The following is a 113,797-nucleotide window of genomic DNA, read 5'->3' as shown; positions in this document are numbered from 1 at the left end:
GTGCCCGAGGAGATCGTGAAGGCTGCGCCTGCCGGCGCGCGCGTCCTCGACACGGCGCCGATGCATCTCGACGAGATCGTCGCCGAAATGCTTGCCGCCCACGAGGCCGGCCTCGACGTCGCGCGCGTCCATTCCGGCGACCCGTCGATCTACGGCGCGACCGCCGAGCAGATGCGCCGCCTCGATGCGCTCGGCATCCCCTACGACGTGACGCCGGGCGTGCCGGCCTTTGCGGCGGCGGCGGCGGCGCTCCGGCAGGAGCTGACGATCCCGGAGGTCTGCCAGAGCGTCATCGTCACGCGGACGGCGATGAAATCGTCGGCCATGCCGGAGGGCGAAGACCTGGCGACGTTGGGGCAGAGCGGCGCGACGCTCGCGATCCACCTGTCGATCCGCAACCTCGCCCATATCGAGCGCGAGCTCTCGCCGCTGCCGGCCTACGGGCCGGACTGCCCGGTGGTGGTCGCCTATCGCGTCGGCTGGCCGGACGAGGCGTTCATTCACGCGACGCTCTCGACCGTCGCGCGCCGGGTGCGCGAGGCGAAGCTGACCCGCACCGCGCTGGTGCTCGTCGGGCGGGCGCTCGGCGCCGAGGGTTTCGTCGACTCCAAGCTCTACGACGCCTCCCACCCCCATATCCTCCGCCCCAGGGTGGCGAAGTCAGCCGGCTAGCCAGGCCAGCGCCGCCTCGGCGCTCCCGACCACCGGCGGCGGCGGCGGGGCGGGGCGGTCGATGAGGATGACGGGAAGACCCAACACGCGCGCTGCCTCGATCTTGGCGTAGGACGCCGCGCCGCCCGAGTTGCGGCAGACGAGATGGCTGACGCCGAGGCGCTCGAACAGCGCGATCTCGGATGCGCGGTCGCCGGGCTTGCCGAGGACGACGTCGGCCGCAAACGGCAGATCCTCCGGCGGGTCCACCATGCGAAGGGCGATACGGAGGTCCGCGCGATGGCGGAAGGGCGCGATGTGCTGGCGGCCGAGCGCCAGGAACGGCCGGGCGCCAGGGGGCAGCGCATCGCGCGCCGCCCGGAGGCAGTCGACGTGCTGCCAACGATCGCCGGCCGTCTCCTCCCAGCCGGGACGATGCAGCGTCAGCCGGGCAACACCGGCGGCCGCGGCCGCCTCGGCCGCATTGCGCGAGATGCCGGGCGCGAAAGGATGGGTCGCGTCGACGAGATGGGTGATGCGCTCGGTCGTGAGCCAGTCAGTAAGGCCCGTTGCGCCGCCGAAGCCGCCGATCCGTGTCTCGACCCCCTCAGGCCGGTCGGGCGCGAGCGTGCGCCCCGCGAGCGACAGGACGAGGCGCCCCGGCGCGATGGCCCGACGGGCCCGTTCCGCGAGGCCCATCGCCTCCGCCGTCCCGCCGAGAATGAGGACGCGCCGGTCAGCCGGCATGGGCGATCACCCGTCCGGCCCGATCCGTCACCAGCACCTCGACGGCGACGGGCGCGTCGCCGAGCGCTTGGCTTGCAACGGTACGCGCAAGATCGGCGACGGGCGCGGCGAGATCGATGCCGTGCGCGGCCGTAAGGTCCAGCACCTCCTTGGCCGTGTTGGCGCCGAGCACCGCGGCTTCCAGCGGCACGGCGTTGTCGCCCGCAAGCCCGAGCAGGAAGGCGAGGTCGACCTGGCTGCGGCCGGAATGAAGATCGAGCGACCCTTGCGCGAGCTTGGTGAACTTGGCGAAGCCGCCGGCCAGCGTCAGGCGTGGCACGGGATGGTGGCGAAGATACTTCAGGAGGCCGCCGGCAAAGTCGCCCATGTCGAGATAGGCGATCTCCGGCAGCTCGGGATGACGGCGGCGGACGGCGTCCTCGCTCGCCGACCCCGTGGCGGCGACGACATGGGCGAGGCCCGAGGCGCGCGCGACGTCGATCCCGCGATGGATCGAGTGGATCCAGGCAGCGCACGAGAAGGGGTGGACGATGCCGGTCGTGCCGAGGATCGACAGGCCGCCGACGATTCCGAGCCGCCCGTTCCACGTCTTCTCCGCCAGGCGCTCGCCGTCGCGCACCTCGATCGCGATCTCGACATCAGACGGCACGCCGTGTGCAGCGCAGAGCGCCTCGACTTCGGCGCGCATCATGGCGCGGGGCACCGGGTTGATCGCGGGCTCGCCCGGCGGAATCGGCAGGCCCGGCCGCGTCACCATGCCGACGCCGGGACCGGCACGAAAGACGATGCCGGACCCCGGCGGTCCCAGGCGCACCCGCGCGCCGATTTCGGCGAGATGCGTGACGTCCGGATCGTCGCCGGCATCCTTGACGATCGCGGCGAAGGCCGTGCTCTCCGAACGCTCGGTGCGGGCGAGCGGAAAGGCCGGGCGCTCGCCCTTCGGCAGCACGATCTCGACGGGATCGGGAAAGTCGCCGGCAAGAAGCGCCGTCAGGGCGGCCTTGGTGGCGGCCGTCGCGCAGGCGCCGGTGGTCCAGCCGCGCCGCAGCGGCGCGCCGTCGCGCATGTCGCTAGAGCGCGTGCGGCGCTGTCCGAGTTCGATGGCCATCGTCTAGAGCCGGCGTCGCGGCGTGCGCGGCTCGGCAGGACGGTTCAAAGGGGTCATGATGCGCGTGCCGCCGATCCCGATCCGGGAACTTTCCGATCGAGCCTCTTATAGGCGGCGCGCATCCGTGCGAAAAGCGCCGCCACCATGCACGCCGCCTCGCCCCGTTCCGGTCTCCTCGTCGCCGCGCCGCAATCGGGCAGCGGCAAGACGCTCGTCACGCTGGCGCTCCTGCGCTGGGCACGGCGGCGCGGCCTTCTCGTGGCGCCGGCCAAGGCCGGTCCGGACTACATCGACCCCGCGTTCCACGCCGCGGCCACCGGACGCCCGTCCGTCAATCTCGACCCCTATGCCATGCGCCCCGCGCTGATCCACGCGCTGGCCGAGGTGGACGGCCAGCCGCTCGTCGTCGAGGGCATGATGGGCCTCTTCGACGGCGTGGCCGACGGCACGGGCTCGGCGGCCGACCTCGCCGCCATGCTGGGGCTGCCCGTCCTTCTCGTCGTGGACTGCGCGAAGCAGTCGCACTCCGTCGCGGCGCTCGTGCGCGGCTTTCGCGACCATCGCCCGGGGCTCCGCTTCTGCGGGCTGGCGCTGAACCGCGTCGGCAGCGCGCGGCACGAAGCGCTCCTGCGAGCGGCGCTCCGGCCGCTCGATCTGCCGATCCTCGCCGTCTTGCCGCGCCGCGAGGCCTTGGTCCTGCCCGAGCGGCATCTCGGCCTCGTGCAGGCCGGCGAGACGGTAGGGCTCGAGACCTTCCTCGACCGCGCCGCCGACTGGTTCGGGGAGGGGGCGGACGTCGCCGCATTCGAGATGCTTCTCGCTGGGACGCCCACAGGTGGGAGCCCGGCCTCGGCACCGACCCGCCTTCCGCCCCTCGGCGCCCGGATCGCGGTCGCGCGGGACGAGGCCTTCGCCTTCGCCTATCCGCACCTTCTAGACGGCTGGCGCGCGGCGGGTGCTGACCTGTCGACCTTCTCGCCGCTCGCCGATGAGGCGCCCGATCCGTCGACCGATGCGGTGTTCCTGCCCGGCGGTTACCCCGAGCTTCATGCGGGCCGGATCGCGGTGGCCGAAGGGTTTCGCGCCGGCATGATCGCTGCGCGCGACCGGGGCGTCGCGATCTACGGCGAGTGCGGCGGCTACATGGTGCTCGGAGACCGGCTGGAAACGGCGGACGGGGCGAGCCACCCGATGCTCGGCTTCCTGCCCGTCGCGACCTCCTTCAAGTTGCGCCGGCTGCATCTCGGCTACCGCCGGTTGCGTCCGCGGCCGGGCGGGCCGTGGAGCGGATCGCTCGTCGGCCACGAGTTCCACTACTCGTCGATCATCGAGGAAGGCGCGGGCGAGCGCCTTTTCGATGCGGCGGATGCGCTAGGAGACGACCTCGGCGCCCTCGGCCTGCGGCGCGGCCGGGTGTCGGGCTCGTTCTCGCATGTGATCGACCTCGCATGAACCCGCACCTCGTCCATGGCGGCGCGCTTCAGGCGGCGCTCGATCAGTTCGGCGGGCGGCGCGAGGACTGGCTGGATCTCTCCACCGGCATCAACCCGCTGCCGGCCACCCTGCCGCCTTTGCCTTCCGAGCTCTTCACCCGCCTGCCGGAAGCCGATCTCGAGCGCGACGCCTGCGGAGCCGCGCGGCATCACTACGGCGCGACGGCGACCGCCGGTCTCGTCGCGGCGCCCGGCAGCCAGGCGCTGATCTCGCTTCTGCCGCATCTTCTTCCGGACGGCCCGGCGGCCATCCTGCGGCCCGCCTATGGCGAACATGCGCGCACCTTTGCGGCCGCCGGCCGCCGCATCCTCGCCGTCGCGAGCGTGGAAGAGGTGCCGGACGACGTGGTCGTGGCCATCTTCGTCAACCCGAACAATCCGGACGGTCGCCGCTTCGAACGCCGCACGCTTCTGGCGCTCGGCGACCGGCTGGCGGCGCGCGGCGGCTGGCTGGTGGTCGACGAGGCCTTCATGGACGCCGACCCGCGGGAGAGCGTGGCCGACGAAGCCGGCCGGCCGGGCCTCGTGGTGCTGCGGTCCTTCGGCAAGTTCTTCGGGCTCGCCGGACTGCGGCTCGGCTTCGCGCTGACGACGCCCGCGCTCGCTGCCAGCCTTGCCGCACGGCTCGGCCCCTGGGCGGTTTCCGGGCCGGCGCTCTTTGCCGGCGCGAAACTCATGGCGGACCGCGACGGGATCGACCGGCTGCGCTGCGAAATCGCGCGTCGAGCGACCGAGACGCGCCGTGCGATCGCTGACGCCGGCTTCACGCCGCAGGGCGACGCCGGCCTGTTCGCGCTGGTCGAGACGCCGCGCGCCGGTGCGGTGTTCGACGCTTTGGCGCGCCGCCGCATCCTCGTCCGCCCGTTCGCCGATCCTCCTGACTGGCTGCGCTTCGGCCTGACGCACCATGCGGACGAGGCCGCACGCCTAGCCCGTGCGCTCCGCGAGGCGAGGGCGGAGGCGGGACTGTGAGCGCCGCGCTCGCCGCGCTGGCGCTCGGCATCGACCGCGTCGTCGGCGACCCCGATCGGATCTGGCGCCGGGTGCCCCATCCCGTCGCCGGTTTCGGTGCGCTGATCGCGGCGGCCGACCGTGCATTCAACCGGCCGCACTGGCCGGACGGCGCGCGGCGCGCGGCGGGCCTCGCGTCGATCCTCGCGCTCCTCGGTCTCGCCATCCTTCTCGGCCTGGCGATCCATGGGGTGACCGCGCCGTTCGGGTGGGTCGGCTTCGTCATCGAGGCTGCGCTCGCCTCGATCCTCCTGGCGCAGAAGAGCCTCTCCGACCATGTCCTGCGCGTCGCGGAGGCGCTGGAGAGCGAGGGCCTGCCCGCTGGCCGGCGGGCGGTGTCGATGATCGTCGGCCGCGACCCGGAAGCCCTGGACGAGGCCGGCGTCGCCCGTGCGGCGATCGAGAGTCTGGCCGAGAACGCCTCCGACGGCGTCGTCGCGCCGCTCGTGTTTCTGGCCCTGTTCGGTCTGCCGGGCCTCATGGCCTACAAGATGCTGAACACCGCCGACTCGATGATCGGCCATCTGAACGATCGCTACCGCGCCTTCGGCTGGGCCGCCGCGCGGCTCGACGATCTCGCCAATCTCGCGCCTGCCCGCCTGACGGCCGGCCTCTTCGCCCTGTCGGCTTGGATGCTCCACGGGCGTTCGTCCGCGGCCTGCGCCTTTTGGGCGGCGCTCGCCGACGGCCCGCAGCATCGCTCGCCCAATGCCGGCTGGCCCGAAGCCGCGGTGGCGGGAGCGCTCGAGCTCGCGCTCGGCGGCCCGCGCCGCTACGGCGAACTCGTGGTGGACGCGCCGATGCTCCATGCCGCCGGCCGGCGCGGGGCGGGGGCGGCCGACATTCGCGCAGCGCTTCGCCTGTTCGCCAGGACCTGCGATCTCCTCCTCGTCGCGGTCGTCGGCCTCGCCCTTATCGGGTGACGAGCGCGAGGCCGAGGAGCCAGGCGATCTCCGTCAGTTGCTGGCAGGCGCCGAGCGCGTCGCCGGTCTGGCCGCCGAGCCGCCGGACGAGCACGCCGCGCAGCCAGAGGCCGACGAGCGCGGCAAGCGCGGGCGGCAGGATCAGGGCGCCCCATCCCGACACCGGCACCGTCAGGACCGAGGCGAGTGCGAGGCCGATCGCGGCAGCGATCCGCCCGCGCGCCGGGGACGGGCGGCCGACGCGGTCGGCGAGCCCACCGGGATCGGCGCTGGGAAGCGCGGACCATAGAAACGCCATCGCACCGCGACTGCCCGTTGCCGCCGCCGCGAGCGCCAGCGCGGCCGCGAGACCGGAGGCACTGCCGATCGCAGCGAGAAACGCGACGCGAAGGATCAGCGAGCCGATCAGCGCCAGCGCGCCATAGGTGCCGATCCGGCTGTCCTTCATGATCGCGAGTGCGCGCTCGCGGTCGGCATGACCGAAGAGCCCGTCCGCCGTGTCGCCGAGCCCGTCCTCGTGGAGCGCGCCGGTCAGCGCGACGAGGAGGAGGACGGCGCAGGCCGACGCGGCGAGCGGCGTCAGTCCGAGCGCGAGAAGGCCGGCAAGCACCAGCGCGGGCAGGGCGGCGGCGAGGGCGCCGACGACGGGAAACGCCGGGGCGTCCCGGCCGAGCGGCACCGCGGGCCCTGCAAACGCGGCGGGCATCGCCGGCAGGCGGGTGAGGAAGGCGCTGGCGCGCAGCACGCTGTGGACGAAGCGAATCATGACCCGCAGCCTACACGATGGCGCGTCACGCGCGGCCCGGCCGCGAGGGTCCGGCGGGTTTGCGAAGCTCCGGCTTTGCGCCTATCACCCGGCCAACCCATGCCCGACCCTTCCGGAGCCTCCCATGTCCGCCACCGGCCTTCCCTTCGACGACATCCGCGCCCTCCTTCGCCAGATGCCGCAGGCGGACGGCGCGGCGCGCCATGCGGCGCGGCACCGGCAGGAGGAACTGACGAAGCCCTCGGGCAGCCTCGGCCGGCTGGAGGAGATCGCGGAATGGCTGGCCGCCTGGCAGGGGCGCGCGCCGACGGTCGACCGGCCGGTGGTCGCGGTCTTCGCCGGCAACCACGGGATCGCGAAGAAGGGCGTGTCGGCCTTCCCGCCCTCCGTCACCCAGTCGATGGTGGAAAACTTCGCGGCGGGCGGTGCGGCGATCAACCAGATCTGCGCCACCTTCGACCTCGGCCTCAAGATCTTTGACCTCGCGCTGGACTACCCGACCGCCGACATCTCGGAAGAGGCGGCGCTCGGCGAGCGCGACTGCGCGGCCACCATGGCCTTCGGCATGGAATGCCTCGCCGGCGAGCCCGATCTCCTGATTCTCGGCGAGATGGGGATCGGCAACACGGCGGTGGCCGCGGCGATCTTCGCGGCGCTCTTCGGCGGCACGGCAGCCGATTGGGTCGGGCCGGGGACCGGGCACGACGCGGCTGGCATCGCGCGCAAGATCGCGGTGGTCGACGAGGCGCTCGATCTCCATCGCGCCCACTTCGCCGATCCGCTGGAGGTGCTGCGCCGGCTCGGCGGCCGTGAGATCGCGGCGATGACCGGCGCGATCCTCGCCGCCCGGATGCAGCGCGTGCCGGTGATCGTCGACGGGTTCGTGGCCACGGCCAGCGCCGCCGTTCTCCACGCGATGGACCCGCGGGCGCTCGACCACTGCCTGTTCGGCCACGTCTCGGCTGAGCCGGGACACCAGAAGGCGCTGCGCATCATGGACAAGGTGCCGCTCCTTGCACTCGGCATGCGGCTCGGGGAGGGCACGGGCGCGGCGGTGGCGGCCGCCGTGGTGAAGGCCGCGGTCGCCTGCCACAACGGCATGGCGACCTTTGCGCAGGCCGGGGTCGCCAACCGCGACTGAGATCAGGCTCCGGCCGGCGGTCCGGGTTCCCGGTCCGCCGCCGGCTCGTCGGCCGCGGGCTTGTAGGCGATCAGGAAGGTCCAGGCCGCATAGGCGCCGATCGCGCCCGTCATGATCGCCCAGGTCGGATCGCCGACGACGAGTTCGACCACCGTCCACGTGGCGCAGACGGCCACCAGCGCCACGCGGCGCCAGAGCGGGCGGAAGAAGGGATGGCTGGCATCCTTCAAGGGGCGGTCCTCCTGCCGGTCCATCCGGCCTCCGCCTTATAGCGGGGCGCCGTCCGCAAGGCACGGGGGCCTGCGCACGATGTCGCGATCCCGCTTCAAGCCCGCGCGCGCACGCCCGCTGCGGCGTCGCGCTCGCGTGGCGAGGCCATGTCCGCGACGGGCACGGGTGCATTCACGGCGCGCCACCAGTCGAGAAACAGCGCCAGCGCGAAATGAACGCCGAGCCCCAGCACGATCAGCGCCGTGTCGAAGGCGAGCGACGGCTCGCGGTTGAGCCGCAGGAGCTGGGCGAGAAGCGACAGCACCGTGCCCACCGCGAAGACGGGAAGCGAATGCCGCCCGAGAAGCGCGAAGGGGTTGTCGCGCCCGATCCGCTGCAGCGGCGAATGGGCCGGCGCGTGCGCGAAGACGTAGACCAGCGCCAGAAGGTGCAGGAGCCGTGGCAGCGAGACGTAGGTCTTGTCGAACTGGACCGCGAAGGCCGGCAGCGGCAGCGTCTGCTCCCAGCCCCAGAGCGAAGCCGACACGAACAGGAAGGAGACGCCGAGATAGGCGAGCGCCGCGATGTAGAGCGGCCGCGAATAGGCGACGAGCGCCTGTCCGCCCGCCTTGGCGAGGCCGACCGCCAGACCGATCGCAAAGAGGAACTGCCAGGCGAACGGATTGAACTGCCAGCCGCCGGGATTGGGATGGTTCGGCAGGTTCAGCCGCAGGAGGCCGCAGGCGAGCCACACGGCGCACGAGACGCCGAGGAGGCCCGGCAGGCCGAGGCGCCGCACGAGACCGAGCATGACCGGCAGCATCAGGAGCAGCACGGCATACATCGGCAGGATGTTGAGATAGGCGAACTGGTGACCGAGCGTCGCGATGCCGGCGAGCGTGTCGACCGAGCGCGACAGGAAATAGCCGAAGCCGAGCTGCATGAGATAGCGCCCGTCGCCGGTCGCGAGCGAGGCGAAGGCGTAGAGGCTGACCACGATCATCGTGAGCGCGATGTGGTTGAGGTAGAGGACGCCCGCCCGCCGGAGGGCGCGGATCGTGGCGATCAGGCCGGAGCGCTCGAAGAAGCTGCGGCCGTAGGCGAGCGCGCAGGACACGCCAGCCAGGAACACGAAGAGCTCCGCCGAGTCGGAGAAGCCGAAATTGCGCGAGGTGAAGTGCTCCCAGAGAACCCCGGGTACGTGGTTCACGAAGATCATCAGGAGCGCGATGCCGCGGTAGAAGTCGATGCGATGATCGCGCGGCGTGGGAGGGCGCCGGGATGAGATTGTCATGGATGCTGTGGTCGACTCGTTACGCATTCGCCCGCGCGGCCTTGTGCGGCCGTTCGAGCGTCATGTCCCTTCGTCCGATATCTCGCCCGGATGGGGCGCGGGCAAGGCGGGAGGGTTTGGCAAACCGTCGAGGCAGGACGGAATAGGCCTCGCGGCAGGGCGTCCGAACCTGTCGGATGCCTTATGATCTAGGTTGTTGCCGGTTGTCGGGTTCGAACAGGCGTCCTTCGAGAAAAGCGCTTAGCCGGGCAGGCGTCTAGCGCATTTCCTCGTCGGTGCGCGTCATGTGCTCGCGCAGGATCGGGCGCACCGGCATGGACAGCGGGGCGCGCGGCGGCGGCAGCAGCAGCTTGCGCAGGAAGGCAAGGGCCTTGCGCTTGCCGAGCCGCGCCGCCTCGATCACGACCTGCGGCTCCGGCCCGGTGCGCCCCTCGAAGACCAGCCGCTCGGCGATGGCGGTCAGGAGGTCCTCCTCGGTGAGATCCGGTCGATCGACCAGCATGCCGGCCGGGCGGGCATCGAAGAAGCGCTCCGGCGGCGTCGCCGTCTCGGCCTCGGTGCGGCCGGCGAAGAACGTCGTCGGCCCCCTCATGGACGGCCCGTCCACTGATAGAGCCAGGTCTCGGAGATGATGCGCTGGTTGAACGAGAGCTTGGCGCGCAGTTCGACCGGCGAGGCGTCGAGCTTTTCCAGTTCGATCGACAGGCGCCAGCCGCCGCCCGGCAGGCGGCTGACGCCGCTATGGACGAGGCGGGCCGTGTCCGGCACCTCGAGGATCGGCACCACGACCGCGTCGCCCGGCAGGTTCTGCGCCGTGCCGCCGACGAAGTTGATCTCGAAGCGGCGGAGATTGGTGGTCCCGGTATCGGCGGCGTTGCCCCCGAGCCCGGCATAGGTCGCGCCGACCACGGCCTGATGGGTCTCCATCTGGTCGGCATAGCCCCAGTGCATCCGGTAGCGGAACTCGAACTGCGAGCCGGCCGCCGGCTTCTCCTCCGGTACCCAGAAGACGACGATGTTGTCGTTGACCTCGGAATCGGTCGGGATCTCGACGAGCTGAACGATGCCGCGGCCCCAGTCGCCCATCGGCTCGATGATCAGCGAGGGGCGAAGCTCGTAATGCGCCTCGACGTCCTCGTAGTGCGAGAAGTCGCGGTCGCGCTGCAGCAGGCCGAACATGCGCGGCGAGGTTTCGCCGAAATAGGAAAGCGCGAGTTCTTCCGGGTTCTTCAGAGGGCGCCACAGGCGCTCGCCGGTCGGGCGCAGGATGAACAGGCCGTCGCTGTCGTGTACCTCCGGCCGGAAGTCCTCCCGCTCGTTGTGGTCGTTCTCGCCGAAATGGTACATCGAGGTGAGCGGAGCGACGCCGAGCCGCTCGACCTCGCCGCGGAAATAGAGGCGGGCCGTCACGTCGATCTGCGTCTCGACGCCCGGGCGGACGTTGAACGCGTAGGCGCCGGCAAGGCTCGGGCCCTCCAGCTCGGCGAAGATCTGGATCGTCTCCTGGCCCGGTTGCGGCTTCACGAGGTAGAACGCGGTGAAGCGCGGGAACTCCTCGGCCGCGGCCGTGGCCGTGTTGATGGCGAGGCCGCGCGCCGACAGGCCGTAGCGGTTGTTCATGCCGAGCGCACGGAAATAGCTGGCGCCCAGGAACGACACGAGTTCGTCGTAGAGATCGGGCCGGTCGAGCGGGTAGTTCAGCCGGAAGCCGGCGACGCCCGGCAGCTGCAGGTTCTGGAAGGCGGACGGGTCGAGCGGGGCCAGGAACTCGAAGTTCGCGCCCGAGAAGACCTGCGGCTGGAAATGCGTACCGTCCCCGATGAAGAGGCGCGTCGTGTCCTTGTAGAGGAAGCCGGGGAAATAGGCCTGCAGGTGGAAGTTCAGCGGCTCGTTGGCCCAGATCGTCTGATCGCGCCGATAGAGGATGCGTCGGTAGCTGTCGTAGTCGAGATCGGCGATCGGCTGTGGCAGGTCGCGCGGCGGCTCGCTCCAGGGCGCGGCGGCGCGCGCGCGCATGGCATTCGACAGGGCGTCGTAGGTGAAGGCGTTGAGGTCCACCACGGTGGGCGGCGGGGCTGCGGGCGCAGCCGGGGCGGGAGCGGGCGTGCCGGGGGCTGCAGGCTGCTGGGCCGCCGCGCGATGGGCCCAGAGCAGCGAAAGCGCTCCACCCAGACCGTATTTCAGTGCCGTGCGGCGGGAGGTGAAGGAGGAACTCGTCACGGAAATGGGGGGCTTCTTTCGGAACTGCAGCAAGGCCCTTAGCATATGCAAAAAGCCGACGCCTGCCTAGCGCACGCGTCCCGAGCGCCTTCCCCCCGCAGATCAGCGCAGTCGGCGAAGCTTCGCGGTCAGGAGCTCGTCGGCCTCGCGCAGCGCCGTCAGGAGATCGTCGCGACGCCCGGGCGCGACCGCCGAGGCAAGATCGCCCTCGAGCTTCTCCCACAGGGCATTGACCCGCCCGCGGACCGTCTCGCCCGCCGGGGTCAGCATGACCATGGTGCGGCGTGCGTCGTGGCTGTGGGCGGTCCGCTCGACGAGGTTCTTCTCCATCAGGCGGTCCAGCATCTTGGACACCGTCGAGGGGCGCACCGAAAGCTGGTCGGCCAGCGCCGAAACGCTGACGGGAACGCCCGGCTCGACCCGCGCGAGGAGCTGATCCTGCCCCGGGTGGAGGTCGATCTCCATGAGGAGCAGCGACAGGAAGGCCCTGGTCGACTTGGAGATCGACAGGAGGTGCTGCACCATGCTGCCGTCCTCGACCTGGGCGGCAGGCGAGGAAGCGGCGCTGGTCGAAGGTTGGGTCTGGCTCATGCAGCCGTTTTGCCCGACCCGTCGCCACCCAACATTAAACTACTTGTAAGTCTGACAAATAAACTCTGGCATGAACGAAATCGCGCGTTCAAAACCGGGGATCGTGCTCATGAAGCCGGGTGGGAGGATGCTTCGAGCGAGCGCCGTTGCCGGACGAAGGGCCGCGTCGTTGCCGACCGGGCGCGCCTTCAGACTTCGTCCTGCGACTGAAGCTCGGTAAGGCGAGCCTCCATGCGGCAATGGAGGCCCGCCGGTTCGTAGTGGATCGTCACCGATCCGCTCGCCGAGCCGGGCAGGCCCATCTCGATCAGCCGCGTGCCAAACCCTTTCTGGACCGGGGGTGCGACGGCGGGACCTCCGACTTCGCGCCAGTCGAGATGGAGGACGCTCGACCCATCGGACGATTCGCCGACGCTCCATCGCGCCTCGACGCTGCCCCCCGGCACCGACAGCGCGCCGTACTTCACGGCGTTGGTCGCCAGTTCGTGGCCGATGAGGGCGAGCGAGAGCGAGGCCTTCGGGCCGATCATCACGGCGGGACCGTTCAGCCGGATGCGCTCGTCGGGATCGTGCGGCGCGACCGCGGCGCGCAGGATCGCCTCGACCGAGCCCGCATCGCGCCGCCCGGCCAGCAGGATGTCGTGGGCCTGCGACAGGGTGCGGATGCGCTGGCCGAGGCTGGCGCGGGCGGTGGCCAGATCGGGCGCCCCGCGCAGGGTCTGCGTGGCGATCGACTGCACCACGGCAAGCGTGTTCTTCAGGCGATGCGCGAGCTCGTGGTTGAGAAGCGTGCGCTGCTCGTCGTCGCGCTTGCGCCCCTCGATGTCGCTGACGGCGACGACCGCGGCGACCGTGCGCCCGTGCCCGTCCTTGACCGCACTGCCCTGCACCTCGATCCAGCGGCCCCCGTCCTCGGGGCGACCGGTGCGCATTTCCAACGCGGCGCTGTCCGTCGCGCCGCTCGCGATGCGCGCGAGGGGATGGTCGTCGCGCGCCATCGGAGCGCCATCCTCGCGCAACCCGGCGAAGAGGGCGTCCGAGACGGCGGGAAGTGAATCGGGCTCGACGCCGAGCAGCCGCCCGAGGCGCCGGTTGGCGATCAGGATGCGCCCCGACGGCGCCTCGGCCAGCGCGACGCCGATCGGCATGCTTTCGACGAGCGTGCGCACGCGCGCCTCGTTGTGGAGCAGCGCCTCCTCCTTCGCCAGCCGGTCGCTGACGTCGAGGAAGATCACGGTGAAGCGATCCTCGCCCAGGGGCCGGACGATGCCCTCGTACCAGCGGCCGAGCGTGCCGACGCGGCGGGTGAAGCGCCGCGCCTCGCCGGTCTCGACGACCGCGGCGAACTCGTCGATCCATTCGTCTTCGATGCCCGGCAGGACGTCCCGCACGCTGCGGCCGACGGCCGAGCCCACGAGCACACCGGTCAGCGCGTACCAGGCGCGGTTGACCTCCTCGTACACCCAGTCGACCACGCGGCCCGTCTCGTCGCGCCGGAGGCGCCCGAGGATGAAGGCTTCCTCCAGCTGTTCGAAGATCATGCGCCAGCGCGCATCCGACAGCCGCTCGGCCATCGCCGACATCACGAGGTCGCCGGCCGAGGCGAGACGCTTCAAATCCCCGTCGGTCCAAGGACGCGGCTGGCCGTCGATCGCCGCCAATGCGCCCACCAGTTCGCCGCTGCCGAGCCGCAGGGGAACACCGAGATAGGCGACGACGCCGAGCGCCTCGACGGCGCCGTTGTGGCAGAAGTCCGGGTCGCCGTGGGCGTCCGGCACGATCACGGGCCGGCCGTCCTCGACCACGTGGCGGCAGAACGACATGTCGAGCGGCGTTCCGCCTTCGCTGGCCCAGGGCTCGGGCAGGCCGGGGCTCGCGGCGAAGAACTGCCGGTCGCTGCCGACCAGCGTGACCAGCGCGACCGGCACGTCGAGCATCACGCGCACATGCTCGGCGATCAGGCGGAACTGCGTCTCTCCCGCCCGCTCCAGAAGGCCGCTGCGCAACAGCGCCCGCGAGCGCGCGTTGTCCCGCCCCGCGAGAAGGCTCGCATCGGGCATCAGGTCGGATCGGATTTCGTTCATCGGCCGGTTCTGAAATTCCAAGGCATGGCATCTAGTCGGTCCGGCCGGCGCGAACAGGGGCAACCGGTGCGCCTGATGCCACTTGCGGTTGCCGCGTGGCATGTCAGCGACAGGCGGGCTGGCGGTCATTTCTCCTTGATCGCCTCCATCGCGACGTTGGTCGACGTGCTCGCGACGTAGGGCAGGTTGGAGATCACCTCGCCGAGCACCTGCCGATAGCGCCGGATGTCGCGCGTGCGCACCTTCAGGAGGTAGTCGAAGCGCCCGGCGATCAGGTGGCACTCCTCCACCTCGCGGATCTTCTTCACCGCCGCGTTGAAGGCGCTGAGCGCATCCTCGCCGGTCGAGGAGAGCTTCACCTCGGTGAAGGCGACATGGTCGAGACCGATGCGGGCCGGATTGATCACGGCCTTGAACCCGTCGATGAAGCCGCCCTCCACCAGCCGGCGGAAGCGGATCTGGCACGGTGTCTTCGACAGGCCGACGCGGCTCGCCAGCTCGGTCACGGAGATGCGGCCGTTTTCGGCGAGAATGTCGAGCATTCGCCGATCGAAGGCGTCCAGATCGCCCAAGTGGGGCTCATCCATGGTTCGTTCGTCCTGAAAACGGTGCCAAGATCGATCCATACGGACCAAACCGCGCCCAACACAAGTCGGATCGCTGGCAAGGGCTGGCGTATGATCCGCGCGTCCCATCCGCCGCGCCCGGAGTTCTTCGATGTCCGAGACCCTCGACCGTCCCACCACCTCCGGCTCCGACGCCCCGACGCCGTTCGCGCGCTTCAGCCCGCCGATCTCGGCGCCGACGCCGCTCCGCGCGGCGATCACGGCGGCCTATCGCCGGCCGGAAACGGAATGCCTGCCGCCGCTGGTCGAGGCGGCGCGCCTGCCGGCCGAGCTTCGCGAGCCGGTCGCACGCACCGCAAGGGGGCTGATCGAGGCGCTGCGCGCCAAGCACAAGGGCACCGGCGTCGAAGGGCTGGTGCGCGAATACTCGCTGTCGAGCCAGGAGGGCGTCGCCCTCATGTGCCTTGCCGAGGCGCTCCTGCGCATTCCCGACACCGCGACGCGCGACGCCCTCATCCGCGACAAGATCGCCGACGGGGACTGGAAGTCGCATGTCGGCTCCGGCCGCTCGCTCTTCGTCAATGCCGCGACCTGGGGCCTCGTCGTCACCGGCAAGCTGACGACGACGGTCAGCGACCGCACGCTGTCGGCCGCGCTGACACGCCTGATCGCGCGGGCCGGCGAGCCGGTGATCCGGCGCGGCGTCGACATGGCAATGCGCATGATGGGCGAGCAGTTCGTCACCGGCGAGACGATCGAGGAGGCGCTGAAGCGCTCGAAGCCGCTCGAGGCGCGGGGTTTCCGGTATTCCTACGACATGCTCGGCGAGGCGGCGACGACGGCCGCCGACGCCCAGCGCTACTATCGCGACTACGAGAACGCCATCCATGCGATCGGCAAGGCGTCGGCGGGGCGCGGCGTCGTCGAGGGGCCGGGCATCTCGATCAAGCTGTCGGCGCTGCACCCGCGCTATTCGCGCGCGCAGGCGACCCGCGTCATGACCGAGCTTCTGCCGCGCGTGAAGGCGCTGGCGCTGATCGCCAAGCGCTACGACATCGGCCTCAACATCGACGCCGAGGAGGCCGACCGGCTGGAACTCTCGCTCGACCTCCTCGAGGCGCTGGCGCTGGATCCGGCGCTCAAGGACTGGAACGGCCTCGGCTTCGTCGTCCAGGCCTACGGCAAGCGCTGCCCCTTCGTGATCGACTGGATCATCGACCTTGCGCGCCGCGCCGAGCGGCGGATCATGGTGCGCCTCGTCAAGGGCGCCTACTGGGACGCCGAGATCAAGCGCGCGCAGGTCGACGGGCTGACGGGCTTCCCCGTCTACACTCGCAAGGTGCACACCGACGTCGCCTATGTCGCATGCGCGCGGAAGCTCCTGGCGGCGCGCGACGTCGTGTTCCCGCAGTTCGCCACCCACAACGCGCAGACGCTGGCCGCGATCTACCACCTCGCCGGGCGGGACGCCGCGCCGGACGCCTACGAGTTCCAATGCCTCCACGGCATGGGCGAGCCGCTCTACGACGAGGTGGTGGGCCGCGAGAAGCTCGGCCGCCCGGCGCGCATCTACGCGCCCGTCGGCACGCACGAGACGCTGCTCGCCTATCTTGTGCGCCGGCTTCTCGAGAACGGAGCCAACTCCTCCTTCGTCAACCGCATCTCCGACCCCAAGGTCTCGGTGGATGCGCTGATCGCCGATCCGACCGAGCTCGTGGCGGCCGAGGCGACGGTCGGCGCCCCGCACGAGGCGATCGCGGCCCCCGCCGATCTCTTCGCGCCCGAGCGCATCAACTCGCGCGGCCTCGACCTGTCGGACGAGACGGTGCTGGCCCGGCTGTCGGCGGACCTCGCCGCGTCGGCGGCCGAGCCGGTGTCGGCGCATCCTCTTCTCGCCGAGGGCGCCGACGACGCCGGCGGTGCGCCGCGCACGGTGCGCAATCCGGCCGACCACCGCGATGCCGTCAGCACGGTCCGGGAGCTTTCGCCGGAGGCGGTCTCGGCGGTGCTGAAGGCGGCTGCCCGCGGACAACATTGGAGCGCGCTGCCGACCGCCTCCCGCGCGGCCTGCCTCGAGCGCGCCGCCGACCTGATGGAGGAGCGCATCGGCCCGCTGATGGGCACGATCATGCGCGAGGCGGGCAAGACGGCGGCGAACGCCGTCGGCGAGGTGCGCGAGGCCGTGGACTTCCTGCGCTACTACGCGGCCGAGGCGCGCTCGGGTCTCGGCCCCTCGCACGCGCCGCTCGGGCCGGTCGTCTGCATCAGCCCGTGGAACTTCCCGCTCGCGATCTTCACCGGCCAGGTCGCCGCCGCGCTCGTCGCGGGCAATCCGGTGATCGCCAAGCCCGCCGAGGAAACGCCGCTGATCGCCTACGAGGCGGTCCGCATCCTCCACGAGGCGGGCGTTCCACGGGAAGCGCTGCAGTTCGTGCCGGGCGACGGGCGCGTCGGCGCGGCGCTGGTGGCGGCGCCCGAGACGGCCGGGGTCATGTTCACCGGCTCCACCGAGGTCGCGCGCCTGATCGGGGCCGAACTCGCGACGCGGGTCTCGGCCGCCGGCAAGCCGATCCCGCTGATCGCGGAGACCGGCGGCCAGAACGCGATGATCGTCGATTCCTCGGCGCTCGCCGAGCAGGTCGTCGCCGACGTCATCGCCTCGGCCTACGATTCGGCCGGCCAGCGCTGCTCGGCGCTGCGCGTCCTCTGCCTGCAGGAGGATATCGCCGACCGCACGCTCGCCATGCTGAAGGGCGCGATGAACGAGCTCGCCCTCGGCCGCACCGATCGCCTCGCCGTCGACGTCGGCCCGGTGATCAGCGAGGAGGCGCGCGCCGGGATCGAGGCGCATGTCGAGCGCATGCGGGGCCTCGGCCTCACGGTCGAGCGGCTCCCGCTGCCGGCGGAGGCCACGCACGGCACCTTCGTCGCCCCGACGCTGATCGAGATCCGGGATCTCGCGCAGTTGCAGCGCGAGGTGTTCGGCCCGGTGCTACATGTCCTGCGCTATCGCCGCGACGACCTCGACGCGCTGGTCGATGCGATCAACGCCACCGGCTACGGCCTGACCTTCGGTCTCCACACCCGTCTCGACGAGACGGTGGCGCATGTGACCGCCCGCGTGAAGGCCGGCAACCTCTACGTCAACCGCAACGTCATCGGCGCAGTGGTCGGCGTCCAGCCGTTCGGCGGACGCGGCCTGTCGGGCACCGGCCCCAAGGCGGGCGGGCCGCTCTATCTCGGCCGCCTCGTCGCCCGCGCGCCGGTGCCGATGCGCGAGGGCATGCCGCACACCGACGAGGCGCTGATCGATTTCGCGCGCTGGCTCGAGGAGCGCGGCCATGCCGCCGACGGCGCGGCCGCGCGCGACATGGCGGAGCGGTCCGGCATCGGGCTCGTGCGCGAGCTCGCGGGGCCGGTCGGCGAGACCAACCTCTACGGGCTCCATCCGCGCGGCCGCGTGCTTCTCGTGCCGGAAACGGACGCGGGCCTGCGGCGGCTTCTGGCGGCGGCGCTCGCCACCGGCAACACGGCGGTGGTGGACGGGGGCGCGGGCCTCACGGCGCTCGCCGAGCTGCCGGCCAGCGTTGCCGCGCGCGTCTCCCATGCGTCCGACTGGGCGGTGGCAGGACCGTTTGCCGGGGCGCTCGTCGAAGGGGACGCGGCGCGCGTCCGGGGCGTCAACGCCCGCATCGCCGCGCTCGACGGCCCGCTCGTCCTTGTCCAGGCGGCGACCGGCGAGGCGCTGCGGGGCGATCCGGAGGCGATCTGCCTGAGTTGGCTGGTCGAGGAGGTGTCGACCTCGGTCAACACGGCGGCGGCCGGCGGCAATGCCAGCCTGATGACGATCGGCTGACGAAAAAGGGCCGGGGGCGACGCCCTCGGCCCGTCCTAACCGGCTTCGACGAAGGGATGGGCGTTCAGCCCATCTTCTCCGACGCGTAGCCGCCGGGCGAAGCCGGGAAGACCACGGTGCGGTCGCCGTTCGGGAAGACGCGGTGATGGATATGCGCGTGGATCGCGCGCGAGAGCACCTGCGCCTCGACGTCGCGCCCGATCGACACGTAGTCCGCCGCCGACTGGGCGTGCGTGACGCGCGCGACGTCCTGTTCGATAATCGGACCCTCGTCGAGGTCGGCGGTTACGTAGTGCGCCGTCGCCCCGATCAGCTTCACGCCGCGATCATAGGCCTGGCTGTAGGGCGCCGCGCCCTTGAAGCTCGGCAGGAACGAGTGGTGGATGTTGATGATCCGGCCCGACATGCGCTGGCACATCGCGTCCGAGAGCACCTGCATGTAGCGGGCGAGCACGATCAGTTCGGTGCCCGCGCTCTCCGCGATCTCGAGGATGCGCGCCTCGGCCTGCGGCTTGTTGGCCTTGGTCACCGGCACGTGGTGGAAGGGCAGGTCATGGTTGACCACGAGCTTCTGGTAATCGAGGTGGTTGGAGACGACGCCGACGATCTCGATCGGCAGCGCGCCGATGCGCCAGCGGTAGAGGATGTCGTTGAGGCAATGGCCGAAGCGCGACACCATGAGGAGGACCTTCATGGGCACGCGCGTGTCATAGATCTCGTAGGTCATCGAGAAGGGCGCGGCGACGGCCTCGAACCCCTCGCGCAGCGCTTCCAGCCCGACGCCCTCTTCGGAGCGGAAGCCGACGCGCATGAAGAAGCGGCCCGCCGCCATGTCGTCGAACTGGGCGCTGTCGATGATGTTGCAGCCCTGGCCCGCCAGATAGGTCGAGATCGCGGCGACGATGCCGCGTGCCGTCGGACACGTCACCGTCAGGACAAATGGCTGCATCGTCGGTCTCGTCAAAGCGGGTGAGGGGCCCGTCGCCGGCGAGGCGCGGGCGGAGGCAGGCAAGGCCCGCCGTCGGGAACCGGGCGTGCCGTCAGCTGTCCATCTTCAGGGCGGCGATGAAGGCTTCCTGCGGGATGTCGACCTTGCCGAACTGCCGCATGCGCTTCTTGCCCTCCTTCTGCTTGTCGAGGAGCTTGCGCTTGCGGCTTGCGTCGCCGCCGTAGCACTTGGCGGTCACGTCCTTGCGGAGCGCCGAGATCGTCTCGCGCGCCACCACCTTGCCGCCGATCGCCGCCTGGATCGGGATCTTGAAGAGATGGTTCGGGATCAGCTCCTTCAGCTTCTCGCACATGGCGCGGCCGCGCTTTTCGGCCTGCATCCGGTGCACCAGCATGGACAGCGCATCGACCGGCTCGGCATTGACGAGGATCGAGAGCTTCACGAGGTCGCCCTCGCGATAGTCCGCAAGCTGGTAGTCGAACGAGGCGTAGCCCTTCGAGATCGACTTCAGGCGGTCGTAGAAGTCGAAGACCACCTCGTTCAGCGGCAGCTCGTAGGTGACCATAGCGCGCTTGCCGACATAGGACAGGTCGACCTGGATGCCGCGGCGCTCCTGGCAGAGCGTCAGGATGTTGCCGAGATAGTCGTCCGGCGTCAGGATCGTCGCCTTGATCCATGGCTCGTAGATCGCCTCGATCTGCATCGTGTCCGGCATGTCGGCCGGGTTGTGCAGCATCACGGTCTCGCCATTGCGCATCTTGATCTCGTAGACCACCGACGGGGCGGTCGCGATGAGATCGAGGTCGAACTCGCGCGACAGGCGCTCCTGGATGATCTCCAGATGCAAGAGCCCGAGGAAGCCGCAGCGGAAGCCGAAGCCCAATGCTGCCGAGGACTCCATCTCGAACGAGAAGGACGCATCGTTGAGGCGCAGCTTGCCCATGGCTGCGCGCAGATCGTCGAATGCGGCGGCATCGGTCGGGAACAGGCCGCAGAAGACGACCGGCTGCGCCGGCTGGAAGCCCGGCAGCATCTCGGCGGTCTGGCGCTTGTCCTCGGTGATCGTGTCGCCGACACGCGTGTCGGCGACCTCCTTGATCGAAGCGGTGATGAAGCCGATCTCGCCGGGGCCGAGGGCCTCCATGTTGATCATCTTGGGCGTGAAGACGCCGACCCGGTCGACCGGGTACTTGGCGTCGGTGCCCATCATGCGGATGGTCTGGCCGCGCTTCAGCTCGCCGTCGATGACGCGCACGAGCACGACGACGCCGAGATAGGCGTCGTACCAACTGTCCACCAGCATCGCCTTCAGGGGCGCCGAGCGGTCGCCGGTCTTGGGGGCGGGCAGGCGCTTGACGATGGCTTCCAGCACGTCCTCGATGCCGATGCCGGATTTCGCCGAGATCATCACGGCCTCGGAGGCGTCGATGCCGATCACCTCCTCGATCTGCTCCTTCACCTTGTCGGGCTCGGCGGCGGGCAGGTCGATCTTGTTGAGGACGGGCACGATCTCGAGATCGTTGTCGAGCGCGAGATAGACGTTGGCGAGCGTCTGCGCCTCGACCCCTTGCGCGGCGTCGACGACGAGCAGCGCGCCCTCGCAGGCCGACAGCGAGCGCGACACCTCGTAGGCGAAGTCGACGTGCCCCGGCGTGTCGATGAGGTTGAGGACGTAGGTCTCGCCGTCCTTGGCCGGATAGGTCAGGCGCACGGTCTGCGCCTTGATCGTGATGCCGCGCTCCTTCTCGATATCCATGTTATCGAGAACCTGCTCCTTGCCCGCCATCTCGCGCGCGTCAAGGCCTCCCGTCAGCTGGATCAGCCGGTCGGCGAGCGTCGATTTGCCATGGTCGATATGGGCGACGATGGAGAAGTTGCGGATGCGGGAAAGAGGCGTCTGGCTCATGCCAAACGCCTATAAGGCTTTGCGGGCCGGACGGGAATGGGGTTTTACGCCGCCAGTCCCGCTCAAGGGCGCTTCAGGCGCCGTCGCCGCGGGCGACGCGCCCGCCGCGGCGCTCGCCGAAGAAGAACGGGCGCAGCCGCACGCCGACCGCGTTGCCCGCAAAGGCCGCGACCAGCCACAGCCAGCCGTGCAGGGAGCCGCTCGCGATGCCGGAGAAATAGGCCCCGATGTTGCAGCCGTAGGCGATGCGCGCGCCGTAGCCCAGAAGCAGCCCGCCGACGACGGCGGCCATCAGCGAGCGCAGCGGGATGCGAAGGCTCGGGGCGAAGCGACCCGCAAGGCTCGCCGCCAGCATGGCGCCCGCGATGATGCCGAAGTCCATCACCGAGGTGATGTCGGCAAAGACGCTCTGCGACAGGGCGCGGGCGTTGGCGGGCGTCTGCCAGTAGGCCCAGGTCGAGGGATCGAAGCCGAGGATTTCGGCGCCCTTGGCCCCCCAGAGCGCAAAGGCCGAGGTGATGCCCCAGGGGCGGCCGGCGAGCGCCAGCGTCACGAAGTTGAGGACCGCGAGCGCCAGCGCCCCGGCGACGAGCGGCCAGGGGCCGCGAGCGAACCGGGCAAAGCCACGGGTGGCCGGCGCAATTTCAGTCTCCAGCGCCCCGTGGCGGTGGCGTTCGGCCCAGACCGTGACGGCGGCGATCGCGGCGAACAGGGCGAGCGACACGGCGATGCCGGGCAGGGGGCCGAGCGTCTGGACCAGCGAGACCGGCTGGAAGGCCGGCAGCGACAGCCACCAGTCGAAGTGCACCGTGGCGAGCACCGAGCCAACGATGAAGAAGAGGAGCGTCACCAGCATGCGCGCGTTGCCGCCGCCGGCCGTGAACAGCGTGCCCGACGCGCAGCCGCCGCCCATCTGCATGCCGATGCCGAACAGGAACGCCCCGACCACGACGCCGGTCGACAGCGGCGAGACGAGGCCCGCGACCGGCTGGCCGAACAGCGTCCCGGCGCCGAGCGCGGGAAAGAACAGGACGACGGCGAGCGCCAGCATCGCCATCTGCGCGCGCAGGCCGCGCCCGCGCCGCTCGAGGATGAAGACGCGCCAGGCCGAGGTGAAGCCGAAGGCGGCGTGGTAGAGCGTCAGGCCGAGCGCCCCGCCGAGAAGCAGCAGCGCTCCCTGCTTCGCGCCATAAGCTGCGCCGAGCGCGAGGCTGCCGAGGAGAAGCGCGGCGAGGGCCGCGAGCCCCGGCCCGCCAGGCAGGGCCGCGGGCGCTGGACGAAAGGTGGTGTCGGTCATGCAGTCACTCCGGGCGCGACCGCGTCGGGCGCGCAGAATTCTCTTCGATCAAGGCGGAATGTAAGGCTCCTATATAGACGGGGCGAGCGAGAGTTGTGCGATCTGGGGCGCGAATGCGGAAGAGTTTTGCGCGCCCGTGCCACCGGTCCGCCGAAGTCTCATGCGGCCCTGTGGTCCGACGCGGTTCGAAGGTTTGCTTTCGCCTGATTTGACGCCTCGCGCAGGCCGAATACAAGTTCCGGTAGAAACGACGGCTTTCATTGCGATGGAAGCGCACAATCCGGCCTCCTGCGGTAGGCCCGCGTTAGTGGTTCTGCAGTAACATCGACATCCGGTGTCCCTCTTTCGGCGCGCAGATCTCGTGCAAAGCCGCCTCTTCAAATTTGCTAAGAACAACGCCGGGGCGGCGGCGGTGGAGTTCGCGCTTCTCGGATCGCTCTTCCTGACCCTGTTGTTCGGGCATGTCGAGGTCGGCTACCTCCTCTTCCTGCAGCATCGGCTGGACGACGCCACGGTTGCAGCGGCGCGGTCGATCATGCTGGGGGCATCGCAAAGAGCCTCGGACGACACGGTCGAGAAGTTCAAGACCAACCGCCTCTGTCCTCAGCTGGCGCCGTTCTTCGATTGCTCGCGCGTCATCGTGGAAGGCGGCATCCTGCCGGACTCCGCGACCGCCTTCGATGCGAGCACCTGGGATCGCACGCCCATCGGCTCCCAGACGGCCGCCAACTTCTGCCTCGGGGCGACGGGGCAGTACATGTTCCTGCGCGTGTCCTATCCAGAGCCGCCGGTCGTCGGCCAGATCCTGCCGGCCGGCATGTTCACGTCCTACGGGGGAGAGCGGGTCACCATGCTGGCCTCCTATGCCGCATGGCGCAACGAGCCGGTCGAAGCCAAGAAGACGGGGCCGTGCCAATGAGAGCCGGGCGCCTCCGCAAGCGGTTCGGTTGCTTCCTGCCGGCGGAGGGCGGGGCCGCCGCCATCGAGTTCGCGATCATTCTCCCGATCCTTCTCGTCATGCTGCTCGGCACGTTCGAGATCAGCCAATACGTCCACACCAACAACCAAGTGGTCCAGACCGTCAGCATGGTCGGCCAGATGGCGTCCCAGCTTCCGGCGACGGCGAAGCTTTCGGACGTCCAGCGCATCTGGAGCGCCGCGCCGCTGATCGCGCCGGAGTCCAAACGCGTCGCGCAGCGGCTCGGCCGATCGAGCTGGAGCGATGCCCTGACGGTGACGATCTCGAACATCACCTTTCAGAAGCGCGATGCCTCGTGCCAGTCCAACTGCCAGTATGACGCGAGTGTCGCATGGAGCGTCGGGCAGAGCCCTCTGGCCTGCGGCAAGGTCGCGCCGGGCCAGAAGCTCGCCCCGACCAACGCGACCGTTCCGAACGACTTCTTCGGCAGCGGCAGCGTTCTGCTGGTCCAGGCCTCGCTTCCCTACGTCCCGCAGCTCGACGGCACGGCGGGCTTCCTCGACGGCGTGGCGCGCGCCCTCACCACGACGCTCACCGAATCCAGCTGGTTCCTGCCGCGAAACGCCACACAGATCGCCATGCTGCCGACCGGCAGCGGCAGTCCCCGATCGACCATCTGCCCGGGTTGAGCCCATGACGAAGACGCGCCTCACCGCATTCGCCCGAGACGTCGGCGGCAACGTCGCGATGATGTTCGCGCTGTCGCTCGTTCCCCTCCTGGGGTTCACGGGCCTCGCCACGGATTATGCCAAGTCCGTCCTGGTGAAGCGGCGGCTGGAACTTGCCATCGACAGCGCCTCCCTGGCAGCGGTCCGCCGGACCGTGGAGGTCATCAACGAAGGCACACAGAGCCAGGCCCAGGCGATCGCAGCCGGGGAGCGGGAGGGGAGAACCTATCTCGCCGCCCAGGCCGGCCGGATCGTCGACGCGTCGCTGACGAACACGAACGTATCGGTCAAGATCGACGGCGAGGCCGTCGCCGCCGAGACGCGCTACGATGCCACGGTGCCGACCGTCTTCGCGCAGTTGTTCAAGGTGAACGAGTTCAAGGTCACCGGCGCATCCGGCGCGTCCGTGACGCTTCCCCCCTTCGTGGACGTCCATGTTCTCGTGGACATCTCGCAGTCCATGGGGATCGGAGCGACCGCCGCCGATCAGGAGATCATCCGCAACATGCAGGTCCGGCGGTTCGATAAGAAGGGCGGTTCAAAGGTCGAGGCGAACGGTTGCGCCTTCGGCTGTCACATCATCCAGTCGGAATTCAAGAGCAACAACCCGGACTACCCGACGAAATCGACCTACGAGATGGCGCACGAGAACGGCGCCCGCATGCGGATCGACGTCGTTCGGGATGCGGTCGGGAAGCTCTCCAACAGCCTTCTGCAGCGCGAGGACAAGCGATACCGGGTCGCACTGCACACGTTCCACACCTCCTTCGCCACCGTTCTCGGGCCGACCGACGCCCCGAGCCTCGCGGCCGCGGCGATCAGCAGTCTGGGAACGTCGACGCGCGAAGGCGGCACCAACGCGCATGTCGCCTTCAAGAAGCTCCAGACGATCATCGGAACGCCGGGCGACGGGCTGACCCAGGCGAAAGCCAAGGCCATCGTCGTCGTCATGACCGACGGCACGGAGGACACGCAGATGGAGTATCCGGATCGCGACGGCATCACCTGGGACCCGAACTTCGTCAACTTCGAGCCGTCGGCGGCGGACTGGGGCGGCCGGATCCAGTCCTTCGACCCGCAGATGTGCGGGACGCTCAAGAGCAAGGGCATCCGGGTCATCGCCCTCAACACCAAATATCTCATCCCCGCCGGCGAAACGAACCCGAAGTTCATGGCCATCAAGGATTGGCTCTACCGCTACATCGACAGCAACATGGCGGCCTGCGTCAGCGGGGCCGGCGACTACTACGATGCCTCCAGCCCGTCCGACATCGATCGGGCGATCGACCAGATCATCAGTTCGATCTCGAAGCCGCTGGCGCTGACGCACTGAGCCTCGGCCCGCCGGCCCGCTCCGCGACGCGGCCTCGGTTCTTCCACGCCCTGCGAAGCGATGGGTCGAACGGGGCTTCCATGAAGCCGGCAAGCCATGCCGGATGCCTTCCTTCCGACGATCGGCCAGGCGTCCGGCCTCCGGCCGTTCCGGCATAAACCGGCTGGCGACGGATCCCTAGCCGCCGCCGTGCCGAACCTCCGACAGCTTCAGCCATGTTGCCAGGAGCCGCAGTTCCGCCTCCAGCGCCTCGCGCGTGTCGGGCGGCGCGTCCGGTTCGAGATGGAGGGTGGGAACCAGAAGGCGGGATCGCGGGCGGTCGGCCTTGAGGTCGACGCGCGCGGCGAGGCGCCCGGCATGGAGGAAGGGCAGGACGTAATAGCCATGCTGGCGCTGCGCGGCCGGCACGTAGATTTCGATGCGGTAGCGGAAGCCAAAGAGGCGTTCGGCGCGTGCGCGCTCCCAGACCAGGGGGTCGAACGGCGCGAGGAGGGCGGAGGCGGCGATGCGGCGGGGGGCCCTTGCCTGTGCATGCAGGAAGGCCTTGGGCCAGCCCGGCACGGTCGCGGGGATCAGCGTGCCGTCCTCCACGAGATCGGCGACGGCAAGCTGCGTGTCCCGGCCGCCCAGGCGGAAGTAGTCGCCGAGTTCCCCGAGCGTCGCGATCCCCAGCGCGCGGGCCGAGCGCTCGACGAGGACACGGTGCGCTTCGCGCTCGTCGAGAGCGGGCAGGGCGAGGACGCTCGAGGGGATCACCCGCTCGGGCAGGTCGTAGACCCGCTCGAAGCCGCGCCGGCGCGTGCGGGTCGTCACGTGGCCGGCGTAGAAGAGCCATTCCAGCATGCGCTTCGGCTCGGACCATTCCCACCAGCCGGTCCGCCCCGTCTCGACGTCGGATGCGCCGAGCGGGCCCTCGTCGCGGATGCGGGCAAGGAGCGCCAACGCCTCCGCACGGCGCGGGCCCGCAAAGGCGCGCATGCCGGCATAGCCGGCCTCGCCCCGGTCGGCGCGCGCCATGCGCCAGCGCAGCGCCGGATGAAGGTCGAGCGGCACGAGCGAGGCCTCGTGCGCCCAGTATTCGAAGACGCGACGCCCGGACACGCGGCCCCAGGCGTCGCGGTCGAGAACCGCGGTGTCGTAGACGCCGAGACGCGAGAAGGCCGGCAGGTAGTGGGCGCGCGAGAGGACATTGACGCTGTCGATCTGGTGGAGCGCCAGCCGGTCGAGATTGCGGCGCACGTGAAGCGCGCCCGCCCGCTCCGGCCGGGGCCGGGCGAACCCTTGCGCGCCGAGCACGATCCGCCGGGCTTCCGCGGGCGAAAGGGACAGCGTCACGACGTGCGCTCCAGAAGCGCCCGCTCGTCCGGCGTCAGCGGGCGCACGGCGCCCTTCGGCAGGTCGCCGAGCGCGAGCGCGCCGATCGACACGCGCACGAGCCGCAGCGTGTCAGTGCCGAGCGCGGCGAGAAGCCGGCGGATGTGGCGGTTGCGCCCCTCGTCGAGCACGATCTCCAGCCACGCCGTGCGCTCCCCCTCGCGCAGCACCCGAACCGAGCGAACGGCAAGAGGCTCGCCCCGATCCTCGACGCCGGCGCGGATGCCCGCCAAGAGCGCCTCGTCCGCCGACCGGTCGATCTGCACATGATAGGTCTTGGGCACATGCGAAGCGGGATCGAGGAGGCGCTGGGCGAAGACCGTGTCGTTGGTGAGAAGCAGCAGCCCCTCGCTCGCCTTGTCGAGGCGGCCGACCGGCGAGACATGCGGCAGGCCGAGACCTTCGAGGCAGCGATAGATCGTGTCCCGGCCTTCGGGGTCGTCGCGCGTCGTCACCAGACCGCGCGGCTTGTTCAGCATCAGCGTGACGGGCGCCTCGGCGGCCACCGGCCGGCCGTCCACCTCGATGCGCGCGGCAGAGGCGAGGGTGCGATGCTCGGGGTCGTGGACGACGCGGCCGTCGACGCGCACCCGGCCCGCGCGCACCAGAGCCTCGCCTTGCGTGCGCGAACAGTAGCCGAGCTTCGAGAGGACGCGCGCGATGCCGTGGCCGCGCTCGACCGGCGCGGCCGAAGCCACGTCGGCGCGGCCGCGGGGTCGAGCGGGCGGGCGATCCCTGCGTTGCGTCATCGCGTGGGGCGCACTGATGGCATCATGCCTGCCGGATTGCGCCAGCCGGGGCCGGTTTGGCAAGCCCTCGCGAGGCGTCCCGAAGATCCGCCGGCAAGCGGCCGCACGGCGTTTCAGTCCGTCGGCGCCTCCGGCGGCGCGGCGGGATCGGGCGCCTCGGCCGCCAGCCTCCAGAGCCGCGAGATACGCGCGGCGAAGGCGTCCGGCCTCTCGGCCAGAAGGCGGCCGCAGATTTCGGCGGCTTCAGTGCGCAATTCGGCCTGATGGCGATCGAGCAACGCCAGCACGACGTCGAGATCGGCCCGCGCCCCGAACGAGCGCGGGTCCGCCAGCATTTCGGCATGAAGCACGGCGTAGTCGTGGTCGCGACCGAGCGCATCGGCGGCGCGATCCGCCTCTTCGCGCAGCGGCAACAGGGCGGAGGGCCACAGATCCTCCAGAAGCTTGAGGTGCATGCCGAGATACTTGATGCGCTTGCGCAGATCGTGGAAGTCTTCCGCATGGCCGCTGGCCAGTGCCGCTTTCAAATCGCGTCGCCCGCGCCGGTAGTTCGCCTCGATGCCGGCGACGATGCGCTCGCGATGACGCGCCGCCCGCCGGCCGAAAACGAGGGCGTCCAGTCGCAACCGGCCCTCCTTCAGACCCTTTAGCGCCTCGGCAGCGCCGTCGGCGGCGCTGCCCTCGGTCTCGATGGCGGCCTGTCGTTTCAACTCCAGTGCGGTGCGCACCACGTCGAACGAGGAGCTCGTGACTTCGCCCGAAAAACGCGCCTCCAGCCCGTCGAGCGCCTCGATCAGCGCCGTCCGGTCGCGCACCGCCGAGAGCGTCTGCCCGGCGTCGCGGTAGCGCGCGTTCTCGGCCCTCGCGAAATCGGGATCGGCCTCGCGCAGGAGGCGCACCAGCCCGCGCAGCTTCTTCAGTCGCTTGCGCGCCTCGTGCACGGCCTCGTGCCGCCCGTCCTCGCCCCCGGACAGGTCGCGGATCGCCTTGTCGATCTGTTCCTGGGCGGCGCGCCGGATCGCGGCGTCGACGGGAACTCGGGGGTCGATGCGGTAGGCCATGGTCTCCTCGGCGGCCGAAAGGGCCGGTCGATGATCTAGCGCATCGCGCGCGGAAGGGGACCCGGCGTCAGGTCCGGGGCGCGTCGGCCTCCGGCCGGCCGTTCAACGCCATGGCGGCGTTGGTGTAGCGGGGATCGTGCGTGACCTCCGGGCCGATCCACTCCGGCAGGTCCACGGCGTGTCCGACGGCCGGCAGCTCGATCTCGGCCATGACGAGGGGCGAGAGCGCCCCCTCGAACACGTCCACCTCGATCGTGAGGTCGCCGAGCGGCACGAGATGGCGGTGCTTTTCGACGACGAAGCCGACGCGGGCGGCTTCCAGTTCGCGCGCGTCGGCTTCGGGGATTTCGTACTCGTACTCGCCGCGGGCATCGCCCGCGCCGGTCTTGATGGTGATCATCGGCTTCCGCCCCTCGCGCAGCCGCACCCGGACCGTGAGCCCCTCGCGGATGGCGAGGTAGAACTGCCGGACCCGAGTGCCCGCGTCGGCGTGACGGCGCCACGCGTCGCCGGCCAGGAGGAACTTGCGCTCGATCTCGATACCCATGGCGTCAAGGGTCGGGCGCAAGTTCGATCCGTCAAGTCTCGGCTCAATCGTCCTCGACGAAGACTTCCTTGCGCTTGTTGCGGATGGAGGGGAGGAGGGCGAAGATCACGCAGGCGAGGCCCAGCGCCAGGAGCGAGGCCGAGATCGGCCGCTCCAGGAACACCATCGCGTTGCCGCGCGAGATGATCATGGCCCGGCGCAGGTGCTCTTCCAGAAGCGGCCCGAGCACGAAGCCGAGCAGCAGCGGCGCCGGCTCGCAGCCGAGGCGGATCAGGACGTAGCCGAGCACCCCGAACAGGCCGATCGCATAGACGTCGAACGGATTGTTGTTGATCGAGTAGCAGCCGATCGCGGCAAACAGCACGATCGCGGGGAAGAGGATGCGGTAGGGGATCGTCAGCATCTTCACCCAGATGCCGATGAGCGGCAGGTTGAGGATGACGAGGAGCACGTTGCCGATCCACATCGAGGCGATAATGCCCCAGAAGAGCGCCGGCTGCGTGTTGATGACGTTGGGGCCGGGCGTGATGCCCTGCAGGATGAAGGCGCCGACGATCAGCGCCATCACGGGATGGGCGGGGATGCCGAGCGTCAGGAGCGGGATGAATGACGTCTGCGCGGCGGCGTTGTTGGCGCTTTCCGGCCCGGCGACGCCCTGGATCGCGCCATGGCCGAACTCGGCCTTGTTGGACGCGAGGTTCTTCTCCATCGAATAGGAGGCGAAGGAGGAGAGGACGTGGCCGCCGCCCGGCAGGACGCCGAGGATCGAGCCGAGCGCCGTGCCGCGGATCACCGGGCCGATGATGCGCTTGAAGTCTTGCCTCGTGAGCCAGAGGCCCGCCACCTTCTTGACGCCGATCTCGCGCGTCGTCTCGTTCTCGAGATTGCGGAAGATTTCCGCGACGCCGAAGACGCCGACGGCGATCGAGACGAAGTTGATGCCCTGGTAGAGTTCGAGCTGGCCGAAGGTGAAGCGCGGCGTGCCGGTGTAGATGTCCTGGCCGACGGTGCCGAGCAAGAGGCCGAGGCAGATCATCGCCAGCGCCTTGATGATCGAGCCGTGGGCGAGCGAGATCGAGACGAGAAGGCCGAGCACGATCAGCGCGAAATATTCGGGCGCGCCGAACTGGAGGGCGACGCGCGCCAGCGGCGGGGCCGCGATGGCGAGCAGCAGCGTCGCGACCGAGCCGGCGAAGAAGGAGCCGAGCGCGGCCGTTGCGAGCGCCGTGCCGGCCCGGCCTTTTCGTGCCATCTGGTAGCCGTCGATGGCTGTCACCGCCGACGAGCTTTCGCCCGGCAGGTTGATGAGGATAGCGGTCGTCGAGCCGCCGTACTGGGCGCCGTAGTAGATGCCCGACAGCATGATGAGGGCGGTGACGGGCGAGAAGGAGAAGGTGATCGGCAGGAGCATCGCGATCGTCGCCGTCGGCCCGATGCCGGGCAGGACGCCGACCAGCGTGCCCAGCAGCACGCCGACGAAGCACCAGAAGATGTTGATCGGGGTGAGCGCCGTTTCGAAGCCGAGCGCGAGGTTGGCCAGAAGATCCATCGTGTCCGCGCCTCAGGAGAAGGTGAGAAGGGGGCCGAAGGTCGGCAGGGTGATGCCGAGGCCGACCTTGAAGACCAGCCAGCAGAGCGCCGACATGCAGGCCGCGATCGTCAGCGATGAGACGATCGAGTTCTTGGCCGAGGCGAGCGCCACGATCGCGGTGCCGATGAAGACGACCGGCACGAGGCCGAGAGCCGTGCCGAACTCGCCGAAGATCACGAGGGCGGCGAGGATCAGGACGATGCCCTTCCAGGGGATCGGCGTCTTCTCGATCCGCTCGTCCTTGCGCAGGCCGCCGAAGGCGATCATCGCGCCGAAGATCGCGAGCAGGATCGCGAGCGTCATCGGGATGAAACCGGGTCCCATGCGGATGGCCCGGCCCATGTCGTAGTTCGAGGCCTCGAGCGCGAAGCCCGCGGCGATGGCCATGAAGATCAGGCCCGCCAGAAGATCACGACGCGATTTCGCGCCTTCGGTTGCTTGCATGGAAAGGTTCCCCCGGACGGATGCGATCGGACGAGCCGGCCGGGGCGAACCCCGGCCGGGCGGCACTGTCTGCGAGCCTTGGAAAACCGGTCAGTCGGCGTAGGTGCCGGCGGCCTGGATGATCGGGCGCCAGAGCTCGATCTGCGAGGTCAGCTGCGCCTTCAGCGAGTCCGGGGTCGCCTCCGCGGCCGAGACCGGCGCGGTGCCGAGTTCGGCGAAGCGCGCCTTGACGGTGTCGTTGGCCAGCGCCTTCTGCAGGGCGCCCTCGAGCTTGGCGATGATGGCGGGGTCCGTGCCGGCCGGCGCGTAGAGCCCGTGCCAGACGCCGATCTGCATCTTGTCGAGACCGACTTCCTTGGTGGTCGGCAGGTCCGGCAGCGAGGCGACGCGCTCGGGCGTCGTAACGGCATAGGCCTTCACTTCGCCGGCCTTGATCTGGTTGGTCGTGTTGGTGGTCTGGTCGCACAGGACATCGACCTGACCGCCCACGATGTCGGTCATCGCCGGGGCGGCGCCCTGGTAGGGCACGGTGATCATCTGGACGCCGAGCGCTTCCTGCAGGAGCATGCCGCACAGGTGCGATGCCGAGCCGATGCCGGCATGCGCATAGGTCGTGTCCGCGCCGTTCGCCTTCAGGTAGGTGATGAGGCCGGCGGCGTCGGACGGCTCGAGGTCCTTGCGCGCGACGATGGTCATCGGCACCGAGGTCACCTGACCGATCGGCGCGAAGGCCTTCAGCGGATCGAAGGCGAGCTGGCGGTAGAGGGTGGGCGCCGTCGACATGCCGATATGGTGGAGGAGGAGCGTGTAGCCGTCGGGCTTGGCCTGGGCCACCTGGCCGGCGCCGAGCGTGCCGCCGGCGCCGCCGACGTTCTGCACCAGCACCTGCTGGCCGAGCTCGCTCGTCATGGTTTGGGCGATCAGGCGCGTCACGGTGTCGGTCGGGCCGCCGGCGGAGAACGGCACCACGATCGTGATCGGCTGCGTCGGGTAGTCCGCCTGCGCGGACGCGGCGGATGCGGCGGCCAGAACGGCGATCGAGGCGAGCAGCCCCTTCCAAATCGTCGACATGATTCCTCCCAGAGTGTCGGCGCGCCGAAGAGCTTGGCGCTGAGCCGGACAGCACAGGATTTGCGACGGTTTGTCCAGTCGTCCTTCCCCGCCAACCTGCGGAAAACCCACGATCTTCAGCGCTTTAAAGCGATATACTGGTATTGTATCGTTTGAAAGAAAGGCTTGCGTAGTTATTGTGCCTTGTATTGGCTCAATAGTCGGACGATTGCGCTTGCGTTCCTGTCGGGCGTGCACCCGGCGGGCGAACGACTTGTTGCCGCTGCCTGATCACGACTTCGGCATCGGGGCATTCGGCAGCCGGACAAGAAAAAACCCTGCAGCCGGATCGGCGCAGGGTTCGCTCATGTCGGTCGTCGCCCCGTTTCGCCAGTGCATCCGTGGTCGAAGCGGGAAGACGGAGGAAGGTCTGGCGTGTCGAGCTGGCTCGAGGCTTGCCTTTCGGAAGGAGGCCCGCCGACGGATCGGCGGGGAGATCGGGTGGGGCCGTCCCGGTTCGGGAAGGCCGGAGCCCGGATCGGCTCAGAGAGCCTTGAGGTTCTGCGCCGCGAGCTTGCCGGTCTTGCGGTCGGCCACGAGCTCGAAGCTGACCTTCTGGCCGTCGGTCAGGCCATCGAGGCCCGAGCGCTGCACCGCCGTGATGTGCACGAAGGCATCCTGACCTCCGTCGTCGGGGGCTATGAAGCCGAAGCCCTTGTCGGAGTTAAACCATTTCACGGTTCCCGTAGCCATGGGACACCTTTCTACGCAAGCGTTCGTCGGCGGCCTTCCGGCGCGCTCCAGTTTCGAGTATCGCGATGAAACGGGAGAACCGGCACTGCGCCAACGGCGCAAGGCCCAAGCGTCCGGCCATCTTTCGACCATTCCGATATGCCCTCGCCGGACCGAAAAGGCAAGTCGTCGTTACGTCCGGCCGCGCACTTCATTCGCAGGATGACGGTTCATGCGCGCGTGTGCCGCAGGATCTTATGTGGCCGCCGAAGCATTCCCGCCGCGATGACCCATTTGCTCCTGCCTCTCGCGCGCCCTCGTATCTCGTTCGATCGTCCGGAGGTTTCATGTTGAACCGGGTGAAGCCGGCCGAAGACCCCGGTGTCGTGCGGCCCGGGCGACCGGCCCCCCTGCCGCTCGAGGCCTACAGTGCCCTCGGCGATGGCCGCAGCGTCGCCCTCGTCGGCACCGACGGTTCGATCGACTGGTGGTGCGTGCCGAACATGAACTCGGCCCCGATGCTGGACCGCGTCCTCGACGAGGGAAGCGGCGGGTTCTTTTCGCTGACCCCGGTCGGCGACTACACGTCTCACCGCGCCTACCGGCCGGACTCCAACGTCCTCGAGACGGTCTTCGAGACGCCTCACGGGCGGGCACGCCTCGTGGAGGCGCTCAACAGCGGCTCGGGCGGGCGCCTGCCGTGGTGCGAACTGGCGCGCCGGATCGAGGGGCTCGAGGGCGAGGTCACCTTCGAGATGCGCCTCGTCTTCGGCACGCAGGCCGACACGATCTGCCCGTTCCTCTACACCAACGCCAATGCCACCACCTTCCATGCCGGGTCGGTGATCGGCCTCCTGCGCGTGAGCGACGGCGTGCGGATCGAGGAGGAGGGGGACACCGAGATCCGCGGCCATGTCCGCGTCGCGGCCGGGGCGCGCGAACTCGTGGCGATCGTGGCGGGCGAGGACGAGCCGCTGGTGCTCGAGGAGCCCGAGCGGATCAGCGCCCGCATCGACGTGACCGACGCGGAATGGCGGCAATGGTCCGAGGGCGTGCGCTACGAGGGATCGTATCGCGCCGAGGTGATGCGCAGCGCGCTGGCGCTGAAGCTGCTTCTCTACTCGCCGACCGGCGCGATCGCCGCGGCCGCCACGACGTCGCTGCCCGAGGGCATCGGCGGCGAGAAGAATTACGACTATCGCTACGCTTGGGTGCGCGACGCGTCCTACACGATCAAGGCCTTCCTGCGCATCGGCGCGACGGCGGAGGCCAAGGGGGCCTTCACCTGGCTGATCAAGCGTCTGGCCGAGCACGGCGCGCTCGTCTGCTACACGCTGGAAGGCGAGCGCCTGCCGGCCGAGGAGACCGTGATCGACCTGCCGGGCTATCGCGGCAGCCGTCCCGTGCGGCGCGGCAACCAGGCGGCGGGGCAGCACCAGCACGGAATCTTCGGCGACATCTTCGAGACCGCGGCGCGCTTCGTGGCGGGCGGGCATGTCCTCGACCCGCGCAGCGCCGCCGTCCTCGCGGGCGTCGCCGACCGGTGCGCCGAGACCTGGCGCCAGCCGGATTCCGGCATCTGGGAGCTGTCCGAGCGCCGGCACTACACGATGTCGAAGATCAGCGCGTGGCAGGCGCTCGCCCGCGCCGTGGAACTGGCCGACGGCGGCCACATCCCCTCGACCTGCCGCGAGCGATGGGCACGCTCGCGCGACCGGATCGCCGAGTGGGTGGATGCCAACTGCTGGTCGGAACGCGACCAGGCCTACGTCATGGTGCCCGGCGAGAGCGGCCTCGACGCCTCGCTGGCGCTGGCCGTGCGCTTCGGCTTCGACGGCCGCGAGCGGCTGGAAAAGACGCTGCGGGCGCTCGACCGGCGCCTGCGCAAGGGCCTCTTCCACTATCGCTACCACGGCGTCGAGGACCACGAGGGCTGCTTTCTCGCCTGCACCTTCTGGATCATCGAGGGTCTGGCGCTCCTCGGCCACCGCGACGAGGCGCGCCTGCGCTTCGACGAAGTTCTCACGGCGCTGGGCGACCGGGGGGCCGGCATTCTGGCGGAGATGGTCGATCCCGAGACGCTCGCCTATCTCGGCAACATGCCGCAGGGCCTCAGCCATCTCGCCTTGATCCAGACCGCCGCGACGCTCGACGGCTGCGCCCTCTGACGGCGCCGGTCGTCGAGCTTCCCTAGAGGCAACGAAAGATTAGCGCGCCGCCGCTAGGGTCCGGGACCGAATCACCGGACCACCATCCAGCCGCGCGAGCCATGACCCGCGCGGTTCAGGGCGCGTCATGACGGCACTCGACCTCGGAACCGTCCTGGTTCTGCACAAGACCTCGCTGCTGGCCGGAGCCGGCGGGCTCCTCCTGCCGTGGCTCGGCGGCGGACGCCCGCGCGGCGTCGGCGCCCTCGCGGTCGGCTACCTCCTTCTCGCGCTCGGCGCCTTTCTCGCCGGTCTCGGCGAGTTCGGGGCGATCAGCGCCGAGACGTGGCGCAGCAGCAGCCTCGCCCTCGGCGTCTTCGCCTACACGCTGATCTATTGCGGCATCCGCCGGCTCGACCGCCCCGCCGGGCGCGCGCTCTGGCTCCTGGCGGCGTCTCCCGTGGTCCTCGCCGTCGGCCTTCTCACCCCCGTCTTCGACGACAACACCCTGCGCGCCTCCGCCTTCCACGCGGTGGCGGCGCTCGCCGGACTGGCATCGGCCCTCTCGCTGATCCGGGCCGGGCGGCGCGAGCGGCTCGCCTCGCGCGCGCCGCTCGCCTTCGCGCTCGGGGCCTGCGGTCTGGTCTACGGCGTCCAGTTCCCGTTGATCGCGCTCGGCTTCAGTTCGCCCGGCTCGATCGCGATCGGGTTCGCCGTCACGATGATGCTGAACTTCTCGATCGCCGCGCTCGTCGTGTCCTTCGTGCGCGAGCGGGGCGAGGAGACGGAGCGCCGGCGTTCGGTGACGGACGCGCTCACCGGCGTCCTCAACCGCCACGGATTTCGCGACGCGGTGCCCGATTTCGTGCCCGAGGGGGCGGCGATGCTCCTTCTCGACCTCGACCATTTCAAGTCGATCAACGACCGTTTCGGCCATGCCGGCGGCGACGCGGTGCTGACGCGCCTGTCGCGCCTCGTGGAATCCTGCCTCGAGCCGGGCGAGATCCTGGCGCGGCTCGGCGGCGAGGAGTTCGTCGTGTTCCTGCCCCATGGCGGCGGCCGGGCGGCGGACCTCGCGGAGACGGCGCGCGTGCGGCTGGCCGAGGCCGTGATCGACTGGCGCGGCGATCGCATCGCGGTCAGCACCAGCGTCGGCGTGGCGCTCGCATCGCCCCGAAGGAGCGAAGGCCGCGAGGCGCTTCTCGCCCGTGCCGATGCCGCGCTCTACCGCGCCAAGCGGCTCGGGCGGAACCGGGTGGAGATCGACGGGGCCGCGCTATCGGACGGCGTGGACCGCCCGGCCGGCATCCGGCAGGGCGTCAGACCGCACTTCGCGCCGGGCTGAGGGACCGCGCGCTCGGTTTCGCGGGCCCGTCGTCGCGCCGCAGGGTCCCGTGCGGCAGGAAATGGATGTGCGGGCGGCCATGATGGGGCGAGGTCTCGACGCGCGCTTCGACCGCGAAGACGCCACGCAGGAGGCTTTCCGTCAGAACCTCGTCCGGCGCGCCAGCGGCCACGACGCGCCCGCGGTCGAGGATCAGCAGCCGGTCGCAGAACATCGCCGCATGGTTCAGGTCGTGCAGCGAGACGATGCAGGTCATCGACAGGCTGGAGACCAGCTGCAGCAGGCTGATCTGGTGTTGGATGTCGAGGTGGTTCGTCGGCTCGTCGAGGAGAAGCTCGGTCGGCGTCTGGGCCAGCGCGCGCGCGATGTGGGTGCGCTGGCGCTCGCCGCCGGACAGGGCATACCAGCGCTCGTGGCGCTTCGACGTGAGGCCGGCCCGCCGCAGCGCCTCGTCCACCGCCGCCTCGTCGGCGCCGGTCCAGCCCGAGAAGGGCGAGCGGTGCGGAAAGCGGCCGAGCCGCACGACGTCCACCACCTTGAGGTCGGCGCTGGTGGCCGCATGCTGCTCGACGAAGGCGACGCGCCGGGCGAGCGAGCGCCGGCCGAGCCGCGCGATGTCGGCGCCGTCGAGCCGGACGGTTCCCCCGTGCGGGCGCCGGAGGCCGGCGAGAAGTCGCAGGAGCGAGGTCTTGCCCGAGCCGTTGGGCCCCAGCAGCCCGAGGACCTTGCCGGGCTCGGCCGCCAGCGAGACCCCGTCCACGACGGTCCGCCCGCCGATCCGCCAGGTGAGATGGTCGGCGACGATGCTCATGCGGGCCGCTGCAGGCGATAGAGAATGACGGAGAAGAAGGGCACGCCGACCAGCGCGGTGACGACGCCGATCGGCAGGACCTGCTGCGGGATCAGGACGCGCGAGGCGATGTCGGCGAGCACCATGAAGACCGCGCCGATGAGGGCGCAGGCCGGCAGCAGGCGCACATGCAGCGGCCCGACGAGGAAGCGCGCGACATGCGGCACGACGAGGCCCACGAACCCGATCGAGCCGACCATGCTGACGATCGTCGCGGTCATCACGGCGATCAGCGAGAACAGGACGAGCCGCGTGCGCCCGACATGCACGCCCATCGCGGCGGCCGCCTCGTCGCCGAAGGCGAAGGCGTCGAGGACCCGCGACTGCAGGAGGCAGGCGACGAGGCCCGCGCCGACCACGACCGACACCAGCGCGAATTCCGGCCAGCGCACGCCCCCGAAGCTTCCGAGCAGCCAGAACATCACGTCGCGCGCCTGCTGCGCGTTGCCGGACGTGGTGACGACGTAGGACGTCGCCGCGTTGAAGAGCTGCGAGGCGGCGACGCCTGCCAGAATCGTCCGGTCCGCCCCGCCGCGCGTGCCGCCGGACAGGAGGGCCACGAAGAGAAAGGCGGCGAAGGCGCCGAGGAAGGCGCCCGCCGACAGCGATACGGCGCCCGCGCCGAGGCCGAGGATCACCACCGCGACAGCCCCGGTCGAGGCGCCGGCCGAGATGCCGAGGACGTAGGGCTCGGCGAGCGGGTTGCGCAGGAGCGCCTGCATGATGGCGCCCGACAGCGCGAGGCCCGCGCCGCAGAAGGCGGCGACCAGCGCGCGGCTGAGGCGATAGTCCCAGATCACCGTCTCGTGGATGCGGCTGATCTCGACCGCGGTCCAGCCGAGGCGGTTCGTCAGCGCCGCAAGCGTCGTCGTCAGCGGAATGGGAAGATCGCCGATCCCGACGCTGACGCCCACCGCCAAAGCGATCAGGGCGAGCGCGCCGAGGACGAGCGTGGCGGGCAGGGCGCTGCGGGCGAGCGCGCCGGACAGCACCGTCACTTGCGCAGACCGAGGGCCTTCAACTGCTCGGCCACCTGTTCCGCCCCGTAGATCGTGCGGATCGTCGGGTTCATCGCCTGCCCGTCCATCACGACGATCGCCTTGTTGCGGACCGCCTTCATCTGGCTGGTCGCAGGATCGGAGGTCAGGAACGCGATCTTGGCCTCCGGTTTGTCGAGTTCCCAGCGGTTGCGGTCGAGGCTGGCGACGACGATCACGTCGGGATCGGCGGCGATGATGCTCTCCCAGCCGAGCGTCGGCCATTCCGCCTCGGTCTGGATGGCGTTGGTGCCGCCCAGAAGATCGGCGATGAAGCCCGAGGCGCCGTTGCGGCCGCCGAGATAGGCGTCGGCGGTGGGCGACGGGCTGGAGAACCAGAACACATAGGAGAGCTTGCGCTCGCCCTCGGCGGGCGCGGACGCCCGGAGCGCTGCCTCGCGCGCCTTGAAGTCGGCGATGAGGGCCGCGCCGCGGTCCTGCACGTCGAAAATTTGGGCGAGTTCCTCGATCTCCTCGTAGAGGAGGTCCATGTTCCACAGGTTCGAGCGCGCGCCGTAGGCGTCGGTGCCCTCTTTCCGCTCGAGGCAGGTCGAGGGCGAGAGATAGGAGGGGACGCCGACCTTTTCGAAGTCCTCGCGCTTGGCGACCTTGCTGTCCGGTCCAAGCAGCGTCGGGAGGGCCGCGGCGACGAAATCGGGATTCTCGGCGAGGATCGATTCGAAGGTCGGGAACTCGACGGTGAGGAGCTTCACCTTGGCATTGGCCTCGGCGAGCTGCGGCAGGACCTTGCTCGGCCAGAATGCGGTACCGGCCATGCGGTCCCCGAGGCCGAGGAGGAGCATGATCTCCGCGCTGTTCTGGCCGAGGCCGATCGCCCGCTGCGGCGCCTTCTCGACCGTGACGGCCTCGCCGCAGTTCTCGATCGTCAAAGGATACTGCGTCGGCTCCGCATGCGCGATCCCGCCGGCCGATCCGAGACCGGCGAAGAAGAGCGAGGCGGCGAGAAACGGCTTCGGGAACACCACGGGGCACGTCCTGGGGTCGAGACGGAAGGGTGCCCGGCTGACTACTCTTCGCCGCCCGTGAAAACAAGACGCGCGGCGTCACCTTTTACTGCAACACCGACGCGTGTTTCTTCGAACGGTTCTAAACTCCGTCGCGAATGCGCGAGAAATAGTCGTCGCCGCCGACCTGTCCGCCCTTCAGCGCGATCTCCAACCCGTCGAAGGCAGGATCGTCGCTGTGGGCGAGCGCCACCGGCGAGCCCGGCGTGTCGGGCAGCGGCAGGCGTGTGGTGAGCGCATGGACGCCGAGCTGGCGCAGCGCGTGGCTCGACGTGTCTCCGCCTGCGATCACCGCGCGGCGCAGGCCGAGCCGACGCACGAGCCCCGCCTGCAGGCGTCCAAGGCCGCGTCCGATCGCATGGCGCGCGCCCTCGGTGCCCGACAGTTCCGACCCGAGGTCGCTGTCGGGGCCCATGGCGGTGTGGACGATCACCGAGCGGCCGGCGCTCAAGGCATCCGCGGCGCGCGCCTCGACCTTTTCGATCGCCGCCGTATCGGCGGAAACGAAGGCGCGCGGATCGAAGGCGATCAGCTCGAACCCGTTGTCGGCCGCATGCCGGATCTGGCGCTCGGTGGTCGGCGAGCAACTGCCCGAGACGACCGCGATGCGCTCCGTCGGCGGCAAGGGCGCGAAGGCAGCCGGTTCGGTGAGGCGGCCGGTCTTCGCCCAGTGGGCGGCGAGAGCATATTCGACGCCCGACGAGCCGATCGCGAAGCGGCAGCCAGCCGCCGCCAGCCGCTCGAGCTGCCGGCCCGCCGCGCTCTGCGTCGCGGCGTCGAGGACGTCGATGAGGACGAGGCCGGGATCGTCCGCCAGGATCGCGTCGATCCGCGCATCGGCATCGTCCGCCAAAAGCGCGACGCTATCGAGAAGGGCGACGGGAAGCGGCGTCTGGTCCGCCAGATGCCGGCGAAGGTCGGCCTCCCGCATCGGCGTGACCGGGTGCCGGCTCATCACGGGGTGGCGATCGATCCGGAACGTCTCGCCCCGGTAGGCGGCGAAGAGGTTTCCGAACGCGGTCCAGCGCTTCAGCTGCGGCGCGCCGACGACGAGCGGCACGGGGCGGTCGCCGAAGACGGCACGCCCGATCTCGGCGGCACGACCGATCGAGCCGATGTCGGGGCTGGAATCGAAGGTCGAGCAGATCTTGTAGTGGGTGATCGCGGCGCCGCGCGCCTCGAGCCATTCGAAGACGCTGGGCAGGTTCGCGTCCATCCAGCCCGGCGTCTCGCTGCGGCTTGTGCCGGCGACGCCGATGGCTCTCGCATCGGGAAAGCGGGCGAGCTGCGCGTCGGTCGGCAGGTCGGTGAAGAGCACGGTCTCGACCCCGCGCATCGACAGCGATTCCATCACGTCGGTCGATCCGGTGAGGTCGTCGCCGTAAAAGGCGATCAGCGGTGTCGTCATCGCGTCAGGCTCCCTTGCCGTCCGGCCCGCCGAAGGCCCGGATCGAGGCGGCAAGTTCCGGGTGGTCGGCGGCGTAGGCATCGAGATCGACGCCCGCGACCGCCGCCTCCCAGGCCTGGCGCACGGCGCGCACGCCGGCCGCCGGCCCCATCGGATGGCTAACGACGCCGCCCCCGCAGAGATACAGGAGGTCGGTCGAGCCGACGGCGGCATAGGTCGCCGGTGCCTGTCCACCCCACTGGCCGGAGCCGACGACCGGCAGCGGTCGGTCGTCGTCGCGAAACAGCGGACGGCGAAGGGCATGGTAGGAGCGCAGGAACGAGTCGTCCGGCTCCCAGTACTTCGCCGCGATCCCGTTGATCTGGAACTGGTCGACGCCCAGAAGCCGCCAGAACGTCTGGTAGACGCGGAAGTCCAGCCCGAGCGAAGGGTGGCGCGTGAGAATGTCCCAGCCGTTGCGATGCGCGTGCAGAACCAGCCCCGAGCGGCGGCGCAGAAAGGCCATGGCCCCCATGCCGATCGAGTTGATGTTGACGACCGCCGCATTGCCGCCCGCCGCCAGCACGAGGTCGTGGTTGCGCATCATCTCGTCGGGGTCGGTGGCGGTGATCCCGAAGGCGACCATGACCTTCTTGCCCGTCCGCTGCTCGTGGTCGAGCACCACCGGCATGATCGCCTTCACCCGTTCGGCCAGCGGCGAATAGGCCGGGCTCATCAGCTTCTCGTCGTCCTTGATGAAGTCGACGTCTGCCTCCACGAGCTCCCGGACCATCGCGGCGCTTTCCGGCGGGCGCAGCCCGAGCGCCGGCTTCACGATCGTGCCGATGATCGGCCGGTCTGAGACGCCGGTCAGCCGCTTCGAACCCTTGATGCCGAACTGCGGCCCCGGCCAGGCCTCGCCGAACGCTGGCGGCAGGCGGATGTCCGTCACGCGGATGCCGCTGAAGCCCTTGATCGAGTAGACGCCGCCGATCGCGATGGTCATCAGCGCGGCGAGATCAGTGCCGATCGCCTCCATCGGAAAGGCGATGTCGGCCTCGCCGCAGCGGAACGAGCGGGGCGCGGCGAGATCGTCGTGAGAGCGGCCGAAGGCGGGCTCCTCGACCGGATCGAGCGAGCGCACCGCGAGGACGCGGGCGGCGACGCGCGCCTTCAGTTCCGGCGTCTCGCCGGGCAGGGGCACGAAGGTGCCGGTCGACTGGTCGCTCGCGATCTTGTCCGCCAGCTTCTCGACGCTGCCGGGCGTTTCGATCCGGTAGGTCAGGACGATGTCGTCGCTCATGGGCGCTGAAACCTGTCTGAATGGGAATGCCACTAAGTCGTTCGACAATCTGGTATCATCGGCATACCAGTTTCGCGCGGCCGCTTCAGGCGGACGGATGTGTGGGGAGCGTCAGCCATGATTCAGCCGAGCGAGCCGATCGTCCGCCGCAAGCTGTCCGACGAGGTCTACGAGCGCCTCAAGTCGATGATTACCACGGGTGAGCTGAAGACCGGCGACCAGATGCCGTCGGAGCGCGAACTGATGGAGCGCTTCGGCGTCGGCCGGCCGGCGATCCGCGAGGCGATGCAGGCGCTGAACGGGCTGGGGCTCGTCGCCATCTCGCACGGCGAACGGGCCAAGGTCCTCAGCCTTACCCCGCGCTCCCTGTTCGGGCAGGTCGACCGCGCCGCCGAGATCATGCTGACCACCTCGCCGGGCGCGCTCGATCACCTGAAGGAGGCGCGCATCTTCTTCGAGCGCGGCATCGTCCGGCAGGCGGCGGAGCGGGCGGGCGAGGCCGATGTCGAGGCGCTGGGTGCGCTTCTCGCCGAGCAGCGCGGGGCGCTTGGCGACCCCGAGCGCTTCGTCCGCACCGACATGCGCTTCCACGCGCGCATCGCCGCGATCCCCGGCAACCCGATCTTCGAGGCGGTGGCCGAATCCATGCTGGGCTGGCTGCGGCAGTATCACACCGAACTCCTGATCTGGAGCGGCCGGGAGAACGTCACCCTTCAGGAGCACGAGGAAATCCTTCAGGCTCTCGCCGCACGCGACCCCGATGCTGCGGAGGCCGCCATGGTGCGCCACCTCGAGCGCTCGCGCGACCTCTACCGCCATCAGGGGGCCTGAGGGGCGACGAGGCGCACGACCGCGTAGGGCGACAGGCGAAGGCGTGTCCCGACGGGCTCGAGAGGCGGCATCTCGCCTCGGCTCGCCGCCTCGAAGGACGTTTCGTCCAGCATCGACGCCTTGACCTCCGGCCCGAACCCGTCCAGCACGACGTCCTCGTCTTCGGGGCCGATATTGGCGAGCCAGATCTCGCGGCTGCCGTCGTCACGCAGCGCGGCAAAGCCGTCGACCCTGTCGCGCCGCGTGGATACAAGGTCCAGCCGCGCGGCGCCACTGACGGCCGCAAGACCCTTGGCCGCGTGGAAGGCCGGCACCACGCCGCCGTCCGCCAGCAGCAGCCCGCGCGGGCCCGCAAGGCTCGCCCCGGTCCAGGCTTCGATGCCGGCGCCCTGAAGGCGTGCGGCATAGCCGATCATGAAGGCGGCGCCGAAGAGGCCGCGCGCCCGCGGATCGTCGTCGGCCATCGGAATGCGCCGCCCGTCCGGGTTCGGCATGGTGCGCGAACCGTAGGGGTTCTGGCGCATGCCGATCGTGGTCGGCCCGAGCCGATAGGGCTTGTCCCCGACGAAGGCGCGGGTCGAGCGCGTGATGAATGGGATCGCCTCCAGCGTCTGCATCACCGACAGGTCGTCCGCGGCGTGAACGATCGGGTTGGTCGCGTGGGTGACGAAATCGAGCTCGCCGAGCGGCACGCGCTTGCGGTTCAGCTCGGTGAAGTAGGAGAGCATGCCGCCGCCGAGCCGCAGGCCCGGAAAGGCGGCGCGAGCGGCGCGGTAGACCTCGTCCAGCGGCGGACATGCCGGCCAGGCGCTGCCCGGCGGCGTCGAGCGCCGGTCGGCCGCGGGGCCGACGACGAGCGTCTGCGGACGGAAGCCGGCGGCTCGCACACGGCGCGCGGCCTCATCGAGTTCGCCCGCCGTGTCGCCCTCTCCGGGCACCACGAGTTCGAGGACGGGCTCGACGTCCGGAACGAGCGCGGCGATGCGGGCGAACGCCTCCAGCGCGTCTGAGCCGTGGCCGGCGAGCGGATCGAAGTGAAACAGCAGGAAAGCCGGGGCGAGGCGCGCCAGCCTGTCCGGCCGGGCGAGGATGTCGGCGGTCTCCTCGGGCGCGACGCCCAAGCCGAAGCGCGGCATCGTCTCGCCGAGCGGGGCACCGAGCCGTACCTCGACCGGGCCGCCGGTCGGCGCGGGCGATGCCGGGACGGCGTCATGCGAGGCGTCGATCGTCAGCGTCACGGCCTGCCGGTTCGCGGCCCCATCCGCCATCCGATAGGGCCAGGGCCGGGCGAGGGGGCGGACATAGGTCTTGTACGAGGCATCCGACCAGGCGCGCTGGTCCTCCATCTCGAAGGCGTCGCCCTCCATCCGGCACGTCGCGCGAAGGCCGGGCGCCGGACGATGGGCGAGGGCGCGGATCTCCTGGAACGGTTGCCACGGCTCGATCGCGTCCGGAAAATGCGAGGCCACGCGCGTGCCGTCAGTGTGTTCCACGTCGACCGGCGTTCCTGCGACGCCCTCGATCGGGTGCAGCACGCAGAAGCCGCAGCGGTTGGTCTCGAAGTCGCCTTGCGGAACGGCCTCGACGGCGAAGCGAAGCGTCCCGTCCGCGCGTCCCTCGATCTCGGCGCGATAGACGAGGCGGGTGTCGCTCGGCCCCGAAACCTCCGCCCGGTAGCGCACGCGAAAGCGGTCCTCCGCTTCCTCGACGTCGAGATCGAGGATCGGCGGATCGTAGGTTCCCCAGTCCCGGTCGCGCACGACATAGGCGATCGAGCGCAGGACCTCGATGCCGGCGAAGGATACGGCGCGCAGGTTGCCCGACACGAGATCCGCCGTGAGCCGCCCCGCCCGAAGGCGCCGGACCGGGGCGACCGGATCGCGCGTTCCGAAGAGCTTCAGCGCGTCGGCCATCGTCAGACCTCGGACGGGTCGAGCGTCGCCCCGCTCGCGGCGCTGCGATAGGCGGCCTCGACGAGGGCGAAGGTCTTCAGGTTGTCGGGGCCCGACGTCGCCGGCTCGGCGCCCGCGCGAAGCGTCTCGACCCAGTGGTGCTGGATCAGCGCGACGCTTTCCTGGATGTTATGCCAGGGACGCGAGGCCCAGGGGAGAAGCGGCGGCGAGACGTCCTCGTGCCGCGTGCCGACCGGGCCGGTGACCGTCAGGCGGTAGCCCTCGTCGAGGCGGATCGTGCCGGCGGCGCCGTCGATCTCGACCAGCGTCTGGGGGAAGCGCTCGGTTTCGAGCCTCGTGGCATAGGAGCAGTCCACCACCGAGGGGAAGCCCGCCTCGTGGTCGAGGAGCATGGTCGCGACGTCCTCGCCGCGGATGCGGGGATTGACGCGGGTGGTGCGCGCCGTGATCCGGGCGACGTCGCCGAACAGGAAGCGCGCGATGTCGAGGGCGTGGATGCCGAGGTCCTCGATGATGAAGCGCTCGCCCTCGGCGAGATACGGCTGGCCGGCATAGACGTCGTAGGCCGAGCGGAACGACACGCGGCCGAAGAACGGGGCGCCGATCTCGCCAGTATCGAGAACGCGGCGCACGGCTTGGATCGGCGACTGCCAGCGGAAGTTCTCGTGGATCATCAGCGGCACGCCGGCGACCTCGCAGGCATCCACCATCGCCCGTGCGTCGTCGATCGTCGGCGCGATGGGCTTCTGGCAGATCACCGGGATCTTCATGGAGGCAGCGAGTTCCACCAGCGCGCGGTGGCTCGGCGCGGTCGTGGCGATGTCGACGAAGTCGGGCCGCACCTCGCGCAGCATCGCCGCCGCATCGGTGAAGCGCCGGGCAATCCCGAACGCCTCGCCCATTTCCGCGAGCCGCGCCTCGTCGCGGTCGCAGATCGCGACGATGGACACGCCCGGGATGTCGTCCCAGGCGTGCATCTGGTTGCGGGCAAAGAAGCCGCACCCGATCAGGGCGCCGCGCAGCTCGCTCATGGGTTCGGCTCCGTGCGGTCTCGGGTCAGGTGATGCGGCGGATGGAGGCCATCAGCTCGTCCGGTTCGAAGACGCGCTTCCAGTCGTCGCGCATCAGAGCCGGCTTGCCGAACTCGATCGCCTTGTTGCAGGCGTCGGAGAAGACGCCCGGCGTTTCCTCGAAGATCACGGCGCCGAGCACGTTCATGTGGCCGAGCAGGAAGTCGCGGGCGGCCTCCTTCGGCACGCCGCGGCGGACCACCTCGTCCATCGCCTCGCGCATGACGACGAGAAGGCTCGCCGTCACCGTTTCGGAGAGACCCGGCTCCAGGAGCGCCATCTGCTCCACCGTGATGCGGTGCGAGCGCATCACCGGCGCCCAGATGACCTTGGCGATTTCCTCGCCGAGCGCATAAGCCTCGTCCGGCCCCTGCATCAGCGCCGAGACGATGTGCTGCTTGGCCGCGACGCCGCCGAAGAAGTCGCGCTTGGCGGCTGCGTCGGTCTCGTCGTTGAAGATCGGCGGGTGGCAGGGATGGGTGACGAAATAGGTGAGGTCGGCGCGCTCCGGCAGATGGCCGGCGAACGGCGCGGCGGCATCGAGGATCATCACCATCGTGCCGGGCTTGAGCTTCGCCTCGATGCCGGACAGGACCCGGCCGATCAGCGTGTCGGGCACCGCCAGGACGACGACCTCGGCGCCGTCCAGCGCCTCGTCCTCGTCGACGCAGGTGACGCCGAGATGGGCGTTCAGCCGCTCGCGGCCGGCGTCGGACCGCTCCACGTGGCGCACGTCGAAGCGCGAGCCCTTGAGATTGCCGGCGAGGCGCGTGCCCATCTTTCCGCCGGCCCCGAACAGGGCGATCGATGTCATGGAGGATCCTCGAAAGGTTGGAACCTCCATGGCGTCGCACGAGAGGCGGATACTCGTCAACTGGTATGACGAGTACCCCTGCGGTCAGGCGTCTTCGAGCGTGAAACCGATCTTGAGACCGACCTGATAATGCGCGACCCGGCCGTCCTCGACATGGCCGCGCGTTTCCGTCACCTCGAACCAGCGGATGTTGCGCACCGACTTCGCGGCGTCGGCAATGGCGTTCTCGATCGCCTTCTCGATCGATTCGGGCGACGAGCCGACGACTTCGATGATCTTGTAGGTGTGTTCCGACACGGGGGTCCTCCGAAGGCCAAGCCGCTCGGGCAAGCGAGCGTCCCATCCGTTTTAGGCGCGCGCGGCGCGGCGCACAGGGCGTCGTGCTACTGGCTGACCCAGAGGATGCGCGCGATCCATTCGATCTCGGCGAGGGGGAACTGGCGGTCGGGAAACTCGGGATTCACCGAGGCGAGCTCGATCGTGCGCGCGGTCTGGCGCTGCAGCACCTTCACCATGACCTCGCCGCCCTTGGTGCGCACCACCACGCGGTCGCCGCGCCGCACCGGGGCGCCGGGCTTCACCACCACGACGTCGCCGTCGCGGTAGAGCGGCATCATCGACTGCCCCGACACCTCGAGCGCGTAGAGCGAATCGTCGGCGCCCGGCAGTTCGACCTCCTCCCAGCCCTGGCCAGCGGGAAAGCCCGCATCGTCGAAATAGCCGCCTGCGCCCGCTTCCGCGCTGCCGAGCAGGGGCACGGAACTGCGCGGCGGCGGCACCGGGCGCATCGATCGGAGGCTCGCCTCCGGGCCGGCGAAGAAGCTTTCCGAACTCGTGCCCGTCGCCTCCAGGACCTTGGCGATCGATTCGGTGGACGGCCAGCGCGGGCGCCCGTCCGGCGCGTTGCGCTTGGACTTGTTGAAGGTCGTCGGATCGAGGCCGGCCTTGCGCGCGAGGCCCGACGGCGACATCTTCAGCCGGGCGGCAAGGCCGTCGATCGCGGCCCAGATCCTGTCGTGCGACAGCATGCGGCAAACCTCTCGTTGCGGGAGGGGGGACCCGGTTTGGTCACCGTTTCGAGGAATATAGTCCTCGTCACAATCTGTCTAGGATGCCGCTCCCGCCCTGTCGACAAGTCGGCTTCGTTTCGCGCTGTCGAAACGGTGGGAAAGCGCGGTTTTCCACCGGCTTCGGCGGGATGCGGCACCCGGCCGCGCCGGCGATCTTTACGCGCCGTGGTGGAACCCTTCGATCAAATGCGGCATTTCTCCGGATAGATCGTGGCAGGCCCTTGCCTGCCAGGAGGTCGCGTCGATGTTTCGCGTAGAAGGCTTGGGATGAGTTCGATCGGCTTCCGCTTCGCGCCCAACACCACCGAGGAAACGCGCATGCGCGCGAGCGAGCCCGGCCGCGGGCGCGACGCGACGGGGCCGTTCGGCATCCCGTGGGCCGGCTGGAAGGACATCATCGGCCGCCTCTACTACTCGTTCTTCGAGGACCGCGTGATGCTGATCGCGGCGGGCGCGACGTTCTATCTCCTCCTGGCGCTGTTTCCCGCCTTCGCCGTCTTCGTCTCGTTCTATGGGATCGTCGCCAACCCGACCACGATCGCCGACCACATCGCCTTCATCGGGCGCTTCCTGCCGCAGGCCGGCACCGACATCCTGACCTCGCAGCTCGAAAGCCTCGTCTCGCGCGACCCGGCTTCGCTCTCCTTGAGCTTCGTGACCGGCCTTCTGTTCTCGCTCTGGAGCGCCAACAACGGCATCAAGACACTGTTCGAGGCGATGAACGTCGCCTACGGCGAGCACGAGCAGCGCTCGTTCCTCAAGCTCAACGCGGTCGCCTTCTGCTTCACCATCGGCGCCTTCTTCATCGCGACCATCCTGTTCATCTCGGTCGGCGTGGTGCCGGCGGTGATGGCGGTCGTCGGCGCCCAAAGCTATACCGACGAACTCGTCGCCGCCGCGCGCTGGCCGGTGGTGTTCGTGGTGATCGTCGGGGCGATCAGCATGATCTATCGGTACGGGCCGAGCCGCAACCGCGCGCGCTGGAGCTGGGTTCTCTTCGGCGCCATGCTGACCGCTTCGGTCTGGCTCGCCGCCTCGATCGGCTTCTCCTGGTACCTGCGGTCCTTCGCCAACTACTCGGTGACCTACGGCTCGCTCGGCGCCGCGATCGGCTTCATGATGTGGGTGTGGATCTCCTCGATCATCTTCATCGTCGGCGCCGAGGTGAACGCCGAGATGGAACACCAGACCGCGATGGACACGACCGACGCGCCGGACAAGCCGCTCGGCGAGCGGGGCGCGCGCGTCGCCGACACGATCGGCCGCTCGCTGGCGCGGGAGAAGCGCGAGGGGGCGTGACCCCCTCGGCGGTTCGTTGAGGTTTACGCCGCGGCCTTGGCTGGGGCGAAGCGCGAGTAGAAGCTTTCGTCGCGTGCCGCCATCTCCTTGAGGAGCGGCGTGGGGCGGAAGCGCTCGCCGTGTTTCTCGGCGAGCCTCTCGCAGAGCGCCACGAAGGACTCGACGCCCATCCCGTCGATGTAGCTCAGCGTCCCGCCGGTATAGGGCGCGAAGCCGAAGCCGAGGATCGAGCCGACGTCCGCCTCGCGCGGATCGGTGACGACGCCTTCCTCCACGGTCCGGGCGGCTTCGAGGGCCATCGTCACGAGGAAACGCTGCTTCAACTCCTCGAAGTCCACCTCGTCCGGCGCCTTCTGCGGGAACTTGTCCTTGAGACCCGGCCAGATGTGCTTCCTGGCGGGCTTGGCCGGATAGTCGTAGAAGCCCTTGCCGGCCTTGCGGCCGAGCCGGCCTTCGCCGTCCACCATCTCGTTGACGAGCGCGAAGTGGCGCGGGTCGATCGATCCTTCGCCCATGTCGCGGATCGTCGCCTTCATGATCTTTTGGGACAGATCGACCGCCGTCTCGTCGTTCAGCGCGAGGGGCCCCACCGGCATGCCGGCGAACTTCGCCGCGTTCTCGATCATCACCGGCGGCACGCCCTCGACCAGCATGTCGTAGGCTTCCGTCATGTAGCGGAGCACGCAGCGGTTGGCGAAGAAGCCGCGCGTGTCGTTGACGACGATCGGCGTCTTCTTGATCGCGCGCACGAAGTCGAGCGCGACGGCGAGCGCCCGGTCGCCCGTCTCCTTGCCGAGGATCACCTCGGTCAGCATCATCCGGTCAACCGGTGAGAAGAAGTGGATGCCGACGAAGCGCGAGGCGTCGGGGAAGGCTTCCGCAAGGCTCGTGATCGGCAGCGTCGAGGTGTTGGAGGCGAAGATCGCCTGCGGTTTCAGGACCTCGGCCACACGCCGCGAGACCTCGGCCTTCACGTCGCGGTCCTCGAACACGGCCTCGATCACGAGGTCGGCGTCGGCGAGCGCGGCGTAGTCGGGGGTCGCGGTGATGCGGGCGAGCAGGGCCTGGGCTTCCTCGGCCTTGGCGCGGCCCTTCTTGACGAGCGCTTCCATCAGACCAGCCGAATGCGCCTTGCCCTTGTCGGCGGCAGTTTGGTCGCGGTCGACCAGCACCACCTCGATGCCGGCCTTCGCCGCCACATAGGCGATGCCGGCGCCCATGAAGCCGGCGCCGACGACGCCGACCTTGGCGATCGCCTGCTCGGGCACGCCGGCCGGGCGGCGCGCGCCCTTGTTCAGCGCCTGCATCGAGACGAACAGCGAGCGGATCATCATCGCCGCTTCGGTGGTCTGCAGGACCTCGGTGAAGTAGCGCTGCTCGATCCGCAGGCCCACGTCGATCGGAACCAAGAGGCCCTCGTAGACGCATTTCACGATGGCGCGGGCGCCGGGATAGTTGTCGGCGGTCTCCTTGCGGTAGAGCGAGGCGACGGCGGGCCAGACCTGCGCCCCGGCGGGCGAATAGACCGGGCCGGACGGCAGCTTGAAGCCCTTCTCGTCCCAGGCCTTCACCGGCTTGAGGCCCGCTTTCAGCATGGCCTTCGCCGCCTCGATCAGCTGGTCGTCGGGCACGACCTCGTCGATCAGCTTCATACCCTTGGCCTTGGCGGCGGTCAGCGTCTCGCCCTTCAGGAGCATCTGGAGCGCGCTTTGCGTATCCGCGAGGCGCGGCACGCGCTGCGTGCCCCCGGCGCCGGGGAAGATGCCGACCTTCACTTCCGGCAGGCCCATCTTCGCACTCTGGGCGGCAACGCGCCCGTGGCAGGCCAGCGCCAGCTCGAAGCCGCCGCCCATGCAGGTGCCGTTGATGGCGCAGACATAGGGCTTGCCCGACGTCTCCAGCTTGCGCCAGATCCGGCCCATCTCGCCGCAGCGCTCGAAGAGCTCGGCGACGGCGCCCTGCGGGTCGCTCTTCCGCTTCGCGTCGAAGGCGGCGAACATGGCGCCGAGCATGTTGAGGTCGGCGCCGCCGGTGAACGTGCCCGTCTTGCCGGAGGCGAGCACCACGCCCTTCACGGCCGCATCCGCGGCGAAGCGGTCGACCAGCGTCTCGATCTCGCGCAGCACCTCCTCGGTGAAGACGTTCATCGAGCGATCCGGCATGTCCCAGGTGACGAGGGCCAAGCCGTCCGCGTCGGTCTCGACGGTGAAGTTGCGAAGATCCATGCGCGTGTCTCCCGAACGAACGATCCGCGGCGCTCAAGTCCTGCGGAAGTCATGTGGCAGGCTATCAAAAGCCCTTGGTCTTCAGGGATTCCAAAGACCTGTTGCGTAGAATCGGTCCCACGGAAAACGCGATGGGACCGGGACGATGGCGACGGATTGCGAAGGGTGCCGCTCGGGCAAGCCGCTCGACTTCGATTTCTCGATGGCCTTCCAGCCGATCTTCGACATCGCCGCGTCGCGTGTGTGGGGCTACGAGGCGCTGATCCGCGGGACGGCGGGCGAGGGGGCCTACGCCATTCTCTCGAAGGTCTCCGACGAGCAGCGTTACCGCTTCGACCAGGCCTGCCGCGTGAAGGCGCTGGAACTCGCCGCCCGTCTCTTCCCGCGTGGGCAGAACACGCGCCTGTCGATCAACTTCCTGCCCAACGCCGTCTACGAGCCGGCGGCGTGCCTGCGCGCAACGCTGATCGCCGCGCGCCGCCACGATTTCCCGCTCGAGTCGCTGATGTTCGAGTTCACCGAGAACGAGGAGATCGTCGACACCGGCCATCTCCAGAACATCCTGACCGAATACCGGCGGCAGGGCTTCATCACGGCGCTCGACGATTTCGGTGCCGGCTATGCCGGCCTGACGCTCTTGGCAGACTTCCAGCCCGACCTCATCAAGCTCGACATGAAGCTGATCCGCGGCATCGAGGTGAGCCGTCCGCGCCAGATCATCGTGGCGACGATCGCGACCGCCGCGCGCGAGCTCGGCATCCAGGTCTTGGCCGAAGGCGTCGAGACCGAGGACGAGTTCACCGTCCTGAAGGCGGCCGGCATCACGCTGTTCCAGGGCTACTGGTTCGCCAAGCCCGCCTTCGAGGCCCTCCCACCGATCGACATGTCGGTGCGCGCCACCCACCGGGCGGACCGCAGCCGGGTCGCCTGACCGCCGGAGGCAGGGCGCTGCCCGCATCACACGCGCTCGATGATCGTCGCCGTGCCCATGCCGGCGCCGATGCACAAGGTGACGAGGGCAGTCTGCTTGTCCTGGCGCTCCAGCTCGTCGAGCACCGTGCCGAGGATCATCGCACCGGTCGCGCCGAGCGGATGGCCCATGGCGATCGCGCCGCCGTTGACGTTCATGACGGCCGGATCGATCTCGAAGGCCTGGAGGTAGCGTAGGACGACCGCCGCGAACGCCTCGTTCAGCTCGAAGAGGTCGATGTCCGCGAGCGACATGCCGGAGCGGTCGAGGAGCTTCTTCGTCACGTCCACCGGGCCGGTCAGCATCAGCGCCGGGTCCGAGCCGATCGAGGCGAAGGCGCGGATGCGCGCTCTCGGCTTCAGGCCAAGCGTCTCGCCGGCCGCCTTCGAGCCCAAGAGCACCGCCGCCGCGCCGTCCACGATTCCCGACGAGTTGCCGGCATGGTGGACGTGGTTGACCGCCTCGATCTCGGGATGCGCCTGGATCGCGACCGCATCGTAGCCGCCCATCTCGCCCATCATGGCGAAGGAGGCGTTGAGCGAGCCCAGCGACTGCATGTCGGTCGAGGGGCGCATGTGCTCGTCGCGGTCGAGGATGAGAAGTCCGTTCTGGTCCTTCACCGGGATCACGGAGCGCTGGAAGCGGCCTTCCTCCCAGGCTTTTGCCGCGCGCTTCTGCGATTCCACGGCGTAGGCGTCGACGTCGTCTCGGCTGAAGTCGTATTTCGTGGCGATGAGGTCGGCCGAGACGCCCTGCGGCATGAAGTAGGCGGGGATGCCGACCGAGGGGTCCATGATCCAGGCGCCGCCCGACATGCCCATGCCGACGCGCGACATGGATTCGACGCCGCCCGCGATCACGAGTTCGTCCGAGCCCGCTGCGATCTTGGCGGCGCCCAGATTCACCGCGTCGAGGCCGGACGCGCAGAAGCGCGAGATCTGCATGCCGGGCGCGGCGAAGGCGTAGTCCGCCTCGAAGGCCGAGGCCTTCGGGATCACCGAGCCGGCCTCGCCGACCGGATCGACGCAGCCGAAGATGATGTCGTCGACTTCGGCCGTCGGCAGGCCGTTGCGGTCGCGCAGAGCCTCCAGCACCTTGGCGCCGAGCCGGACGGCCGGCACCTCGTGCAGCGATCCGTCCTTCTTGCCGCGGCCGCGCGGGGTGCGCACGTGGTCGTAGATGAAAGCGTCGGTCATGAGATCTTCGTCTTTCCTGTGCGGCCGGATCAGAAGGCGTCGGCGCCGAGCGCCATCATCGAGTCGGCGCCCGACGAGATACGAGCGAGGTGGGCGGATGTCTCGGGCATCAGACGGTCCATGTAGAAGCGCGCCGTGACGAGCTTGTTCTCGAGGAAGGATGTATCGTCGCCGGCGCCCGCCGCCAGCTTCTCCTGCGCGGCGTGCGCCATGCGACCCCACATGTAGCCGAGCGCGACGAGCCCGAAGAGGTGCATGTAGTCGGTGGAGGCGGCGCCCGCGTTGTCGGGCTTGGCCATGGCGTTGGTCATCAGCCACATCGTGGCCGACTGGAGATCGTTGAGGCCCTTCTTCAGCGACTTGGTGAAGGGGGCCATCTCGTCGTTCGAGCGGTGCTCCTCGCAGAAGCCGCCGACCTCCTTGAAGAAGGCCTGGATCGCCCGGCCGCCGTTCAGCGCCAGCTTGCGCCCGACGAGGTCGAGCGCCTGGATGCCGTTGGCGCCCTCGTAGATCTGGGCGATGCGCGCATCGCGCACGAACTGCTCCATGCCCCATTCCCGGACATAGCCGTGGCCGCCGTAGACCTGCTGCGCCATCACGGCGTTCTCGAACCCCTTGTCGGTGAGGACGCCCTTGATGACCGGGGTGAGGAGGCCCATCCAGTCGTCGGACGCTTCGCGGACCTTGGCGTCCTCGGCGCGGTGCGCGAGGTCGCCCCGCAGCGCCGTCCAGAGGATCAGCGCGCGGCCCGCCTCGTTGACGGCGCGGATCGTCATCAGCATGCGGCGCACGTCGGGGTGGACGATGATCGGGTCGGCCGCCTTCTCGCCGTGCTTGGAGCCGGCGAGCGCGCGGCCCTGCAGGCGGTCGCGGGCATAGGCGACGGCGTTCTGGTAGGCGATCTCGGAGATCGCGAGCCCCTGCACGCCGACGCCGAGCCGCGCCTCGTTCATCATCGTGAACATGGCGCGCAGGCCCTTGTGCGCCTCGCCGACCAGCCACCCCGTCGCCCCGTCGTAGTTCATGACGCAGGTGGCGTTGCCGTGGATGCCCATCTTCTCCTCGAGCGAGCCGCAGGAGACGCCGTTGCGCGCGCCCGGGTTGCCCGCCTCGTCGGGCAGGAACTTCGGCACGATGAAGAGCGAAATGCCCTTCACGCCCTCCGGCGCGCCCTCGATGCGGGCGAGGACGAGGTGGACAATGTTCTCCGACAGGTCGTGCTCGCCGGCCGAGATGAAGATCTTCTGGCCCGAAATCCTGAACGTCCCGTCCTCCGCCGGCACCGCACGGGTGCGCAGGAGACCGAGGTCCGTGCCGCAATGGGGCTCGGTGAGGTTCATGGTGCCGGTCCAGATGCCGTCCACCATCTTGGGCAGGTAGAGCGCCTTCTGCTCGTCCGAGCCGTGGCTCTCGATCGCCGCGATCGCGCCGCGCGTTAGGCCCGGATACATGGCGAAGGCCATGTTGGCAGAGGACAGGAACTCGTTGACGGCGGCCGCCAGCGTGTGCGGCAGGCCCTGGCCGCCATATTCGGGGCTCGCCGACAGGCCGCCCCAGCCGGCCTCGCGGAACTGATTGTAGGCTTCCTTGAAGCCCTTCGGCGTCGTCACCGAGGCGTCGGCCGCGCGCTGGCAGCCCTCGTGGTCGCCCACCTGGTTGAGCGGCAGGAAGATGTCGGTCGCGAACTTGCCGGCCTCGCCGAGGATCGCCTCGACGACGTCCGGCGTCGCATCCGCAAAGCCCGGCAGGTTGCCGTGGCGTTCCCAGCCGAGGATGTCGTTGAGGACGAAGAGCGTATCGGCGACGGGGGCCTGATAGACCGGCATGACGGAACTCCCAGCGTCAAACTTTGACGTTTGCGTAAACGTCACTGAGCGATCTCTACTCCCGTTCGAGCCTCCGATCAAGCGGGCCGCCCCGGCGTCGACCCGACCATTCCAGCGGATGGTGGATCGGGCCTTGAGATCGCCGGCCGAGACTGAAACAGAGGAATGCGACAATGCAAGGAAGGGCCGGTTCCATGTTCCAGAGCTTCGACGAGGTGTCCGATTCCAGCCAGAGCGCCTCGCGCGTCGAGCGCCTGCGGGCGAGCCTGAGGGAAGCCGGCGTCGACGGGTTCGTGGTGCCGCGCGCCGACGAGCACCAGGGCGAGTACATCCCGGCCTCCGCCGACCGGCTGCGCTGGCTGACCGGCTTCACCGGCTCGGCCGGCACCGCGCTGGTGCTGCCGGAAGGGGCCGCGATCTTCGTCGACGGACGTTACACGGTGCAGGTGCGCGCGCAGGTCGACGCCGCCGTATTCGCCATCGAAAGCTCGGTCGACACGCCGCTCGGGACCTATCTGCGCGAACACGCCAAGGGTCTGCGGATCGGCATCGACCCTTGGCTGCACACGCTCGGCGAGGTGGCGGCGCTGCGCACCGCCATGGGCGAGGCCGGCGGCGAACTCGTCGCCCTTCGCCACAACCCGCTCGATCGCGTCTGGCAGGACCGGCCGGAGCCGCCGAAGGGCGCCGTCTCGGCCCACCCGCAGTCGCTCGCCGGCCGCTCGGGCGAGGAGAAGCTCGGGCAGATCCGCGAGGCGCTCCGCAAGGCCGCTGCCAACGCGACAGTCCTCACCGACCCGTCGTCCGTCGCCTGGACCTTCAACATCCGCGGCTCCGATGTGCCGCACACGCCGCTGCCCCTGTCCTTTGCGCTGATCCCACGCGAGGGGCGCGCGACCCTCTTTATCGACCGCGACAAGCTCGGGGTGGAGGCGATGGAAGCCCTCGCCCCGCTCGCCGACATTGCGGCGCCCGAGGCGCTGGAGGCAGCGCTCGGCGACATTGCCGACGGGCGCCGCGTCATGCTGGATCCCGCGCTCGCCGCCGACCGGCTGCGCGAGGTCGTGGACGCCGCCGGCGGGACCGTGGTGCACGGCACCGATCCGGCGCGCCTGCCCCGCGCCCGCAAGAACGCCGTGGAGATCGAGGGCTCGCGCCGCGCCCACCTGCGCGACGGTGCAGCGGTCTCGGCCTTCCTCGCCTGGCTCGACGCGCAGGCGCCCGGCAGCCTCGATGAGATCGGCGCGGCCGAGGCGCTGGAGGGCTTCCGCAAGCGTCACGGCGAAGCGGACCGGCAGCCCCTCCGCGATCTCTCCTTCGACACGATCTCGGCGGCCGGCCCCAATGCCGCGCTCCCGCACTACCGGGTGAACCGCCAGTCGAACCGGGTCTTGGCCGCCGGCGAGGTGTTCCTGATCGATTCCGGCGCGCAGTACCGCGACGGCACCACCGACATCACCCGCACGGTGGCGATCGGCGCGGTGAGCGAGGAGGCGCGGCACAAGTTTACGCTGGTCCTGAAGGGCATGATCGCCGTCAGCCGCGCCCGCTTTCCGGTCGGCACGCGCGGCATCGATCTCGACCCGCTGGCGCGCGTCGCGCTCTGGCGCGCCGGCTGCGACTACGCGCACGGCACGGGCCACGGCATCGGCTCCTATCTCGCCGTCCACGAGGGGCCGCAGTCGATCTCCAAGCGCGGCATGGCCGTCCTGGAGGAGGGGATGATCGTCTCCAACGAGCCGGGCTACTATCGCGAGGGCGCCTTCGGCATCCGCATCGAGAACCTCATCCTGGTGCTCCCGGCCGAGCTCATCGCGGGCGCCGACCTCGACACCCATGCGTTCGAGACCCTGACCTTCGCCCCGATCGACCGGCGGATGATCGCCGTCGACCTTCTGGATGCCGAGGAGCGCGCCTGGCTCGACGCGTATCACGGCGAGGTGCGCGAAAAGATCGGCCCGCGCCTCGATGGTGAGGCGCGCGCGTGGCTGGAGGCGGCGACGCGTCCGCTGGCTTGAGCGGACGATCCGCTAGCGGCAGAGGCGGCGCGGGCCGGAGGATGGCTGGTAGGTGCCGGTCTCGGGATCGAACGAGCGGTAGCGCGTCTCGCAATAGCGATACCACGAACCGGTGAACGGCGCCGGCCCGGCGCCGCGCCGGACCACGGTCACGCTGCGCGGGGCCTCGGCATCCGCGAGCGCGGCATCGACGTCGAAGGCGAGGATCGACCCCGCGGTGAGGGCGGGATCGTCGCGATAGAGGCCGGGCACCGGCGGTGCGGGGCGGGCGTAGTAGAGCGGCCCCGCCACCTGCGGCCCGCCGAATGCGCCGGACTTGCGCTGGTAGACCGGCGGCGAGACGGCGAGCGGAACCTTGGGGATCGGTCCGGACGGCGCGTAGACCGGCCGGTTGTAGGGATCGAGCCCGACATATTCCCAGGCCGATGCGGGCAAGACGGACGAGGCGAGGCATGCCGCCGCGCCGAGCATCACGATTGCCGCTGGACGCCAGCCGATCATCCCATCCTCCTCGAGCCTGCCCACGCTTACTCCTTGCAAGTCGCAAGGCCGGCGCTTGGTTCCCCAAGGTGAAACGGCCGCCCCGGATGGGGCGGCCGCCGTCGAGGTCAGACCGGTCGGGGTGTCAGCGGCAGAGCTGACGCGGGCCGTTATAGGGCTGGAAGGTGCCCGACCGCGGATCGAAGGAGCGGTAGCGCTGGGCGCAGTAGCGGTACCACTCGCGCGTCCAGGGCTCGGCCCGGTAGGCCGGCGCCGCATAGTAGCGCGGGGCGCGCTCGACGTAGCGGGGCTGCGCGGCGCTGGCGATCGCCGCACCGACGCCAAGGCCGACGATCGCGCCCGCGACCGCCGCACCGCCGCCGCCGTGACGGCGATAGCCGCGATGGCCATAACCATAGCCGCGACCGCCGTAGTAGCGCGGGCCACCATAATAGCCGCGGCCGCCGTAGTAGCGCTGGCCGCCCCAGCCGGCGCCCCGGAAGCCGCCGGGCCCGTAGTGCGGGCCGTAGCGATAGTAGGGGTCGGCCTTGGCGCTGGACACGCCGACCAGCGGGGTCGTCGAGGGTAGGGCGGCCGGAACCATCGTCAGCGCCAGGGCGACGGCCAGGGTGCGTCCGGCCAGCCATTTCGGAATGCGCATGGAATTCCTCCGAAAATACATGGGGATCATGCGCATTAACTGGTTCGCGACTGAACGGTTCCTGAACGGCGCCGCCGGCCGGTCGCGCGGTCGCTCCCGTCGGTGTGACCAGCCCGCACTCATCTGGAAAAATTGATTAATATTTCGTAAATCAGATTGCTTCGGTCCGAGGGGACCGGCAAGACCGGTCCGTGATCGGATCGAAAGGGAGTCGATAGGGATGAGCTCACCGCTGTCGTTCTTCTTTCGGCGTGACGGCCAGCGCCCGAGCGAGAACGCCGCCGAGCGCCCCGACTTCGGAAAGGTTGTGGATCCCGTGGCCCCTCGCGCCTCTGCCCCTGCTTCGTCCGGCGCCCATCCCGGTTTCGTGTCGCCGCTCGACAGCATCGGCCAGCGCAACGAGATGCTGAAGGTGCGCATCGGCGAGATGGCCGAGCGGCTCGGCGACCTGCGCTCCCTGACCGACGACTTCTCCCAGCTCATCGGACCGATCGAGACGATCGCCGAGGAGTTGCCGCGCTCCAAGTCGCGCATCCTCGAGCTCGAGGCGCTGCTGCAGCAGGAGATGGAGAGCGGGCAGGCGCTGCGGCGCGAGGTCGACTCGCTCCTTGGCCGCTATTCCACGGCGTCCAGCGAACTCTCGACCGCGGTGTCGCGCGCGACGCGCCTCGAGAATCTTCTGCGCGAGCAGGAGACCGGGTTCGACGAGCAGCGCCTGACGCTGCGCGAGAAGACGACGCACGCCAACGCGCTGGAGCGGCAGTTGCTCGCCGAAGTCGAGCAGAACCAGTCGCTGGCGCTGGAGGTGAAGACCCTGCGCGCCGAGGCGCAGGTGTCGGACCAGGCGCTCGCCGACGCCGAGCGCATGCTCGCCGAGGTCTCCGAGCGCCGGCAGATCCTGGAGCAGGAAAACCGCCGCTTCCAGAACCTTGCCGAAGAGCAGGCGGCCGAACTCGTCTCGGCCGGCTCGCGCATGGACGAGCTGTCGACCCAGGTCGAGGCGCATCTCCAGACGATCGCCCTTCAGGAGTCCCACATCGCGGCCGAGCAGGCCGGGCGTCAGCGCGCCGTGGCGCAGCTCGAGGCCGAACTCGCGGCCATGAAGACCGAGCGCTCCAGCGCGGCGATGAAGATCGAGGCCCTCTCGGCCCGCCTGATGGCGACCGACCAGATCCTCGCCCAGGTGCGCGGCCAGCTGCGCGAGCGCGAAGAGGCCATGCGCGCCGCCGAGCGTGCCAACAAGGAGGCGATCGCCGAGCGGACCACGTTCGACCGGCGCCTGGAAGCCAGCAAGACGGAGGCGACGCGCCTCCTGACGCAGCTTCAGGACGCGCAGAAGGGCCGGATGGAGCTCGAGGCGCGCGCCGACATGCTGGTCAAGGCGCTGGCGGCCAAGGACGCGGCGCTGGAGGGCGTGACGACCCGCGCCAACAACCTGTCGGACCGGGTCGAGGCGCTGACCTTGCGTTTCGAGCAGGAGCGCCAGACGCTCGAGGCGGCGAACCGCCGCCTCATCGAGGAGTTGCAGACCGAGAAGGCCGAGCGCACGCTGGCGCAGGGCGCGCTCGACATCGCCCGAGAGAACCGCACGGCGCTGCAGCGGCAGAACGAGACGCTGAAGCGGGCGACGCGCTCGCGCACCGGCGACGCCGGACTGATGGGCGACGGATTGCACGACGGCCACGGTGGCGAAACCTCCTCCAACGTGCGACCGTTCATGATGCCCGAGAAGGGCGACTGACGGCCGGGCGGCCGCGACCGGCTCGGGCGGGCGAGGACCCGGCCCGAGCGATCCGCGGCCTGCGGCCGGAAGGAAATGCACCGCAACCTATTGATGGGATGCGGGGAAATGGTCGAAGGTTCGGGGAGAGCCCTCGGCGGCGATGCGTGAGCGGCGGCAAAGGATCGGCATGATGGCCAACAGTGCAAGCGAAGAGATCGGCGTGAGCCTTCGTCAGAGTGTCTCGGAGCATGCGGGCTCCGGCCGCACCGACGGCAGCTTCGTCCTGGTCTCCAACAACGACCGGTCGGGCGCCGCGCGCGACTGGTCGGCGGCGCTCGACCTCGTGCGCGAGGCGAGCGAGGCGATCCGCATCCGCGACGAGCGCGCGACCGAGATGGAGATCGAGCACCGTCTCGACGCCGAGCGGGCGAGCGAGGAGATTCGCTCGCTGCAGGAGCAGCTCGACGAGGCCGAGGTGCGGCTGGCCGAGACCGAGGCGCGCGTGCGTCTGGCCGAAGCGCGGGCCGCCGAGGCGGAGACCTGGCTCGCCAAGATGCACGACACCATCGTCGGCAGCTTCGGGCAGGTCCTGTCGAACGAGGACAGCGCCGAGGCCGAACTGCGCGCCGCGCTCGCCAGCGGGCGGCTCGGTATCGACGAATGAGCGCGGTTCGCGAGCCCGCCTCCTTTCCCGAGCTGGAGGCCGAGGTGATGGTGCAGTCGGACGGGACGCGCGGGGCCGAGGTGACGACGCTCTACCCGGCGAACGAGGCCGCCGTGCCCGAGGCCGCCGAGGTCGAGACGGTGCCGGCCGGCGCCGCTCCGGCCAACGCCGTGGCGCTCGCGGTCGGCCATCTCACGATCGAGCCGTCGCCGACCGACTGGACGCGCACGCTGACGTTGGTCGAGCGCACGGCGGCGACGATCCGCGCCTACGAGAAACGCTTCGTCCAACTGGAGAAGCAGTCCAAGGCGCTCGCCGACCGTTCGGCCGAGGACCAGCACCGGCTGCAGACGCACATCCAGTCGCTCGAGGAGCGGCTTCGCCAGTCGGAAGAACGGGTCGTCACCGCCGAGACGGCGCTGCGCGACGCCGAGTACCACGAGTGGGAAGCCGACATGCGCGCCAAGCGCGCCGAGCAGCGGGCGCTCGAGGCCGAGTCCAAGTGCCGTCAGACCGAAGCTTATCTGCGCCGCGTGCACGAGCTTCTGGCCGGCGTATCCTGACCGACTAGGCCGGGCGATCGACGAACGAGACGGGAAGGGCGAGGCGTCGGCGTCTCGCCCTTCCTGCGTTCGGGTCGGACGATCCGTGTCACGCTGCGGGAGCCGGGTCGTCGATCGCGCGTTCCGGCTCGGTGGCTGAACTGGCTCGCGCGGGCGCAACGCTGATCCCGGGGACTGATCTGCGACCGCGACGGGACATGCACATGCCTCTCTCGCTCGGGCCTGAAACGCTTTCCGACCAGGTCGAACGGTCGTCATCGTCCTTCGCGCCCGTTCCGCGCCGGCGTTGTACCTCGGTCGCGATGCGACGGCATCGCTCGGATCCTCGCGCCTTGCCTTGAACCGAACTCACCCCGCGTGCCGACCATCCGACCCGCTCGCAAACGCTCCGCGAGCATCAGGCCGTCTTTCCGAGACGTGGCAAGGCGACCCCGTCGCGGACGAATACCGCCAGGTTGGCCCCGTCATGCGATCAGATCGAACTGCCGCGCGCTTGCAGCACCCGGATGAGCGGGGCGCTCAGGCCGGCTCCACGAACCCGTCGAGCACCCGCTTCTGTCCGGCGCGGTCGAAGTCCACCGTCAGCTTGTTGCCTTCGACAAGCGCCACCGTGCCCCCGCCGAACTTGATGTGGAAGACGCGGTCACCCACCGAGAACCGGCTCGGCTCGTCGGCGACCGACTTGGCGACGAGGGTACCCTCGATCTCGCGCGGGCCGCCGGCGCGTGCAGAGGAGTAGAGACCGCCGCCCTTTCGCGGGGGCTGGTTGGCGCCGCGCGACCGGTTGGCGGAGAACGGGTCGGTCAGCCGGCCCGCAAAGCCCGACCGGTCGGGCCCGTTCGCCGGTGCCTCCTCGACGCTGCCGGGCGACCGACCGCCTGCGCCGTCGCGCGCGATGTACTTGTCGGCGGTCGCCGCCGCGCGCGAGCGCGTGTCCGAGCCCGAGACGCCGCCCTCGCCGTATTCGATCGCGCGGCCGCGCCCTCCGGCATAGCCGCCGGCCCCGCCCGACGCCTGCGCACGCCGCCAGCCGGGCGTGCCGTAGGACGAGGTCGAGAAGGCATTGCCGTCCCAGCGCGAAGCGCCGTAGCCGCCCATGCCGCCGGCACCGTAGCCGCCGTAGGAGGCGGAGGCTTCCATCACCTCGACATGCTCCTCGGGCAGTTCGTCGAGAAAGCGCGACGGGATCGTCGACTGCCACATGCCGTGGATGCGCCGGTTCGAGACGAACCAGATCTTCACCCGCCGCTTGCCGCGCGTGATGCCGACATAGGCGAGGCGCCGTTCCTCCTCCAGACCCGAACGCCCGCCCTCGTCGAGCGAGCGCTGGTGCGGGAAGAGACCCTCCTCCCAGCCGGGGAGGAACACGGTCTCGAACTCCAGCCCCTTGGCCGAATGCAGCGTCATGATCGAGACGGCGTCGGTCTCGGCGTTCTGCTCGGCGTCCATGACGAGGGCGATATGCTCCAGAAAGCCCGGCAGGCTCTCGTAGTCGTCCATGGAGCGGATGAGCTCCTTGAGGTTCTCCAGCCGCCCCGGCGCCTCGGCCGAGCGGTCGGCCTGCCACATCTCGGTATAGCCGGACTCGTCGAGGATCATCTCGCCGAGATCGGTGTGGCGCATGGTGGAGAGGAGCCCCGACCAGCGCTCGAAGTTGCGCACGACGTCGGCAAGCGCGGCGCGCGGGCGCGGCTTCAACTCGTCCCCTTGCACGATGTCGGCCGCCGCCGCGATGAGCGGCAGGCCCTTGGCGCGGGCGTAGTCGTGCAGGAGGCGGATCGCGGCGTCGCCGAGACCGCGTTTCGGCGTGTTGACGATCCGCTCGAAGGCGAGGTCGTCGGCCGGCTGGCAGACGCATCGGAAATAGGCTAGCGCGTCGCGGATCTCCTGCCGCTCGTAGAACCGCGGGCCGCCGATGACGCGGTAGTTGAGGCCCAGCGTGACGAAGCGGTCCTCGAACTCGCGCATCTGGAACGAGGCGCGCACCAGGATCGCCATGTCGTTGAGCTTCAGGCCCTTGCGCTGGAGCTGCTCGATCTCCTCGCCGATGGCGCGCGCTTCCTCTTCCGAGTCCCAGCCGGCGTTAACCGTCACCTTCTCGTGCTCGGGATCGCGCAGGTCCGTGAAGAGCGTCTTGCCGAGCCGGTCCTCGTTGTTGGCGATGAGGCCGGCCGCCGCTCCGAGGATATGCTCGGTGGAGCGGTAGTTGCGCTCCAGCCGGATCACGGTCGCGCCGGGAAAGTCGCGCTCGAAGCGCAGGATGTTGTCGACCTCCGCGCCGCGCCAGCCGTAGATCGACTGGTCGTCGTCGCCGACGCAGCAGACGTTCACCTTGTCCTGGCCGGCCTCGGCGCGCACCGCGGAATGCTGGGCGAGGAGGCGCAGCCAGAGATACTGCGCGACGTTGGTGTCCTGGTACTCGTCGACGAGGATGTAGCGGAAGCGCTTGTGATAGTCGGCGAGCACGTCCGGATGGTTCTGGAAGATCGCGATCGGGTGCATCAGGAGATCGCCGAAATCGGCGGCGTTGAGGCTGACGAGGCGGTCCTGATAGGCGCGGTAGAGCTCGCGCCCCTTGCCGTTGGCAAACGCCCGCGCGTCGCCTTCCGGGATCTTGTCCGGCGTCAGGCCCTTGTTCTTCCAGCCGTCCATCAGGTTGGCGAAGGTGCGCGCCGGCCAGCGCTTGTCGTCGAGGTTCTCGGCCTGGATCAACTGCTTGATCAGGCGGATCTGGTCGTCGGTGTCGAGGATGGTGAAGTTCGACTTGAGGTTCACCAGCTCGGCATGGCGCCGCAGGATCTTGACGCCGATCGAGTGGAAGGTGCCGAGCCAAGGCATGCCCTCCACCTCGCCGCCGACGAGATGGCCGATTCGCGTTTTCATCTCGCGCGCGGCCTTGTTGGTGAAGGTCACCGCGAGGATCTGCGACGGAAAGGCGCGGCGGGTCGCCAGGATATGGGCGATGCGGGTCGTCAGGACACGTGTCTTGCCGGTGCCCGCGCCCGCCAGCACCAGCACCGGACCCTCGGTCGTCTCGACCGCGGCGCGCTGCTCGGGGTTCAGCCCCGCAAGGTATTCGGCCGCGTTCGGCGCGACCAGCCCGCCGCGTGCGGCCAGCGCGCGCGCGGCAATGCCGCCCTTCGGCCGGCCTGCGGGGGCGGCGTTCGGATCACGTGTCTCGTCCATCGCCCCTACTTAATCGATTTCGCGGGGAACACTAGGGGAACAGGGGATCAAGACGCCACCGTCGCCAAGGGCTGCCTTTCCCGTGGTCTGTGGCGCCGGCCGCCTTGCTCTTTCCGCGGCTTATGCCGCAAGAACGAGGAACGGCGCCGCCGCTCGGGCGGCCGGACGCGCGCTCGTGGGAAGGAGGCATGACGCATGAAGCTCTTCATCGCGCTGGGCGGCCTTCTCGTGGTCGTCCTCCTCGCGCTTCTCGTCGGCCCGTCCTTCATCGACTGGACGACCTACCGCGCGAGCTTCGAGGCCGAGGCGTCGCGCATTCTCGGGCAGCGCGTCGCGGTGCGCGGCACGGCCTCGGCCCGGCTCCTCCCGTTCCCGTCCCTGTTCTTCACCGACGTCGTCGTTGGCGACGATCCGGCCGACCCGGTGCTGACGGCGCGCGCCTTCCGCATGGACGCCGAGCTGGCGCCCTACCTGTCGGGCGAGATCCGCATCTTCGACATGCAGATCGACGGCCCGGCGCTGAGTCTCCCGGTCGAGCCCGACGGCGCGATCCGCTGGCCGGTCGGGCCCGGCGCCGCGCCGCCGCGCGAAACGGTGGTGCTGGAGCGGATCGTGGTGGCCGACGGTTCGGCGCTTCTCTCCGACCGCCGCTCGGGGCGTCGCATCGCGCTGACCGACGTCAACGGCATCCTCTCGGCGCAGTCGCTGCGCGGGCCCTTTGCCGGCAGCGCGACGCTGCTCGCCGACGGCGAGCCCCTGGCCGTCTCGCTTTCGACCGGCACGGGGGCCGGGGAGGGGCGGCTCGCCGCCCGCCTAACGATCGATTCGCAGCGGCTCGACGCGCGCGCCGCCTTCGATGCGATCGTGTCGACGATCGACGGCGAGCCGCTGGCCGGCGGCACGCTCAGCGTCTCGAGCCCGATCGACCCGGCGGCGAGCCGCGACGGAAAGCCGACGGCGATCTTGCCGCCCTCGCGCATGACCGCCCGGCTCGACCTGACGCCGACCTCGCTGCGCGCGAGCGACCTCAGGGCCGAGGTCGGCGATCCGCAGCAGCCCTATGTCGCGACCGGCTCGGCGCTGATCGACATCGGCACGATCCCGCGCTTCGACCTGCAGCTCGACGGTCAGGCGATCGACGTCGATCGCATCGCGCCGCCCGCCGCCCCGAGCGGTGAGGCGCCGGGACTGGCGGCCCGGATCGAGGCCTTGCGCGCGGCCCTCGCGCGGCTGCCGACGCCGCGCATGCCGGGGCGCGTGCGCCTCGCCTTGCCGCTCGTGACCGTCGGCGACACGACGATCCGCAACGTCTCGCTGGCCGGCTCGCCCGCGACCGAGGGCTGGTCTCTCCAGTCGCTCTCGGCCGAACTGCCCGGCCGCACGCTGGTGGAGGCCTCGGGTGTCCTGCGCACCGACGACGAGCCCGGCTTCCGGGGCGACCTGCTCGTCGCCGCGCGCCAGCCGGCCGCATTCCTCGGCTGGGCGGCCGGCGTGTCCGACCCGGCGCTCGCGCGCCTCCAGCGGGCGGGCTTTTCCGCCAATGTCGAGCTGACGCCGACCGACCAGCGCTTCGACGCGCTCGAGATCGATCTCGACGGACAGGGCCTGAAGGGCTCGATCCGCCGCGCCGTCCGACCGGAAGGCCGCAACACCGCGATCGATCTGACGGGCGAGGGCGTCGACCTCGAGCCGGTGGCGGCGCTCGCGCGGCTTCTCGCCTTGCGCGAGGGCGCGCCGCGCGAGGGCGAACGCTTCGAGGTGCAGTTCTCCACCGGCGCCGCCCGGTTCGGCGACTTCCAGGCCGCCGGGCTCGATGCCGACCTTTCGCTCGACCGCGGCCTCGTCGACATCGCAGCGTTCGACGCGCGCGATTTTGCGGGCGCCGACATCCATCTCGAAGGAACCCTTCTCGACCCGTTCGGGACGCTGCGGCCCGATCTCAGCCTCGAGATCTCGGCCGACGACCCCTCGGGCCTTGCCGAGTTCCTGCGCCGCCGCCTGCCGGACAGCCCGCTCGCCGCAACGCTGTCACGCCGCGCGCCGACGCTCGGCCCGCTGACGCTCGGGGGCACGGCCGCCTCGCAAGGCGCCAACCGCGACGATCTCGCGCTCGACCTGTCGGGACGCGCCGGAGGCACCGAGGTCGCGCTGCGGCTTGCGATCGAGAACGGGCTCGCCGCCACCCAGCGCAACGGGCGCTTCGGCCTCGACCTGTCGCTCGCCCAGGCCGATGCGGACCGGCTCCTGGCGCAGGCGGGCCTGTCCTCCTTGCCGATCGGCGCGACGGTGCCGCTCGATGTGAAACTCACAGCCTCGGGCATGCCGGGCGCTGCGGCCGACGTGTCGCTGACCCTCCGCTCCACCGGCAGCGAGGCCTCGGCGGATGGGACGGCGACGATCGGCGCCGAGGGCCTGCAGTCGGCCGACCTGTCGCTGCGCTTGGCGAGCGAAGATGCGGCCCCTTGGGCGACGCGCCTCGGTCTCGCCTTCGGCCAGCCGCTGGAGGGCCTGCCGGCATCCGGCACGGCGCGGCTCTCCTGGGCGGACGGCGGCTGGACGCTCCGCGACCTTGCCGCGACGATCGACGGCTCGCAGGTCGCGGGCGCCCTGTCGGCCCCGAAGGGCGCGCCCGTCTCCGGCACGCTCGACGTGTCCACGCTGTCGCTGGACTGGATGGGAACGCTCGTGGCGGGGGTCGACTTGGCCGACGCCTCGGCCGGCGATGTGCCGACGCCCTTCGCCTCGCCGCTCCTGCCGGCGCGCGAGTTCCAGATCGCCGCCACGGTGGCCCGAGCGTCCGGGCTCGGGCTGTCGCTGTCCGACGTCACGGCCGACGTGGCTGGCGACGGAACACGCCTCGCCTTGTCCGGCCTTGCCGCCGAGACGGCTGCGGGCGGCCAGCTGACGGGCTCCGGCGAGGTTCGCAATGCGGCAGGCATCCTGTCGACCCGGCTCGACATGCGTCTCGGCGGCCAGCCGATCGAAACCGCGAACGGCGTCTTCGCCGGCCGTCTCGACCTTTCGGGCGCGGCGTCCGGCGGCGGCGAAAACTGGCCGGCGCTCTTCGCCTCGCTCGACGGACGCGGCCGCATGAGCGTCGAGGGCGCGCGCCTTGCCGGCGTTCGACCCGATCTCCTGCCGCCCGTCCTCGAAGCGTCGGAGGCCGAAGGGTTCGAGACCGGCGAGCCGGCGGTCGCCGCCCTGGTCGACCGGTTGTCGCAAGGTTCGAGCGCGTCGCTCGGAACGCTCTCTGCCGACTGGACGATGGGGGCGGGCGTGCTGCGCACCGCGCCGGTCCGACATGCCTTCGACGGTGCGTCGCTGGAGGGGACGGCGGCGTTCGACCTCCGCTCGCAGCGCGTTGACGCCGGTCTCGTGCTCGCGCTCGTTCCCCCCGCCGACGACGCGATCGCGGATGCGCCGCCGAGCGTCGGCTACCGCATCGCCGGCCCTCTCGCCGAGCCGACCGTCGAGGCGAACATCCGGCCGCTCTCGACCTATCTTTCGGCGCTTGGTGCCCGGCGCGAGGAGGAGCGGATCGAGGCGATCGAGGACGACCTGCGCGAGACCGTCCGGCTGCGGCGCGAGGCGCGGGTCTATCGCGAGCGCGAGACGGTGCGCGAGACCTTCCGCCGGGAGCGCGAGGCAGAGGAGGCCGCCGCTCGCGAGGAGGCGGCTCGGCAGGAAGCCGAGCGCGCCGCGCGCGAGCGTGAGGCGGCCGCGCGGCGCGAGGCCGAGGCCGAAGCCGCGCGCCGGGCCGAAGCGGCACGAGAGGCCACCGCGCGCGAGGAGGCGGCGCGCGCCGCCGCGGCGCAGGCGGCCCGGGAGGCGCTTCCCCCCGCACCGCCGACGTCCCGGCCTCCGCCGTCCGATTTCGAGCTGCAACCCCTGCCGCCGCCCGCCGCAGCGCCCGCCGCCGGTTTCGGCGGCCTGCCGGGCGTATCCAACCCCAACGGCTTCTAGGCACTGTCCGATCGGGTTGAACGGTCGTGGTCATCTTTCGGACGCCCGCCTGCGCGGCGGGGCGCTCTCGCTTCGCTCCGGCTTTGCTCGGCGGTCCCGATGGGACGGCATCGCTCCCTCCTCCGCGCCTCGCCACGAGACGAGATCACCTCCGTGCCGACCATCCGACCCGGTCGAAGGCGCTTGCCGTGGACTGGAAAGAGCGACATCCGCCTTCGGGAAACGAATTCCTCTTCACCGATCCCCCGTCGAATCGTCGTGCCTGCCGATCTGGCTTCTGATCGATGGCGGGCTTTCGCGTCGGCGATCCGCCGCCCGCCGTCTCGTGCCGTTGGTAAACTCGGATGACGGCCCGGCGCCTGCCATGAAGAGGGGGACGGCGACCCTCAAGCCAACCGGGTCTGTCGGAGTGGCAAGGATGGGCAGCCATGGCCGCTGGCTCCCGAAGTCCAGCCGTGTGGCCGGATCGCCCGTGGCTCGACCGGACGGCAGCGGCCGTCCAGCGCATCGATGGACGACGCCTCGTGTGCCTTCGGCGTGCAGCTCTTGAGCCTGCGCGGGCACCATCCGCGCTCGTTCGGCATCGGGCGATCTACAGGGAAGAAGGCCGGGCGCCGCTCCGAAGCCTCAGCGGGACCGGCGCCCGACCTGTCGACCGCACGCGGCGCTGACTGAATCAAGGGTCGACGGGAATAGCGATCCGTCGCCGTTCAGGCGTCGGCCTTTGCGCGAGACAGCGCGTCCGCCAGCACGCGGAGGCGGATCGCCGAGGAGAGGTTGGTGTCCGGCGCCCGCTCGGCGTCGATCTCGGCGATCAGGGCGGCGAGGCTGGTGTGGCGGCGGGCCGCGATGGCGCGAAGTTCCGACCAGAAGGCGTCCTCGAGGCTGATCGAGGTCCGGTGTCCCCGGATCGACAGCGAGCGCTTTTCGGTCATCGCGCGGACGGGTCGTCCGTCTCGTGATTGTTCCCGGCAGAGAGGTCGCGCCGCGCGCCGTCGAGCAGTCGCTCGGTCCGTTCGGCCTCACGGCGGGCCGCTTCTCGCTCGGGCTTGGCGATCCCGTGGCGAGCGCGATTGCGCTCCGCCGCCTGCCCCTCGGCCGCGCGCGCGGCGCGCTTGCTGGCGAGGCGGAGGTTGATCACGTCGCCCAAGGCGTCAGGGCTTCTTGCGGAAGGCGTCCAGCGACACGACGTCGGCCGAGGCCTTCTCGGCCTGTTCCTTCTCGTCCGCGGCAGCGGCGTCGCCGGTTTCGGTCTTCGCCTCCTTCGACGGCTTGGCCGGCAGCTTGGCGGCGGGGGCGGCCTTGGTCGGCAGCGGCTTCACGGCGGTCGCGTTCGGCGACACCGGAGCCAGGGCCGTGGGGGCGGTGGTACCCGTCTCGTCCTGCGAGTTGGCGGCGTCCATGTCGCGGACGTCGAACTCGAGCTCGAAATTCACGGCCGGATCGTAGAAGCCGCGGATCGCGGAATAGGGGATCAGCAGGCGCTCGGGAATGTCGGAGAAGGACAGCCCGACCTCGAACGCGTTGTCGTTGACCGTGAGGTCCCAGTACTGGTGCTGGATGACGATGGTCATCAGCTCCGGGTACTTCTCGCGCAGGCGCGACGACAGGCGCACGCCGGGCGCCGAGGTCAGGAAGGTGATGAAGAAGTGATGTTCGCCCGGCAGGCCGGTCTTGACGACCTCGCCCAGCACCTTGCGTATCACACCGCGCAGGGCATCCTGCGCCAGAACATCGTATCGGATAAGGTCCTGGCCCATCGGTGGTCCTGAATTCGCAACGCTCGACTGCGGGCGACGGGGCCCGAAAGGAAGTGGAGGTTTCTGTTGCCAGGCACCTCCGAGCCCCGCCTGAAAGTGCGAACCCTCAGGGCTTGATTTGAAGCTATCGCACCGCGTTAAGCGGCGAGACGGACTTCCGCATAGTTGTCGTTGGCAACTACTTTTTCAGCCCGATAACGGTGGTACAATGCCGAGCGAAAGAACGATCTTTACACCCTCGTCGATCCTATTTCGCCCCCGCCTCAGACCAGCGCTCGAGGCTGGGCTCAGGTGGAGGCGCCGGGTACCGCCCCCGGGTCCGAAAGGTTTATTCCATCGGCCGTTTATCGCCATAGCCGGAGCAAGCCCCAGCACCTTGAATATAGGGGCTTGGCGTTCCGCTGAAAAGACGGGAAATCCGTTTTGATGGCTGATACGGGCGAGGACGCGGAAGGGACTCGACTCCGCGCCGCAAAGGGTCGATCCATCGGGCGGTGATTGCGACCCCGGAGTGCCGATGCGCGCCTATCTCGACCTTCTCGCCCGCGCGCTGAACGAGGGCACGGACCGCGGCGACCGCACCGGCACCGGCACCCGCGGCGTCTTCGGCCATCAGATGCGTTTCGATCTGGCCGAAGGGTTTCCGCTCGTCACCACCAAGCGCCTGCACCTTCGCTCGATCATTCACGAGCTTCTCTGGTTCCTGAAGGGCGAGACCAACATCGCCTATCTCAGGGACAACGGCGTGCGCATCTGGGACGAGTGGGCCGACGAGAACGGCGATCTCGGTCCCGTCTACGGCTCGCAGTGGCGCTCCTGGCCGGACGGGCGGGGCGGGCACATCGACCAGATCGCGAACGTGGTCGACCAGATTCGCAAGAACCCGAACTCGCGCCGCCTCATCGTCTCGGCCTGGAACCCGGCGATGGTGGACGAGATGGCGCTGCCGCCTTGCCACTGCCTCTTCCAGTTCTACGTCTCGAACGGGCGCCTGTCCTGCCAGCTCTACCAGCGATCCGGCGACATCTTCCTCGGCGTGCCGTTCAACATCGCGTCCTACGCGCTCCTAACGCACATGGTGGCGCAGGTCACGGGGCTGGAGCCCGGCGACTTCGTCCACACGCTCGGCGACGCGCATCTCTATCACAACCACCTCGAGCAGGCCCGCCTGCAGCTGACGCGCGACCCCCTGCCGCTGCCGCGCCTGCACCTGAACCCGGACGTCACCGACCTCTTTGCCTTCCGCTTCGAGGACATCGCGATCGAGGGCTACGAGGCGCACGGCCATATCGCCGCGCCCGTCGCGGTCTGAGAGGAGCGAGATGAGCACGCTTCCTCTCGTGGCCGTGGTCGCGACCGCCGCCAACGGCGTGATCGGTCATGTTGGGGGAATGCCCTGGTCGGTGCCGTCCGACCTGAAGCGCTACCGCGCGCTCACCATGGGCAAGCCGATGATCATGGGGCGGCGCACGCTCGAATCGATCGGCCGCGTCCTGCCGGGGCGCGACACGATCGTTCTCACCCGCGCGTCCGCCCTGCCGTTCGAGGGGGCGATTCTGGCCAAGTCCCCGGACGAGGCGGTGGCGCTGGCGGCGCGAGCGGCGGATCGCCGCGGCGCGAACGAAATCGTGATCGCGGGCGGCGCCGAGATCTACCGCGCGTTCCTGTCCCGGACGACCCGCGTCGAGCGGACGGTGATCGAAGCCGAGCCGCCGGGAGACGCCTTCTTTCCCGACCTTGCCGCCGCCGGTTTCCGGCTGGTGGCAGAGGAGAACGGCGCCGCCGACCCGCGCGACAGCGCGCCGACGCGCTACGAGCGGTGGGAGCGGGCGTCCTCGCCGCGCTAACCATGGCAGGAGAGCTCGCGATCATTCGCCCGTGACGCGCGTTGAAACGCGATTTTGCGGTTCCTATAAGGAGTTGACGACGCGATGTGCCGGATTTCCGGGGCGCGCGCGAAAAGTTCGGACGGAAGGACATCCATGCCCTGGAGCAATCAGACGGGGAACGGCGGCTGGAAAGGCGGCGGCGGCGGCGGCCCTTGGGGGCAGGGACCGCAAGGACCGCGCCCCGGCGGCAACAACAACTCGCCTGATCTCGAGGACATCCTGCGTCGGGGCCAGGACCGCCTGCGCCGCGCGATGCCGGGCGGCGGCGGCGGTCGCGGCCAGGGCGCCGGCGGCAGTGCGGCGATCGCCGGCCTCGCGGTCGCGGGTCTTGCGGTGGTCTGGCTCCTGAACGCGGTCTACACGGTGCAGCCGGACGAGCGCGGCGTCGAGCTCTTGTTCGGCAAGCCGAACGAGCAGCTGTCCGAGCCCGGCCTTCACTTCGTCCTCTGGCCGTTCGAGACGGTCGAGACGGTCAAGACGTCCGAAAGCCAGATGGTGATCGGCTCCAACCAGGGCGGCGAGGGCTCCGGCCTGATGCTGTCGGGCGACCAGAATATCGTCGACGTGCAGTTCACCGTGAACTACCAGGTCGCGAGCCCCACGAGCTTCCTGTTCAACGTCCAGGACCCGCCGGCGCTGCTGCGCCAGGTGGCCGAGAGCGCCATGCGCGAGGTCGTCGGCCGTCGTCCGGTCGAGGACATCTTCCGCGACGACCGCGCGGGCATCGCCGAGCAGGTCCGCGCGATCACGCAGGACACCCTCAACACCTATGGCGCCGGCCTTCAGGTCAACGCCATCACCATCCAGGACGCCGCGCCCCCGTCCGACGTCGCCGACGCCTTCGAGGAGGTGCAGCGCGCTGAGCAGAACGAGGCGCAGTTCGTCGACGAGGCGCGCCGCTACCAGAACGAGCAGCTCGGCCGGGCGCAGGGCGAGGCGGTGCAGATCCGCGAGGACGCCGCCGCCTACAAGAACCGTGTGGTGCAGGAGGCTGAGGGCGAATCGCAGCGCTTCACCGCCATCCTCGGCGAATACGAGAAGGCACCGGAGATCACCCGCCAGCGTCTCTACTTCGAGACGATGGAAGGCGTGCTCGGGGCTTCGTCCAAGGTCATCATGGACCCGCAGGCGGGCGGCGGACAGGGCGTCGTGCCCTACCTGCCGCTGAACGAGCTGCCGCGCCCCGGCGCGCAGGGACCCAACGGCGTCGGCGGCACGCGCACCATCCAGCCGAGCAACACCAACACGCCCGATTCCAGCGTGCCGGTGCCGGCCCAGAACGGCAACGTGCAGGGCACCAACCTGTCCAGCATCCAGGGGACCGGCCGATGAGCAACCGCGTCTACGCTTCGCTCGCGGTCGTCCTCGCCGCGCTGTTCGTCCTCTACAACTCGGTCTTCATCGTGCGCGAGGGCAACCAGGCCGTCGTCACGCGCTTCGGCCAGATCCAGCGTGTCGTCACCGAGCCCGGCCTCTACTTCAAGCTGCCGCTGAACTTCGCGGGCGCCGACAACATCCAGGTCCTGCCGAACCGGCTCCTGCGCCTCGACCTCGACAACATGCGCGTCCAGGTCTCGGGCGGCGCCTTCTACATCGTCGACGCCTTCCTCGTGTACCGCATCAACGACGCGGCCCGCTTCCGCCAAGCCGTGTCGGGCTCGGTGGATCAGGCCGAGCAGCGTCTGCGCAACCGCTTCGACGCGGCCGTGCGCCGGGTCTACGGTCTGCGCAACTTCGAATCGGCGCTGTCCGAGGAGCGGGCGCAGATGATGGTCGAGGTTCGCGACCAGATCCGCCCCGATGCCACGCAGCTCGGTATCGATCTCGTGGACGTGCGCATCCGCCGCACCGACCTCACCGACGACGTCTCGCAGCAGACCTTCGCGCGCATGCGCGCCGAGCGTCTGGCCGAAGCCGAGCGGGTTCGCGCCCGCGGCCGCGTGTCGGCGCGCGAGATCCGTGCCGCGACCGACCGCTCGGTCTCGGAGACGGTCGCGGGCGCCCGGCGCGATGCCGAGGTGCTGCAGGGCGAAGGCGAGGCGGAGCGTTCGTCGATCTTCGCCAACGCCTACCAGCGCGATCCGGAGTTCTTCGAGTTCTACCGCGCCATGCAGGCGTATCGCACGGCGCTGGAGAACGGCGGCACGACGATGCTGCTGCGCCCGGACTCGCAGTTCTTCCGCTACTTCGACAATGCCGGAGGACCGGGCGGGACGACGGGCAGGGCGCCAACCGCGAGCGTTTCGCCGCAGGCGCCGAGCGTGCTTCCGGCGGCTCCGCCGGCACCGCCCGCCACGCCGGCGCCGTCGGCCCCAGCCGGAGTGCCTGCCGCACCGGCCAACTGACCGGTCCGACCGTCAAAGCCCGCCGCGTCGACACGCGGCGGGCTTCTTGATTCCAACGCTTTTATCGGCTTGCCTCTTTGGGGCGGCCCGCCGCCGCCATGCCCCCGGCCGAGGAAGAATTCGGATGCCCCGCACGCACGCACGCCTCGCCTCTTCGCTCGCCGGAGCGGCGCTTGCGCTTCTAGCCCTCGGCGCGGGTCCCGGCGCGGCGCAAGGGGTGATCGCCCCGCCGTCCGAGGGGCAGCCGATCGCGCCGCAGCCGCCGACCGCCGCGACGATCGATCCGGCCGCGCCCGGCGTGCCGGCCCAGGCGGGATCGGCCCAGCCGCGCATGATCGGCCCGGCGTCGGTCGCCGATCTCGCCGATCGCCTCCTTGGCGCCGTCGTCAACATCTCGACCTCGCAGAAGGTCGAGGGCGGGCCGCCGCGCGACGCGACGCCGCCGCTGACGGCGCCCGACGGCTCGCCGCTGCAGGACTTCTTCAACGACCTTCTGAACGGCAAGGAAGGCGACGGCGAGAACCGCGTCCAGTCGCTCGGCTCGGGTTTCGTGCTCGACCCGTCCGGCATCGTGGTGACCAACAACCACGTCATCGCCGATGCCGACGAGATCACCGTCAACTTCGCGGACGGCCGCCAGCTCGACGCCACGGTGGTCGGCGTCGATCCGAAGACCGATCTTGCCGTCCTCAAGGTCGAATCGCCGACGCCGCTCGCGGCCGTGAAGTTCGGCGACAGCGACGCCGTGCGCATCGGCGACTGGGTGATGGCGATCGGCAATCCGTTCGGCCTCGGCGGCTCGGTCACGGTCGGCATCGTGTCGGCGCGCGGGCGCAACATCCAGGCCGGCCCCTACGACAACTTCATCCAGACCGATGCCGCCATCAACCGCGGCAATTCCGGCGGCCCGCTGTTCGACATGTACGGCAACGTCATCGGCATCAACACGGCGATCATCTCGCCGACCGGCGGCTCGATCGGCATCGGCTTCGCGATCCCCGCGCTGCTCGCCCAGAACGTCGTCGACCAGCTGCGCGAATACGGCGAGACGCGGCGCGGCTGGCTCGGCATCCGCCTGCAGGAAGTGACGGACGAGATCGCCGAAGGCCTCGGCCTGCCCAACGCGCGCGGCGCCCTCGTCATGGGCATCATTCCCGAAGGCCCCGCCGACAACGGCCAGATCGAGATCGGCGACGTCGTCACCCGCTTCGACGGGCGCGAGATCGCCACCTCGCGCGATCTGCCGCGCATCGTCGCCGAGACCGAGATCGGCAAGACCGTGACCCTCGATATCCTGCGCAAGGAGAGCCTCGACGCGCCGGCGAAGCCCGTCAGCGTCCAGGTGACGCTCGGCCGGCTGGAAGACGCCGACGAGACGGATGCTGGCGAGGACGACACGCCCACTGACGCTGATGCCGCGGCGCCCGAAGCGCCCGCCGCACCCGCGCCGAACGCGACGCTCGGGCTCCAGCTGTCCGATGTCAGCGACGAGCTGAAGAAGCGCTTCGACCTGCCCGACGACTTCACCGGCGTTCTGGTGACCGAGGTCGCGCCGAACTCGGCAGCCGGCGAGAAGGGGATCGAGCCCGGCACGGTGATCAAGGAGGTCGGCCAGGAGGCGGTGAAGAATGCCGCCGACGCGCGCGAGAAGCTCACCAAGCTGAAGGCCGACGGCCGCCGCAACGCGCTGCTGCTCCTGGCAGACCGCGCCGGCGACCTGCGCTTCGCCGTCGTGCCGATCGACTAAAGCCTTTTCCGGCGGGGTCGGATGGCCGGCCCGAGAGTGATGTCGCCGCCTGGCAGGGCGGGAGGAAAAAGCGCTGTCGTCGCATCGTGGACGACGAACGATGCCGGCGCGGAGCGAAAGCGCCCGCCGCGCGGCGGGCGTCCGGAGGACGATGACGCCCGTTCAACCCGGCTGGGAAATGCTCTGGCGGCTGGCCCGCCGCCACGCGTCGGCCGTGAGACCGTAGAGGCTGTGGCGGACGAGATGGGGATGCGTGTCGGCCGCGACCTTGGGATGGTCGAAGGTGCCGCGGAGCGTCATGCCGAGGCGCAGCATCACCGTCTCGGACGGTCGATTCTCGACGACGCATTGGGCGACGATCTCGGGCAGGTTCAGGACGTCGAACCCGTAGGCGAGGCAGGCCCGGGCCCCTTCGCTGGCATAGCCTCGTCCCTCGGCATCCGGCAGGAGGCGCCAGCCGATCTGGACGGTCGGGGCGAAGGCGTAAGAGTCTTCGGTGACGGGCGAGAGCCCGATCGTGCCGATGACCGCGCCGTCGGACAGGCGTTCCGCGGCGAGGAAGCTCATCTGCTCCCGGTCGAGGCCAGCGTTCCAGCGGTCCATCGTGGCATCCGCCTCTTCCCGGCTCAGCCGTTTGTCGAAGAAGCGCATGACGACGGGATCGGCGTTGAGACGGTGGAAGACCGGCCGGTCGGCCTCGCGCCAGCGGCGCAAGGTGAGCCGCTCGGTCCGGAGCCCGTCCATCAGTCGACGAACTCGCTGGCGCGGTAGCCCTGGATGAAGAGAAGCGCCGTCAGGTCGCCGTGGTCGATCCGGAGCGGCGCGCGCGCGGCCACCGCCGGCTTGGCGTGGATCGCGACACCGGTGCCGGCGGCCAGGATCATCGGCAGGTCGTTCGCCCCGTCGCCGACGGCGATCGCGTCCTGCGGTGTCGTGCCGAGACGGGCCGCGATGTCCTGCAGCGCGGCGAGCTTGGCTTCGGCCCCGAGGATCGGCTCGGCCACGGTGCCGCTCAACCTGTCGCCGGAGACGTCGAGGACGTTGGCACGGTTCTCGGCAAAGCCGAGGCGCTCGGCGATGACCGAGGTGAACGCGGTGAATCCGCCGGAGACGAGCGCCGTGTGGGCGCCGTTGCGGTTCATGGTCCGCACCAGCGTCGCGCCGCCCTGGCTCAGTGTGATGTGGTGGGCGATGACGTCGGCGATGGTCGAGACGGGCAGGTCCTTCAGGAGGGCCACGCGCTCGCGCAGCGCCGGCTCGAAGGCGATCTCCCCGTTCATCGCGCGCGCCGTGATGGCGGCGACCTGGTCCTTGATCCCGATCGCGGCGGCCAGTTCGTCGATGCATTCCTGGTCGATCATGGTGGAATCCATGTCGGCCAGGAGAATCCGCTTGCGGCGTCCCGCCTGCTCCTGCACCACGCAGTCGACGCCCTCGTCGAGCGCGAGGCGCCGAAGCCGCTCGCGCGTGGTGGGGCTCAGCGGTTCGGCGGTGACGAGGTCGCAGGCGACGTCGGCTTCCAGCCAATGGATGTCGGCCTCGCCGATCTCGCCGGCGGCGGTTTCCGCCAGGATGCGCGACACGCGCGGGTCCCGCCGCGCCGACAGGAGGGTGACGACAAACATGGAAGCGGCGACCTGACACGGATGGAGAAACCGGAGGCGATCCTGATAGCGGGGCCGACTGCGAGCGGCAAGTCGGGGCTGGCGCTGCGGCTGGCGCGTGACGTCGGCGGCGTCGTCGTCAACGCCGATTCGATGCAGGTCTACGATGGGCTCCGTATTCTCAGCGCCCGGCCGAGCGAAGCCGAGATGGGGGGCGTCGAGCATCGCCTCTACGGCCATGTCGATCCTGCCGCGCCCTATTCCGCCGGGCACTGGCTGCGCGAGATGAAGCCGCTCCTCGACGAACTGAGGACCCGCGGGCTCGTGCCCGTGATCTGCGGCGGCACCGGGCTCTATTTCAAGGCGCTGCTCGGCGGCTTCGACGATCTGCCGCCCGTGCCGGACGCGATCCGGGACCACTGGCGCACGCGCGGGGCCGGCGAGCCCCCCGAAACGCTGCACCGCGAACTCGCCGCGCGAGACCCGGAGGCCGCGCGCGCGATCCGCCCGAGCGACCCCTCGCGCATCGTGCGCGCGCTGGAACTCATCGAGGCGACGGGCCAGCCGCTCGCTGCGCTCCGTCGCAATGCGGGGCTACCCCTTCTGGCCGCGGACGGCGTGGTGAAGCTCGTCGTCGCCCCCGATCGCGCGGTGCTGCGCGCCCGTATCGCCGATCGCTTCGACGCGATGCTGGCCGAGGGCGCGCTGGCTGAAGCGTTGGCGTTCCGGGAGCGGGGGCCGGATGCGATGCAGGGCCTCGCCGCACAGGCGATCGGCCTTCGCGAACTCCTCGATCATGCCGAAGGGCGCCTGCCTGCCGCCGACGCGCGCGAGCGCGCGGTCACCCGGACCCGGCAATATGCCAAGCGGCAGGAGACCTGGTTCCGCAACCAGTTCGGCCCGGACTGGCATCGACTGGACGATCCCGGACGCTACAACCTGGGAGCCTGACGACGGAACCGACCGGTCACGGAGCCGTTTCGAGGCCCACAAGGAGTGCCGCCATGTCGACCAGCCTTCCCGTGCGCGACCATCGCGACGCCATCGAGAAGGGCGCGCGGCTCGGCTATCTCGCGCGGGCGGCCGTCTTCATCGTGATCGGCACCTTCGCGTTCCGCACGGCCTTCGCCACCGGCGGCGGCACCCTGAGCGAGGAGGACGCGATCAGCCGGATCGTCGCCTCGCCGCTCGGCGGGGTCCTCCTGGTGCTCCTCGCCGTCGCGCTGCCCTGCTTCTCGCTCTGGCGCTTCGTGCAGGCGATCTTCGACGCCGACGGATACGGAACGGGCGCCAAGGGCATCGCGACCCGCATCGGCCGTTTCGTCTCCGGCCTCACCTATCTCTTCCTGTCGTTCTATGCCGCCTCCCTCCTGTTCGGCCTGTCGACGGGCGGGGGCGAGGGCGGCGGCCTTCTCAACCAGTGGGCGCCGCTGTTCGGACCCTGGTTCACCGTCCCCGCCGGGATCGTGATGCTCGGCGTTGCCGGCAGCCAGGCGAAGAAGGCCTGGAGCGGCTCGTTCCTCCGGTTCCTCAGCCTGCCGCCGGCCCATGCCCGCTGGATGACGGCCGTCTGCCGGTTCGGCATCGCGGCGCGCGCGCTGGTCTTTGCAGCGCTCGCCTTCTTGTTCTTCACCGGCGCCTCGCGCTGGTCGCCCGACCACATGCCCGGCCTGGAGGACGCGCTGGTCGCCATCGGCTCCTGGCCCTACGGCTGGCTGCTCCTGTCCGGCACCGGGCTCGGTCTCGTCGCCTTCGGCGCCTATGCGCTCATCCTCTCGCGCTACGGCCACATCCGCTCGCCGGACCTCGATCCGACCGACGCCCTGAAGCGCATGGGCGCGTGAGGCGAAAAAGAGTTCCGCGGCGCTTGACGCTCGTGTGAACGCTCCGTAAGGTCCCGCCCCATGCAGACGATCACGCTCATTCTCGTAAGCAGGCGCACACGCGAGGCGGTCTAACGACCGTCCGGCTCCTGCCACGTGTGCGCATCCCAAGGCCCCTCGAAGGGCCTTTTTTATTGCCTGAATTTTCCGAAGAACGCGCCGCAGCCTAGAAAAGCCGGCACCCAACACGAGCAGGCCGAGCCATGAACCAGATGACGATCGAGACCACCGTCCGCCAGATGACCGGAGCCCAGATGGTGGTTCAGGCGATGAAGGATCACGGCGTCGAGCATCTCTTCGGCTATCCCGGCGGCGCGGTCCTTCCGATCTACGACGCGCTGTTCCAGCAGTCCGACGTCAAGCACATCCTGGTCCGCCACGAGCAGGGCGCCGGCCATGCGGCCGAGGGCTATGCCCGCTCCACCGGCAAGCCCGGCGTGATGCTGGTGACCTCGGGCCCCGGCGCGACCAACGCGGTGACGCCGCTGCAGGACGCGCTGATGGATTCCATCCCGCTCGTCTGCATCACCGGCCAGGTCCCGACGACGCTGATCGGCTCCGACGCGTTCCAGGAATGCGACACGGTCGGCATCACGCGCCCCTGCACCAAGCACAACTGGCTGGTGAAGAGCGTCGAGGACCTCGCCGAGATCCTGCACGAGGCCTTCCATGTCGCGACCTCGGGCCGTCCGGGCCCGGTCGTCGTCGACATTCCGAAGGACGTCCAGTTCGCGACCGGCACCTACACGCCGCCCTCGCTCTCGCGCGCCACGCAGCGCTACCAGCCGAAGCTCGACGCCGATCTCGGCCGCATCCGCGCGGCCGTCGAGCTGATGAAGAGCGCCAAACGTCCGATCCTCTACACCGGCGGCGGCGTCATCAATTCGGGGCCCGAGGCGTCGAAGCTCCTGCGCGAGCTCGTCGCGATGACGGATTTCCCCATCACCTCGACCCTGATGGGCCTCGGCGCCTATCCGGCGAGCGGCGAGAACTGGCTCGGCATGCTCGGCATGCACGGCACCTACGAAGCCAACCTCGCCATGCACGGCTGCGACGTCATGGTCTGCATCGGCGCGCGCTTCGACGACCGGATCACCGGCCGCCTCGACGCCTTCTCGCCGGGATCGAAGAAGATCCACATCGACATCGACCCTTCGCAGATCAACAAGACCGTGCGCGTCGATTTGGCCGTTATCGGCGACGTCGCCCACGTGCTGGAGGCGATGATCGGCGTCTGGCGAGAGACCGGCGACACGCTCGATCGCGAGGCGCTGTCCGACTGGAAGGGCAAGATCGCCGGCTGGAAGGCGCGCAACTGCCTGAGCTACCGCCAGGAGGGCGACCTCATCCTGCCGCAGCACGCGGTCAAGCGCCTCTACGAGCTGACCAAGGACCGCAAGACCTTCATCACCACGGAGGTCGGCCAGCACCAGATGTGGGCCGCGCAGTTCTACGGCTTCGAGGAGCCCAACCGCTGGATGACCTCCGGGGGCCTCGGCACCATGGGCTACGGCCTGCCGGCGGCCGTCGGCGTCCAGATCGCGCACCCGGATGCGCTCGTCATCGACATCGCGGGCGACGCCTCGATCCAGATGATGACGCAGGAGCTCTCGACCGCCGTCCAGCACGGCGCGCCCGTCAAGGTGTTCATCCTGAACAACCAGTACATGGGCATGGTGCGCCAATGGCAGCAGCTCTTGCACGGCAACCGCCTGTCGAACTCCTATTCCGAGGCGATGCCGGATTTCGTCAAGCTCGCCGAGGCCTATGGCGGCACGGGCATCCGCATCGAGAGCGCGGGCGATCTCGACGCCGGCATCCGGGCGATGATCGACACCGACGGGCCGGTGATCGTCGACTGCTGCGTCGCCAACCTCACCAACTGCTTCCCGATGATCCCGTCCGGCAAGGCGCACAACGAGATCCTGCTCCCCGACGAAGCGAGCGACGACGCGGTCGCCAACGCGATCGACGCCAAGGGCAAGGCGCTGGTGTAAGCCATGCGGCGGGGCATCAGCCCCGCCGATCTCCTCACGACCGCCGCGCCGACCTCTCCGGGAAAGACCCATGAACCTTCCGCTTCAGCCGCCCGCCTCCGCCTACTTCATCACCGACGACAAGCCGCCGGTCGTCTCTCGCACCCTGTCGATCGTGGTGGACAACGAGCCGGGCGTGCTCGCGCGGGTGATCGGCCTGTTCTCGGGCCGCGGCTACAACATCGAAAGCCTCACGGTCTCCGAGACGGACCACAACAAGCACCTGTCGCGCATCACCGTGGTGACGCGCGGCGCGCCGGGCGTCATCGAGCAGGTGAAGAGCCAGCTCGACCGCATCGTGCCGGTGCACCGGGTCGTCGACCTCACCAAGACCGCGACGGGGCAGGGCGAGGACGGGCCGATCGAGCGCGAGCTCGCGCTGGTCAAGGTGGCGGGCGCGGGCGACGACCGCGTCGAGGCGCTGCGCCTGGCCGACGTGTTCCGCGCCAAGGTGGTGGACAGCACCACCGACCACTTCGTGTTCGAGATCACCGGCAAGACCTCGAAGATCGAGAAGTTCATCCAGATCATGGCGCCACTCGGCCTCGTCGAGGTCTGCCGCACCGGCGTCGCCGCCATGAGCCGCGGCAAGGACCCGATCATCGAGGCCTGACCGCCGGGCGCTGCGCCGCCGGCCGTATCGCCCTCGTCGTCACGCTCGGCCGCCCGCCGGGCGCGATCCCTTGCGCCGTTCTCGAACCGGATGCCCGACGATGTCGCCCGATGTCCTTCTCGCGCTCACCACCTTTGCTGTGGTCTCCTCGCTGACGCCGGGGCCCAACAACCTGATGCTGATGACGTCGGGCGTGAACTTCGGCTTCCGCCGCACGATCCCGCACATGCTCGGGATCGAGCTCGGCTTCGGCCTCCTGCTTCTGGCGGTGGGCGCGGGGCTCGGCGCGCTCCTCCATTCCGCGCCCGGCCTGCAGCTCTCCATGAAGATCGCGAGCGCGGCCTATCTCCTGTGGCTGTCCTGGAAGATCGCCTTCTCCAAGGCCTCGATGGGCTCAGGCGCCCGCGTGGAGAAGCCGGTCACCTTCGTCCAGGCCGCCCTGTTCCAGGTCGTCAATCCGAAGGGCTGGGCGATGGCGCTGGTCGCCATGGGCGCCTATGTCAGCGCCGACGCGCCGGTTCTCTCCATGCTGGTCGTCGTGGCGGCGTTCCTCCTCGTCGGCATCCCGACCGCGGTGATCTGGACGGGGTTCGGCATGGGCCTTCGCAACTTCCTCGCCGATCCCCGGCGCCTGCGCATCTTCAATCTCGTCATGGGCCTCGCGCTCGTCGCGACGCTCTGGCCGCTCCTCCGCTGACGGCTTGCCGCGGGGGCCGATTTCTGCGACGCCGAGCCCCATGAAGTTCTCACCCCAACAGGACGAGGCCCTGACGCGCGTCGCCGACTGGCTGAAGCGCGGCGACCAGCCGATCTTCCGCCTCTTCGGCTATGCCGGCACCGGCAAGACGACGCTCGCGCGCCACTTCGCCGAAGGGATCGAGGGCGGCGTCCAGTTCGCCGCTTTCACCGGCAAGGCCGCGCAGGTGCTGCGCTCCAAGGGGGCGAAATCCGCGAAGACGCTGCATTCGCTGATCTATCGCCCGCGAGGCGAGGAGGCGACCGACGACGAGACAACGGGCACGGCGCGCGTCTCGCCCACCTTCTCGCTCAATCGCCAGAGCCCCGTCGCCAAGGCCAAGCTCGTCGTCGTCGACGAGTGCTCGATGGTGGACGAGGCGCTGGGGCGCGATCTCCTGTCGTTCGGCACGCCGATCCTGGTGCTCGGCGATCCCGGCCAGTTGCCGCCGGTCTCGGGCGGCGGCTTCTTCACCGAGGCCGAGCCCGACTTCCTCCTCACCGAGATCCACCGGCAGGCGCGCGACAACCCGATCCTCGCCTTGGCGCTCGAGGCACGCGAGGGACGCCCGCTCTCGTTCGGCGACCATGGCGCCGCCAAGGTCATCTCGAAGCGCGAGGTGGACCGCGACGAGGTGCTGGCCGCCGATCAGGTGCTCGTCGGCACCAATCGCACGCGCCGCCTCTACAACAACCGGCTGCGCGAGCTGAAGGGCTTCACCGGCCCGCTGCCGCAGTCGGGCGACAAGCTGGTGTGCCTGCGCAACGACCCGGCCAAGGGGCTGCTGAACGGCTCGCTCTGGCAGGTGATGACGGCCTCGCCCGAAAAGACCAAGCCCGGTACCAATCTCATCGTGAAGCCGGACGACGACGACATCGACCGGGGCGCGGCCAAGATCAAGCTCCTTCGGGAAGCCTTCGAGAACCCGAGCGCCGAAGTGCCCTGGGCCACCAAGAAGCGCTACGACGACTTCGACTACGGATACGCGCTGACCGTCCACAAGGCGCAAGGGTCGCAGTGGGATCATGTCATGCTGTTCGACGAGAGCTGGGCCTTCAAGGATTCGCGCGAGCGCTGGCTTTACACCGCCATCACCCGCGCGGCCGAGCGCCTGACCATCGTGAAGTGAGACGTGCGGCGCCCGCAACCTTGGTCCGGGCGCATCGTTCGACGGCAGACGCTTCCCGTTCGCCCGGAGAAGCTTGAGGAGGAGACGACCCGATGCCCTGCGAACTGTCGGTCAATCTCAATGCCGTCGCGATGCTGCGCAACCGGCGCGACCTGCCGTGGCCGAGCGTCGAGCGCTTCGGGCGCATCGCGCTGGAGGCGGGCGCGCACGGGCTGACCGTCCATCCGCGCCCCGATCAGCGGCATATCCGCTTTTCCGATCTGCCGGTCCTGCGCCGCCTGATCGACGAGGAGTTTCCGGGAGCCGAGTTCAACATCGAGGGGTTCCCAAGCGAGGACTTCCTGCAGCTCGTGCTGGCCAACCGGCCCGAGCAGGTCACGCTCGTGCCCGACGATCCGTCCCAACCGACCTCCGACCACGGCTGGGACTTCGCCGCCCATGCCGCGCTCCTCAAGGGCGTCGTCGAGCGGTTGAAGGGGGAAGGGATGCGGGTCTCGCTCTTCGCCGATGCCGACCCCTCGATCATGAACGCCGCCGCCGACACCGGGTGCGACCGCGTCGAGCTCTACACGGGCCCCTACGGCGGCACCCATTCCGACCCGGTCGCGGCCGAAGCCTGGCTTGACCGGATGGGGCGCGCGGGCAACGCAGCCAGCGCGCTCGGCCTCGGCCTCAATGCCGGCCACGACCTCACCGTCGCCAATCTGCCCCCGCTGGTGCGGCGCCTGCCGCAACTTGCCGAGGTCTCGATCGGCCACGGCCTGACCGCCGATGCGCTGGAGTTCGGCATGGCCGGCTCGGTGCGCCGCTTCATCGACGCCTGCGCCGGCTGACCCTTCTGATCCGGCGGTCCCGCCCGCTCGGCCTCGATGAAACTTTTCCAACGGATCGCCTCCACCCTTGCGAAGCGACGGGATCGCGGCTAAACGGCGTACCGTAACGTACGGTACGCATGCGGACGGGTTCCGCGGTTGGGCAGGGCGGCTTCCATTGGGCGGGACGGTCGAGATCGACGGGCGGGCGATGACGAGGCGTCAGGGCGAAGTCCTCGACGCGGCGCTGGCGCTGCTCGTGTCGGACGACGAGAGCCTGACGATGACCGCCGTCGCGCGGCGCGCCAGCTGCTCCAAGGAAACGCTCTACAAGTGGTTCGGCGGGCGCGACGGGCTGCTCACCGCGACCGTCCAGTGGCAGGCGGCCAAGGTGCGCGCCGTGCCCCTCGACCCGCAGACGCTCGACCGCGCGCGGCTGGAGTCCAGCCTCCTCGGTTTTGCCACCGACTGGCTCACCGTTCTTTCGGGCGAGACCTCGATCGCGCTCAATCGGCTGGCGGTCGGCCATGCGGGTTCCGACCGGCGGGATCTGGGCGCGATCGTCCTCGAGAACGGGCCGGCCGCAATGCGCCAGCGCCTCGGAGGGGTGCTGGAGGCGGGGCGGCGCGCCGGACTTCTGGCCTTCGCCGACACCGGCGAGGCCTTCTCGACCTTCTTCGGGCTGACCGTGCGCGACACGCAGATCCGACTTCTCCTCGGCGATCGGCCGACGCTCGATGCCGCCGGGATCGAGCGGGCCGCGCGCACGGCCACGCAGCAATTCTTCGTCCTCTTCGGGACGAGCGAACAGGCGGGCGTCTCGTCCCGTCAAACCCCATCCGGCGCCTGACGCCGGGAAAACCAGGAAGGAAACGCCCCGATGCGCGTCTACTACGATCGCGATGCCGATCTGAACCTCGTCAAGTCCAAGAACGTCGCGATCGTCGGCTACGGCAGCCAGGGCCGCGCCCATGCGCTGAACCTCAAGGATTCGGGCGCCGGCAACGTTGTGATCGCGCTGAAGGCCGGCTCGCCGACGATCAAGAAGGCCGAAGCCGACGGCTTCAAGGTGATGACCGTCGCCGAGGCCGCCAAGTGGGCCGACCTCCTGATGATGGCGACGCCGGACGAGCTCCAGGCCGACATCTACAAGGCCGACATCGAGGGCAACATCCGCGACGGCGCGGCGATCGCCTTCGCCCACGGCCTCAACGTCCACTTCGGCCTGATCGAGCCGAAGAAGTCGGTCGACGTCGTCATGATCGCGCCCAAGGGCCCTGGCCACACCGTGCGTGGCGAATACCAGAAGGGCGGCGGCGTGCCTTGCCTCGTGGCCGTCCACCAGGACGCCTCCGGCAACGCGCTCGACCTTGCGCTCTCCTACGCCTGCGGCGTCGGCGGCGGCCGGTCGGGCATCATCGAGACGAACTTCAAGGAAGAGTGCGAGACCGATCTCTTCGGCGAGCAGGTCGTTCTCTGCGGCGGTCTCGTCGAGCTGATCCGCGCCGGCTTCGAGACCCTCGTCGAGGGCGGCTACGCCCCGGAGATGGCCTATTTCGAGTGCCTCCACGAGGTGAAGCTGATCGTCGACCTCATCTACGAGGGCGGCATCGCCAACATGAACTACTCGATCTCGAACACGGCCGAGTGGGGCGAGTACGTCACCGGCCCGCGCATCATCACCGACGAGACCAAGGCGGAGATGAAGCGCGTCCTCAAGGACATCCAGACCGGCAAGTTCACCTCGGACTGGATGCAGGAGTATCGCTCGGGCGCCTCGCGCTTCAAGGGCATCCGCCGCGTCAACGACAGCCACCAGATCGAGGAAGTCGGCGCCAAGCTTCGCGGCATGATGCCGTGGATCGCCAAGAACCAGCTGGTCGACAAGGCCCGCAACTAAGCCGTCCCGCCTGCGGGATCGGGGCGCTTCGCCCCGGTCCCGAACGGCCGGTGGCGGCGTCCCGGCGCAGGATTCAGTCGATGCTAACCTTTCGGAGCGATGGTTCGCCGATGCGAACGCCGAGAGGATCTCATGGTCGCCATGTCCCAAGCCGCCCTGAATGACGCCGAGCGCCGCGTCGCGCCGCGCACCCGCATCCTGAAAAGCGGCAAGATCCTCTTCAATAACCGCTATTCGACCTTCGACTGCACGGTTCGCAACATCTCGGCCACCGGCGCCCTTCTGACGATCGACCCCGCCGTCCCGCTGCCCAAGGTCTTCGAGATCCGCATCGGCGACGAGGAGGCCGTCCGCCCCGCCAAGCTCGTCTATCGCCGGGACTCTCTCGCCGGCATCCACTTCATGGATGTGGCGGACAGCGAGGTCGAGGAGACCGCCGCGACCGGTCAGCCGTCGAGCGAGGAACTGCGCATTCACCCCCGTCCCCTGCCTTCGGCTCTGGTCGCGAACCTTCCCTGGCTGCAGCCCTGAACCTTTCGCACGAAACCCCGAAGTTTCCTCTGGACATGATGGGGCGCTTCCCTTAGAAGCCCCCTCAGACGCGAGGGGCCAGCGCCCACCGCGTTCCGGGTGATTAGCTCAGTTGGTAGAGCAGCTGACTCTTAATCAGCGGGTCGTAGGTTCGATCCCTACATCACCCACCATTTCCCCCATTCCGAATGCTGATGGCGCCTTTGAGCGTTTTCGGAATGGGCCGTGACGCTCCTGACGGGACGGCTTCCCAGGCGTCCAACCGTCGCCGCCTGATCTCGAAGCTTCACCTTCAGCACCGATCCGCGCGAATGGAACGGCCGATCGGCGGGTCTGCGCGTGCGAAGGGCCCGATTCCGACTGGTATCTCACGCGCTCGGCGGTTTCGATGCCTCGACATGCGATGGAGGCTGCCGGGCCCCCGCCGCATGCCCCGGTCCCGCGCCGACAAGCCTTCGCCTCTCGGCCGAGCATTCGCCCGACACCGCGTCCGTCGGGCAGGAGGCGCAGGCCGTCCACATGATGTCACCTTGCTCCTGCATCCCAGACGACACAGGGCGGACCTTTTATTTCAGTTATGTCTTGAAATCCTCAGGGTTGTGGTCCGGCGTTAGGGGCGTCTCAAGAAACCTGTAGAATTTTAAGCGGGCTATCACCTCTTCGTTAGGTCTGCCCCATGCTGAACAATCTGCGGATCTCCACCAAGATCGCGATGATCGCGGTTTTCATCTCTCTCCTCGGCATCGCCGCGTCGTTCTACGCGTCCTCGGTCATCCGATCGGCCGACCGCGATTATTCGGAGATGATCGAGCGCCTCGACAAGTCGGCGATCTACCTCGCCCGCCTGAACCGGACCGCCAACGCGGTCGGCTATGCCGCCTACCGTGTCATCGCCTACGACGGCGCTTCGGCTGATGCGCAATCCGCCGCGGCGATGGCCAAGGACCAGTTCGATGCGATGCGGTCCTACTTCGGCGAGGTCACGTCGCGGCTGACCGACGAGGCGGACGCGCTGAAGGCCCTCGGGACGAAAATGGACCTCATCGTCGAGCGGACCAATGCCGCGATCGCAACCGGCTTGCGCAACGACGACGATGCGGCGCGGACCATCATGACGGCGGTCGATCCGGCGATCGTCGATCTCAGCAAGCAGACGTCCACGCTCAACGACCGGCTCATCAAACGGGTCGCCGCCACGAGCGCATCGCTGACGGACCAGGCGGCGACCGCGGCCTGGTCGCTGCAAGGCGGTTCGATCGCAAGCGCCGTCCTCGGTCTCGTGCTGGCCCTCTGGATCTCCGGCCGCGCCATTACCGCGCCGCTTGCTCACCTTCAGAGCAAGATGGTGGAACTCGCCGGCGGACGTCTCGATGTCGAGGTGACGGGGCAGGACCGCGGCGACGAGATCGGCGGCATGGCGCGTACGGTTCAGGTCTTCAGGGACTCGGCGGTGCAGAACAAGCGTCTTGAGGCCGAGGCCGAGATCGCTCGGACCGCCGAACTCGCCCGGCTGGAGCGCGAGGCAGCGGCCGAGCGGATCAAGGCGCAGGAACTGGCCGCCTTCGTCGCCAGCATCGAGGGCGGCTTCGCGCGTCTTGCGGCGGGCGATCTGACGGCGCGCATGGACGAGGCGGTGGCGGCCGAATACATGGCGACGCGCGACCAGTTCAATGGCGCGATGGGCAAGCTGGAGCACACGATCGGCGCCGTCGTCGGCTCGATCGGTTCGATCCGCACGGGTCTGACCGAGATCAACGTCGCCTCGAACGACCTCGCCCAGCGCACCGAGCAGCAGGCGGCGAGCCTCGAGGAGACGGTCGCGGCGCTCGGCGAGGTGACGCGCGCCGTCAACGAGACGGCCGAGAACGCCAACCAGGCGCAGACCAGCGCCCGGAGCGCCCAGCGCAACGCGCAGAAGGGCGGCGAGATCGTCGGCCGCGCGATCGACGCGATGCAGATGATCGAGCAGTCCTCGCAGAAGATCGGCAACATCATCTCGGTGATCGACGAGATCGCCTTCCAGACCAACCTTCTCGCGCTGAACGCGGGCGTGGAAGCCGCACGCGCCGGCGAGGCCGGCCGTGGCTTCGCGGTCGTCGCCCAAGAGGTGCGCGGCCTTGCCCAGCGCTCGGCCGAAGCGGCGAAGGAGATCAAGGACCTGATCCAGGCGTCGGGCGAGCAGGTGGCGTCGGGCGTCGAGCTTGTCTCGGCCTCCGGCAAGAGCCTGACGGAGATCATCTCCGAGGTCGGCGAGGTGAGCCGCGTCGTGTCGGAGATCGCGCGCCGGGCGCAGGAACAGGCCGTGTCGCTCCGCGAGGTGTCGACGGCAGCCGACCAGATGGACAAGGTGACCCAGCAGAACGCGGCGATGGTCGAGCAGGCGACGGCGGCCGCGCAGACGCTGGCGAACGAGACCGACGAACTCGCCCGCCTCATCGCCGACTTCAAGACGGCCGCCACCGCCAACCACGCGCGCCAGAGCGAGCGCGCGGCCCAGCGCACGGCGAAGGTCGCCCGGCGCTCCGCGTCGGCCACCCCCGCCGCCCGCCCCGTCGTTCAGATGAAGCCGGTCGCCCAGGGTAACGCGGCCTTGACCGCCCTGGAGGACAATTGGGAAGAGTTTTGAGCGGCGCCCGCACGGGACGCGGACCGGCAACGCGGCCGATCCGGGGTGTCGGCAGGCGCCGGTGCGCGAAGACCGAAGGCATGGGGCAGGGGGAGTGAAATGGTGAAGGATCGTCGCTTCAGGAGCGTCACCCTGGCCCGGGTCGAGCGGGTCGAGCCGCACGAGGACGGAACGATCGCCGTGTTCGGCCTGACGGGCTCCGGCGACGCGGTCGCGCTGACCGTTCAGCCGGCGGCGATCCGCGATCTCCTCATCGGCCTCCAGTCGGCCGCCCTGCCGGTGGACTGAGGCGAAAGGCCGAAGCCGCGGCCGGCTTTTCCCGCGGATCGAGTTGCCAAGGCGCTGAAGGATCGCCCTGGACGCCACCGTCGGCGCCCAGGGCGCTGCCCGTTCGCGGAACCCCATCCCATCGTCGACCGTGTCGGGACGTCCCACGCAAGCCTGGTGCGCCGGGTCGAGCCCGCCCCGGCAAGGCCGGAACGACAAGCGGGATGGGCTCGCCTGCAGCAGCCTGTCGCCGGTGAATGACCCCCGCAGCCCCGCAACGGCCAAGATGCCCGAGCCCGCATCGCAGCGAAGGACCGATGCGTCAGGGCGTTCGAGGCGACGGCTGGAACCTCGAGGCCGTCGCGGCAGGCGCCTTGTCGGCCCGAGTGTCGTTCGCGGCTGGCTGCGGGTTCCGGTCCCGCAGACGAGGCGCCGAGCACGTCCGCGCGCCGGCATGCGGCTCCCAAACGCAGAACGCCCTGCCGGGGGAGGACCGGCAGGGCGTCATGGGTAAAGCCAGCGTGGGAGGAACGCGGGCTTCGATCCGCTTCGGCCGTTGGGAGGAGAGTGGCCGACGCGAAACCTTGGATCTCGTTAGCGGCTGGCCTGACGGGCCAGCGCCGGGATGTCGGAGCGCGAGATGCCGAGATCGGCGAGCTCGCGGTTGGACAGCCTATTCAACTCGTTGGCGGTTTCGCGAGCCTTGCGGAAGGAGCGGAGGGCATTGGCGAAGCGCATGGGATGGTCCCTTTCTTTGCGGCCTCTCGTCGATGGTGGCCGCGTCTCTCGTTTCTTTCGACACCCGGAACATAGTCGCGTGCCTCGCCGGAAAGGAGCGCAAAGTCCGCAGAACAGCCATGCAGGCGCTCGCTATCTCGCCCGTGCAAGGCAGCCTTGCACCCGGTGCGGGGTTTGGCCGCGGATGCAACCGACGCCGGTCCTGCGGGCTTCTCCGCTGCATCGAGTGCGGCGGCGACGGGCCGCCCCGGCCAACGAAAAGCAACGCATCGACATGGCACGTTTCACGGACAAGGTCGTCATCATCACGGGCGCCGCATCGGGCATCGGGGAGGGCGCCGCCCGGCGCTTCGCCTCGGAAGGGGCGACGCTTGTCCTCAATGACCGCGACGCCGAGGGATTGTCGAAGGTCGCAGCGAGCCTTTCGGACGCGCGTGTCGAGACGCTGGCCGGCGACGTGTCCCGGATGGCGGACTGCGGGGCGCTGGTGGCGCACGCGACCAAGGCTTTCGGGCGCATCGACGTCCTCGTCAACAATGCGGGCGTCGATCATCTCGGCAAGCTCGACGAGGGCGACTTCTCCGCCTTCACCACGGTGATCGAGAGCGATCTCTACGGGGTCGTCCAGATGAGCCGCGCGGCGATCGCCGCCTTGCGCGCCTCGCGCGGGGCGATCGTCAACGTCTCGTCGGTCTCGGGCCTCGGCGGCGACTGGAACCACAGCTTCTACTGCGCGGCCAAGGGCGCGGTGACGAACTTCACCCGCGCGCTCAGCCTCGACGAGGCGAAGCACGGCGTGCGCGTCAACGCCGTCAATCCGTCGCTGACCTATACCGGCCTTACCGCCGGCATGCAGGACCAGCCCGATCTCATCGCTGAGTTCGAGGCCCGGATCCCGATGGGGCGGGGCGCGCAGCCGGACGACATTTCCGGGGCCATCGCCTTCCTCGCCAGCGAAGACGCCCGCTACATCACGGGCGTCAACCTGCCGGTGGATGGCGGGCTGTCGGCCTCGAACGGCCAGCCGCCGCTGCGCTGACGCCCGCATCGTTCCCATTGTGAATGGCAGGGTAAGGGCTGGTCAGGGATAACGCTCCATTAAGTCGGGCCTCCTAGCGTCCCCCGCGAAAGGGGGACGCCCATGCGTTTCATAGCGATCCCGAGCCTTCTGGCCGTCCTGGCGCTCGCCGGCTGCGCCTCGGCGCCCAAGAGCACCGGCAATGCCTGCGCCATCTTCAGCCAGCGCGACGGGCTCCTGTCGGACTGGCGCGCCGACGCCCGCCGCGCGTCCGCCGAGTTCGGCGTGCCGGTTCACGTTCTGATGGCGACGATCCAGGCGGAATCCAACTTCGAGGCGCGCGCCCGACCGCCGCGCCGCTGGATCCTCGGCTTCATTCCCGGCAAGCGCATCTCGACCGCCTACGGCTATGCGCAGGTGCTCGACGGCACCTGGGACGACTACCAGCGCCGCACGGGCCGCCACGCCGACAGCCGCAACGACTTTAGCGACGCCGTGCGTTTCATCGGCTGGTACCATGCCGACAGCGCGCGCCGGCTCGGCATCGACAAGGGCGACGCCTACCGCCTCTACCTCGCCTATCATTCGGGCCACGCGGGCTACGAGCGGGGCGTCTGGCGCAGCCGACCGGAGGCGCTGCGCGGCGCCAAGCGGGCGCAGGACATGGCCCGCCGCTACGCCGCCCAGCTCGCGCGCTGCTGAGGCCGGAGGCCGGGGCAACTCGTCGGACATATCGAGCGGGCCTGTGCATAACGTCCCGCAGCCGTCGCGATCGCCGCCCCTGGCGGTTGCCGATGCGGTCGGGGCCGGGCGACAACCTCGCCTGGCCCGCGCGTTGCGGGAGGGGACGGCCGCCAAGGCGGCGCCGGCCCGCGCGCATCGTCGAGCCGGGGGGACTGAAGCGCATGCCGGGCACCATCACCGTCGACGAGGGACTGCGCGCAGCCGGTCTCGGGCGCTTCCAGTTTCGACTGTTCGGCGTGTTCGGCCTCGTCTGGGCCGCCGACGCTATGCAGGTGCTGGCGATCGGCTTCACTGCGCCGTCGATCGCCGCAAGCTTCGGCCTCGGTGTGCCGCAGGCCCTGCAGACCGGGACGCTGTTCTTCGTCGGCATGCTGGTCGGCGCCTTCGTCTTCGGACGGCTGGCGGATCGTTTCGGCCGCCGCCCGGTGCTGATCGCCTCGGTCCTGATCGACGCCGTGTTCGGCATCGCCTCCGCCTTCGCGCCGGATTTCGCCTGGCTCCTCGTGCTGCGCTTCCTGACCGGGGTCGGCGTCGGCGGCACGCTGCCGGTGGACTACACGATGCTGGCCGAGTTCCTGCCGTCCGACCGGCGCGGCCGGTGGCTGGTGCTTCTGGAGTCCTTCTGGGCCGTCGGCACCATTCTCCTCGCCCTCGTTTCCCTCTATGCCGGAAGCCTCGGGGGCGAGGCCTGGCGCACGATCTTCCTGTGCACCGGCCTGCCCGCCCTGATCGGCTTGGCCTTGCGCTTCTTCGTGCCGGAAACGCCGGTCTATCTCGCCAGATCGGGTCGCGGCGAGGAGGCCCGCCGCGTGCTCCAGCGGGTCGCCGACATCAACGGCTCGCGGGTGACGATCGGCGTGCTCGAGCCGGAGACGCGCGCGAAGGCCCCGATCTCCGACCTGTTCTCGGCGGCGCTGCGCCGGCGCACCGTCTTGGTGCTGGCGGCCTGGGCGCTGGTTTCGATCTCCTACTACGGCGTCTTCGTCTACCTGCCCGTGCGGCTGGCGGGCGAGGGCTTCGGTTTCCTGCGCGGGCCGGAATTCCTGGTTCTGATCGCCCTGGTCCAGCTCCCCGGTTACGCGCTCGCCGCCTACGGCGTGGAGCGCTGGGGCCGGCGGCCGACGCTGATCGGCTTTCTGCTTCTGAGCGCCGCCGGCTCGATGCTGTTCAGTCTCGGGGCGGCCCCGGCGCTCGTCGTCGGCTCGACGCTGCTCCTGTCCTTCGCGCTGCTCGGCACTTGGGGCGCGATCTACGCCTTCACGCCGGAAATCTATCCGACGTCGCTGCGGGCGACCGGCATGGGCACGGCCGGCGCCATGGCGCGGTTCGGCGGACTGCTCGCGCCCTCGATCGTCGCGCCGCTGATGGCGGCGAACTTCACGGGGGCGCTTGGGCTCCTCTCCGGGTTCCTGATCCTCGCGGCCGCGGCGATCCGCATGGTCGACGTCGAGCCGCGCGGCAGGAGCCTGGACTAGGCACGCCACGGCTCGGCCGTGCGGCCATCGCTTCGGCCTATGGCCGTCAGGCGCGATCCCTCTTTGCCAAAGGGGGCGCTGCGCCCGACATAAATGGGTGATCCTCACGACGGAGCGCCCATGGACACCCTGTCGACCCCCGACCCGCACGGCGACATCCGCGAGGCGGTACGCGCTCTCTGTGCCGCGTTCCCGCCGGAGTACCACCGCAAGGTGGACGAGGCGCGCGCCTATCCGGAAGCCTTCGTCGAGGCGCTGACGGAGGCCGGCTGGCTGGCCGCGCTGATCCCGGAGGAATACGGCGGCTCCGGCCTCGGGCTGACGGAGGCTTCCGTCATCATGGAGGAGATCAACCGTTCGGGCGGCAATTCCGGCGCCTGCCACGGCCAGATGTACAACATGACGACGCTGGTGCGGCACGGGTCGGATGAGCAGCGCCGCACCTATCTGCCGAAGATCGCGAGCGGCGAGCTGCGGCTTCAGTCGATGGGCGTCACCGAGCCGACCGCCGGCACCGACACGACGAAGATCAAGACCACCGCCGTCCGCCGGGGCGATCGCTGGATGATCAACGGCCAGAAGGTCTGGATCAGCCGTGTGCAGCATTCCGACCTGATGATTCTCCTCGCGCGCACCACGCCGATCGACCGGGTCGCGAAGAAGTCGGACGGCCTGTCGATCTTCCTCGTCGATCTGCGCGAGGCGATCGGGCGAGGTCTCGCCGTCCAGCCGATCCGCAACATGGTCAACCACGAGACCAACGAGCTCTTCTTCGACGATCTCGAGATTCCCGCCGAGAACCTGATCGGCGAGGAGGGCCAGGGCTTCCGCTACATCCTGACCGGGCTCAACGCCGAGCGCGCGCTGATCGCCGCCGAGTGCATCGGCGACGGCTACTGGTTCGTCGACAAGGTCACGGCCTATGCCAAGGAGCGCGTCGTGTTCGGTCGCCCGATCGGCCAGAACCAGGGCGTCCAGTTCCCGATCGCCGAAAGCTTCATCGAGCTGAAGGCGGCCGACCTCATGCGGTACGAGGCCTGCCGGCTCTACGACGCCGGCCGGCCGTGCGGGGCCGAGGCCAACATGGCGAAATACCTGGCAGCCAAGGCCAGCTGGGAGGCGGCCAACGCGTGCATCCAGTTCCATGGCGGCTTCGGCTTTGCGGCGGAATACGACGTGGAGCGCAAGTTCCGCGAGACGCGGCTCTATCAGGTTGCCCCGATCTCGACCAACCTCATCCTCTCCTATGTCGCCGAGCACATGCTCGACCTGCCGCGGTCGTTCTGATGCCCGGCGATCTCGATCATCTGCGCGCGTGGATCGGGCGGGAGGAGCGGCGCGAGGACTGGCTGACGCCCGATCTTGCCGCGAAGTTCCACGCGATGCTGGCGCTGCCGGGTGCGCCCCCTGCCGAGGGAGCACCCGCCCCGCCGATGATCCATCTGTGCCTCGCGCAGCCGGCTTTGCCACCCGACGCTCTCGGCCGCGACGGACATCCGCAGCTCGGCACCTTCCTGCCGCCGGTGCCGCTGCCGCGCCGCATGTGGGCCGGGGGAGACCTGCGGTTCCATGCGCCGCTGCTGGTCGGCGAGCGCGTGACGCGCGTCTCGCGCATCGCCGGCGTCACCCCGAAGGTCGGCCGCACCGGGCCGCTCTGCTTCGTCGAGGTCGAGCACGAAATCCGGGCCGGCGACGACACGCGCGTCGCCGAGACGCAGACCCTCGTTTATCGCGGCGACGACGCGCCCGCGCCGCCGGCCGCCGAACCGGCGCCCGAGGGCGAGACGATCCGCGACGTCGAGACCTCGCCGACGCTTCTCTTCCGCTACTCCGCGCTCACCTTCAACGGGCACCGCATCCATTACGACCGGCGCTACGCCCGCGAGGTCGAGCACTATCCGGGCCTCGTGGTCCACGGTCCGATGCAGGCGACGCTTCTCTGTCTTCTGGCCGCCGAGATCGCGGGCCGCACGCCCCGGCGCTTCCGCTTCCGCAGCCTGTCGACGATTTTCGACGGCGACGGGCTGCGCCTCCATGCCCGGCGCGCGGAGGCCGGTGTCTCGCTCTGGACCTCGCGCCCCGGCGGGCCGGTCGCGATGTCGGCGGAGGCCGAGTTCGCCTGACGCGTCCGTGAGAGGTCCGGAAACCGGACCTCTCGCCAGAGCCCTACCGATCGGCTTAAGCTGCCGGGGCAGTGTGTCGACCGATTCGCTTGGGCGGCGCCTCGTTTCTCGAGGGGAGGAGGACCCAAGGGATGACCACGCAACCGATCCGCGCCGGCGTCGTCGGGCTCGGCTCCATGGGGCTCGGCATCGCCGCGTCGCTGGTGCGCGCCGGCATCGAGACCTGGGGCTTCGATCCCAATCCTGCCGCGGGCGCGGCCTTCGCGGACAATGGCGGCCATGTCGCCGCATCCCCGGCCGAGGTCGGCGCGAAGGCGGACATCCTCTTCTGCGTCGTCGTCAATGCGGCGCAGGCGGAAGCCGCACTCCTCGGAGACGCCGGCGCGGTGGGCGCCATGGCGCCCGGCTCGGTCGTCGTCCAGTGTGCGACCTGTGCTCCCGATGCCGTGCGCGCGCTGGCCCGGCCGATCCTCGACACCGGGCTCCTCTTCATCGACGGACCGATCTCGGGCGGCGCCGCCAAGGCCGCGACGGGCGAGATCACGGTCATGGCGTCCGGCGACCCGGCGGCCTTCGCGAAGGCCCGGCCTGCCTTCGATGCCGTGGCGGCCCGGGTGTTCGATCTCGGGCCCGAGATCGGCGCGGGCTCCCAGGTCAAGCTCGTGAACCAGCTTCTGGCGGGCGTCCACATCGCGGCCGCCGCCGAGGCGATGGCCTACGGCATTTCGGGCGGCTGCGATCCGAAGGCACTTTTCGACGTGATCACCGCGAGCGCCGGCAATTCCTGGATGTTCGAGAACCGGGTGCCCCACATCCTCGACGACGACTACGTTCCGCGCTCGGCGGTCGACATCTTCGTCAAGGACCTCGGGCTCGTCCACGGCAGCGCCCATGCGCGCAAGTTCCCGCTGCCCCTGACGGCGCAGGCGCTGCAGATGTTCACGCAGGCCTCCGCCATGGGCCTCGGGCGCGAGGACGACGCGGCCGTAGTGAAGATCTTCCCCGGCGTCGCGCTGCCGTCGCGCGGCGGCAAGGGGCCGGCCTGAATGGCGCCGCCGCTTCTTGGCTGCATCGCCGACGATTTCACCGGCGCGACCGATCTCGCCAGCCAGCTCGTTTCCGCCGGCATGCGCGTCGTACAGACGATCGGCGTGCCGGACGGGCCGCTCGACACGCAATGCGACGCCGTGGTCGTCTCGCTGAAGTCGCGCACGGTCGAGCCGACGCAAGCCGTCCGCCAGTCGCTGGAAGCGCTGGCGTGGCTGCGCGGGGAGGGCGCCGTGCGCTTCTTCTTCAAGTACTGCTCGACCTTCGATTCGACGCCGGAGGGCAATATCGGGCCGGTGACGGATGCGCTCCTCGACGCGCTCGGGCAGGACTTCACGCTCGCCGTCCCCTCGCTGCCGGCCAACCGCCGCACCGTCTACAACGGCTACCTCTTCGCGGGCGACGTGCTCCTCAACGAGAGCGGCATGCAGGATCACCCGCTCACCCCGATGCGCGACGCCTTCCTGCCGCGCGTCCTCGCCCCGCAGACGCGGCGCACGGTCGGCCTCGTCAGCCATCATGCGCTGGTCAAGGGCGCGGCGGGCGTGCGCGCGCGGATCGCGGAGCTGCGCCGCGAGGGCGTCGGCATCGCCGTCTGCGATACGCTCGACCACAACGATCTCGTCTCCATCGCCGAGGGCTCGAGCGACCTTCCGCTCGTCACCGGCGGTTCCGGCCTCGGTCTCACGATCCCCGCGACCTTTCCGGGCTTCTCGCCACGCGGCGACGCCGCCCGGCTCGATCCCGTCGGCGGCCGCGCGCTGGTCGTCGCCGGCAGCTGCTCGCGCGCGACGCTTGGCCAGGTCGAGCACGCCAAGGCGCACATGCCGGCGATGGCGGTCGACGTCGACGCGCTGTTTTCGGACGCACAAGGCCACATCGACGCGCTGGTGGCGTTCGCCGCCGACCGAGGCAGCGAGGGTCCGGTGCTGATCCACGCCAGCATGCCGCCCGAGCGCCTGCGCGCAGTGCAGGAGCGGTATGGCGTCGCGCAGTCGGGCGAGCGCGTGGAGCATGCGCTTGCGACCGTCGCCCATCGGCTGGTCGAGGCAGGCGGCGTGCGCCGGATCCTCGTCGCCGGTGGCGAGACGTCCGGCGCGGTGGTGAGCGCGCTCGGCGTGGCGAACCTTCGCATCGGCCCGACGATCGATCCCGGCGTGCCCTGGACGCAGAGCGTCGGCACGCCCGAACCGCTCGCGCTGGCGCTGAAGTCCGGCAATTTCGGCGGGCCCGATATCATGACGCGCGCCTTCGAGCGCCTCGCATGACGATGGCGCCCATGGAGACCGCGTTGCGCGAGGAGATGGCGCGGATCGGGGCGGAGTTCCGCGCGCTCGGCCTTGCGCCCGGAACGTCCGGCAATCTCAGCGCGCGCCTCGACGACGGCTGGCTGATGACGCCGACCAATGTCGCGCTCGGCGACCTCGTGCCGGAGCGCATCTCCAAGCTCGACTGGGACGGCAACCATCTGGCCGGCGACAAGCCGACAAAGGAGGCGGTCCTCCACCGCGCGTTCTACGAGAATCGGCCGGGCACCGGCGCCGTGGTCCATCTCCATGCGCCCCACGCCGTCGCCCTGTCCTGCCTCGACGGGCTGGACGCGGAGAGCTGCATCCCGGCGATCACCCCCTACTTCGTGATGCGCGTCGGGCGGCTGCCGCTCCTGCCCTACTTCCGGCCGGGCGACCCGGCGATGGGCGAGGCGGTGGCGCGGGTGGCGGACACGCGCTCCAGCGTGCTTCTGGCCAATCACGGCCCCGTCGTGTCCGGCCCGACCCTTTCCGCCGCCAAGGCCGCGATGGAGGAACTCGAGGAGACGGCGCGCCTCGCGCTTCTCCTCCACGGACGCCCGGTGCGCCTTCTCGGCGAGGACGAGATCCAGCCGCTGCGCGAGACGTTCGGCGCCATCTGGTAGCGATCGGAGGACACCACCCATGCCGCGCTTTGCCGCCAACCTCACCATGATGTTCAACGAGGTGCCGTTCCTCGACCGCTTCGCCGAGGCGGCGCGCGCGGGCTTTGCCGGCGTCGAGTTCCTGTTTCCCTACGAATGGAAGGCCGAGGCGATCGCCGAGCGGCTGCGTGCGAACGCGCTGACGCAGGCCCTTTTCAACATGCCGCCGGGCGACTGGGCGGCCGGCGAGCGCGGCATCGCCTGCCTACCAGGCCGCGAGGCGGAGTTCACGGAAGGCGTCGAGACGGCGGTGCGCTACGCGCGGGCGCTCGGCTGCGAGCGGATCCATGCCATGGCCGGGCTCCTGCCGGCCGGCACCGAGCGCGGACACGCGCTCCACCTCTACCGCCGCAACATCGCGGCCGCCGCGCGCCGCCTGGCCGATGACGGCCTGACGCTCGTGATCGAGCCGATCAACACGCGCGACATGCCGGGCTATCTTCTCAACCATCAGCGCGAGGCGCACGCCCTCGTCGCCGAGATCGGCGAGCCCAACCTCAAGGTCCAGATGGACTTCTACCATGCTCAGATCATGGACGGAGACCTGTGGCGCCTGTTCGAGGCCAATCAGGGCACGGTCGGGCACATCCAGATCGCCTCCGTTCCCGACCGCCATGAACCGGACGAGGGCGAGGTGAACTACCCCTGGCTCTTCGAAAAGCTCGACGAAGCTGGCTACGACGGCTGGGTCGGCTGCGAGTACCGGCCGCGGGGCGACACGCGTGCCGGCCTCGGCTGGTTCACGCCGCAGCGCTGACCGGTCAGATCGTCCGTCCGCCGTCGACCTCGAGGATGACGCCCGTCACGAAGCGGGCCTCGTCGGAGGCGAGATAGAGGCAGGCGCCCGCAATGTCGTCGGGCTCCGACAGGCGGCCGAGCGGGATCGTCGCGATGAACTTCGCGCGGTTCTCCGGCGTGTCGGGCAGGCCCATGAAGCTTTCGAGCAGCGCAGTCGCGCCCATCACCGGGGCGATGGCGTTGACGCGGATGCCGCGTGGGGCGAGCTCCACCGCCAGCGAGCGGCTGAGCATGTTCACGGCGCCCTTCGAGCCGTTGTACCAGGTGAGGCCGGGGCGCGGGCGCAGGCCCGCGGTCGATCCGATGTTGAGGATGACGCCCGACCCCTGAGCCGAGAAGACCGGCAGGCTCGCCTGCACCGAGTGGTAGATCGACTTGACGTTGATGGCGTAGACCCGGTCGAACTCGTCCTCCGTGACCTCCTCCAGCGGCTTGTTGCGATGGGTCCAGCCGGCATTGTTGACGAGGATGTCGAGCTGGCCGCCGTGCCGCGCGGCCTCGGCCACCGCCCGCTCGAAGTCCTCGCGCCGCGTCACGTCGCCCTTGAGGCTCACGGCCGCCGCGCCGATCTCGCCCGCGACGCGCCGCCCGCCGTCCTCGTCGAGGTCCATGATCACGATGCGCGCGCCCTCGCGTGCGAAGGCCTTGGCGATCGCCGCGCCGAACCCCGATGCCGCGCCCGTCACCAGCGCCGATTTCCCGTCCAGCCGTCCCGTCATGTCGTGCGATCCTCCCAAATCATGGCAGAGCATATGGCGGAAGGCCCGACCGCGGCGAGCCCGCTCAGGCCGCGTCCTCCACACGGCCGGCGGGGGCGAATTCGCGGCGCAGCGCCTCGGTCTGCTGCCCGAGCGCCGGAACCGCACGGAACGCCGGATCCTGCCCGTCGAAGCGCGCGCCGGGCGCGAGATAGGCCACCGGGCCGGCCGGCGTCTCGACCGTCACGAAGCGGTTCTGCGGGTGGTCGGCAAGATCCTGCATCGAGCTGACGCGGCCATAGGCGATGCGCGCCTTTTCCAGCCGCTCGATCATCTCCGGCCGGTCCGCCATGGCGAAGGCACCCGTGACGATCGCATCGAGCTTCTCGCGGTTGGCGACGCGCCGGGAGTTGTCGGAAAACAGCGGTTCGCCCGCGAGATCCGGCACCAACAGGACGTCGCGGCACAGATTGGCCCATTCCCGCTCGTTCTGGATCGAGAACAGGACGGAGGCCCCGTCGCGGCAGGCATAGGCACCGTAGGGCGCGATGGTCGGGTGGTTGAGCCCCGAGCGCGCCGGCTCCTTGCCGCCGTAGACGTATTGCAGGTACGGCACGTTCATCCAGTCGGCGAGCGCGTGGAAGAGCGAGACGTCGATGTGCCGGCCTTCGCCGGTCTTCGCCCGGCCGATCAGCGCCTGCAGCACCGCCTGGAAGGCCGTCATGCCGGCGGCGATGTCGCAGACCGACACGCCGACGCGCGCCATGCCGTGCTCGTTGCCGGTGATGTTCGACAGGCCGCTCTCCGCCTGCACGAGGAGATCGTAGGCCTTGAGGTCGCGATAGGGGCCCTCGTCGCCGTAGCCCGAGATCGAGCAGGTGATGAGGCGCGGGTTGCGGCGGCGGAGCTCGGCGGGCGCGAAGCCGAGCTTGTCGATCGCGCCGGGCGCCAGGTTCTGGACGAAGATGTCGGCCGCATCGATCATGCGGGCGAGCACCGCCTTGTCGGCCTCCGACTTCAGGTCGAGGCAGACCGATTCCTTGCCCCGGTTGAGCCAGACGAAATAGGCGCTTTCGCCCTTCACCAGATGGTCGTAGCCGCGGGCGAAATCGCCCTCCGGCCGCTCCACCTTGATGACGCGCGCACCCGCGTCCGCCAGCCGGCTCGACAGGTAGGGGGCCGCGACCGCCTGTTCGACGGAGACGACGACAAGACCCTCGAGATCGGTGTTCATCGGCTCGGATCCTCGCTTCTCGGATGCCGGCAGTTAAGAACGGTGCCGGCGCACCCCGCCAATAGCGATGCGCGAGACGCTCCATAACCCGTCGATATGGGCGCCGGCGCCGCATAGGGACCCCCTATGACGGCCAGCGCGAAAGCCTATTTCCCGTGACGCGGCCACAGATCCGACAACCCTCGGGTCCGTGGTTCCGACGAGACAGGGAAGATCCCATGCCCTCCACGATCAGCGACGCCGCGCTGTTCCTCTTCGTGCCGGGCGACCGCCCGGAGCGTTTCGCAAAGGCCTTTTCGGCCGGCGCCGACGCGGTGATCCTCGATCTCGAGGACGCCGTCGCGCCGGACGCCAAGGCGCGCGCCCGCGCGGCGATCGAGGCTGCCGCGTCCGAGATCGCGAGCGCGCCCTGCGCCGTTCTCCTGCGCATCAACGCAGTGGCCGAACCTGCGCACGCGGCGGACCTCGCCCTCGCTGCAAGGATCGACGTGGCAGGCGTGATGCTGGCAAAGGCGGAGTGCGCGGCCGATGTCGAGCGGGTCGCCGAGGCGTCGGGCCGGCCCGTGGTGGCGCTGGTCGAGAGCGCGCTCGGGCTCGGCGAGATCCGGGAGATCGCGAACGTCGCCGCGCGCCTTGCCTTTGGAACCTTCGACTATGCCGCCGATCTCGGCTGCCGGCCGACGCGCGAGGCGCTGGCCTCCGCCCGCCACGAGTTCGTGCTCGCGAGCCGCCTCAAGTCTCGTCCGGCCCCGATCGACGGGGTGACGGCGGCGACGCGCGACGAAGCCCTGATCGAGGCCGACGCGGCCTATGCCGCCGACCTCGGCTTTTCCGCCAAGCTCCTGATCCATCCCGCCCAGGTTCCGCCGGCCGCGCGCGGGTTCGCGCCGGGCGCCGAGGCGGTCGCCTGGGCGGGGCGGGTTCTCGACGCCGGGCAGGGCGGGGGCGCCGTGTCGCTCGACGGCGAGATGGTGGACGCGCCGGTGATCCTGCGCGCACAGGCGATTTTGGCGGCCGCCGCGCGGGCGGGCCGGGGAGGACGATGATGAATTCGCAAGGCGCCCCGATCCGCGAGGCGGACCTCGTTTCCTCCGTCGCCGACGCGCTGCAATACATCGCGGTGTTCCACCCGCCGAGCTTCGTCCGAAGCCTCACGAGCGCCTATGAGCGCGAGGAGAGCCCGGCAGCGCGCGACGCAATCCGCCAGATCCTGATCAACTCGCGCATGGCGGCCTTCGGCCGGCGCCCGATCTGCCAGGACACGGGCACGGTCAACGTCTTCGTCAAGCTCGGCATCGGCGCGCGTATCGAGACGACGCGCCCGCTCACCGACGTCATCAACGAGGGCGTCGCGCGCGCCTACACCGACCCCGACAATCCGCTCCGCGCCTCGATCGTCCGTGATCCGCTGTTCGGCCGAACGAACACCGGCGACAACACGCCGGCCGTCGTCCATTTCGATGTTGTGGCCGGTGAAGCGCTGACGATCACGGTCGCCGCCAAGGGCGGCGGTTCGGAGAACAAGGCGAAGTTCGCCAACCTCGCGCCCGCGGCCTCCGTGTCGGACTGGGTGGTCGAGACGGTCGAGACGCTCGGCGCCGGCTGGTGCCCGCCGGGGCTGCTCGGGATCGGCGTCGGCGGCACGGCCGAGAAGGCGATGATGATGGCGAAGGAAGCCCTTCTCGAGCCGATCGACATGGCCGAACTCCTCCGCCGAGGCCCGTCCTCGCCGATCGAGGAGATGCGGCTCGAGATCTACGAGCGCGTCAACGCGCTCGGCATCGGGGCGCAGGGGCTCGGCGGCCTGACGACGGTCGTCGACGTGAAGATCCGCTCGCATCCCTGCCATGCGGCCTCCAAGCCCGTCGGCTTGATCCCACAATGCGCCGCCGACCGGCATCTCACCTTTACCCTCGACGGCTCGGGGCCGGCCCGGCTGGTGCCGCCGGACCTCTCCCTCTGGCCCGAGCTCGACATGGGCGAGCAGAGCGCGGGCGCGCGGCGCATCGATCTCGGCCGCCTGACGCGCGAGGAGGTGGCGACCTGGCGGGCCGGCGAGACGCTGCTCCTGTCGGGGCGGATGCTGACCGGGCGCGACGCCGCCCACAAGCGGATAGTCGACATGATCCGCCGCGGCGAGCCGCTGCCGGTGGATCTCAAAGACCGCGCGATCTACTATGTCGGGCCGGTCGACCCGGTGCGCGAGGAGGTCGTCGGACCGGCGGGGCCGACCACGGCCACGCGCATGGACGGCTTCACCGATCTCGTGCTCGACGCCACCGGCCTTCTCGTGATGATCGGCAAAGCCGAACGGGGACCCGCCGCGATCGAGAGCATCCGTCGCCACGGCGCGGCCTACCTCATCGCCGTCGGCGGCGCCGCCTATCTCGTCTCGAAGGCCGTGAAGGCGGCGCGGGTCCTCGCCTTCGCCGATCTCGGCATGGAGGCGATCCACGAATTCGTTGTGGAGGACATGCCGGTCACCGTGGCGGTCGATGCCGAGGGCACGTCGATCCACCGCACCGGCCCCTCGCAGTGGCGCCGCCCGGCGGTGACCGTCAAAGGCTCGGTGCCGGCCTGACGCGGCGGGTTCTCGTTGTAGCGAGCCCAAGAATTCTGCATCGAACGGCATTGAAAACAAAGGGTTTTCACACTGCTTGGCAGTTCAGGATTTGCATCAATGAGCGCGGAAGATTGTCATGGCCTAGGGGGGCTCTGGATACCAGCTCGCACGCTCCGAATGTTACAGGCCGAACCGCCACCGCAAATAGAAATTTGCGCCGCATACGCCTCGCGTAATGTCCGGCTTGATCCCCTTCCGCTCCAGCTCTCGGATCATCGCACTACTGTGCTGATGATGTAATGATGCAGCTGCACTCGCCGTGATATATTTCGCATCGAATTCAATCAACGACGATTCAGATATGAAAACTATTTTAGCCGTGGCGCTGCCAAGTCGAATTTCCTCTAGAAACCCAAGAAGGACTAGGCCCTTCAAGGCAATGTATGAAACACCCAAGCGCTGACACGCTTGTCGGATAGTTACTCCGAACCAATTGACACCCGTCAATTTCTGGAAGAATTCCTTTTCACATAACCTCAGCGAGGCGAGTCCCGTTATGCCTGGGATATATGAGATGGATTTCAGGCGCCTCGATAGTATCAATTTAACAACTGTATCGAGGCCGCAGCGATATTTTCTGGCAGCTTCATTTAGCGTAATCCCATCCGCAACACTCGATGACGCAGATGCTGCGTCACGTAGTGCGTCCAGAAGGGTCGAAGCAGATCCGGGATCAAATTTCCTCTTCGATTGCTTTCTATTGCCCCGGTGAACTGTTCCCAACAACCCAGCTTCCGCGAGACGCCAGACCCCACCATTCGGTATTCCAAGAGCGTCGCGGACCTGCTCCATCGAACAGAGTGCTTTATGCTTTGCCCGTATCAGATCGACAGCGTGGTCAGTCAAAGCTCCATGCTCATTGAACGGCAACTGTGCCTCAGAAGCGAATGTGGCAACCGTCTGAGGAGATAGGCTCAAGATTTCCGCTACTTCACAGATCTTATACGGCTTCTTGCCTTCCGATTTACAGCCTGTTCGGGGTTTTGAGGCAGCAGGACTTGGCGTTCTACGGTTCTGTTTGATAAATTCTGCGACCTCTTCACGAAACACGCTGAAGCTGGTCGTCTCGTAACCGCGGCGCTCAAGTATACTCGTAAGATAGGTACCCAAAATCTTGTGTACCTCGATAGCCGTAACTGCTCCACGGTGCTCTGAAAACGAAGTGGTAAGAAATTCCGGAATCGATCGCCGAGATGGTTTGAGTAGCTGGAAGCCAGCATCCCGTATAGTGCGGCTCTCCCTGCCCGCGATGCTCGCTTCCGCCTGATGGCCTCTCCTCTCGTAAGTCAGCCGACCAAATGTGCTGCATAATCGCACCACCTCTGAGAACGGGATCGTATCTAGCCAAGTCCCAAACTCGGCTCCGTTTAAACGTCCTGTCATATAGTTCTCGAACTCGGTTGGCTCCTGCGGCACAGGACTGCGGGCTCCAGACTGGAGTTGATAGGCTGCATCCCATCCGAAAACCACGAAGCTTCGCTGATCGTATCTGGTACGCGCTAGCAAGAACCGCTCCAGCCGATAGTTATGAATGTTGCAGGTCTCGATCCCCCGGAAGTGCCAAGCTATGCGTAGCCAAACATTGTCGTACGGAGTGCGTCGCGCAGGGCCGTTGATCAAATCGTCGTTAACGCAGCCCGGACAGAGGGCCACCTCGTCTGTCCGAAGCATGTTCGAAATCACGTGGCAACGCCGCAGTTCGAACGACCGAGGGCCAACTTCTCGGATTGCATTGGCTACTGCCAACGCTGGATCCGAGCCGACACATTCCGCTAACCGGGTAAGCTGCTCAGGGCAGCCTTTCCGTAGATCCTTTAAGTCAAGGCCCAGGTCAAAACAGAAGCTCGCGACGGATGGGCAGCCGCTAACGGCTGCGGATCGATCAAGAAAACTGGCTTGGGTCAACTCGGTGTTCTGTTGGCGAACACGCGCGAGGAGAGGCATCAACGCCTCCTACGCAGCGTAACAGAAGGATCATCTACGAGCTTCGGTATGATCGCGGTCGTATCGATCCGTTCCCAGTCCGGTGCTTCGAAGACATTCAGCCCCGGGTGGCAGCTGGTTCGTCGAAAGTAAGCGTCGGCGAAATGGCACGCCCCGAGTTCGGTCGCGCCGACGGCTTGTGCAAGCGCGATGGCGTGCCAGGCCAGTTCGAAGGATAAGCCGAACTGCTGATTGGCTGCATGAACCAAGCGACCGATCAGATCTCGATCGGGGGAAAAAACTAACCCCAGGTCCTTCGCCCTCAGGTGAAGCGCATGGGCAATGACCTTATGTTCTTGAGGCCGAACCCGAGAGAGCCCTACTTGCTGTGCGCGGCGCGCCAGCGCGTCATCGTGCTCCAGCAGCTGTAGCGTGGGCTCCAAGCCAGAGACGATCAACGAGAAGGGTGGTTCCTCCTCCATCAAGCTTCGCAAGCACGCCGCGATTTTCTGGGCCGAACGTCGTGCTCGAAATGCGTCCTGTCCAACAGTCATGTTCGCAGCATCATCAATGTGTATGAGCACAACACCCAGGCGCTCGGACTGTGCGAGGAAGCGCTGACGCAGGACTTCGGTCGATCGCGCAGCCATGGAGGGGTAGTCCATGCACTGAAGTAGGCGTCCGTATATGGCGTTCAGACTAGGCTGATCTGGTGCGTTGATGGACAGGATTGGCCGACGGGGTTCCCCTTCGTCGACAGGACGAAGCGCTGAGAACGACAGAATTGCCCGCCGAAGCGTGACGGTCTTTCCGGAACCTGCATCTCCTACGCAAAAGAGCGCTCGGCCCGCGACGCGGTTCGAGCTATCGAGGCTCTGACTAGAGTCCCTACGCGTGGCAGTCCTCCGCAGCAACTCACCGACATGTTCGCGCAATCGATGAAGGCGGTCGGTTTCGATGAATGTAGCGTTGGATGTTTCGTCAGCGTGGATACGATCCCATTCCGTTTCGCTCATGGCGGCGGTTATGGCGCGCATTGTTCCTGACCGGGAATGTTCGTTGCCCGTGCTTGCTTCGTCAGTCGCCATTTTCGAGGAACCAATCCGAGTCGTCATCGCCAACTGAGTTATTGCTTGCACCCACTCGCGCTGGTTCTGACGGCTGCCGGTGGTTATGGGTGGCTACAGTTCGGCCCATGCTGGGGATGAACTCTCCTACGGCGAGTAGGTCTTGGTCTGAGAGGTTACCGCTCGAGGGTGGAGCATATGGTGTTGACCAGCCGATACGGAGAGTGCCTTCGTCCCGACGGATCTCCTCGTCAGATGGGCGGATGGCGCCAAGTCCAGCATCAATGATCGCGGACCGACTTGTATGTTGGATGCGTTCAATCGCGGCAAAAACGGTTGCGCTACTGACAGCAGCCTCGGCCTTGTAACGACGCCTCATGTCATTCTGCATCGCCCGCCATGTTATCAATGGGACGCCTTGAAGGCGGTTTTCAGGAGATACAAGAGTCTGCCACTTTCCATTAAATAAACCAGAGATATGATTGATATCATTATGGTCGACAGCGATCATGATCTGATTATCGCCGCTGGTCAGGCGAAATTGTTGCAATTCAGATGAGTTGTATGGTATGTTGGAGAAGTGAACTCCTTCTCCGGAGACTTTTCTTTCATAAATGGTGCCGAGGTTGGCGCGCATGCAGTCGCCATTTGGTGGAAAAGGGAACTCGTAGCTTTTTATCGCATCGCGCCATGCCATTTCCGGCGTTCTTCCATGCAGCCCTTCATGCGGTGTGGAATGGTAGATATCAACAACAAATCGAATTAGAGCGTTGTTGAAATCGACAACCGTCAAGGATGCTCTTCGTTCAGGGTTGTAAGAACCCGCAACAACAGTATTACTGAAAGTACGACCAGTAAAAAATGGCAGAAAGACCTGGTCGAGCGTCCTGTTGAATCGCTCAAGGGTCGAGCGTAGCTTTGGTTGTTTGGCTGGTCCCCAGCTGTGGGTTATACCTAAACCCATTGCAGCAATCTGATATGTCTTTCCAAAGGAAGATCCGGCATCTGAGAATATCTCCATAATACCGGTGTGTGGTCCCCATTCGTTTCCAGCACCTACGGCACGAGCGACAGCGCTTTTATCCGACATCGCCATCCGAAGCGCATTCTTTGCATTATCGGAAGATGCTGTTTCGGCGACTGATAAGCCGAGAATGTAGCGAGTTGCACAATCGATCACGATTGCTACTACAATGCGGACCGTCTCAACCTCTTGACCACGGTAGTGTTCGAGTTCGGACCGGGGGACAGGTCTGCCTTTGATAAGGTGGACATGAGCGGTCCACTCGTCCGTCTCTACACGTTGAAGTGGAAGCCAGGCGCCAGCCCCGCCCGAAGACATAGCGAATTTGGTTGCGGCAGTTTCCTGCCCATGACGTGTGCGTACGAGAGTGAAAGCTGGAACCTGTTTCGCTCGTGTCTTGAACGCTGAGTAGCTCGGCACCGTCAGGGATGGACTGCCATCCCGCACTCGCTCGATGTTCGCTATCCTCAGGGCGCTTGTCACTAACCGATGACAATGACGGATCGACGGACGCTTCTCCGTAAGGAACTCATCTTTGATGATCCTCGCAATCATCACTTCGACCACAGGATCAAGGTTCGGCTTGCTACCGCAATTGCCGTATCCGTCGCAAAGCCCCACCGGGTCGCCGCCGCTCTTCTCAAAGCGACCAACCCAGGACGCTAACGTACGACCGCTCACCGGTTCTCGGGCCTGTAACCTGTTCTGCCGCTCGATCGGTGGGCGCCGCGAGTCATGTCGGCGCACGCCCTTCCGCGAGCCTTTCGGTCTCGCAAGGTCTTGAGCTTCTGCTACAGCTCTCGCGTCGCTAGCACGAGCGTCGGCCTCTTCCTTATCGGCTTCGAATTCTTCATTTTGCAGTTGAGCGGCAATGAGGGTAGCGGCTTTCTGGAATCCTAGCGCACTGCGTGTCACCTCGCCCTGCCGTTCGAGACCCAGAAATGCGTTCACCGTACGGAGGCGATGGAGAAAATCGTCCTGTCGTTTCGGTGAGATCTGACTGAGCAGCGTGCTTCGAGCTTGCTGCCGGTGTTGAGCGCCTGCAAACGAAAAATGATCGGCGTCGCGGACTAGCGCGCCGGTAGCATGCAGGTCGGCTACATCTTTATGCGAAAAGCGTATGTGGTGGTCGGGAGCCGCGTCCTTACACAGAACGTGGCCGTCGCTGTCAGTCGAAACCGGTCGGTAGTGCTCTCCGTTGATCGATAGTCGATCGAGCGGACCCATGCGATACCGCAGCGTGCTAGGGTTCACGGGGTCCCTCCAGTCGCGTCATCGATGGGCATGGCGCGGACGAGTGTGTCGAGGGACAGGGGGACGCTTTCAACTCTTTCGAGAACGCCCTCGGCGATCAAGCGAACAACTGCTCGGAACCCACTCGTGGGTCGCTTCAGTCGGGCGCCTAGATCGCGGATCGATATTGGACTTGCCAAACCGCGTGCTACGTCAGTCAACGCGCGGTACGCGTCGTAGTCCGCATCCCGCTTCACGGAGGCGAAGAGCAATGCGTCCGTAACGATAGCCCGCGGTGTCGACGTTTCCGTCAGGAGGATCACGCCACTAGCATATGACGGGGACATCTGATCCGCGATGCAAGCGATCTCATTCCGAAGCTTCTCGGTAACCCGGACGCTCGCTTTGACCTCTACCGCAATCTGTTCGCCGCTGGTGAGCGTCACCAGAAAATCGACTGTGCGTTGGCGCGGCTTACCCTCGCTGTCGACGTAGGTGATCGGTGTCGGTTGCTCTTGGATCTTGGCAACATCCGGACGGGCTTTGAGAACGAGCCTGATCCTATGCTCGGCCGCACTTTCGAGCATTACTTCCCTGCCTTCGTCTTGGAGAAAGACGCGCGCGGAAGCTGAGCTTTTTGCGCGAACCCCGCGTGATGCACTGCTCGGTTTAAGGGGCACCCATGCATCGGCAATCGCGGCATCGGCTGTGGACGTTATCTGGCTCACATCGAGGTTCCTGCATTCGACTGGGGTTTGGGATCCTCCGATACCCACGGAGGTTTCAACCGCGTCATATCCAATATGTGTCAATGATACGTTTTTTCTGGTATTGCACAACCGGCACATATCGTGAACAATGATGCCGTATCGGAGAGGTGAAATGGATCGAGTGCGTGAACTGACTGGCCGTATTCAGGTCACCTGGCATCCCCTCAGCGCTGCCGAGGTTGAGCGGGCGTCAGGCTTCACAGCCGAACTTCAGAGGCTTTGGCGAAGCCGGGGGGTGCTGCCGAAGAAGTCCGGCACGCGAGTAAGCTATACAGCGCACGATGCGGCTCGGTTCTGCCTTGCGAAGATCCTGCGCTCTCGAGGAACCTCTCAAACAGAAGCATTGGAGTTGGCCGATAGATACCAATCATTGCTGTTGCATCATGCAATGATGAATGCGGATGGTGTTGTGGAGTTTACGGGATCCCCTCAGACGTCAGAAGACGTATATCAAAGACTCGAGGCTGATGAGGTATTGCTTCGAGAGATATCGGGCTGGGACGGTGATGAGGGTGGAACTCTGTTGATCTCGTCGGACGGGTGCGCGTTCACTCTCCAGCCTCATCCTCCCAGTTGGACAGACATTGGAAGCCCTTGCGAGGTCTTGACCATAAACTTGGTGACTCTGTCGGTGAGGTTCGCCAACGCATTAGGTAGACCGCTCGTTTTGCTCCAGGAGAACCCAGGTGAAGCCGTTGCGGGGCCAGTCATTCGTCGCGTGTTCAGTCGCGGAATGCCAAATTCGAAAGTCGCAAAGCCCGGCGTGCACTCAAAAGTGCTGTAAGCGATCGATAATTCTACCGAAGCAATGTGTCCTCAAGACGCTGGGCGGAGAGGCGATTGATGGCCGCCCGATGCTCAGTGCTATCTGACGGTAGGTTTACGCAGATGGTGCGTTATGTAATTCAAGACCAGCCCGATACCCATATTCATTAAGGTAGACAACAAGTCGCTTATAATTTTTCACTCTGGTCGCAATGTCATTCTAGATGACATCGAGTCATTTATAAAAACATTGACTCCAGTAAGTATGGGTGAAATCCTTGGATGATGGTCGCCTCGGTGACTGGTTCGTCGCCAATCTTAAAAGGCCGCTTCGGTAGGAATGATGTTGATGTGCAAGAGGTCTGGAGAAGGTAATAACACAGCGGACTTCAATCTGAGGGAGGATAAGCTCGCTGAACTCACCTTGGGTGATGCTCTGCGCATTAAGACCAGCGCCCGAAAACTCGCCGAAGTGCGCAGTGCTCTTCGGGATTTAGAACGGAAAGGGGCGGATTTGTCCGTTGTCCAGCAGCTTGCTTCCAATCCTCGCCATGCAGCCTTGGCTAGTGAACATCATCGTTTGTTCGAGGAAGTCGGAAGATTTATCGAGATTCGAGATTCACCGGAATCATAGAATTCTAATACGTCATGCCGTGTAAAAATAGAGATATTTAATCATCTAGTAAGGGTCGATCATGTTCGAAGAGCATACCTGGTATCGTGAGAGGTTCGATGGCCGTGTCCAGGAGGCGCTGGATCTCGTTAAAGGTCGGGTACTCTTCTTAGAGGAGTCCGATGGCACGCGAACACATGTGCTCGTCCCCTACATCGGCTGGCTAGCTATGCAGCATCTGCAGGTTCCCAAGGAAGAGCGAGAAGAACGAGAGATCATGATGCGCCTGCACGACGGATCGCGCGAACTGCTTATTTACATCGGCACACCCCCGGAGGCGGTGACGTCAGCTCTACGCGCCTTCCACCATGAGTAGGGCGGCCGTTGATGTCTTCCATCGCTCCGAACCTAAATGATATCGCATTCTGGGGTGCTTTAAAGAATGCCGTTCGTGAGTCGGTGGATCCACATATCTCCGAACTCGACGACCGACTGCTATCATTTCTAACATTCAGCATTCTGTGTGGTTTGGAAGAGCGGCGTATCGGCGTTGTGCCGATGGCACCGACAGGGATCATGCTTGTGGCGTCTATGAGCGCGTTGAGGCGACGTAAGCTCCCGAACCAATGGCTGTCGACTAAGGCTAAGCACCGAATACGGCTACGAGACGCCATTGATGCCGTGCCGGATTGGAGGGCGGCGTTTCGTGCCGAGCGTGACGCAAGATCACGCAACCTCAGTCCGTCCGAATCATAGTCAGCACTGCAGTACCAACATGGTCCACTTCAGAAACGACGTTGACGCATCGGTACGGGTGCGTGGGTCGTGGCATACACAAGTGCTCGGCCGAGGAAGCGTCCATGTTCCGTTCCAGGGCATTGGCGACAGTCAAACCGAGCCCTCCCTTCTAGGCATAGGTCCAAGTGCCGACGAAAAGCTTGCGGCATTGGAATGCCTGCATGCATCTGGGGATTACCGTGTGCTGCGGAAAGTGCAGCTTCCACAACCAAATCCTTCAGCTTCAAGGTTCCCAGGCCAGTCAGTGGTCGCGATAGCCGATGTGGAAATGCGCGGCGACAAACAGGATGAGACTGGGCGTCAATCAGGATGAGACGGACGGCGCGGGCCGCATCGTAGGGAGGGCGTAGCCCGACCGGAGGTGTGG

Annotated in this window: 96 protein-coding genes, 1 tRNA gene, 1 other RNA gene and 1 pseudogene (1 of these 99 cut by a window edge); 49 read left to right on the top strand and 50 right to left on the bottom strand. The window is 68.7% G+C overall.

What is annotated here, in order from left to right:
* On the top strand, positions 1 to 672 hold the 3' portion of the coding sequence (gene cobM, locus ASF65_RS15685) for a precorrin-4 C(11)-methyltransferase (protein ID WP_055891052.1). 108 nt of this gene lie to the left of the window's left edge; only the last 672 of its 780 coding nucleotides appear in the window; the start codon falls outside the window, past its left edge; the stop codon is at positions 670 to 672.
* On the opposite strand, the gene ASF65_RS15680 is transcribed toward cobM, so the two are convergent.
* Positions 661 to 1,398 (bottom strand): cobalt-precorrin-6A reductase, encoded by a 738-nt coding sequence (locus ASF65_RS15680; protein ID WP_055891049.1) that lies wholly within the window; start codon positions 1,396 to 1,398, stop codon positions 661 to 663. The genes cobM and ASF65_RS15680 overlap by 12 nt on opposite strands.
* Complete coding sequence (locus tag ASF65_RS15675; RefSeq protein ID WP_055891046.1) at positions 1,388 to 2,506, bottom strand: cobalt-precorrin-5B (C(1))-methyltransferase; 1,119 nt, start codon at positions 2,504 to 2,506, stop codon at positions 1,388 to 1,390. The genes ASF65_RS15680 and ASF65_RS15675 overlap by 11 nt, the downstream gene beginning before the upstream one ends.
* Before the next feature lie 144 nt (positions 2,507 to 2,650).
* On the opposite strand from ASF65_RS15675, the gene ASF65_RS15670 reads away from it, so the two are divergent.
* Genes ASF65_RS15670 through cbiB form a run of 3 tightly spaced genes read left to right on the top strand, consistent with a single transcriptional unit; the run spans position 2,651 to position 5,933 of the window.
* The gene (locus ASF65_RS15670; RefSeq protein WP_055891042.1) at positions 2,651 to 3,958 is read left to right on the top strand and encodes a cobyrinate a,c-diamide synthase; all 1,308 of its coding nucleotides are present in this window, start codon (positions 2,651 to 2,653) and stop codon (positions 3,956 to 3,958) included.
* Positions 3,955 to 4,971 (top strand): threonine-phosphate decarboxylase CobD, encoded by a 1,017-nt coding sequence (gene cobD / locus ASF65_RS15665; RefSeq protein ID WP_055891040.1) that lies wholly within the window; start codon positions 3,955 to 3,957, stop codon positions 4,969 to 4,971. Before ASF65_RS15670 ends, cobD begins: the two co-directional genes overlap by 4 nt.
* On the top strand, positions 4,968 to 5,933 hold the full coding sequence (gene cbiB / locus ASF65_RS15660) for an adenosylcobinamide-phosphate synthase CbiB (RefSeq protein WP_055891037.1): 966 nt from the start codon (positions 4,968 to 4,970) through the stop codon (positions 5,931 to 5,933). Before cobD ends, cbiB begins: the two co-directional genes overlap by 4 nt.
* Here the strand turns inward: cbiB and ASF65_RS15655 are convergent.
* Positions 5,923 to 6,699, bottom strand: coding sequence for an adenosylcobinamide-GDP ribazoletransferase (locus tag ASF65_RS15655; protein WP_082505701.1), 777 nt, complete (start codon positions 6,697 to 6,699; stop codon positions 5,923 to 5,925). The genes cbiB and ASF65_RS15655 overlap by 11 nt on opposite strands.
* A 124-nt stretch (positions 6,700 to 6,823) precedes the next feature.
* On the opposite strand from ASF65_RS15655, the gene cobT reads away from it, so the two are divergent.
* Positions 6,824 to 7,840 carry a nicotinate-nucleotide--dimethylbenzimidazole phosphoribosyltransferase gene (gene cobT / locus ASF65_RS15650; RefSeq protein WP_055891034.1) on the top strand — a complete coding sequence of 339 codons (1,017 nt, stop codon included), beginning with the start codon at positions 6,824 to 6,826 and terminating at the stop codon, positions 7,838 to 7,840.
* Between the two features lie 2 nt (positions 7,841 to 7,842).
* Here the strand turns inward: cobT and ASF65_RS15645 are convergent, their stop codons facing one another.
* The 7 genes from ASF65_RS15645 to ASF65_RS15615 form a co-directional block, all read right to left on the bottom strand.
* Positions 7,843 to 8,070, bottom strand: a complete 228-nt coding sequence (locus ASF65_RS15645; protein ID WP_055891688.1) for a hypothetical protein — start codon at positions 8,068 to 8,070, stop codon at positions 7,843 to 7,845.
* Between the two features lie 95 nt (positions 8,071 to 8,165).
* Positions 8,166 to 9,344 (bottom strand): OpgC domain-containing protein, encoded by a 1,179-nt coding sequence (locus tag ASF65_RS15640; protein WP_055891030.1) that lies wholly within the window; start codon positions 9,342 to 9,344, stop codon positions 8,166 to 8,168.
* A gap of 256 nt (positions 9,345 to 9,600) precedes the next feature.
* Complete coding sequence (locus ASF65_RS15635) at positions 9,601 to 9,936, bottom strand: hypothetical protein (protein WP_055891027.1); 336 nt, start codon at positions 9,934 to 9,936, stop codon at positions 9,601 to 9,603.
* Entirely contained in the window at positions 9,933 to 11,564 is a 1,632-nt protein-coding gene (locus tag ASF65_RS15630) for a glucan biosynthesis protein G (RefSeq protein ID WP_244486747.1), read from the bottom strand. The genes ASF65_RS15635 and ASF65_RS15630 overlap by 4 nt, the downstream gene beginning before the upstream one ends.
* Before the next feature lie 102 nt (positions 11,565 to 11,666).
* Positions 11,667 to 12,155, bottom strand: coding sequence for a MarR family winged helix-turn-helix transcriptional regulator (locus tag ASF65_RS15625; RefSeq protein ID WP_244486746.1), 489 nt, complete (start codon positions 12,153 to 12,155; stop codon positions 11,667 to 11,669).
* A 188-nt stretch (positions 12,156 to 12,343) separates the two neighbouring features.
* Positions 12,344 to 14,239 carry an HWE histidine kinase domain-containing protein gene (locus ASF65_RS15620; protein ID WP_055891023.1) on the bottom strand — a complete coding sequence of 632 codons (1,896 nt, stop codon included), beginning with the start codon at positions 14,237 to 14,239 and terminating at the stop codon, positions 12,344 to 12,346.
* Positions 14,240 to 14,364: 125 nt separating this feature from the next.
* Positions 14,365 to 14,826: an Lrp/AsnC ligand binding domain-containing protein gene (locus ASF65_RS15615; RefSeq protein WP_055891020.1), complete on the bottom strand. Its 462-nt coding sequence runs from the start codon at positions 14,824 to 14,826 to the stop codon at positions 14,365 to 14,367.
* Between the two features lie 130 nt (positions 14,827 to 14,956).
* On the opposite strand from ASF65_RS15615, the gene putA reads away from it, so the two are divergent.
* Positions 14,957 to 18,661: a trifunctional transcriptional regulator/proline dehydrogenase/L-glutamate gamma-semialdehyde dehydrogenase gene (gene putA, locus ASF65_RS15610; protein ID WP_055891017.1), complete on the top strand. Its 3,705-nt coding sequence runs from the start codon at positions 14,957 to 14,959 to the stop codon at positions 18,659 to 18,661.
* A 64-nt stretch (positions 18,662 to 18,725) separates the two neighbouring features.
* On the opposite strand, the gene purU is transcribed toward putA, so the two are convergent.
* From purU to ASF65_RS15595, 3 genes are all read right to left on the bottom strand, one after another.
* Positions 18,726 to 19,610, bottom strand: a complete 885-nt coding sequence (purU, locus tag ASF65_RS15605; protein ID WP_055891015.1) for a formyltetrahydrofolate deformylase — start codon at positions 19,608 to 19,610, stop codon at positions 18,726 to 18,728.
* Positions 19,611 to 19,701: 91 nt separating this feature from the next.
* Positions 19,702 to 21,516, bottom strand: coding sequence for a translation elongation factor 4 (gene lepA / locus ASF65_RS15600; protein ID WP_055891012.1), 1,815 nt, complete (start codon positions 21,514 to 21,516; stop codon positions 19,702 to 19,704).
* 73 nt (positions 21,517 to 21,589) lie between these two features.
* Positions 21,590 to 22,813: a YeeE/YedE family protein gene (locus ASF65_RS15595; protein ID WP_082505699.1), complete on the bottom strand. Its 1,224-nt coding sequence runs from the start codon at positions 22,811 to 22,813 to the stop codon at positions 21,590 to 21,592.
* 334 nt (positions 22,814 to 23,147) lie between these two features.
* Here ASF65_RS15595 and ASF65_RS15590 point away from each other — a divergent pair, with 334 nt between their 5' ends.
* From ASF65_RS15590 to ASF65_RS15580, 3 genes are read left to right on the top strand one after another with little or no spacing between them, the layout of a single operon-like run.
* The gene (locus ASF65_RS15590) at positions 23,148 to 23,732 is read left to right on the top strand and encodes a TadE/TadG family type IV pilus assembly protein (protein ID WP_055891009.1); all 585 of its coding nucleotides are present in this window, start codon (positions 23,148 to 23,150) and stop codon (positions 23,730 to 23,732) included.
* The gene (locus ASF65_RS15585; RefSeq protein WP_055891007.1) at positions 23,729 to 24,421 is read left to right on the top strand and encodes a TadE/TadG family type IV pilus assembly protein; all 693 of its coding nucleotides are present in this window, start codon (positions 23,729 to 23,731) and stop codon (positions 24,419 to 24,421) included. The genes ASF65_RS15590 and ASF65_RS15585 overlap by 4 nt, the downstream gene beginning before the upstream one ends.
* Positions 24,422 to 24,425: 4 nt before the next feature.
* Positions 24,426 to 25,793 (top strand): TadE/TadG family type IV pilus assembly protein, encoded by a 1,368-nt coding sequence (locus ASF65_RS15580; protein ID WP_055891003.1) that lies wholly within the window; start codon positions 24,426 to 24,428, stop codon positions 25,791 to 25,793.
* 177 nt (positions 25,794 to 25,970) lie between these two features.
* Here the strand turns inward: ASF65_RS15580 and ASF65_RS15575 are convergent, their stop codons facing one another.
* From ASF65_RS15575 to ASF65_RS15540, 8 genes are all read right to left on the bottom strand, one after another.
* Positions 25,971 to 27,128: a crosslink repair DNA glycosylase YcaQ family protein gene (locus ASF65_RS15575; protein ID WP_055891000.1), complete on the bottom strand. Its 1,158-nt coding sequence runs from the start codon at positions 27,126 to 27,128 to the stop codon at positions 25,971 to 25,973.
* Positions 27,125 to 27,865, bottom strand: coding sequence for a pseudouridine synthase (locus ASF65_RS15570; protein ID WP_244486744.1), 741 nt, complete (start codon positions 27,863 to 27,865; stop codon positions 27,125 to 27,127). Before ASF65_RS15570 ends, ASF65_RS15575 begins: the two co-directional genes overlap by 4 nt.
* A gap of 164 nt (positions 27,866 to 28,029) precedes the next feature.
* A complete protein-coding gene (locus ASF65_RS15565) occupies positions 28,030 to 28,977 on the bottom strand; it encodes a CHAD domain-containing protein (RefSeq protein WP_055890993.1) in 948 nt (315 codons plus the stop codon).
* A gap of 67 nt (positions 28,978 to 29,044) precedes the next feature.
* Complete coding sequence (locus tag ASF65_RS15560; RefSeq protein ID WP_244486742.1) at positions 29,045 to 29,545, bottom strand: CYTH domain-containing protein; 501 nt, start codon at positions 29,543 to 29,545, stop codon at positions 29,045 to 29,047.
* 22 nt (positions 29,546 to 29,567) lie between these two features.
* Complete coding sequence (locus ASF65_RS15555) at positions 29,568 to 31,073, bottom strand: tripartite tricarboxylate transporter permease (RefSeq protein ID WP_055890988.1); 1,506 nt, start codon at positions 31,071 to 31,073, stop codon at positions 29,568 to 29,570.
* 12 nt (positions 31,074 to 31,085) lie between these two features.
* On the bottom strand, positions 31,086 to 31,559 hold the full coding sequence (locus ASF65_RS15550; RefSeq protein ID WP_055890985.1) for a tripartite tricarboxylate transporter TctB family protein: 474 nt from the start codon (positions 31,557 to 31,559) through the stop codon (positions 31,086 to 31,088).
* Positions 31,560 to 31,649: 90 nt separating this feature from the next.
* On the bottom strand, positions 31,650 to 32,630 hold the full coding sequence (locus ASF65_RS15545; RefSeq protein WP_055890982.1) for a tripartite tricarboxylate transporter substrate-binding protein: 981 nt from the start codon (positions 32,628 to 32,630) through the stop codon (positions 31,650 to 31,652).
* 522 nt (positions 32,631 to 33,152) lie between these two features.
* Positions 33,153 to 33,362, bottom strand: a complete 210-nt coding sequence (locus ASF65_RS15540) for a cold-shock protein (protein WP_055890979.1) — start codon at positions 33,360 to 33,362, stop codon at positions 33,153 to 33,155.
* A gap of 326 nt (positions 33,363 to 33,688) precedes the next feature.
* On the opposite strand from ASF65_RS15540, the gene ASF65_RS15535 reads away from it, so the two are divergent.
* Positions 33,689 to 35,509: a glycoside hydrolase family 15 protein gene (locus tag ASF65_RS15535; RefSeq protein WP_055890976.1), complete on the top strand. Its 1,821-nt coding sequence runs from the start codon at positions 33,689 to 33,691 to the stop codon at positions 35,507 to 35,509.
* A gap of 127 nt (positions 35,510 to 35,636) precedes the next feature.
* A complete protein-coding gene (locus ASF65_RS15530) occupies positions 35,637 to 36,833 on the top strand; it encodes a GGDEF domain-containing protein (RefSeq protein ID WP_055890973.1) in 1,197 nt (398 codons plus the stop codon).
* A 55-nt stretch (positions 36,834 to 36,888) separates the two neighbouring features.
* Here ASF65_RS15530 and ASF65_RS15525 read toward each other — a convergent pair.
* The 5 genes and pseudogenes from ASF65_RS15525 to oiaX form a co-directional block, all read right to left on the bottom strand.
* Positions 36,889 to 37,644: pseudogene (locus ASF65_RS15525) on the bottom strand (ABC transporter ATP-binding protein); the annotation flags it as partial.
* The gene (locus tag ASF65_RS15520; protein ID WP_055890970.1) at positions 37,641 to 38,681 is read right to left on the bottom strand and encodes an iron ABC transporter permease; all 1,041 of its coding nucleotides are present in this window, start codon (positions 38,679 to 38,681) and stop codon (positions 37,641 to 37,643) included. The gene ASF65_RS15520 and the pseudogene ASF65_RS15525, both read right to left, overlap by 4 nt.
* Positions 38,678 to 39,640: an ABC transporter substrate-binding protein gene (locus ASF65_RS15515; protein ID WP_244486773.1), complete on the bottom strand. Its 963-nt coding sequence runs from the start codon at positions 39,638 to 39,640 to the stop codon at positions 38,678 to 38,680. The genes ASF65_RS15520 and ASF65_RS15515 overlap by 4 nt, the downstream gene beginning before the upstream one ends.
* 187 nt (positions 39,641 to 39,827) lie before the next feature.
* Positions 39,828 to 41,153 carry a four-carbon acid sugar kinase family protein gene (locus ASF65_RS15510; RefSeq protein ID WP_055890964.1) on the bottom strand — a complete coding sequence of 442 codons (1,326 nt, stop codon included), beginning with the start codon at positions 41,151 to 41,153 and terminating at the stop codon, positions 39,828 to 39,830.
* Positions 41,154 to 41,157: 4 nt separating this feature from the next.
* Positions 41,158 to 42,435, bottom strand: a complete 1,278-nt coding sequence (gene oiaX, locus ASF65_RS15505) for a 3-oxo-isoapionate-4-phosphate decarboxylase OiaX (RefSeq protein ID WP_055890961.1) — start codon at positions 42,433 to 42,435, stop codon at positions 41,158 to 41,160.
* 117 nt (positions 42,436 to 42,552) lie between these two features.
* On the opposite strand from oiaX, the gene ASF65_RS15500 reads away from it, so the two are divergent.
* A complete protein-coding gene (locus ASF65_RS15500; RefSeq protein ID WP_055890958.1) occupies positions 42,553 to 43,266 on the top strand; it encodes a transcriptional regulator NanR in 714 nt (237 codons plus the stop codon).
* Here ASF65_RS15500 and ASF65_RS15495 read toward each other — a convergent pair.
* The 5 genes from ASF65_RS15495 to ASF65_RS15475 form a co-directional block, all read right to left on the bottom strand.
* Positions 43,254 to 45,179, bottom strand: a complete 1,926-nt coding sequence (locus ASF65_RS15495; protein WP_055890957.1) for a hypothetical protein — start codon at positions 45,177 to 45,179, stop codon at positions 43,254 to 43,256. The genes ASF65_RS15500 and ASF65_RS15495 overlap by 13 nt on opposite strands.
* Before the next feature lie 2 nt (positions 45,180 to 45,181).
* Entirely contained in the window at positions 45,182 to 46,210 is a 1,029-nt protein-coding gene (locus ASF65_RS15490; protein WP_055890955.1) for a Gfo/Idh/MocA family oxidoreductase, read from the bottom strand.
* A 25-nt stretch (positions 46,211 to 46,235) separates the two neighbouring features.
* Entirely contained in the window at positions 46,236 to 47,063 is an 828-nt protein-coding gene (locus ASF65_RS15485; RefSeq protein WP_055890952.1) for a phosphogluconate dehydrogenase C-terminal domain-containing protein, read from the bottom strand.
* A gap of 84 nt (positions 47,064 to 47,147) precedes the next feature.
* Complete coding sequence (locus tag ASF65_RS15480) at positions 47,148 to 47,360, bottom strand: dodecin (RefSeq protein ID WP_055890949.1); 213 nt, start codon at positions 47,358 to 47,360, stop codon at positions 47,148 to 47,150.
* An 86-nt stretch (positions 47,361 to 47,446) separates the two neighbouring features.
* Positions 47,447 to 48,091 carry a helix-turn-helix transcriptional regulator gene (locus ASF65_RS15475; protein ID WP_055890946.1) on the bottom strand — a complete coding sequence of 215 codons (645 nt, stop codon included), beginning with the start codon at positions 48,089 to 48,091 and terminating at the stop codon, positions 47,447 to 47,449.
* A 309-nt stretch (positions 48,092 to 48,400) separates the two neighbouring features.
* Here ASF65_RS15475 and ASF65_RS15470 point away from each other — a divergent pair, with 309 nt between their 5' ends.
* Positions 48,401 to 49,432 (top strand): YihY/virulence factor BrkB family protein, encoded by a 1,032-nt coding sequence (locus ASF65_RS15470; protein ID WP_055890942.1) that lies wholly within the window; start codon positions 48,401 to 48,403, stop codon positions 49,430 to 49,432.
* A 23-nt stretch (positions 49,433 to 49,455) separates the two neighbouring features.
* On the opposite strand, the gene ASF65_RS15465 is transcribed toward ASF65_RS15470, so the two are convergent.
* Complete coding sequence (locus tag ASF65_RS15465) at positions 49,456 to 51,657, bottom strand: FAD-dependent oxidoreductase (protein ID WP_055890938.1); 2,202 nt, start codon at positions 51,655 to 51,657, stop codon at positions 49,456 to 49,458.
* Between the two features lie 145 nt (positions 51,658 to 51,802).
* On the opposite strand from ASF65_RS15465, the gene ASF65_RS15460 reads away from it, so the two are divergent.
* Positions 51,803 to 52,588, top strand: coding sequence for an EAL domain-containing protein (locus tag ASF65_RS15460; protein ID WP_055890936.1), 786 nt, complete (start codon positions 51,803 to 51,805; stop codon positions 52,586 to 52,588).
* A 26-nt stretch (positions 52,589 to 52,614) separates the two neighbouring features.
* Here ASF65_RS15460 and ASF65_RS15455 read toward each other — a convergent pair whose 3' ends face one another.
* Both ASF65_RS15455 and ASF65_RS15450 read right to left on the bottom strand, forming a co-directional pair.
* A complete protein-coding gene (locus ASF65_RS15455; protein ID WP_055890934.1) occupies positions 52,615 to 53,823 on the bottom strand; it encodes an acetyl-CoA C-acetyltransferase in 1,209 nt (402 codons plus the stop codon).
* 29 nt (positions 53,824 to 53,852) lie between these two features.
* Complete coding sequence (locus tag ASF65_RS15450; protein WP_055890933.1) at positions 53,853 to 55,649, bottom strand: acyl-CoA dehydrogenase C-terminal domain-containing protein; 1,797 nt, start codon at positions 55,647 to 55,649, stop codon at positions 53,853 to 53,855.
* A 194-nt stretch (positions 55,650 to 55,843) separates the two neighbouring features.
* Between ASF65_RS15450 and ASF65_RS15445 the strand changes: the two genes are divergently transcribed.
* Positions 55,844 to 57,667 carry an aminopeptidase P family protein gene (locus ASF65_RS15445; RefSeq protein WP_055890930.1) on the top strand — a complete coding sequence of 608 codons (1,824 nt, stop codon included), beginning with the start codon at positions 55,844 to 55,846 and terminating at the stop codon, positions 57,665 to 57,667.
* Between the two features lie 12 nt (positions 57,668 to 57,679).
* Here the strand turns inward: ASF65_RS15445 and ASF65_RS15440 are convergent, their stop codons facing one another.
* Positions 57,680 to 58,192, bottom strand: coding sequence for a BA14K family protein (locus ASF65_RS15440; protein WP_156369338.1), 513 nt, complete (start codon positions 58,190 to 58,192; stop codon positions 57,680 to 57,682).
* Positions 58,193 to 58,292: 100 nt separating this feature from the next.
* Positions 58,293 to 58,808: a BA14K family protein gene (locus tag ASF65_RS15435; RefSeq protein WP_055890924.1), complete on the bottom strand. Its 516-nt coding sequence runs from the start codon at positions 58,806 to 58,808 to the stop codon at positions 58,293 to 58,295.
* A gap of 220 nt (positions 58,809 to 59,028) precedes the next feature.
* Between ASF65_RS15435 and ASF65_RS15430 the strand changes: the two genes are divergently transcribed.
* The 3 genes from ASF65_RS15430 to ASF65_RS15420 all read left to right on the top strand — a co-directional run bounded on the left by ASF65_RS15430 (position 59,029) and on the right by ASF65_RS15420 (position 61,758).
* Entirely contained in the window at positions 59,029 to 60,549 is a 1,521-nt protein-coding gene (locus ASF65_RS15430) for a hypothetical protein (protein WP_055890920.1), read from the top strand.
* A gap of 172 nt (positions 60,550 to 60,721) precedes the next feature.
* The gene (locus tag ASF65_RS15425; protein WP_055890918.1) at positions 60,722 to 61,195 is read left to right on the top strand and encodes a hypothetical protein; all 474 of its coding nucleotides are present in this window, start codon (positions 60,722 to 60,724) and stop codon (positions 61,193 to 61,195) included.
* Positions 61,192 to 61,758: a hypothetical protein gene (locus ASF65_RS15420; RefSeq protein WP_055890915.1), complete on the top strand. Its 567-nt coding sequence runs from the start codon at positions 61,192 to 61,194 to the stop codon at positions 61,756 to 61,758. Before ASF65_RS15425 ends, ASF65_RS15420 begins: the two co-directional genes overlap by 4 nt.
* Positions 61,759 to 62,277: 519 nt before the next feature.
* Here ASF65_RS15420 and ASF65_RS15415 read toward each other — a convergent pair.
* Entirely contained in the window at positions 62,278 to 64,944 is a 2,667-nt protein-coding gene (locus ASF65_RS15415; RefSeq protein ID WP_055890912.1) for a UvrD-helicase domain-containing protein, read from the bottom strand.
* A 195-nt stretch (positions 64,945 to 65,139) separates the two neighbouring features.
* Here ASF65_RS15415 and ASF65_RS15410 point away from each other — a divergent pair, with 195 nt between their 5' ends.
* Positions 65,140 to 68,907, top strand: a complete 3,768-nt coding sequence (locus ASF65_RS15410) for an AsmA-like C-terminal region-containing protein (protein WP_055890909.1) — start codon at positions 65,140 to 65,142, stop codon at positions 68,905 to 68,907.
* A 710-nt stretch (positions 68,908 to 69,617) separates the two neighbouring features.
* Here the strand turns inward: ASF65_RS15410 and ASF65_RS15405 are convergent.
* The 4 genes from ASF65_RS15405 to ssrA form a co-directional block, all read right to left on the bottom strand.
* On the bottom strand, positions 69,618 to 69,842 hold the full coding sequence (locus tag ASF65_RS15405; protein WP_055890905.1) for a ribbon-helix-helix domain-containing protein: 225 nt from the start codon (positions 69,840 to 69,842) through the stop codon (positions 69,618 to 69,620).
* Positions 69,839 to 70,048, bottom strand: a complete 210-nt coding sequence (locus tag ASF65_RS15400) for a DUF4169 family protein (protein ID WP_244486765.1) — start codon at positions 70,046 to 70,048, stop codon at positions 69,839 to 69,841. Before ASF65_RS15400 ends, ASF65_RS15405 begins: the two co-directional genes overlap by 4 nt.
* Positions 70,049 to 70,061: 13 nt before the next feature.
* Complete coding sequence (locus ASF65_RS15395; protein ID WP_055890901.1) at positions 70,062 to 70,667, bottom strand: SspB family protein; 606 nt, start codon at positions 70,665 to 70,667, stop codon at positions 70,062 to 70,064.
* 52 nt (positions 70,668 to 70,719) lie between these two features.
* Positions 70,720 to 71,079: a transfer-messenger RNA gene (ssrA, locus tag ASF65_RS21020) on the bottom strand.
* Positions 71,080 to 71,184: 105 nt separating this feature from the next.
* On the opposite strand from ssrA, the gene ASF65_RS15390 reads away from it, so the two are divergent.
* The 5 genes from ASF65_RS15390 (at position 71,185) to ASF65_RS15370 (ending at position 76,648) form a co-directional block, all read left to right on the top strand.
* A complete protein-coding gene (locus ASF65_RS15390; protein ID WP_055890898.1) occupies positions 71,185 to 71,979 on the top strand; it encodes a thymidylate synthase in 795 nt (264 codons plus the stop codon).
* Between the two features lie 10 nt (positions 71,980 to 71,989).
* Complete coding sequence (locus ASF65_RS15385; protein WP_055890895.1) at positions 71,990 to 72,514, top strand: dihydrofolate reductase; 525 nt, start codon at positions 71,990 to 71,992, stop codon at positions 72,512 to 72,514.
* 135 nt (positions 72,515 to 72,649) lie between these two features.
* Entirely contained in the window at positions 72,650 to 73,888 is a 1,239-nt protein-coding gene (gene hflK, locus ASF65_RS15380; RefSeq protein WP_082505690.1) for an FtsH protease activity modulator HflK, read from the top strand.
* On the top strand, positions 73,885 to 74,901 hold the full coding sequence (locus ASF65_RS15375) for a protease modulator HflC (protein ID WP_055890892.1): 1,017 nt from the start codon (positions 73,885 to 73,887) through the stop codon (positions 74,899 to 74,901). Before hflK ends, ASF65_RS15375 begins: the two co-directional genes overlap by 4 nt.
* Before the next feature lie 124 nt (positions 74,902 to 75,025).
* The gene (locus tag ASF65_RS15370; RefSeq protein ID WP_055890890.1) at positions 75,026 to 76,648 is read left to right on the top strand and encodes a Do family serine endopeptidase; all 1,623 of its coding nucleotides are present in this window, start codon (positions 75,026 to 75,028) and stop codon (positions 76,646 to 76,648) included.
* 162 nt (positions 76,649 to 76,810) lie between these two features.
* Here the strand turns inward: ASF65_RS15370 and ASF65_RS15365 are convergent, their stop codons facing one another.
* Together ASF65_RS15365 and serB are read right to left on the bottom strand one after the other, a co-directional pair.
* A complete protein-coding gene (locus tag ASF65_RS15365; RefSeq protein ID WP_055890886.1) occupies positions 76,811 to 77,392 on the bottom strand; it encodes a GNAT family N-acetyltransferase in 582 nt (193 codons plus the stop codon).
* The gene (serB, locus tag ASF65_RS15360) at positions 77,392 to 78,273 is read right to left on the bottom strand and encodes a phosphoserine phosphatase SerB (protein WP_055890884.1); all 882 of its coding nucleotides are present in this window, start codon (positions 78,271 to 78,273) and stop codon (positions 77,392 to 77,394) included. The genes ASF65_RS15365 and serB overlap by 1 nt, the downstream gene beginning before the upstream one ends.
* A 21-nt stretch (positions 78,274 to 78,294) precedes the next feature.
* On the opposite strand from serB, the gene miaA reads away from it, so the two are divergent.
* From miaA to ASF65_RS15295, 13 genes are all read left to right on the top strand, one after another.
* The gene (gene miaA / locus ASF65_RS15355) at positions 78,295 to 79,203 is read left to right on the top strand and encodes a tRNA (adenosine(37)-N6)-dimethylallyltransferase MiaA (RefSeq protein ID WP_055890881.1); all 909 of its coding nucleotides are present in this window, start codon (positions 78,295 to 78,297) and stop codon (positions 79,201 to 79,203) included.
* Between the two features lie 53 nt (positions 79,204 to 79,256).
* On the top strand, positions 79,257 to 80,096 hold the full coding sequence (locus ASF65_RS15350; protein ID WP_055890878.1) for a DUF1206 domain-containing protein: 840 nt from the start codon (positions 79,257 to 79,259) through the stop codon (positions 80,094 to 80,096).
* A gap of 242 nt (positions 80,097 to 80,338) precedes the next feature.
* A complete protein-coding gene (locus tag ASF65_RS15345) occupies positions 80,339 to 82,132 on the top strand; it encodes an acetolactate synthase 3 large subunit (RefSeq protein ID WP_055890875.1) in 1,794 nt (597 codons plus the stop codon).
* A gap of 70 nt (positions 82,133 to 82,202) precedes the next feature.
* Positions 82,203 to 82,784 carry an acetolactate synthase small subunit gene (gene ilvN, locus ASF65_RS15340; RefSeq protein ID WP_055890873.1) on the top strand — a complete coding sequence of 194 codons (582 nt, stop codon included), beginning with the start codon at positions 82,203 to 82,205 and terminating at the stop codon, positions 82,782 to 82,784.
* Between the two features lie 100 nt (positions 82,785 to 82,884).
* A complete protein-coding gene (locus ASF65_RS15335; RefSeq protein ID WP_055890870.1) occupies positions 82,885 to 83,481 on the top strand; it encodes a LysE family translocator in 597 nt (198 codons plus the stop codon).
* Between the two features lie 40 nt (positions 83,482 to 83,521).
* The gene (locus tag ASF65_RS15330) at positions 83,522 to 84,649 is read left to right on the top strand and encodes an ATP-dependent RecD-like DNA helicase (RefSeq protein ID WP_055890868.1); all 1,128 of its coding nucleotides are present in this window, start codon (positions 83,522 to 83,524) and stop codon (positions 84,647 to 84,649) included.
* A 92-nt stretch (positions 84,650 to 84,741) separates the two neighbouring features.
* Positions 84,742 to 85,482, top strand: coding sequence for a pyridoxine 5'-phosphate synthase (locus ASF65_RS15325; RefSeq protein ID WP_055890865.1), 741 nt, complete (start codon positions 84,742 to 84,744; stop codon positions 85,480 to 85,482).
* Between the two features lie 190 nt (positions 85,483 to 85,672).
* A complete protein-coding gene (locus ASF65_RS15320; RefSeq protein WP_055891675.1) occupies positions 85,673 to 86,311 on the top strand; it encodes a TetR/AcrR family transcriptional regulator C-terminal domain-containing protein in 639 nt (212 codons plus the stop codon).
* A 30-nt stretch (positions 86,312 to 86,341) separates the two neighbouring features.
* Complete coding sequence (gene ilvC, locus ASF65_RS15315) at positions 86,342 to 87,361, top strand: ketol-acid reductoisomerase (RefSeq protein WP_055890863.1); 1,020 nt, start codon at positions 86,342 to 86,344, stop codon at positions 87,359 to 87,361.
* 141 nt (positions 87,362 to 87,502) lie between these two features.
* Complete coding sequence (locus ASF65_RS15310) at positions 87,503 to 87,892, top strand: PilZ domain-containing protein (RefSeq protein ID WP_162239501.1); 390 nt, start codon at positions 87,503 to 87,505, stop codon at positions 87,890 to 87,892.
* A 97-nt stretch (positions 87,893 to 87,989) separates the two neighbouring features.
* A tRNA-Lys gene (locus tag ASF65_RS15305) sits at positions 87,990 to 88,065 on the top strand.
* Between the two features lie 503 nt (positions 88,066 to 88,568).
* Positions 88,569 to 90,518: a methyl-accepting chemotaxis protein gene (locus tag ASF65_RS15300; protein ID WP_055890857.1), complete on the top strand. Its 1,950-nt coding sequence runs from the start codon at positions 88,569 to 88,571 to the stop codon at positions 90,516 to 90,518.
* A 99-nt stretch (positions 90,519 to 90,617) separates the two neighbouring features.
* On the top strand, positions 90,618 to 90,806 hold the full coding sequence (locus tag ASF65_RS15295; RefSeq protein ID WP_055890855.1) for a hypothetical protein: 189 nt from the start codon (positions 90,618 to 90,620) through the stop codon (positions 90,804 to 90,806).
* 573 nt (positions 90,807 to 91,379) lie between these two features.
* Here ASF65_RS15295 and ASF65_RS21015 read toward each other — a convergent pair.
* The gene (locus ASF65_RS21015) at positions 91,380 to 91,523 is read right to left on the bottom strand and encodes a DUF1127 domain-containing protein (RefSeq protein WP_082505686.1); all 144 of its coding nucleotides are present in this window, start codon (positions 91,521 to 91,523) and stop codon (positions 91,380 to 91,382) included.
* A 274-nt stretch (positions 91,524 to 91,797) separates the two neighbouring features.
* On the opposite strand from ASF65_RS21015, the gene ASF65_RS15290 reads away from it, so the two are divergent.
* The 9 genes from ASF65_RS15290 (at position 91,798) to otnI (ending at position 100,641) form a co-directional block, all read left to right on the top strand.
* Positions 91,798 to 92,562, top strand: coding sequence for an SDR family oxidoreductase (locus ASF65_RS15290; RefSeq protein ID WP_055890851.1), 765 nt, complete (start codon positions 91,798 to 91,800; stop codon positions 92,560 to 92,562).
* Between the two features lie 102 nt (positions 92,563 to 92,664).
* Positions 92,665 to 93,243: a transglycosylase SLT domain-containing protein gene (locus ASF65_RS15285; protein ID WP_055890848.1), complete on the top strand. Its 579-nt coding sequence runs from the start codon at positions 92,665 to 92,667 to the stop codon at positions 93,241 to 93,243.
* A gap of 203 nt (positions 93,244 to 93,446) precedes the next feature.
* The gene (locus tag ASF65_RS15280) at positions 93,447 to 94,760 is read left to right on the top strand and encodes an MFS transporter (protein ID WP_055890846.1); all 1,314 of its coding nucleotides are present in this window, start codon (positions 93,447 to 93,449) and stop codon (positions 94,758 to 94,760) included.
* Between the two features lie 120 nt (positions 94,761 to 94,880).
* Entirely contained in the window at positions 94,881 to 96,047 is a 1,167-nt protein-coding gene (locus ASF65_RS15275; RefSeq protein WP_055890844.1) for an acyl-CoA dehydrogenase family protein, read from the top strand.
* Entirely contained in the window at positions 96,047 to 96,883 is an 837-nt protein-coding gene (locus tag ASF65_RS15270; protein WP_055890841.1) for a MaoC family dehydratase N-terminal domain-containing protein, read from the top strand. The genes ASF65_RS15275 and ASF65_RS15270 overlap by 1 nt, the downstream gene beginning before the upstream one ends.
* A 71-nt stretch (positions 96,884 to 96,954) precedes the next feature.
* A complete protein-coding gene (gene ltnD, locus ASF65_RS15265) occupies positions 96,955 to 97,929 on the top strand; it encodes an L-threonate dehydrogenase (RefSeq protein ID WP_348271181.1) in 975 nt (324 codons plus the stop codon).
* Positions 97,930 to 99,198: a 3-oxo-tetronate kinase gene (gene otnK, locus ASF65_RS15260; RefSeq protein WP_055890835.1), complete on the top strand. Its 1,269-nt coding sequence runs from the start codon at positions 97,930 to 97,932 to the stop codon at positions 99,196 to 99,198.
* Entirely contained in the window at positions 99,195 to 99,845 is a 651-nt protein-coding gene (otnC, locus tag ASF65_RS15255) for a 3-oxo-tetronate 4-phosphate decarboxylase (protein WP_055890833.1), read from the top strand. Before otnK ends, otnC begins: the two co-directional genes overlap by 4 nt.
* A 19-nt stretch (positions 99,846 to 99,864) precedes the next feature.
* Positions 99,865 to 100,641 (top strand): 2-oxo-tetronate isomerase, encoded by a 777-nt coding sequence (gene otnI, locus ASF65_RS15250; RefSeq protein ID WP_055890830.1) that lies wholly within the window; start codon positions 99,865 to 99,867, stop codon positions 100,639 to 100,641.
* Positions 100,642 to 100,645: 4 nt separating this feature from the next.
* Here the strand turns inward: otnI and ASF65_RS15245 are convergent, their stop codons facing one another.
* Positions 100,646 to 101,401: an SDR family oxidoreductase gene (locus ASF65_RS15245; protein ID WP_055890828.1), complete on the bottom strand. Its 756-nt coding sequence runs from the start codon at positions 101,399 to 101,401 to the stop codon at positions 100,646 to 100,648.
* A gap of 64 nt (positions 101,402 to 101,465) precedes the next feature.
* Positions 101,466 to 102,614: a CaiB/BaiF CoA-transferase family protein gene (locus tag ASF65_RS15240; protein WP_055890826.1), complete on the bottom strand. Its 1,149-nt coding sequence runs from the start codon at positions 102,612 to 102,614 to the stop codon at positions 101,466 to 101,468.
* A gap of 218 nt (positions 102,615 to 102,832) precedes the next feature.
* On the opposite strand from ASF65_RS15240, the gene ASF65_RS15235 reads away from it, so the two are divergent.
* Both ASF65_RS15235 and ASF65_RS15230 read left to right on the top strand, forming a co-directional pair.
* A complete protein-coding gene (locus ASF65_RS15235; protein WP_055890823.1) occupies positions 102,833 to 103,660 on the top strand; it encodes a CoA ester lyase in 828 nt (275 codons plus the stop codon).
* A complete protein-coding gene (locus ASF65_RS15230; protein ID WP_055890820.1) occupies positions 103,660 to 105,195 on the top strand; it encodes a fumarate hydratase in 1,536 nt (511 codons plus the stop codon). The genes ASF65_RS15235 and ASF65_RS15230 overlap by 1 nt, the downstream gene beginning before the upstream one ends.
* A gap of 162 nt (positions 105,196 to 105,357) precedes the next feature.
* On the opposite strand, the gene ASF65_RS21010 is transcribed toward ASF65_RS15230, so the two are convergent.
* The 4 genes from ASF65_RS21010 to ASF65_RS15220 all read right to left on the bottom strand — a co-directional run bounded on the left by ASF65_RS21010 (position 105,358) and on the right by ASF65_RS15220 (position 111,071).
* On the bottom strand, positions 105,358 to 107,181 hold the full coding sequence (locus ASF65_RS21010) for a TniQ family protein (protein WP_082505684.1): 1,824 nt from the start codon (positions 107,179 to 107,181) through the stop codon (positions 105,358 to 105,360).
* Positions 107,181 to 108,176, bottom strand: coding sequence for a TniB family NTP-binding protein (locus ASF65_RS21005; protein ID WP_244486758.1), 996 nt, complete (start codon positions 108,174 to 108,176; stop codon positions 107,181 to 107,183). The genes ASF65_RS21010 and ASF65_RS21005 overlap by 1 nt, the downstream gene beginning before the upstream one ends.
* A 61-nt stretch (positions 108,177 to 108,237) precedes the next feature.
* Entirely contained in the window at positions 108,238 to 110,505 is a 2,268-nt protein-coding gene (locus ASF65_RS21000; RefSeq protein WP_156369336.1) for a DDE-type integrase/transposase/recombinase, read from the bottom strand.
* The gene (locus ASF65_RS15220) at positions 110,502 to 111,071 is read right to left on the bottom strand and encodes a TnsA endonuclease N-terminal domain-containing protein (RefSeq protein WP_055890813.1); all 570 of its coding nucleotides are present in this window, start codon (positions 111,069 to 111,071) and stop codon (positions 110,502 to 110,504) included. The genes ASF65_RS21000 and ASF65_RS15220 overlap by 4 nt, the downstream gene beginning before the upstream one ends.
* Before the next feature lie 1,643 nt (positions 111,072 to 112,714).
* Here ASF65_RS15220 and ASF65_RS15215 point away from each other — a divergent pair.
* Positions 112,715 to 113,008 (top strand): hypothetical protein, encoded by a 294-nt coding sequence (locus ASF65_RS15215; protein ID WP_055890810.1) that lies wholly within the window; start codon positions 112,715 to 112,717, stop codon positions 113,006 to 113,008.
* Positions 113,009 to 113,797 lie beyond the last annotated feature (789 nt).

Source organism: Aureimonas sp. Leaf324, from assembly GCF_001423245.1.
Lineage (GTDB): Bacteria > Pseudomonadota > Alphaproteobacteria > Rhizobiales > Rhizobiaceae > Aureimonas.
Note: the sequence above shows the minus strand (reverse complement) of the source record. Positions and strands in the feature narration are given on the sequence as shown.

Excerpts from the sequence above, each read along its gene's own strand:
- ASF65_RS15410 (WP_055890909.1), top strand. The coding sequence starts at position 65,140 with ATGAAGCTCTTCATCGCGCTGGGCGGCCTTCTCGTGGTCGTCCTCCTC.
- ASF65_RS15235 (WP_055890823.1), top strand. The coding sequence starts at position 102,833 with ATGCCCTCCACGATCAGCGACGCCGCGCTGTTCCTCTTCGTGCCGGGC.
- ASF65_RS15450 (WP_055890933.1), bottom strand. The coding sequence starts at position 55,649 with ATGCCGGTCTATCAGGCCCCCGTCGCCGATACGCTCTTCGTCCTCAAC.
- ASF65_RS15230 (WP_055890820.1), top strand. The coding sequence starts at position 103,660 with ATGAATTCGCAAGGCGCCCCGATCCGCGAGGCGGACCTCGTTTCCTCC.
- ASF65_RS15620 (WP_055891023.1), bottom strand. The coding sequence starts at position 14,239 with ATGAACGAAATCCGATCCGACCTGATGCCCGATGCGAGCCTTCTCGCG.
- ASF65_RS15545 (WP_055890982.1), bottom strand. The coding sequence starts at position 32,630 with ATGTCGACGATTTGGAAGGGGCTGCTCGCCTCGATCGCCGTTCTGGCC.
- ASF65_RS15535 (WP_055890976.1), top strand. The coding sequence starts at position 33,689 with ATGTTGAACCGGGTGAAGCCGGCCGAAGACCCCGGTGTCGTGCGGCCC.
- ASF65_RS15325 (WP_055890865.1), top strand. The coding sequence starts at position 84,742 with ATGCCCTGCGAACTGTCGGTCAATCTCAATGCCGTCGCGATGCTGCGC.
- ASF65_RS15395 (WP_055890901.1), bottom strand. The coding sequence starts at position 70,667 with ATGGGCCAGGACCTTATCCGATACGATGTTCTGGCGCAGGATGCCCTG.
- ASF65_RS15310 (WP_162239501.1), top strand. The coding sequence starts at position 87,503 with ATGTCCCAAGCCGCCCTGAATGACGCCGAGCGCCGCGTCGCGCCGCGC.
- ASF65_RS15495 (WP_055890957.1), bottom strand. The coding sequence starts at position 45,179 with ATGGCCGACGCGCTGAAGCTCTTCGGAACGCGCGATCCGGTCGCCCCG.
- ASF65_RS15385 (WP_055890895.1), top strand. The coding sequence starts at position 71,990 with ATGAGCACGCTTCCTCTCGTGGCCGTGGTCGCGACCGCCGCCAACGGC.
- ASF65_RS15490 (WP_055890955.1), bottom strand. The coding sequence starts at position 46,210 with ATGAGCGAGCTGCGCGGCGCCCTGATCGGGTGCGGCTTCTTTGCCCGC.
- ilvN (WP_055890873.1), top strand. The coding sequence starts at position 82,203 with ATGAACCTTCCGCTTCAGCCGCCCGCCTCCGCCTACTTCATCACCGAC.
- ASF65_RS15540 (WP_055890979.1), bottom strand. The coding sequence starts at position 33,362 with ATGGCTACGGGAACCGTGAAATGGTTTAACTCCGACAAGGGCTTCGGC.
- putA (WP_055891017.1), top strand. The coding sequence starts at position 14,957 with ATGTCCGAGACCCTCGACCGTCCCACCACCTCCGGCTCCGACGCCCCG.
- ASF65_RS15670 (WP_055891042.1), top strand. The coding sequence starts at position 2,651 with ATGCACGCCGCCTCGCCCCGTTCCGGTCTCCTCGTCGCCGCGCCGCAA.
- ASF65_RS15615 (WP_055891020.1), bottom strand. The coding sequence starts at position 14,826 with ATGGATGAGCCCCACTTGGGCGATCTGGACGCCTTCGATCGGCGAATG.
- ASF65_RS15285 (WP_055890848.1), top strand. The coding sequence starts at position 92,665 with ATGCGTTTCATAGCGATCCCGAGCCTTCTGGCCGTCCTGGCGCTCGCC.
- ASF65_RS15550 (WP_055890985.1), bottom strand. The coding sequence starts at position 31,559 with ATGCAAGCAACCGAAGGCGCGAAATCGCGTCGTGATCTTCTGGCGGGC.
- ASF65_RS15290 (WP_055890851.1), top strand. The coding sequence starts at position 91,798 with ATGGCACGTTTCACGGACAAGGTCGTCATCATCACGGGCGCCGCATCG.
- ASF65_RS15465 (WP_055890938.1), bottom strand. The coding sequence starts at position 51,657 with ATGGATCTTCGCAACTTCACCGTCGAGACCGACGCGGACGGCTTGGCC.
- ASF65_RS15405 (WP_055890905.1), bottom strand. The coding sequence starts at position 69,842 with ATGACCGAAAAGCGCTCGCTGTCGATCCGGGGACACCGGACCTCGATC.
- purU (WP_055891015.1), bottom strand. The coding sequence starts at position 19,610 with ATGCAGCCATTTGTCCTGACGGTGACGTGTCCGACGGCACGCGGCATC.
- otnI (WP_055890830.1), top strand. The coding sequence starts at position 99,865 with ATGCCGCGCTTTGCCGCCAACCTCACCATGATGTTCAACGAGGTGCCG.
- otnC (WP_055890833.1), top strand. The coding sequence starts at position 99,195 with ATGACGATGGCGCCCATGGAGACCGCGTTGCGCGAGGAGATGGCGCGG.
- ASF65_RS15390 (WP_055890898.1), top strand. The coding sequence starts at position 71,185 with ATGCGCGCCTATCTCGACCTTCTCGCCCGCGCGCTGAACGAGGGCACG.
- ASF65_RS15595 (WP_082505699.1), bottom strand. The coding sequence starts at position 22,813 with ATGACCGACACCACCTTTCGTCCAGCGCCCGCGGCCCTGCCTGGCGGG.
- hflK (WP_082505690.1), top strand. The coding sequence starts at position 72,650 with ATGCCCTGGAGCAATCAGACGGGGAACGGCGGCTGGAAAGGCGGCGGC.
- ASF65_RS21005 (WP_244486758.1), bottom strand. The coding sequence starts at position 108,176 with ATGAGCGAAACGGAATGGGATCGTATCCACGCTGACGAAACATCCAAC.
- ASF65_RS21010 (WP_082505684.1), bottom strand. The coding sequence starts at position 107,181 with ATGCCTCTCCTCGCGCGTGTTCGCCAACAGAACACCGAGTTGACCCAA.
- ASF65_RS15240 (WP_055890826.1), bottom strand. The coding sequence starts at position 102,614 with ATGAACACCGATCTCGAGGGTCTTGTCGTCGTCTCCGTCGAACAGGCG.
- ASF65_RS15330 (WP_055890868.1), top strand. The coding sequence starts at position 83,522 with ATGAAGTTCTCACCCCAACAGGACGAGGCCCTGACGCGCGTCGCCGAC.
- ASF65_RS15270 (WP_055890841.1), top strand. The coding sequence starts at position 96,047 with ATGCCCGGCGATCTCGATCATCTGCGCGCGTGGATCGGGCGGGAGGAG.
- ASF65_RS15470 (WP_055890942.1), top strand. The coding sequence starts at position 48,401 with ATGAGTTCGATCGGCTTCCGCTTCGCGCCCAACACCACCGAGGAAACG.
- ASF65_RS15500 (WP_055890958.1), top strand. The coding sequence starts at position 42,553 with ATGATTCAGCCGAGCGAGCCGATCGTCCGCCGCAAGCTGTCCGACGAG.
- ASF65_RS15675 (WP_055891046.1), bottom strand. The coding sequence starts at position 2,506 with ATGGCCATCGAACTCGGACAGCGCCGCACGCGCTCTAGCGACATGCGC.
- cobT (WP_055891034.1), top strand. The coding sequence starts at position 6,824 with ATGTCCGCCACCGGCCTTCCCTTCGACGACATCCGCGCCCTCCTTCGC.
- ASF65_RS15345 (WP_055890875.1), top strand. The coding sequence starts at position 80,339 with ATGAACCAGATGACGATCGAGACCACCGTCCGCCAGATGACCGGAGCC.
- ASF65_RS15585 (WP_055891007.1), top strand. The coding sequence starts at position 23,729 with ATGAGAGCCGGGCGCCTCCGCAAGCGGTTCGGTTGCTTCCTGCCGGCG.
- ASF65_RS15420 (WP_055890915.1), top strand. The coding sequence starts at position 61,192 with ATGAGCGCGGTTCGCGAGCCCGCCTCCTTTCCCGAGCTGGAGGCCGAG.
- ASF65_RS15300 (WP_055890857.1), top strand. The coding sequence starts at position 88,569 with ATGCTGAACAATCTGCGGATCTCCACCAAGATCGCGATGATCGCGGTT.
- otnK (WP_055890835.1), top strand. The coding sequence starts at position 97,930 with ATGGCGCCGCCGCTTCTTGGCTGCATCGCCGACGATTTCACCGGCGCG.
- ASF65_RS21015 (WP_082505686.1), bottom strand. The coding sequence starts at position 91,523 with ATGCGCTTCGCCAATGCCCTCCGCTCCTTCCGCAAGGCTCGCGAAACC.
- lepA (WP_055891012.1), bottom strand. The coding sequence starts at position 21,516 with ATGAGCCAGACGCCTCTTTCCCGCATCCGCAACTTCTCCATCGTCGCC.
- ASF65_RS15295 (WP_055890855.1), top strand. The coding sequence starts at position 90,618 with ATGGTGAAGGATCGTCGCTTCAGGAGCGTCACCCTGGCCCGGGTCGAG.
- ASF65_RS15460 (WP_055890936.1), top strand. The coding sequence starts at position 51,803 with ATGGCGACGGATTGCGAAGGGTGCCGCTCGGGCAAGCCGCTCGACTTC.
- ASF65_RS15475 (WP_055890946.1), bottom strand. The coding sequence starts at position 48,091 with ATGCTGTCGCACGACAGGATCTGGGCCGCGATCGACGGCCTTGCCGCC.
- ASF65_RS15350 (WP_055890878.1), top strand. The coding sequence starts at position 79,257 with ATGTCGACCAGCCTTCCCGTGCGCGACCATCGCGACGCCATCGAGAAG.
- ASF65_RS15640 (WP_055891030.1), bottom strand. The coding sequence starts at position 9,344 with ATGACAATCTCATCCCGGCGCCCTCCCACGCCGCGCGATCATCGCATC.
- ASF65_RS15215 (WP_055890810.1), top strand. The coding sequence starts at position 112,715 with ATGTTCGAAGAGCATACCTGGTATCGTGAGAGGTTCGATGGCCGTGTC.
- miaA (WP_055890881.1), top strand. The coding sequence starts at position 78,295 with ATGGAGAAACCGGAGGCGATCCTGATAGCGGGGCCGACTGCGAGCGGC.
- serB (WP_055890884.1), bottom strand. The coding sequence starts at position 78,273 with ATGTTTGTCGTCACCCTCCTGTCGGCGCGGCGGGACCCGCGCGTGTCG.
- ASF65_RS15510 (WP_055890964.1), bottom strand. The coding sequence starts at position 41,153 with ATGACGACACCGCTGATCGCCTTTTACGGCGACGACCTCACCGGATCG.
- ASF65_RS15365 (WP_055890886.1), bottom strand. The coding sequence starts at position 77,392 with ATGGACGGGCTCCGGACCGAGCGGCTCACCTTGCGCCGCTGGCGCGAG.
- ASF65_RS15555 (WP_055890988.1), bottom strand. The coding sequence starts at position 31,073 with ATGGATCTTCTGGCCAACCTCGCGCTCGGCTTCGAAACGGCGCTCACC.
- ASF65_RS15565 (WP_055890993.1), bottom strand. The coding sequence starts at position 28,977 with ATGGCCTACCGCATCGACCCCCGAGTTCCCGTCGACGCCGCGATCCGG.
- ASF65_RS15280 (WP_055890846.1), top strand. The coding sequence starts at position 93,447 with ATGCCGGGCACCATCACCGTCGACGAGGGACTGCGCGCAGCCGGTCTC.
- ASF65_RS15655 (WP_082505701.1), bottom strand. The coding sequence starts at position 6,699 with ATGATTCGCTTCGTCCACAGCGTGCTGCGCGCCAGCGCCTTCCTCACC.
- ASF65_RS15425 (WP_055890918.1), top strand. The coding sequence starts at position 60,722 with ATGGCCAACAGTGCAAGCGAAGAGATCGGCGTGAGCCTTCGTCAGAGT.
- ASF65_RS15580 (WP_055891003.1), top strand. The coding sequence starts at position 24,426 with ATGACGAAGACGCGCCTCACCGCATTCGCCCGAGACGTCGGCGGCAAC.
- ASF65_RS15320 (WP_055891675.1), top strand. The coding sequence starts at position 85,673 with ATGACGAGGCGTCAGGGCGAAGTCCTCGACGCGGCGCTGGCGCTGCTC.
- ASF65_RS15455 (WP_055890934.1), bottom strand. The coding sequence starts at position 53,823 with ATGACCGACGCTTTCATCTACGACCACGTGCGCACCCCGCGCGGCCGC.
- ASF65_RS15485 (WP_055890952.1), bottom strand. The coding sequence starts at position 47,063 with ATGACATCGATCGCCCTGTTCGGGGCCGGCGGAAAGATGGGCACGCGC.
- ASF65_RS15220 (WP_055890813.1), bottom strand. The coding sequence starts at position 111,071 with ATGCTCGAAAGTGCGGCCGAGCATAGGATCAGGCTCGTTCTCAAAGCC.
- ASF65_RS15530 (WP_055890973.1), top strand. The coding sequence starts at position 35,637 with ATGACGGCACTCGACCTCGGAACCGTCCTGGTTCTGCACAAGACCTCG.
- ASF65_RS15635 (WP_055891027.1), bottom strand. The coding sequence starts at position 9,936 with ATGAGGGGGCCGACGACGTTCTTCGCCGGCCGCACCGAGGCCGAGACG.
- ASF65_RS15430 (WP_055890920.1), top strand. The coding sequence starts at position 59,029 with ATGAGCTCACCGCTGTCGTTCTTCTTTCGGCGTGACGGCCAGCGCCCG.
- ASF65_RS15335 (WP_055890870.1), top strand. The coding sequence starts at position 82,885 with ATGTCGCCCGATGTCCTTCTCGCGCTCACCACCTTTGCTGTGGTCTCC.
- ASF65_RS15445 (WP_055890930.1), top strand. The coding sequence starts at position 55,844 with ATGTTCCAGAGCTTCGACGAGGTGTCCGATTCCAGCCAGAGCGCCTCG.
- ASF65_RS15375 (WP_055890892.1), top strand. The coding sequence starts at position 73,885 with ATGAGCAACCGCGTCTACGCTTCGCTCGCGGTCGTCCTCGCCGCGCTG.
- ASF65_RS15245 (WP_055890828.1), bottom strand. The coding sequence starts at position 101,401 with ATGACGGGACGGCTGGACGGGAAATCGGCGCTGGTGACGGGCGCGGCA.
- ASF65_RS15680 (WP_055891049.1), bottom strand. The coding sequence starts at position 1,398 with ATGCCGGCTGACCGGCGCGTCCTCATTCTCGGCGGGACGGCGGAGGCG.
- ASF65_RS15275 (WP_055890844.1), top strand. The coding sequence starts at position 94,881 with ATGGACACCCTGTCGACCCCCGACCCGCACGGCGACATCCGCGAGGCG.
- ASF65_RS15415 (WP_055890912.1), bottom strand. The coding sequence starts at position 64,944 with ATGGACGAGACACGTGATCCGAACGCCGCCCCCGCAGGCCGGCCGAAG.
- cobD (WP_055891040.1), top strand. The coding sequence starts at position 3,955 with ATGAACCCGCACCTCGTCCATGGCGGCGCGCTTCAGGCGGCGCTCGAT.
- ASF65_RS15435 (WP_055890924.1), bottom strand. The coding sequence starts at position 58,808 with ATGCGCATTCCGAAATGGCTGGCCGGACGCACCCTGGCCGTCGCCCTG.
- ilvC (WP_055890863.1), top strand. The coding sequence starts at position 86,342 with ATGCGCGTCTACTACGATCGCGATGCCGATCTGAACCTCGTCAAGTCC.
- oiaX (WP_055890961.1), bottom strand. The coding sequence starts at position 42,435 with ATGAGCGACGACATCGTCCTGACCTACCGGATCGAAACGCCCGGCAGC.
- ASF65_RS15625 (WP_244486746.1), bottom strand. The coding sequence starts at position 12,155 with ATGAGCCAGACCCAACCTTCGACCAGCGCCGCTTCCTCGCCTGCCGCC.
- ASF65_RS15370 (WP_055890890.1), top strand. The coding sequence starts at position 75,026 with ATGCCCCGCACGCACGCACGCCTCGCCTCTTCGCTCGCCGGAGCGGCG.